Genomic DNA, 115,343 nt, shown 5'->3' with positions numbered 1-115,343 from the left:
CCTGTTCCGGAAGCTCCTATGATGCCAATAATTTCACCCCGGTATACCTGAAGATCAAGATTTTTAAATATTGTTTTTTTATTCAGAACAACAGTCATATTAGAGACAGATAATACACATTCTTTTTTGTTCAGGGGAACATGTTGTTCAAGAGTTGTGTGTTCCATTTAAACACCAATTGTAGAATAGAAAAAAGCAAAAAGAGCATCTATGATAATAACGATAGAAATTGATTTAACCACCGCAATTGTTACCCTTTTTCCTAGGGATTCTGCGCTACCTTCCACCTTAAGGCCTTCTGATGTTGCAATAATACCAATAGCAAGTGCCATAAATGGTGCCTTGATGAGGCCGACAATAATGCTTGATGTTGTTACAATTGCATGAAGTCGTGAAAAAAATATGGAAAAGGTAATTCCTGAATAAAGCTCGACAACAATTGATGCACCAAGGATGGCAGAAAAGTGAGCGATTATAGTGAGGAGAGGTAAAGAAATAGCCAGGGCAACAAGTCTTGGGGATATTAAAAGTCTTATTGGACCAAGTCCCATAACTTTAAGAGCATCAATTTCTTCTCGCATTTTCATGGAACCAATTTCCGCTGTAATAGAACTTCCAGAACGTCCTGCAACCATGATAGCCGTAAGAAGAACACCGATTTCACGCAGTTGTAATGTGCTGATAAGATCAATAACGAATATTTCTGCACCAAAATTACGAAGCTGGAATGCGCCTTGCTGGACGATAATTGCTCCTGTCAGAAAAGACATAAGAAAAATTACAGGAATTCCACGCACACCCATAAGATCAATATGATTGATAATGGAAGAGAGAGGGATGCCTCTTTTATAATGATGGAAACTGATCTTGTAGGAATTACTGACGGTGGAACCAAAAATATATATTGCAAAAATAAAATCCAGAATTTTCTCGACAATGATTTTGCCAACAGGAGCAAATATTGTTTCAAGCAGGGGGACTTTATCTTGTGTTTTTGATTGTTTATCCATGGGTTTCATCAAGTCACGTGGAATAACAGACATCATTTCCTGAATATATGAACTTGCTCCTTCAAGATGTACTTTTCCTTTTCGATGACGAACTAACCAGATAATTAATCCTATCCCTATAGTATCTATTTGCTGAATCTTTGATAAATTCATCACAATAGGGTAAGGGTCATTTAAAAGTTTCTTGAGTTGTTGAACAACGTTTAGAGTTTTTGTCCCTTTCCAGTTTCCAACACATAGAATGACCTGCCCATTTTCAGCAAAATGGGTTGGAATAATGCTAGCAAAATCAGAATTTTCTAATATCACCGGTCTTTAAATTTCTTTTTTAGTAAGATAATTCTTTTAATTATTAATTGTTATATATATAAGTCTTGTCGTATGAACAAGAATTATTGGAATTTTTATATTCGGAAGGGTAAAGATTAGTTTAATTTGATTTAAAAGAAAAATTTTCCAGGTATAAGAAGAAATTCAGCTATATCATAAGTCTTGAAATTGTTGTTGTTTACTGAATATTTTTGAGTTTTAGATAATCGGGTTAATAATTATGAAGAAAGAGCTATCAAAAAATCATCAGGATCATAATGATGAGTTATCCAGGCAGGCATTGTTTTATCATTGTTACCCACGTCCTGGGAAATTAGAAATTCAGGCAACAAAGCCTCTTGGTAATCAACGTGATCTTGCTCTGGCCTATTCCCCTGGTGTTGCTGCTCCTTGCCTTGCTATTCATAAAAATCCGGAGGAAGCAGCACGGTATACCGCGCGTTCTAATCTTGTCGCTGTTATTTCTAATGGTTCTGCAGTTCTTGGTCTTGGTAATATCGGTCCGTTGGCCGCTAAACCCGTTATGGAAGGTAAGGCAGTTCTTTTCAAGAAATTTGCAGATGTTGATGTTTTTGACATAGAAATCAATGCCCAGGATATTGACAGCATGGTTTCTACCATTTCTGCTCTTGAGCCAACATTTGGTGGTATTAACCTCGAAGATATCAAGTCTCCTGAATGTTTTGAGGTTGAACGCATCTTAAGTGAAAAAATGAATATACCTGTTTTCCATGATGATCAACATGGAACGGCGATTACTGTTGCCGCTGCTGTATTGAATGGGCTTGATCTTGCAGGAAAGAAGCTGAGTGATATTAAAATCGTTACTTTAGGAGCAGGGGCTGCAGCCTTGGCTTGTCTTAATCTTTTGATTAGCCTTGGAGCGAAACGTGAAAATATTTGGGTGCATGATGTTGAAGGTATTGTTTATAAGGGCCGTCAGGTTTTTATGGATCGATGGAAAGAAGCTTATGCTCAGGATACGGATAAGCGAAAGGTTTCTGAAACAATCCAGGATGCTGATGTCTTTCTTGGTTTATCTGTAGCAGGGGCTCTTGATCCTCAGCTCATCAGGCTTATGGCCAAAACTCCTTTAATTTTTTCTTTGGCAAATCCTGTTCCCGAAATTATGCCTGACATTGCCCGGGAAATTCGAGCCGATGCTATTATCTGTACAGGGCGTTCTGATTTTCCTAATCAGGTGAATAATGTCTTGTGTTTCCCGTATATTTTTAGAGGAGCTTTGGATTGTGGAGCCACCATGATCAATGAAGAGATGAAAATGGCTGCTGTACGGGCTATTGCTTCCCTCGCCCGTGATATGGTTTTTCTGGGTCCTTCAGGAGAAGCACGTGTTTTTGGTCCTAATTATATCATTCCTTCTCCTTTTGATCCAAATTTATTATTGCGTATTGCTCCAGCAGTTGCCAAAGCAGCAGCAGAGACCGGGGTTGCCAGTCGTCCTATCGAGAATTTTGACGCTTATTATGAACAACTGAATCGTTTCGCTTTTCGTTCTGCACTGGTGATGAAACCAATTTTTGCTCTTGCCAAGAGTGCACCAACGAAACGCGTTGTTTTTTCTGAGGGAGAGGATGAGCGTGTCTTACGGGCTGCACAAATTTTGCTGGAAGAAAATATTGCCAGGCCAATCCTTATCGGTCGGCCTAATATTATTAAGACACGATTAAAGCGTTATGGATTAAAAATATTACCGGAGAAGGATTTTGATATTACCAATCCGGAAAAAGATGTACGATTCCGTGAATATGTTGATTTATATCTGTCTCTGGTCGGTCGACAAGGTGTTATTCCAGAAGCAGCGCGTACCATTGTTCGTACGAATATGACAGTCATAGGCGCCTTGACTGTCAAGCGTGGTGAGGCGGATGCCATGATATGCGGTCTTGAAGGCCGTTATGAGTGTCATTTAAAGGATGTAAGACAAATTATCGGATACCGTAATAATGTTAAAAATTATTCAGCACTCAGTTTGTTGATTTCACAGCGCAGTACATTATTTTTTGTTGATACATATGTTTCCTTTAATCCCTCTGCTGAAGAAATAGCAGAGAGCACAGTGATGGCTGCGGAAGCCATACGGGCGTTTGGTATCGTTCCGCGTGCAGCTCTTTTATCTCATTCCAATTTTGGATCGCTGGAAACAGAAAGTTCATTAAAGATGTATGAGGCGTTACAAATCATAAAGGGCATGTGTCCGGATCTTGAAATTGATGGTGAAATGAATGGAGAGAGCGCTCTTTCTGAAATATTACGCAAGCGTGCAATGCCTTCTACTCATCTTTTCGGTGAAGCAAATCTTCTCATTTTTCCGAACCTTGATGCAGCCAATATTACACTTGGAGTTGTAAAATCAATTACAGATGGATTGCATGTTGGGCCTATTCTTTTAGGTTCAGCCCTTCCAGCACACATTCTCTCTCCTTCGGTCACATCAAGGGGAGTTGTGAATATGGCATCAGTAGGTGTAGCAGAAGCTTTTAATCGAGTTAAAAACAGTTGTCTGGAAAAAGAAGACTATTATTCATCATTAAAGAATTTATAGAAATAACCCAGAAACAACTTAAAGGAGCATTGTTAACTTTACTTTTATGATAACATAAAAAATAAAAATTTACATTACTTTGTATCAAATCTTTAATATCTTATGTTTATGACAATACCTTAAACCAAATTTAACTAAATTAAACAGGCTTTATGGCATTTTCATGATAAAGGTTATTGTACTTTCAAGTTGTGCATTCTTATTTGCACATTCTACTTTTGCAGCTTTATGTAATTTTCAAAAAAGTTTGATCAATGATGAGAATATAGGAGAAAAATTTGACAGGAATGCATTTCTATCAAGTTTTTTAGAACAAGTAAATTTTACTTCTCAAATTAAAAAGAAAAATCTTTGTTTGTTTCCAGGAAGTTCAGAGTCATTTTTACATGTTTCTGATATCGATTCTGATGATAATAGTAGCGTTATTATCATATCAAAGAAGGATATAGCGCCTTCTCTTGAGCCATCAACTATAAGTAAACCCAATATTGATCCTTTACAAAAAGAGCTAGAGCAAAAGAAAGAGCTTGCTGTTAAATATGACCGTCCATATGATCCTGAAAAAAATCATGTAAGGTTTATAGGTCCTGTTTTTTTTGCAGAGGACATGAGAAGAATGAATTTAAAAAAGTAATTTCGCTCTATTTCAGAAGAGAAACAATGAGAAAAATGAATGTCTTTCATAAAAGGGACATTCATTTTAAGTGTTGTGATCTTTGAATTCCCGAAATTTATGGCTTATAGGATAACGGCGATCACGTCCAAAGCTTTTAAGAGTCATTTTGATGCCCAGGGCTGATTGGCGGCGTTTATATTCTGAAGTATACAGCAATTTTTCTATATAGCGCACAGTTTCAGGATTATATCCTTTTTGAACGATATTGTTAACAGACATTTCATATTCTACCATTAGTTGTATGATTTCATCAAGAATAGGATAGGGAGGTAAAGTATCCTGATCTTTCTGTTCAGGATATAGCTCAGCAGAAGGGTGTTTTGTAAGGATACGATCAGGGATAACTTCATGACTTGGCCCCAGGCCATCAGGAATTTGATAAGAATTTCTCCAGCGTGCTAATTCATAGACGTGAGTTTTATAGACATCTTTGATGGGATTGAAGCCACCATTCATGTCACCGTAAAGTGTACTATAGCCGACAGAAACTTCTGATTTATTTCCTGTAGTGATCAATAGGGCATTAGATTTGTTGGAAATTGCCATTAAGAGACTACCTCTCACACGACTTTGAAGGTTTTCGATGGTTACTCCATGGATTGGTTCTCCAAAGAAGCCTGAAAGTGAGGAAATAAAACTTTCAACAATTCCTTGAATAGGGAGAACATCATATCGACAACCAAGAGCTTTTGCACAGTCAGCAGCATCTTGCAGAGTTTCTTTAGGTGTATAGAGATACGGTAACATGATAGCATGTACGCGCTCTTTTCCGAGGGCATCGACAGCGATAGCAGCACAAATAGCAGAATCAATCCCGCCTGACAGACCAATTAAAATTTTGTCAAAACCATTTTTATGAGCATAATCACGCAGACCAAGCACACAAGCATGATAGTCGGCCTCTTCCTGTATTGGAAGATCAGCGATCAGGTTTTTTTGACAAAACCATCCTTGCGATGATTTTTTCCATTCAACAGGTAAAATTTGTGTTTTGAATTGTGGCATTTGAAAAGCAAGTTGCTGATTGGAGTTAAGGCAGAAACTACCGCCATCAAAGACAAGTTCATCCTGTCCACAGACCTGGTTAATGTATATGATAGGCAATCTTGTCTTTATAACGTTCTTCAAGAGAATTTGACGGCGTATATTCATTTTGTTTTGATGGTACGGAGAAGCATTAATAGAAATAATTATTTCTGCTCCTTGTTGCGCCAGCATCTTGCAAATGTTCAGGTTATTCCAGATTTCCTCACAAATGAGAACGCCCAGCTTAATTCCTCTGAAAAGAATAGGATGGGATGTTGTCCCAGGTGTAAAAAGACGTTTTTCATCGAATTCATTATGGTTTGGCAAATCGGTTTTGTCGTGTATAGCGATGACATTGCCATTATCAAGGACTGCTACAGAATTAAACCGATTATTTTTTATTTGTCTTGGAAAACCAATGATAATTCCTGGACCACCGTCATTTGTATCAGTTGTTAATGTATCAATTGCTTTTTGAGCTTCCTGGATAAAAGCTGGTTTTAAGATCAGGTCCTCTGCCGGGTAACCGGATATAAATAATTCTGTAAAAATAATCAGATCACAAGAATGACTTTTTGCATATCGACGTGCCTCGCGTGCCTTGGCAAGGTTGCTTGCAATATCTCCAACCGTTGGATTAAGCTGGGCAATAAACATTTTAAAATGATGCGGAATGAGATTATTCATATCTGTTACTCCTGCTTATGTGTTTCATGTTATACAGACAGTGAATAACATCAGAGGATATCGTCATGGTGTATGATGGTTCTTTTTATTCAATGGTTTTGAATTTTTTGATTTCATCCCTTATTCGGGCCGCTTCTTCAAAATTAAGATTGCTCGATGCTTCTTGCATTTGTTTCCTCAATTTTTTTAAATGATTTTTTATATCTTTTATCACAGGTTTCGTTTCTTCTGAAAAGCCAACCTCGTACTTCTTTGCATTACCAAAAACCGGATCATCATTTTTGTACAGCGATTCCAGTATATCCGAAATTTTTGCTTTTACTGACTCTGGTTGTATATTCTGTTGTTGATTATAGGATATCTGTTTTTCACGACGTCTCATGGTTTCATTGACGGCACGTTGAATAGATCGTGTTACCTTGTCGGCATAAAGAATGACATGACTCTCGATATTACGGGCAGCACGGCCGATTGTTTGAATTAAAGACGTTTCTGAACGTAAAAATCCTTCTTTATCTGCATCAAGGATGCCAACAAGACCACATTCAGGGATATCAAGGCCTTCTCGTAAAAGATTAATACCGACCAGTACATCAAATGTACCAAGACGAAGATCACGGATAATCTCAATACGCTCTAAAGTATTAATTTCAGAATGCATATATCGTACCTTGATATTCCGTTCATGCAAATACTCGGTAAGATCTTCTGCCATACGTTTGGTTAATACGGTCAAAAGACTGCGATAGCCTTTTGCTGTTGTTTTCTGTGTTTCATAAAGAATATCATCGACCTGATTTCGGGCAGGTCTTATTTCCACTGGAGGGTCAACAAGACCTGTTGGACGAATAACTTGTTCAATAAAGCGATGCTGACATTGATTCAATTCCCATTGACCAGGTGTGGCTGATACCGTTATAGTTGTTGGACGCATTGCATTCCACTCTTCAAATCGTAAGGGACGGTTATCAATACAGGAAGGGAGACGGAAGCCATATTCAGCTAAAGTTGCTTTACGTCTAAAGTCACCTCGATACATACCATTAATTTGCGGGATTGTGACATGACTTTCATCAACAAATAACAATGCATTTTCAGGAATATATTCGAAAAGAGTTGGTGGAGGTTCACCAGGATGACGACCCGTAAAATAACGCGAATAATTTTCAATGCCTTGACAGGAGCCTGTTGTTTCCAGCATCTCCAGGTCATAGGAGATACGTTGTTCAAGACGTTGTGCTTCCAGAAGCCGTCCTGCCTGTTCGAGTTCATTGATGCGGTGTTTGAGCTCTTCTTTAATATGTTTCATTGCTTCATGAAGAGTGGGTTTTGGAGTAATATGATGAGAGTTGGCATATATTTTAATGGATTGCAGATCTCTTGTTTTTTTCCCTGTCAGTGGATCAAATTCCATCAGTTCTTCAATCTCATCGCCAAACATGCTTATTCTCCATGCAGCATTTTCGAGATGCGAAGGGAATATCTCAATGGTATCGCCACGCACCCGGAAAGAACCTCTGGAAAAATGCATCTCCTGACGTTTATATTGTTGCGCTACAAGATCAGAAAGAAGCTGACCTTGCTCCAGTAAATCTCCAACTTTTATATGCAGGGTCATTGCAGTATATGCTTCAACAGAACCTATGCCGTATATGCAGGAAACGGAAGCAATAACAATACAGTCATCCCGTTCAAGGAGAGAACGTGTTGCAGAATGTCGCATGCGATCAATCTGTTCGTTAATGGAGGATTCTTTTGCAATATAAGTGTCTGTACGAGGAACATAAGCTTCTGGTTGGTAATAGTCATAGTAGGATACAAAATATTCTACAGCATTATTCGGAAAAAAGTTTTTAAATTCTGAATAAAGCTGGGCAGCTAGAATTTTATTGGGAGCCATAATAACAGCTGGACGTTGTGTTTCTTCAATCACTTTAGCCATCGTGAATGTTTTTCCTGAACCCGTTACGCCCAAAAGGAGTTGATCCCGTTTTTCTGAAGCGATACCCTTTACAAGACTTTCAATGGCTGTTGGCTGATCTCCTGAAGGTTTGTAATGGGTATGCATACGCAGTGGAATCCCGCCTTCTGATTTTTGTCCTTGACGATGAGGTCGATGGGGAACCCATAATATGCCATTCTTTAAAAGAGGGTTATCTGACTCGATCAGAGCAGAAAGCGCTTTTACGGTCGCCGTCATTTCAGTCTTGAGATCAAGTCGGGATGTTTCTTCCAAAGAAGTATTCATTCCTGCTACAGGATTAAGACCAGAAGCGACCCGTAGCATTGGATCCATCAGACTTTGTACGGATGTTTCTTTTGATTGAGTATCCTGACGCTTTTTAAAAGCTGCATTTTTGCGGTGTTTTGCTGCAATAGAACGAATTTCATTCATATTCTCGGCATGAGCGTTTTTTTTCTTCTTTGCAAAGATTTTTCTCAGGACGGTTCATAATTTTACTGGAAACAGAAGTTTGAAGGTTTTATTCGTAATCAGATGTTTGTCCTCGGCTTTGATTTCATTTTTTCTGACATGAGAGAAGAATAATATAGATTATCTGATTATAAATAAAACTCCTTTACATTATAAACTGCTATAAGTCAATTATTCACCTATAAGTATAGAGCATAGATCATGGTATATCAATCTGTCAGTTTTTTTCTGTTGTTAATTGTTATGGGGTGTTTATCGGGATTTTTAAATGGTTTTTTCGGTATAGGTGGTGGTCTGATCATTGTACCAATGTTTTATAAAATATTAACTGTATATGATAAGGTGGATGATTCAATGCGTATGCATATCGCAGTAGGAACATCCCTGGCTATTATTATTATGACGTCCTTGCGTTCGTTTATCGGGCATTATCATCGTAAAACGGTTGATATGAGATTGCTTCGCAATTGGGTAACAGCAGTTCCCGTAGGCAGTATCACGGCTTCCATGCTTTCTGTTTATGTAAACGCTCAAATACTTCGTGAAATTTTTTCTGTTGTCAGTTTTTGTATAGCATTGTTTATCTTGTTGAATAATAATCGTTGGCGTCTGGGAACAGAGCTTCCTAAAAATCCATGGACATGGATTTTAGGAGTGATCATTGGGGTATTTTCCGGGTTGATAGGAATAGGAGGAGCTATTTTTAACAATATTTTTATGGTTCTTTACGGACGTTCCATATATCAGGCCATAGCAACATCAACAGGTGTTAGTCTTCTGGTTTCTATTCCTGGAGCATTAGGCTATATTTATGCAGGTTGGGGAGTATCCGGTTTACCTGTTATGTCTCTTGGCTTTATTAATTGGGGAGCCGCTCTTATTGTTATGCCTATTGCTGTTTTGATAGCACCTGTTGGAATAAAAGTTGCTTACGATATCGGCAAGCGTAAACTCGAAATCGGATTTTCAATATTTCTGTTTGTGATTTCTTGTTGGCTTTTCTTTTTTGAAGGATAGGTTCATACTATAAGCGATATTAAGGGATTATTTTTGAAAAAGTCCTAGACAGGAAGAGAAACCCTTACGCGTAATCCTCCCAGAGGGCTTTTTTCTAAAATGACGTTACCACCATGGCTACGGCTGATATCCTGGACGATCGTTAGTCCAAGGCCTGTGCCGGATTTATTAAGGTTACGTGCTGAGTCAAGTCGAAAAAATGGTTTAAAAACATCCTGGAGAGCATGTTCAGGAATTCCAGGGCCATCATCGTCGAAGGTTATTGTCAGCCATTTTTTATCGTGATGAGCGTTAATAACGAGTTTATGAGCATAACATTGAGCATTTGAAGCAAGATTAAAAATCAGGCGTGAAAAAGCATTGGGTCTTACATGCACCTCAGGATTTCCTTTTAAATTCCATGTTAAAGGTTTGTTTTGACATTCAAAGTCTTCTTCAATCTTTTCAAAAAGACGAATAATATTAACGGTTCCCGTGTCTTCTTCAGATTCTCCACGCGCAAAAGCAAGATAGGCTTCCAGCATACTCTGCATATCATTGATATCTTCGTTTAAACCTTTTAATTCATCTTGATTCTCTACAAGAGCAATTTGTAATTTGAAACGTGTTAAAATTGTTCGTAAATCATGACTTACTCCTGTTAGCATTGCAGTGCGTTGTTCTATCTGACGCTCTATACGTTTACGCATTAATAAAAAAGCCTGACCAGCACGACGAATTTCCTTGGCACCAGAAGGATGAAAATCATAAGATGTCTGACCTTTTCCAAAACTTTCTGCAGCAACAGCAAGTGACAGGATAGGTCGAATTTGTCCTCGTAAGAATAGAATGGAAATGGTAATAAGGATTATGGATGTTCCAACCATCCATAAAATAAAGATATGGGTATTTGAAGCATATGTCTGATTGCGGTGAGTCAGTATACGAAGGATATGGCTGTCGAGCTTAATGCGAATTTCCACAAAATCAGGAAGAAATGAAGTGTTAATCCAGAATGGGCGATTAATTTGCTGTTTAATTTCCTTGGCAAGAATGTTGTCCAGTATAGAAAAAAAATGTTTGGAACGTGGAGGCGGTAATGTTGTACCAGGTTCAAGAGAAATAATCAGTTTCAGTTTCTGTCTTGCAAGTTGTATTATTTGATTCAGATTTATGTTATCAGGGTCTTTTTCAATAAGCCCAACCAACATTGCTATATCACGTGTTGTTCCCATGGACAAACGTTGTGTTACTGTTTGCCAGTAACGCTCCATGAAAACAGTAGCAATCACCGTTTGTAAAATCAGCATAGGGAGTATAATAATCAGAATAAACCGTGTATATATACCTTTCGGTCTTTTAAACTTGAAAAGCTGATTCAGAAAAGACATATGTTCTATCTTGTTGTTAAAAATCTTTTATGAGTGTGAGATTTTTAATTGACGTTTAAACGGTAACCTATACCTCGTACAGTTTTTAAATAAATTGGTTTTGTAGGACAAATTTCAATTTTTCTTCGTAGTCTGTTAATCTGGACGTCTATAGATCGCTCTCCTCTTTCCATATCTCCCGTGATGAGTTCCTGGCGAGGGATTGTATCTCCAGCCCTGATGCAAAAAAGCATCATAAGATTTTCTTCTCTTTCTGTGAGTCTGATGATCTCATTCCCTTTACGAAGTTCTCGTTGGTTTATAAAGAAAGTATAAGGACCAAACATGACTTTTTCAATTTTTTGTTCATCTGAATTCGCAGGATGACGTTTGAGGATATTTTTTATTCGCAAGATAAGTTCACGGGGATCAAATGGTTTTGAAAGATAGTCATCGGCTCCGGTTTCAAGCCCTGAAATCCGTGAATGTGTTTCATCAAGAGCGGTGAGTAAAATAACCGGAACAGGATTATCAACACGCAAACTTTTTGTGAGTGAAAGGCCCGATTCATGAGGCATCATTATATCCAGGATAATTAAATCAAATTGAAACCATTCCAGGTGTTGTCTTGCTTCAGCAGCATTGGCAACAACGGTGCTACGAAACCCGTTTTCATTGAGATAACGATTAAGAAGAACACGGATACGGCTATCATCATCCACAATTAAAAGATGAGGAGACTCATCAGAAATGGGTATGACTTTTTTGATCATAACTGTAATTCCCTATAGAAAAAGGATGATATTACAAGGTTTTTTCAAATTTTTATTTCTCTATTGATACAATTTTATTGTATAGAGGGCTCTCTATATTACATCGAGTTAATTCTATAAAACAAAGATATTGCATTGAAAAATTGAGAGGATACAGTGAGTTTCTGAAGTATATCCATAAAATGTTATTTTTTGTATCTGTTTGAGGTCCATCCTTGAAAGATCATTCTTCAAGCACCCGCAGTTTTCTTCTCAAGAGAGCGGGAGTGACTGGATTAAAGAAAAAATTCCCGAATTTTTTATAGAAGAGTTAAAACCAGGAATAAGAACAGAATTTTCACTATTCGTAGCAGAATTGAAGCGCTTTATAAAATTTTTCAGTTTTTCGGGATCTTGAAAATCTTTTATGTTGATAGATTTTTTTAATGTAGCAGCTTGTTTGTCTATATCTCCTGATCTGAAATACGATGAGAGACCCAAGGTTTTGGAAATGACCTGATAGAGAGCCTTGTCGGATAAAAAATCATAAATATTTGTGATAGTTGGGGCTTTACGTTCAAAATAGAGTGCCAGTCTTCTATTGATGTCTTTTTTACCTTCTTCTTCTTCTAAAATTTGATGTGTATGGAGATGCATTGTCTTCATGATGTTCTCGGGGCTTTGGATTTGATGTGCAGAATTTCTTGATAATTTTTTGTTGGCATCAAAATGAAAAGAAGCAACAATTTCCATAAAACGATAATCATTGGATGTATGAATAAAGTTGTCTGGAGTGTTAAAATAAGATGTGAACGTTTCTTTAAGAAGATTTTCTGTGACAGTGTCTGGTTTAATTCCCTTTGCTTCCAGCATAAAATGGACAAGACGTTTATCGGCAGTAAAATCATCGGGATGATGAATTTTTCTGATATTTTCTTCAAAATACGTTATTTCAGGATTGAGATCTTTCTCATTTTTTTTACGTTCCAGTTGTGTTAAAAAACGTGTTTTATTTTTGATATAAGAGTCACGGTAATCCTGAATGGTTTTTTCAGAAAGTGCTTGAAACGGTGAGGATGCGTTGCCGTTACTATCAAAATTAAATGCACGATTAAGTTGAATGAAACGCTGGTCTCTAGAGCGATTTACATCACTGTGAGGATCAAGGATATCGCTTGCAAGAAGTGAATGAAATTCTTTTTTTGAGAGTTCTTCTGCCTTTATATCAAAAGCGCGCAAGATCATTTCTATGGGTTGCTGGATTTTTTTGTCTTTAACGGTTGTTCCTGATTTAAACCCTGCATAGGATAAATCTTTGATAGAGACGATATTTTGAAGTGTTTTCTTATAATTTTTAATAGAATCCTTTATGATTTTATTGCGATGATTGTGATAGTGTTTTTCGTAAAGCTCCAGGAGCTTGAATGTTTGTTCTACGGATTGTATCTCTTTGCCATTTTTTTCTTGTCCGTAGGCATTGATGTTAAAAAAATCTGTAACCTGAGAAACACCAGAGCCTTTAGCCAGTTCCTTATCTGTTGTAATCGTTACAAATTCAGAAGGGGTCATTGTGGAATCAAACCCAAGAGCAGTTTTAATAATTCTGAACAGTCTTTTATCTTTTACAAGATGTGTTACAGAGGAAACCGAACCAATCTTCGCTTTATAATAGCTCTGATCAAGAGGGACAATTTTTTTTGTCAAAAAGCTTGATGTCTCTAAAAGATAATTTTCCGTGATCGTTTCTTGTTGTTTTTCTGTCAGAAGGCCATTTTTTGCTGTTTTCCCATCTTCTTCAAAATGAAAGGCATTTGCCAGTTTGATCCATGCATCTTTCTTAAGGCTGTGAACAAAACTTTCAGGATCGTGAGGATCACATATAAGAACTTTTCGAAGAAAAGAATGCGAAATATGCTGTTGATCAATTCCGAAAGCTTTCAGGATATAATGACGTAAACGCTTATTATTCAGTAATTGATCAACGGTTTCTATTTTATGGATATTGTTTTTAAAATACTGGGTTTCGAAAGCTTCACGATGTTCTTCTTTGGAATAAGATTTAAGATATCGTGAGATAACATCTTCTTCTTGTGTTTTTGTTTGAAGAGATTTCTGTGGTGATGAGAGATTAAATGCTTTTGCGAATTCTCTATAACGAGAATCATGAAGAGTATTTACAAAGCTTTTGCTGTCTGCAAGATCACTTTCAAGGGCCTTACGCATCAATGCTTTGGCATAAGACATATCTTCAAGGCCATAAGCCTTCATCGCATAGGCATAAAGACGATTATCGGCCATAAATTGATCAACAGAAGATATTTTCCTGATATTTTCCTGATAATATTTCCTGTCATCAGCAACACGAGGAGTATTGGAAACTTTAGAGAGTACATTCAATTTCAATTTATTTTCAAGTGCATGATAGCGCATGTGAGTGTATGTCATGCGACCTCTTTTTCTTTTTTTTATTATCGTTTCATCTTCAGGATACACGTGAATTATGGCTTAATTTTCTTGTCTCAGGCTTTCTTTTTGAGGGATAAAGAAAAAAATAATTGTTCCAGGGACTGGATTCATGGATTGGTAATTCAGTAACCATAGAGTTAATTCATCTTTTTTAACTGTATTTTTTTAGATTTTATAAAAAAAACTATTGTCTATTCTGTGATCTATTATTTTAAAATAAAAATATTTTTGAACGATACATCGCTATTTTTTTGAAATTATTTAATATTCAAAGGTCCACTAAATGCTGAATACTGTTAATAAGTCTATTAAGCAAGGAAATGCTTTGAGACTGGATCCAAAGAATTTTCCACAACATGTATTTTGGGTGTGTTATCATTCAAAAAATGGTAAAATTGCAGTAATAAATGAAAAAAATGTTGTCGTTCTTCAGTTCCTTTCATTTAAAAATATTCCTGTCTTTATTCAGCTTCCTATTACAGTTTTCAAGGGTATTGCTGTTCGTATTATTTCCCGCAATAATGATCGTATCACGATGCGTGTTGAACTCTATCACCAGGATCCAAATTTCTGTATCCCTTTATTGATCTCTGAAAATCTCCCTGAGGTCGCTCAGGATTGGAAATTATGGTCCCAGATTTATAATCTCCCGATGCTTATGATAGAAGAGAATGGAGATGTTATATCTTTTAACAGTGAAAACAGTGAGAGCACACCTTATGAAGGAAAAGAGCAAAAGCATATTCCTGCAAGACAGGAAGTGCTCACACCTCCTGTGTTGCAAGGATTTTTTATCTGTAGATCAATCTATAAACTGGGGTTAAATCTTAGAATTAAAGGAAAAAAGATGATCATCAGTCTGTAGTTTCTTCAAGGAAAAGAAGAGACGACAGGCATTTGGGCAATCATCTGTTGCCTATATTGAGAGAAGAGAAATCAGTAACCCTGTAAAAACAAGTAACCCTGTGAAATTATTGCTTTTGAAGAGTGCAAGACATTTATCCGGATCAGAACCATCAAAGGCAATAATCTGGTATATAAAGAGAAGAGCAGCACTCAATAGCCCAATCCAGCTGTATATCGTCACCTCCACAAGATAAAATGACAGTGCCAGGAACACTATGCATAAGCTGTAAAAGAGACAAAGCCATCTTTTTGTATGATCGGCAAAAAGTATCGCTGTTGACTTAACACCAATAAGTTCATCAAAACTCTTATCCTGATGAGCATAGATTGTATCATACCCGATAATCCAGCATACTGTTCCTGCGTAGAGACACAATGCAGCTAAGGAAAGTTTATTATGCAGTGCAGACCATCCTATGAGTGCTCCCCATGCAAAACAGAGACCCAGGAAAAATTGCGGCCAGTTGGTAAAACGCTTTGTAAAAGGATATAAAGGAACGATAAGCATTGATCCTAATCCTAAAAAAATGGTATAATTATTGAATTGAATAAGAACAATAAAACCAATCAATAATTGTACTACCATAAAAAATAATGCTTTTTTTAAAGTGATACGACCTGAAGGCAAAGGTCGTGACCGGGTGCGGGAAACAAGGGCATCAATATCTTTATCAATGATATCGTTCCAGGTACACCCGGCACCACGCATCGTTATCGTTCCAATGTAATACAGGGCGAGATGCCAAAAGAACAATTGATACGACAAGGTGCATGTTTTTTCCAGGGAATATGCTGCAAGAGTTGCAGACCAGAAACATGGCCACATTAATAAATAAGAACCGACGACACGATCCCAGCGTGCTAATTGTGCATAAGGTAAAAGGACAGGAGGCAGAAACTTATAGACCCAACTTTGGTTTGGCGCATCAGCAACACGGTTCGTCAAGAAAAATTCCTCCTGTTTTATAGCTCATATCCAGAATGAAGGTAGAAAGAGGTTTTCATTCAGTGGAATAATCCACTGCTTTCAGAAAGAAATTTGTAAGCCCTTTCTTTCTGAAATTCAATCATAAAATCGCTGTTCAAATGATGAACCATTGATTTATCAAGGAAATCATGTATGTATCTGGAAGAGTTTTTCCTTTTTATGGGTTGATTTTACGATTGATTGTATTCATCCATTGATCACAATAAGGTTAGAAGAATGAACGTCCTTTTAATTGGCTCTGGTGGCCGGGAACATGCGCTTGCCTGGAAGATTGCGCAATCATCTCTCTTGTCGCGCCTATGGGCCATTCCAGGGAATCCTGGTATTGCAGAACATGCAGAATGTGTATCACTGGATGTTAATAATCACGATGCAATAACAGAATTTTGCAAGGAAAAAAAAATCAATTTTGTTATCGTTGGTCCTGAGGTTCCCCTGGTGATGGGAATCGTTGATGTCTTGCAGAGGGAAGGGATACCTGTTTTCGGTCCTTCCAAGGCTGCGGCAAGACTCGAAGGCTCAAAAGAGTTTACCAAGGAACTTTGTACAAGATACAATATTCCGACAGCATCATATCAGTGTTTTTCCCATGCTGAAGAAGCAAGGGAATATGTCAAGAAGAACAAGGCTCCTGTTGTTATTAAGGCTGATGGTCTTGCAGCGGGTAAAGGAGTGACCGTATGCATGAATATTGATGAAGCCATGATGGCCATTGATCACCATTTTAGAGAAAAAACGTCAAGAGTTGTCATTGAAGAATATCTTGAGGGCACTGAAATAAGTTTTTTCGCTCTTTGTGATGGTCAGAATGTCATCCCTTTTACAACAGCTCAGGACCATAAACGTGCTTATGATGGTGACACAGGGCCTAATACAGGGGGTATGGGTGCCTACTCACCTGCTTCTGGAGTTACAGAAGAGACAATTAATTCTATTATGGAAAAAATTATTCAGCCAACAATTAATGGAATGATCGCTGAATGTTCTCCTTTTATAGGTGTTTTGTTCGCTGGATTGATGTTAACGACAGAGGGCCCTAAGCTGATTGAATATAATGTTCGTTTTGGCGATCCTGAATGTCAGGTGATGATGATGCGTCTTGAAAGTGATTTGTTATCAATTTTATACAATTGTGCAACTGGAAAAATGAGTCATATCCGTTTGGATTGGAGTTCTGAATCAGCTCTTACTGTTGTTCTCGCCAATAAAGGTTATCCTGGCTCTTATGAAAAAGGTGCTGTCATTGAGTCTTTACCTCCATCACATGCAAATATGAAAGTATTTCATGCGGGTACTGCATATGTTAATAACAAGCTTGTGATTGATGGAGGAAGGGTTCTCAATGTTACAGCCTTGGGAGAAACAATTATAGCAGCTCAGAAAAATTCTTATGCAGCGGTTGATCTTATTAACTGGACAAAACATGGGTTTTGGCGTAAGGATATTGGTTGGCGTGCGGTTTCGTAGAGTTTCAGCAAGAACAATATCTAAAAATTTACAGTCATTTTTGAGGATGTGACAATTTAATTGTAGTAAACCTTGATGTGTAATGGGAGTGCAAGGATGCGTTATTTAGTTGTTTTAAATGGGTTATTTATACTTTTGAGTACCAATGCAGGGTTCGCTGATCCATTAAAACAAGTAAGCCTTAAAAATATTTTTATAGAGAAACTCAGTAAAAGTGTCATGTTTGTTTGTACAGAGTGTAATACTGAAGAGAAGTTTCTGCAAGATACTTCAAGCCAGGACAGACCAGGCCAATATCATGTTCCCGTGCTTAAAAAAGGCACAGAACATATAGTCGATGTCATGATTGATGGTGTTCCTAAAGTGATTGTTGTCGATGACCTTATGGGTGGATCTCCTGTTAAATTTGTAAAAAGCAGAACTTTGGAAGATGGTGAAGAGCAAGAAATAAATCCTCCTGATTCTAAAAAGAAGGATCATGGTAGCAAGAAGAAAGATGCTCACAATGTTTCTGCCAAGGATACAGCTCATGCCATGAAACCAGCAGAAGAAGCTGGTGCCGTGATGAAACCAGCAGAAGAAGCTGGTGCCGTGATGAAACCAGCAGAAGAAGCTGGTGCCGTGATGAAACCAGCAGAAGAAGCTGGTGCCGTGATGAAACCAGCAGAAGAAGCTGGTGCCGCGATGAAACCAGCAGGAGAAGCTGGTGCCGCGATGAAACCAGCAGGAGAAGCTGAACCTGCAGCAAAAAAATAAGGGATAGAATTTTTTCTACAGGATGATCATCATCATTTTCCAGAAGAAGAAACTCTGGGCATTGATACAGTCATTTGAATTAACTATTGATTTTATGAATATCGAAAACCAGAAGTATCGTATCTCTTACTGCATGCAGTAATGAAAGACGGTTTTTACGAATATGGCTATCGCTCACATTGACCATAACTTTTTCAAAGAAAAGATCAATCGGATCACTTAATGTGGAAAGAGTTAACAGCGCTTCATTAAAATCATTTCTTTTCATCGTTTTTTGAACAAGGGCATTCACTGAAGTGTTAAGATTGTGGAGTTCTTTTTCTGCATCGACCAGGAAGAGGGATGACTGAATGTTACTGGAAACGATTTCTTCTTTTTTTTCTTCCACAGAAAGGATTTGTATCACCCGTTTTGCTGCTGATAAAAATTTCCTGCCTTCTTCAAGAAGAAGAAAATCACTCAAGCATTTTACAAGCTCAACAAGCATATAAAAATTATCTTCTTGAGAAATAAATGCTGCATCAATAATATCATGACGGTATCCAGCATCACGAAGGTGTAATTTTAAACGCTCACGAAAGAAAGCCATCAGATCATCATCTTTTAAAAACCGGTATAGAGGTAGATTGATCTTTCTTTCCAGAAGTATGCGTATTGATCCTAGTGCTGCACGCCGTAATGCATAAGGATCTTTTGATCCACTGGGTTTTTCATCAATGGACCAGAAACTGATCAGGCTATCCAATTTGTCAGCAAGAGCCACAGTGATTGCAACCTTATCTTCCGGAATCTGATCTGAAGGGCCTCGTGGCTTATAGTGATCTTCAAGAGCTGTTGCAACAGAGAGATGTTCTCCTTGTAAAAGGGCATATTCTTTTCCTGTTTTTCCTTGAAGTTCAGGAAACTCCCGAACAATTTCTGTACATAAATCTGCTTTGGCCAATGTAACAGCTCGATCAACCAATTGTGGATCAGCATGGGTAAATTTCAGGAGCTTTTGTGCTAATAATCCTATCCGTAATACACGCTCACCTTGTGTTCCCAATTTAGTGTGAAATCTGACATTTAATGCGTCAAGCTTGGCCATGCGCTGATCAAGAGGTTTTTGAAGGTCAAGATTAAACTTTTTAGCTGAGTCTTGTAAGGAAACAAGATCAGGTAAATTATTTTGATCACATCTCCAGAAATGTAAAGCATCTGCCAGACGGGCATTGACAACCCTGCTATGCCCTTTCAGTATCTCTATGCCATTATCGATTGCATCAATATTGGCAACAATCATAAAATGATTAGACAGTTTTCCTGTAGAAGAGCGGGTTACAAAACATTTCTGGTGTGTTTTAATGGTGAGGCGAATGATTTCTTCAGGAAGGTTGAGATAGTTTTCATGAAAAGAACTCATGAATACTTTCGGCCATTCTACCAGACCTGTCACTTCTTCGAGTAATTCTGTGTCTGGAATGAGCTCTAGACCGGCTACAAAGGCACAATGGTTTATATCGTTGAGAATGATGTTTTTTCTATATTCCGGGTCAAGAATAACCTTTGCTTTATTGAGCGCATCAACATAATCAGAAAAACATTTGACCTTGATGGGTTGTGGTGCATGAAAGCGATGCCCATACGTCCTGTCTCCAAAGGGAATTCCTGCAATATGACTGTTAATGATTTTTACGTCGCCATCTTCAAAATGTAAAATACAAACAATTGATTTTAAAGGACGTATCCAATATAAGGCATTGGAATCGCAAGAGGTATCTCCCCATCGCATTGATTTTTGCCAGGGGAAGTTACGGATAATTTCAGGAATAAGATCTGCAAGGATATCTTCTGCCAAACGCCCGGGTTTTTTTAAGGGATACTCCATAGAAATCACCTTTTTTGACATCTTTGCAAATGGTCGCTTCAGTGATTGAATTGAGCCCTGCAGAACGCAAGAAGCCGTCAATTGTTTTTTGATCCGCGTTGATACGAGGACCTTTTTTTTCTATTGTGGTCTCTTTTGAGGAAGCGGTTAAACCACGAATATAAAGAACAAGACGACGTGGAGTCCAATAGGGGCGTGCACCCTCATAGAGTAAACCGGAGTCAACTAAACCATTGGTAACATTTTTTTTTAAAGTCTCAGCAGCTTTAGACTGCATCCTGGCAGGGATCTCTTCAGAAAAAAGTTCAAGCAAAAAATCAGGCATAATATTTTGACTTCACAAGTAATATTTCTCAACATGCAATTGTTTTAACAAGAGATGACAGGGAGTATCATGTCATGACACTGGTGCCCGATGAGGGACTCGAACCCCCATGCTTTTGCGCTTGGACCTAAACCAAGTGTGTCTTCCAATTCCACCAATCGGGCATTAAATTTATTTAAACTAAGTAACAATATTTTTTTGCTTTCTCAAGAACTATCTTGCAATTAACACACAAGGATCAGTTCTTCACACGCCCTGGTAACAGCGGTATAAAGCCATTGTTTTCGCATTTCTTTAAACGCATGATTTTCGTCAAACAATACAACCTTGTTCCATTGGGATCCTTGAGCTTTATGAACGGTTAATGCGTAGCCATAATCAAAGCTATCATAACGCTTGCTTCTTGTCCAAGGAATTGTATTCGTTGGATTTTCAAAGGAATCTTTAAGAAGATTAATTGTTACCGGCTGAGTATTGAGATCCTCATGATCGTCTTTAACCTGTAAGGTGATCCCCGTATTTTCCCTTGAGCAGGGAAGGAGTGTTGTGACTTTCCATATTGAGCCATTGAGCAAACCTTTTTCAGGATTATTCCTTAAACAAACAAGCTTGTCACCGATATCCGGGAGAACAGAGAAGAAGTTTTTTAATTGACGCAATTTTTTGTTGTATTTTCGTCTTGTATGATTTGTTCCTACAAGAATTTGATCCGCGTCCACCAACATGGAGGATGTGACATCTGTAGGGTGTATCATTCGAACAGTGCTTTTATCTTCCCAGGTAATCCTGTTGCCTTCGCGTATTTCCATGGAAAGACGAATAATAGGATTTTCGCGGGCTTGCCGATGGATTTCTGTGAGCATGAAGTCGGGTTCATGATTGGTAAAGAAGCCACTTCCCGAGATTGGTGGCAGCTGCCCTGGATCACCAAGAACAAGAATGGGTGTACCAAATGTCATAAGATCCTGGGCAAGCTGTTCATCGACCATAGAACATTCATCCACAATCACGAGGGATGCTTTTGCTACGGGGCTCAGATAGTTTATGGAAAATGTTGGTAAAATAACGGTTTTTCCGGTATGATCATCCTGGACGGTTTCTGATCCTCTTGGTCGATAGATGAGGGAATGAAGGGTACGCGCACCAGAGGCACCACGGGCTCTAAGTGCTTGAGCGGCTTTTCCGGTAAAAGCTGCAAAGATAACATCACCATCAATATGTTCGGAGAAATATCGCGCAAGGGTTGTTTTTCCTGTTCCTGCATAGCCAAAAAGCCTGAATATGGGGCTATCGGCTTTATGATACCAGCGACTCACAGCTTTAAGGGCGTTTTCCTGTTGTAACGATAATTGCATGATTGTAACCTTAAAGGCTTGATGTGCCAACGCAGGGAATTCTCCTGACAGGGATGATCATATCCTTATAGAGCAGGAAAAACCAGCTCTTTTAAAAGAGGCTCCTGTTTCTTTATGGCATGTTCATGAAACATTCTCAATGATGATTCTGGAACCGATTTTCAGAGGTGCAAAATGATCATCTGTTATTCCTGCTTTTTCCCGGGCACGGACTAATTCCTGCGGAGGCTCATCAAGAGATTCATCTGAAAGTTCATAGGTACCCCAATGGATGGGGATAACGCGTGATGGGCAGAGAAGTTGCTGATATAATCTTACAGCCGATTCAGGACTCATATGATTTTCTTCCATGAACCATTCTGGCATATAGGCGCCAATGGGCAAGGCTGCCACGTCGAAAGGCCCAAGTCTTTCACCAATTTCCACGAGCCGCAGGGTATAACCGGTATCTCCTGCAAAAAAGAAACGAAAAGTCCCTGTATCAATAACCCAACTGCACCATAAGCTACGGTTGAAATCCCATAGGCTGCGCATGCTCCAATGACGTGCTGGCGTACAATGTAGTTTCAATCCCATCATTGACACCTCATCCCACCAGTCGCATTCACTCACAGAACCAGCACCGTATTGACGTAAAATCTTTCCTACTCCCAGAGGAACAAATGTTTTTATGGACGGGAAGCGCTTCAGGAGTTTTTTGAGAGTTGTGGAATCAAGATGATCATAGTGATTGTGAGAATAGATGAGCACATCAATTTTAGGCAATTCTTCCACGGTTGCTGCTGGAGGAGTTTTACGTTTTGGTCCAAAAAATGATAGCGGTGAAGCGCGTTGGCTGAGCGCTGGATCAATCAGGATATGCGTTCCTTGTGTTCGTATGAGGATACAGGCATGTCCTAACCACCAGATTGCATCTTCCTGTCCATTGAAATCTGCCTTTTCCCACCATTGATTTATAAATGCTTCATAACCATTTTCAGGTGGTTTGGGTAATTTTTGGGCTTTTTGGCTTTTACGCCAATCCCTGACTGTTCTGAAACATTTTTTGGAAGGTTCCGGATTGATAAAACCCATTGGAGTATGATGCAATTTTGAGGGATTATACCAGGGATTTTTTTTGTGCCATAACTCTGTTTTGGTATATTCAATTATGATTTTTATGATTTTCAATTTTTTACTGGAGTATGGAATTTATGCGTTCCTTAAATATATATTTATTTGATAAAGTGCAATATCTTTTGCTACTGTTTTTTCTGATGGTATATTTTGAATCACCAGAAGCGTTTGCTCTTCCTGCGCCGTTACCGCCGTACCAGGTTGCGTTGAAGGAAATGGGGAAAGATTTTCAGATGGAAGTGTCCAATATGGTGATTAAACAGGTGGTTTCTGGTGGCGAAAGTCCAACCGCCGCGACAGTGACTATTAAGGAATCTGGTTTGCGAGATGATTCTGTTCAGGCGGAAAGGTCAATTTTCAAGCTTGTTTTGCGTGACGGTCAATGGGTTATCGATAGTCGGATTAATCAACGGTCCTGTTACCCTGGGCGGGGTCACAAGAATTTTTCAACAGCACCGTGTCGTTAAATGATTGTCAAAATCGATTGTTTTGATGTCAGGATATCCCGATGAACGAAAATCTTTCCCTAGAATCCTGATTTTTTGATATGATGTACAAGGATTTTCCTGATGCGCCTTGAAAAATTTTTACCATCGATAATATCAAACTGGTGCTGGTCTTTATCGTGGATATTCATATGATGGCGGGTTATTTTATCAGCATTTTTTTGAAACAATCTGCAATCATTGGTTTTTTTCAACGATTTGAGAGAATTATATAATTGATGGGCATGAATTCTGGCGATTTCAGCATGGTGTTCTTCGTGACGCTTGATATCAAAACTAAAACTGTCCCAGATCAAAGCGATCTCAGGGAGTGCGTATTTTTTGTTTTTCCAATAGGGCAATATGATCCTGACGGTCAGAGTCACCACAGGCTCTGATGGATAACAAAAATGATTTCTGTTCTTGTAAAAGAGTTGCGTATCAAAATCAATCTGTGCTATTCCAGGGTGTTTTAATCCTGATGTGCTATGTTTGTATATTTCTTCATCAAGATTTTTAATCGTCTTGCCAAGGTCTTTTAAAGGTCTTGTGGTTAAATTATAATAACCTGTTGATTCTTTATAGATGACTTGTGAAAAGAGAAGTTCAGGGTTAAAAAAAATAAACTCGCCAGCAAAAATATTTTAACAGTAACTTTTTTCATGATGAATCAGATTATTTTAGTGAATGCTCAGAAAAGGCTTAATAACCCCAGTTTAAAGAGAATACCATTTTTTCGAGCAAGGTCATTCTGAAAATGGCAGTGTATGATTCTTTTTCCTGGAAGCTGGCTCATCAACGTAACATTGTTATTGGTCCTATAGGGCGTATTATGGCGATAGTCAATGTAACGCCTGATTCTTTTTCTGATGGAGGGCATTATTCTACTGTCGAAAAAGCCGTTGCCCATGCCATGAAGTGTCTGGAAGAAGGAGCAGATATCCTTGATATTGGTGGTGAATCCACGAGACCAGGAGCTTCCTCTGTCAGTCTGCAGGAAGAGCAAGACCGTATCATGCCTGTCATGGAAAAATTGGTATCGTCTACAGATGCTCTTGTTTCTGTTGATACATATCATGCAGAAACCGCAAAAATGGCTCTCGGTATGGGGGCCCATATTATCAATGATGTTTACGGTTTGCAATTTGATAGCGATATGGCTGCAGTGATTGCAGCCTATAAAGCAGGAGTCTGTATCATGCATACAGGTCGTGGTCGTGATAAAATGTCTGATATACTCGATGATCAGATTTTTTTTCTGAAAAATTCAGTAGAAATTGCAAAAGAGGCAGGAATATCCTGTGAATCCATGGTCATTGATCCTGGCTTCGGTTTTGGAAAAGAAGTTCAGGACAATATTGTTCTATTGTCAAACCTTTCAAAGCTCACATGCCTTGATATTCCCTTGCTTGTAGGGGTTTCACGAAAGAGTTTTATTGCGGCTGTCACAGAAGAAACAGATCCGAAATCACGAGATGTCAGTACAGCGATCATAAATGCCACTCTAAGAATGGCAGGCGCTGCAATTTTCAGGGTACATAATGTTGCCATGACCAAAAAAGCTCTTCTTATTGCAGATACGATGATTGCCAATCAGAGGTTTTCTTCCCAGGATTCAGAAATTTTATGAATAATATTTATACACTATATCTTAAAAATTGTACATTTTTTGCAAATCACGGAGCATATGAAGTAGAAAAACGTCGTGGTCAGCCGTTTTTTATTGATGTGGAAATAGATATCGCCTTTTATTCTGGTCTTCAGAACGATAGCCTTGAAGATACAATTGATTATGATCATGTCTATCAGATTGTTGAAAAAGTTGTGACCACGACAAGACGCAATCTTATTGAAGTCCTGGCGATGGATATTATAAATGCTCTTCACCATCACTTTAAACAGATCACCAGGGCTAAAATCGTTATCCGCAAACCGAAAGCTGCATTGCAGGGGATTATTGATTACGTAGAGGCAAGAGTTGAGCAATCCTACTAGGCCAAAACCTGTCCTGGCATGTGTAGGAATAGGGAGCAATCTTGGTGAAAAAAGGCAAAACATGGCTTTTGCCCTGAGGGTCATTCATCATTGCCGTGATTGTGAAGTTCTTTCTGTATCGAAGCTTTATCTGACAGAGCCTTGGGGAATGCATGATCAACCTCGTTTTTTAAATGCAGCGGCTCTCATAAAAACGACCCTTTTTCCTGAAAATCTTCTGGATTTGATGCTTTCCATCGAAGATACCATGAAAAGACAGCGTTCCCAACGTTGGGGCCCTCGTACGCTGGATTTGGACATTTTAAGCTATGACAATCATACCATCGCGACACATCGTTTGACAATTCCTCATCCACAGATAACACAACGGGGTTTTGTGCTCATGCCTCTTGAAGACATTGCGCCTTCTATGCTGATTGAGGAAAAATCTGTTTCAGACTGGTTAAAACAGAACGATGTTTCTGGAATCAAGGTTTTGGTGAATCATGCAAACTGGTGGCATCAGGAAAGTGATCCTTGAATGAAAAAAAAAGGAAGAAGGCTGGTTGCTTTTAGGGGATTGTAGATCTCGTAATAAGGGTAGAATGTTTGCCAGAGAATAATTGTGCAGCGATACCTCCTTCCGGGAGAAATAATATATAATTAATGATTGTATTTCAAAATATTTTTCTCTTCTCATCAACTTGACTTATTAAGCAAATTATTTGATGATGTCCCAATGGATATCATAAATAATAACAATGATCGTGAAGAACCCTTGATAGAAGAACCCTTGATAGAAGACACCGTGATAGAAGAACCCTTAATCCAGGAAACAAGCAATTCATCTCCTCATAATCTCGAAAAAATAACCGCACCTCTGATCACAAAAGAGGATATGGCTCATTATTCTGACAAGATCGTTCGTGAAATGCAGGCGATCAATCATCATTTAAATGACAAGCTGGCCAGAATAGAGATCAAGGTTTTGAGTATTGAACGACAAGTTCAAAAAATTCCAAACATATTCCAGGTTTTTATCATTATGATTGCCCTTGTTTTTATCATCATGTCAGTAAGCTTTTGGCTTATTGAGATGAGTATATTAAAATCCTGAAAGAAAATTTGCATGTTTTATTGTCTAAAACCAGTGCAAGCTTCTTGCAATCATTCCTGCCAGGCTGAGTGTTACAGTTATGATGACTCCAAAAAGCATACGAAAATCCCTTTCAGCAGATCTATGTAACTCATTTTTAATGAGGTCTATTTCCTTGTATGATAAATTTTCCATTTGGCATATTTTATAGTTTACATGATCTGTAACACAATGAACTTTTTCATTGATTGAATTAATTTTGACATCAACCTTATCGAATTTTTCTTCTACCTTTCCTGAAAAAGAATCGAACTTGGTGTCCATTTTATTAACAAGCGAATCAACTTTATTATCAATAAGTTCATTAAGATCTTGTCGGAGATTCATACGGAATATTTCTAATGATTTTGTAATATTATTATCAGCCATATTACGATCGCCTTTACACCTTACACGACATTATATGTGAACATACACTTATTTATATGAATGTCCATCATAATATGATCAGGAAATTTTATTTTTAAGGCGTTACGCTGCTGTATTGGGATACGCTTTTCAGGGCTCGGATCTTAATCAGGAAAGGGTAATTTTTCTCCTTCAATCAGGGAATATTTTGAAACTGAAATTCTATGTCTTCTTCGTCATTGGGAGGGCCTGGTTCATTGAAGACATCGTATGTTTTTCGTGAGGCTATCGGCCGTTCTGCAGCAGCAATCAATACACGGGCAAAGTCAGCCCGTGTAATCTGGCGCATCAACGATAAGGTATTTTCTGGTGCTTTAACAACTATTCGTTGTGCATTTCCTGGATTATTGTTGAGAACAGCACCCCGACACACGGTATAGTCCAGGCCGCTTTCTTTTAGGAATTGTTCACGGTCAACCATATTTTTTTGCAAGTTTCCCTTGATGGTATTCAGCAACACACCAAGTGTTGAACAGCGATCACACCCCATGCCTGACAGCAGTATGATGCGTCCATTGAAATCGTTGGCACGTGCTTCGTTGACAACATTAACGAAGCCCTGGTATGTGACGTTACGGATTTCAGCTGCCGAGCTTAAAAACCCCCGGCCGGTAATGCCAGAACTCATATCAACAGCATAGAATATGGCTTGACAATCCTGCTTCAATGCGGTGCCGAGACTTTCACGAATGGTGACATCTCCGGCAATGACTTCTGCCTTTGTTCCCAGAAGGCTTTTAGCCTTTGTGGCATCCCGTGCGATGACACGAACCTTTTTGCCACGTTTAAGTAACTGTGTGGCGATATGCAATCCAGTCCCCCGAGTGGCGCCAACAACGGCAAAAACATCACTGGACATGCTTGAAATTTCTCCTGCTCGCGTTGCTATCCATATTGTATGTCCTGTTTCAAGAGTTTACAGAACATTTATAAAAAGACCATCAAAGGATACTATAAAATTTAATTATTAATCAAAGGTGCCCCAAAACGCAATAAAGTAAAGCTTGCAGCCATAATGGCAAAAATAATACCAACAAGTGTGTATGTTGTCGGTTCATTTTTTGCTGCTTCTTGTGATTTCATGGCATCATCATGAGGTTTGCAAGAAAAAAAGTCAACACAAAAAGGGAAAGAGGCAGCAGATCATTGATTTTAAAGAGCAAAATCCTGTATGAAATAGATGAACTTCTTCATGGTGAAATCCGATGGGGCTAACGCTCCCTGGATATAAAGGATCCTTATTGGGTTGTGAAAAACAAAATAGAAAGCTTGACCTGTAATGCGGGGATTATTTGTTACTTTTGAAGGCATTGAAGGAGCAGGGAAGTCAACTCAAATGACATCTTTGGCACAATCGCTTCGTCAACGCTCTTATGATGTCTGTGTTACCCGTGAGCCAGGGGGATCACCGGCAGCAGAAGCCCTTCGTTATATTTTGCTCTCTTCTATGGCAGAAAAGGATTTCGGTCCTGATATGGAAGCCATTTTGTTTGCTGCTGCACGTCATGACCATGTTGAAACGATCATCCGTCCAGCCATTCTTTCCGGGAAAATTGTCCTTTGTGATCGGTTTATCGATTCTACCTATGCCTATCAAATCAAGGAAGAGCTGAACAACAGGCAGTTTGTCACTGCTCTTCAGGAGCTTGCTGTTGAGGATATGTTACCTGATTGTACCATTATCCTTGATCTTCCTGCAGATGTTGGTCTGGAACGTGTTGCCCGGCGACAAAAGGCACAGGGGAAAGAGAACACCCCATTGGACCGTTTTGAAAAGGAATATATCGCCGTTCATGAGCAGAGACGGCAGTCTTTTCTGAAAATTGCCCAGGATAATCCATGTCGCTGTTATCCTGTTGATTCTACGAAAAACTGTGAATATATTGCAGAACAAATACTTAAAATTGTAGAAACATGTCTTTTAAAAAGAGGGGAATCGACAGTATGACACAAGAGATCCCTGGTCTTTTGAAAGGCGCAGTTTTTCCTGCTGCCAATACCCGTCTTTTTGGACATCAGAAAGCAGAGAATTTTTTGGCCCGCACCTATGCTTCTGGAAAAATGCATCATGCCCTGGTGATTGAAGGGCCCGAGGGTATTGGGAAAGCAACCCTGGCTTTTCGTTTTGCTTTTCATATCCTGCACAATCCTGATTCACAGAATGCTCCGGATTCTTTAGGGCCTCCTGATCCATCGTCACCTGCTGTCAAGCAGATTATTGCCGGGGCATCGCATGATTTTCTTTATCTGTCGTATCCTTGTGATGAAAAAACCGGCAAGATACGAACAATGATTCCTGTCAGTGCAATTCGTCGGATTCATCAGTTTCTTTCCCTGAAATCAGTCACGGGCAATTGGCGTATTGTGATGATTGATCCGGCAGATGGCATGAATCGTAATGCTGCCAATGCAATGCTTAAAATTCTCGAAGAGCCTCCGAAAAGGGTTTTGTTTATTCTTCTGTCCCATGTTGTTGGTAAATTGCTGCCGACAGTTCGATCCCGTTGTATCACGCTCACGCTTTCTCCTCTGTCGGAAACCGATCTGGAGAAAGCCCTTCAGCATCTTGGTTTGTCACTTTCTGCACAACAGATTGAAATTTTAAGACTTTCCGCTGAAGGAAGCGTTTCTGAAGCACTAAAACTCCTGAAGTATCAGGGTCATAAAATTATGACGGCCTATACACAATTCAAGGAAGAAGAAGAGGAATATGTTGCCACTAAAATCATGCATCAGCTTATGAATGATCTGTCTGCGAAAGGGGATCAGGTGTCTTTTTCCTTTTTTGTGAATCTTGTGACAGGAGATTTGGTGAACAGGGCAAAAGGAGCGGCCTTGTCAGGTCATCTTGAAGAAGCAGAAAGGATTGCACGGCTCTACAGTGTGATTCATGAGAGGCTGGAGTCGGCATCCATCTATAATCTTGATAAAAAACACAGTATTTTCCAGGTGCTTGATGCGATAAGACAATGATGTGTTTTTGTGATTAAAGTTCTTTATAAGGGAATGATGGATAAGGATAAGAATTTTTTGGGAGAGTTTGAAGTATAATGGATAACAGGAAAAGATTTTATATAACAACAGCCATTTCGTATCCGAATGCGAAACCTCATATTGGTCATGCCTATGAATTGATTGCAACGGATGCTCTTGCACGATTTCAACGGCTTGACGGGAAAGATGTATTCTTTGTGACCGGTACGGATGAACATGGACAAAAGATGCAGCAGACCGCTAAAGGCGAAGGGATAACAGTCGCTGAACTCGCTCAGCGGAATACTCAGGCCTTTCGTGACATGGCTGTCTGTCTGAATATTTCCCATGATGATTTTATTCAGACAACCGAACAGCGGCATCACCAGTGCAGTCAGGAGTTGTGGAATCGCATGCTGGCAAAGGGTGATATCTACAAGGGATTCTATTCCGGGTGGTATTCGGTGCGGGATGAAGCCTATTATCAGGAAAGTGAGATCTTTCTGGGAGATGATAATAATCATTATGGGCCACAAGGAACAGTTGTTGAATGGGTTGAGGAAGACAGTTATTTCTTTCGCTTGTCTGCCTATCAGGAATCGCTTCTTTCCTTATATAATGAGAAGCCGGATTTCATTGCTCCTTCTGAAAGGCGAAATGAGATTATGGCTTTTGTCAGATCAGGTCTGAAAGATATTTCTATTTCGCGTTCGCGGAAAAACCTGAATTGGGGAATCAGGGTGCCCAATGATCCTGACCATATCATGTATGTCTGGGTTGATGCATTATCCAATTATTTAACAGCAACAGGTGTTCTGGAAAAGGAAGGCAACCCTCGTTCTTCATTTTGGCCTGCCAATTTACAGATTATCGGCAAGGATATTATCCGTTTTCATGCGGTCTACTGGCCTGCTTTTCTTATGTCTGCAGGGCTGTCGATGCCGGACAGGATTTTTTCTCATGGATTTATCCTGAACAAGGGAGAAAAAATGTCCAAGTCTCTGGGCAATGTGATGGATCCTGTTGATTTGGCTGAGCGTTTTGGTGTTGATTGTCTGCGCTATTTTTTCCTGAGAGAAGTTTCTTTTGGTCAGGATGGCTCTTATAATGCAGAAAATATCATTACACGCATGAATGCTGATCTTGCCAATGGTATTGGCAATTTAACGAGTCGATCCTTGTCGATGATCTTTAAACATTGTGATGCCCGGATTCCGGAATACCAGACATTGATTCCTGTCGATCAGACGATGCTGTCTTCGGGTGATAATTTGGGAAAAACGGTTCGTGACCATATGAATGCACAGGAAATCCATCGTGCTCTGGAAAAAATTATGGCTGTTGTTTCCGAGACAGATCGTTATTTTGCAGCACAACAACCTTGGGCTTTAAAGACAACGGATCCTGTGCGTATGGCAACGGTTCTTTATGTTACTGCAGAGGTTATTCGTCAGATTGCTCTTTTGCTATTGCCTTTTATTCCTGCTTCTGCAGGTAAGATCCTTGATTTTCTTTCGGTTCCTCACTCCGCGAGGTTTTTTTCTTTTCTTGGCGAGCAGGGGCGCCTTGTTCCAGGGATGGCGGTAGAAATGCCCTGGTCAGTTTTCCCGCGATATAATGCATGAAAGGATTGTTGTGAACATGCTTATTGATACACATTGCCATATTGATTTTTCCGAGTTTGATGAGGATCGCGACCAGGTTGTTGAGCGTGCACATCAGGCAGGTGTGAAGATGATGGTTGCTATTTCTGTCAGGATCAGGGATGTTCCTGGCCTTATAGCAATAGCGGAACGCTATCCTTCTGTTTTCTGTTCGGTTGGAACCCATCCTTCCTATGCTCATGAGGAGACGGGTGTTACTGCAAAGGAATTAATTCTTTTATCTGCGCATTCATCGGTTGTGGCCCTGGGAGAAACAGGTCTTGATTATTATCATAATGCCGATACCGCCAAAGAACAAAAGAGACTCTTTTTAATGCATATAGAAGCCGCACGGGCCACAGGTCTTCCTGTTGTGATTCATAGTCGCATGGCCGATGAGGATATGGCGATGATCTTGCAGGAAGAAATGAAAAAGGGCCGGTTTACATTTATTCTGCATTGTTTTTCTTCCAGTGAACAATTGGCGATGAGCTGTCTGAAGCTGGGAGGATATATCTCTTTTTCCGGTATTCTTACCTTTGACAAATCAGAGGAATTGCGTTCTATTGCTGCAAAAATCCCTGAAGATCGTTTGCTTGTTGAAACAGATGCACCGTATTTGACTCCTCAATCCTTGCGTGGTCGACGTAACGAGCCTTCCTATGTCGTGCATACGGCGAAAGTCCTTGCAGAGATCAGGAAGATTGATTATGATCAACTATCGGTTATTACAACCGAAAATGCCATGCGTGTCTATTCTTGCTTGCCAAAAGTCTTTATTGAATGAATGATTTGTATCGTTTTACCATTTTAGGATGTTCATCTTCACCAGGTGTCCCCCGCATCATCGGCGATTGGGGGGCCTGTAATCCTGAAAATCCCAGGAATCGTCGGACACGCTCTGCACTGATGGTTTCCAGGATAACCCTGGAGGGCGATGCAACAACGGTTATTATTGATACAGGTCCTGATTTCCGCGCCCAAATGATCCGTGAGAATGTCTCTGATATTGATGCTGTGTTGTATACCCATGCGCATGCAGATCATGTGCATGGGATTGATGACTTGCGCGGATATTATCTCAAGACAAAAAAACCTGTCCCTATCTATGCCGATAAAGAGTGTATGGAACATCTTCGCAAGAGTTTCGGGTATTGTTTTGAGGTTTCTTCCAGTAATTATTATCCATCAATCGTTGAGCCTTTTATCATTGAAGAGGATTATTTGCCAATAAGCATTGAAGGCAAGGGGGGGCTATTAAAGCCGTGCCTTTTAGGCAGAACCATGGAAAAATGACTTCTCTTGGTTTCCGGTTCGGGAATGTTGCCTATTGCACGGATGTTCATTCTTTTCCGGAAGAAACATTACAGAAATTACAAAATCTGGATATATTGATCATTGATGCCTTGCAGTATCAGGTGCACAAGAGTCACTTTTCCCTTTCAGAAGCATTAGAGCATATTGAGTTGCTTAAACCTAAACAGGCCATCCTGACCCATATGCATATTTATATGGATTATGATACTCTTTTATGGGAAACGCCTGCTCATGTAGAGCCTGCCTTTGATGGAATGAAATTTTTTTCAGTTGCCTTGAATGCATAAAATGCTGCCTCGATGGAGAGGCAGCATTTCCTTTTCTTTTAACAGTTTTTAGCGAACCGGGTTCTGTTGCAGGCCTTTCAACAGTTCCGGGACATTATGTTTAAACATATCGAGATAGGTTGGGGCAGGTCCCTTCGGATCGGACAGCGCATCTGTATACAGGGTTCCACCAATATGTGCACCAGCATCTTTTTCAAGTTGTTTGACCAGGCGTGAATCCGTCATATTTTCAAGAAATACGGCTGTAATTTTTTTCTTGCGGATCTGTTTGATCAATTTTGCCATGTTTGCTGCTGAAGGTTGCGATTCTGTGCTGATACCCTGTGCTGCAAGGAATTTAAGTTTATAGGCTACACCAAAATATTGCAAGGCGTCATGAGAGATAATGGCGATGCGTTTCTTTTCCGGAACCGTGGCAATCGATTCTTTAATCCAGGCATCAATGGCATCAATCTGTTTGATATACGTCTCGGCATTTTTGCGATAGTCAGAAGCATGTGCCCGATCGGCAGCAATCAGGGCGTCGCGGATATTGGTGACATAGATTTTACCGTTCGCCGCATTTTGCCAGGCATGAGGATCAGGTGCGCCGGCTTTTTGGCCTTCTTCTTGCGATGTGAGCAATGAAATTCCTTTTGTTGCCTCGACAACCGGTCCTTTATAGCCGGAGGACTGAATCAGGCGATCAAGCCAGCCTTCCAGTTTTGCGCCATTCATGATGACAAGATCTGCTTTTGCAATATCCTTTGCGTCCGTTGGTGTTGGCTGATATTCATGCGTATCGCCATTGGGGCCGACAAGGACTTTAAGATCAATGTCGTTATAGGCGACATGTTTGACCATATCGCCAAGAACACTGAAAGTCGCAATAACTTTTAGTTTACCTCTGGCATGCGCGTGAGAGAAGGGAAGAAGGAGTGTGAGTGATGCAAGGAGTATTCTTAAAAAATAATTCATCATGATGAGTCTCTTTCATGAAAATGTTGACGTGGAAAAAATCGTACAAGGATACTGCTGGATGGTCCGATACATAAAGAAATGACGTACCATACACTTGCAGTGAGGATGATTGCCGGACCGGAAGGCAGGCTGTAATGATATGAAAGCAACAGGCCGATCACAGACACAGCAATCCCGAAAAGAATACTGAGACCGATCGCCCAATCAATATTTTTTGTCCAGAAGCGTGTTACGATCGCTGGAAGCAAAATAATACCCACAGCCATTAATGTTCCCAAAACCTGAAAAGAAGCAACCAGAACAAAGACAACAAGAATAAGGAATATTTGATGATATAAGGCTCCTTTAATGCCTTGTGCCTTGAGAAAACCGGGATCAAAGCATTCCATAATGAGCGGACGGTAAATGATGGCCATCATGATCAGGCTCAGGGATCCCACACTGTTGACAAGAATCAGGGAATCTTCATCGACAGCCAGAACATTGCCAAACAGGATATGCAGAAGATCAACCGTGCTGCCTTTCATGGAAATGATCAGGACGCCAAAGGCCAATGAGGAAAGGTAGGCAGCGGTAAAGGAGGCATCTTCCTTCAGGGTGGTGAGACGGGTAATGGCACCGGAAATCAGGGCCACAAGCAGTCCCGCCATTAAACCGCCCAGGGTCATGGGCCATAGGGAAAGGCCGGTAAAGATAAAGGTAATGGCAACACCCGGTAAAATAGCATGTGAGGTTGCTTCTCCCATAAGAGACATACGACGCAGGACCAGAAAAACTCCAAGCGGGGCACCACTGGCTGCCATGGCGATACAGGCCGCCAGTGCACGACGCATGAAACCATAATCATTGAAAGGAAGAATAAATGCATCATAAAGGGTCATGCTTTTTGTCCATTGTCTTGATCAGGGACAGTCTTGCGGTAAAAGCTGCACCTGAGTAAATTCTGTGTTGTCAGGACATCACAGGGTTTACCCCAGGCGATAGATTCACAGGCCATGAGCAGGCAATTGGTGAAATGCTTCCTGATCTGTTCAAAATCATGCAGGACACATATGACGGTCCGCTTTTCAACATGCCAGTTCCTGGTGATCTTCAGCAGGACCTCTGTTGTTGCAGCATCAATAGCCGTGAAGGGCTCGTCAAGCAGGATAATCTGGGCATCCTGCACCAACAGGCGCGCAAACAGTGCACGTTGTACTTGCCCTGCTGACAGATTGTCCAGGGTCCGTTTTTCAAAGCCCTGTAATCCTACAGTATGCAATGCTTTCAGGGATTTTTCGCGTTGGGCGCGCGTCACCTGACCGAAGCTTTTTGTTTCTTTCCAGAAACCGGATGCCACGATTTGCAGCAGGTTAATCGGAAAATCAAGCTCAAGTTCTGCACTTTGGGGAAGGTAGGCAATATCCTTGCGTGTAAATTGGTGAAATTCGATCGATCCTTCATGGATGGGAAGGATACCGGCAATGGCTTTCAGCAGTGTACTTTTTCCTGCCCCGTTTGGTCCGGCAATGGCTGAAAGCTCTCCGGCAAGAAAGGAGCCATTGACATGATGGACTGCAGGCTGCCGTAAATAGGCAAGCGTCAGGTCATGCAGGGTAATGGCTTTCGTCATCGTCAGGCCTTTGCCCAATAGGCGACAGACCATAGCATGGCGATCAAAACCAGAGTAAAGGCAACACGTTGCCATGCGCTCCAATAATACATCAACAGTTTCCTTTTGAAGGTGATGTTTTGTTCATAAGGCAGATGGTTCTATGATGTTCATCATTATATTGAAGATCATATTGTGAATGTGATCTTTATAAGGCAAAATAAAAGGATTATATTCCATAAATGTGTGTTTCCTCAAAGGCTCTTCACTCTTGGTTATAATATAACAAGAGCAATTACAATGATCCGGAAACAATGTAAAGACGAAAATTTCACGATCCTGTAAAAAATCCGGATAGGGGTTGCCTGAATCCTTTGGCGATAAGGGAGCGACGGCCATAGGGCGCTCTATAGGGTTACGTTGATGGTACTATCGACGTATTTTCTTTTTATAAAGAATATTTTAAATTAATTTTAGATTAAATGAGATTTGTTTGCTTTTAATTGCAAGTAAAAAAGTAATCATTAAAAGATGTTTGTGATTTATATTTTTGTTTTTTTAAAACTATATTTAAATAATATTTTATGGATACTCAATTAAATGATTTACTTCAAGAATAAAATTCTTTTGATGCGTGATTGTTCAGGGAATTTTGCTTTATTAACGGCTTTTCTTATTCCCTTGATCTTTGGAGCTGTAGGATTATCGATTGATTTCAGTCATCTTTTTTTAACGCGTTCTTCCATGCAGGCAGCAACCGATGCCGCCATTATGACCGCAGCAGCCAAACTATCGGTGAAGGATCCTGAGAATAAAAACACCATGGATAATGTTGAGGATTTGATCAGGGACTCTCTGGAGCAGCATCTGAACAATTTGTTCTCTCCGGATGTTGCTGAGACTATTGCCAGGAAGACACCCATAGAGATCACAAAACTTTCTGCCTCTCCGACGGTCTATGAGATTTCTGCCTCTCCTGAATATGATATGCCTCTGAACAAATTTTCTGTTGTCAGTTTATTAACGGGAAAAAAGAGCATCAATATTGCGGTGAATGGCGTTGCGGAAGCACAACAGGAAGAAAGCATTCCCGTCTCCATTGAACTGGTCCTGGATGTTTCCGGTTCGATGGGCTCCCTGATGTCCAGTAAAAAGACAGATCAAATTCGCAGCAGACTGGATGTTTTGAAAGAAGCGGTGATCACTATGATGGACGTGGTAGAAGCCAATGCGCTGTCAGAGACTTCTATCCGTATGGGAATTTCTGCTTTTTCAGGAAGGCTGGAAGGTGAAAGCCCTCTTTCCTGGGGAAACGACAAGGCAGAGAAATTTGTTCGTGAGCTTAAGTATGCCGATGGTAAATACGGTACCGACTCCTCGGTTGGCCTTGAAAGTGCCTATAAAGCACTGGCATCAGATACAGAAGACTATCACCATGCCTCTAAACATCATAAAACCTTTAAAAAATATATCATCTTTATGACAGACGGGATGAATACCTATACAGACGATGATACGAACACAGAAAAGATTTGTTTGCAGGCGCAGCAGCAAGGGATTGAAATATTTACAATTTCTGTTGGTCTGGAACCGTTTTCCGCGGAGAGTGACAGGGTGACGCGTCTCATGAAAATATGTGCTTCTTCTGTCAACAATTATCATAATGCCACACATGCCACAGGTTTAATGGAGGCTTTTCAGAATATCGGTAAGAAAATGAGCCATGATGCCATTATTCTCAAAAATTAAGCATTGATTTCATTTTTTGATGATAACAATCCAGCAGGTGATTTCTTGAGATTCTATATCCCCAATGACAATAAAACTGAAAATTTAACAATCCAAAAAAAATACAGAATAAGTCAATTTTTTCATGGATTTTTTGAAAAGACTGGTTTATATATAAGGAATTAATTCTCTTTAAATTTATTCAGATCCATATATAAAAAGAAAACTCTTCATCATGATCCCATATTCAAGATTTTGTTTAGAACATTCATTGCCTTGTTTTTTTATACCATTATTAAAATTAAAAAGAATTTTTTCTTGGGATATTTTCTTAAAAATCCCTATTATCTCTTAAAAAACAGACTTTTTTATGATTTTTTGTTTGTTTTTTGCCAACGTGTTCGCTTTTTATTCAAATTATAGAACAGATTCAGGATCATCAGCAAAAATAAGAATATACTCTTTAAATGAAGAGTCATGTTCTGTTGTCGAGAAGGCTGTTTCTGAACATTCAGAGAATCTTTGTTGATGATTTGTTTTTTTGAAAGATAACATCATGAAATCAAACGAACCCAATTTTATTATTGAACTAGAGCAGGAAATTTTAGGAGCCTTATTATTGCGTGGCAATGAGCGGGAGGTTCTTGGGTTTTTGCAGCCAGAACATTTTATGGATGGTTTTCACCATGAACTTTTCCGGACGATTTCGTTGGCCTATCAACGATTTGGTACGGCTGATCCGTTGATTGTGAAGCGTCTTATGGAGCCATCGACGACGAAATCCTTTGAGGAAAAAACGGGGCTGGAACTTTCTGTCTATCTTGCACGTCTGGTGTCATCGACTGTATCCGCCGGGCCGCTGGCCATAGAGGCCGCCCGTCGGGTTATTCATCAATGGGGGAGAGTCATGGTTTCCCGGCACATGCAGGAAGTGGCGGATCAGGCATCCCGGCTGCAGGGTGACACGATACCGCTTATTCGTAACGCCATGCAATCTCTTGAAGATATTCTCTCCGAGGTTCAGGGATTGGGGGTTCGCGGTTCGCGTCCTTCCCAGGCCTCTATTGCAACCGCCGCAACCCACATGATTTCCCTGGCTGAAAAGAAACAGGGAGAAGATCTGTCACCGTCTCCAGGATGGGGGATCAAAAGTCTTGATCATGCCACCGGAGGCGTACAGTTGCGCGAGTTAACTCTCATTGCTGCGCGTCCGTCAATGGGTAAAACCACGGTTGGTTTGTCGGTTGCTTTGGGAATGGCAGAAGCAGGTCATCCTGTTCTGTTTTTCAGTCTTGAAATGGATCGTGAAAAATTGGGAGCACGGGCCATTTCGAATATCCTTTATGACGGTCCAAAACCTGTTCCCTATATTAATCTTATCCGTGGGAATATAAACGGCCATGATTTACGCCTTGCCAGGGAAGCCTGTCATAAACTCGAGAAGCTTCCGCTTGTGATTGATGATCGGCCTTTTCCCTCGTTGGCTGAAATTCGTTTACGCACGGAGCGGATGGCAGAGGAAGCACGGCAACGGGGTCGTCCGCTGAAGGCTGTTATCATTGATCATCTCGGCCTTATCAGGCCTTCCAATCGCTATCAGGGAAATCGTAATAATGAAATTTCTGAAATCACGGCCGGTCTCAAGGCTCTTGCTCGTGAACTGGATATCGCTGTGATCCTGCTCTCTCAGCTCAATCGAAGTGTGGAGGGGCGCACCAAGAAAATTCCTCAACTGGCCGATCTTCGTGATTCCGGTGCGATTGAACAGGATTCTGATACGATAATATTCCTACACAGAGAGGCATATTATCTTTCTCGAGAGATAGTAGGAACAATTGATGAACATTTTGAAAGACGAGATCGCCTTGAAGTTGTTGCAAAGGATATGGATTGTATCATTTCAAAACAGAGGAATGGCCCGATAGGGTCGCTGACTCTCTTTACAGATATGGCTTTTTCAGTGGTCAGGGAAGGAGTGGGAGAATGAACAGTCGTCCATGGTATAAACGATATCCTGCCGATTTTATTTCCGGTGTTCTTGGGCTGACGCTTGAGGAAAAAGGCGCTTACAGTATCATTCTGGATCTGATCTATGATCGTGGTGGTCCTATTCCGGATAATGACAAATATCTTGCCGGTGTCTGTGGTTGTTCCATTCGAAAATGGCGTATTATTCGTGGTATTCTCAGTCAGGCAGGAAAAATCTATTTTTGTGGGGGATATATTTGCAATGCACGAGCAGAAAAAGAGCTGTTAAAGGCTCTGAAAGCAACAGAAGAACGCATTAAAAATGGCCAGAAAGGTGGAAAAAAATCTGCCGAAATGCGTTATTTTTCCTTGAAAAACAACAATTTTGGTCAAGGGACACTTGAGCCCGCGCGCGCGTTCCAGAAACCAGAAGCTAGAATAAAGAAATCGATCAATGAAGAGGACAAAATGGTTTTTTGTCCTTCTCATCACAATGATTCAGCGGTTGATCAGAAGAAGGGTTATAGGTCGTATCATGAGAAACAGGATATTATGAAGGATTCTGATTGGCGTCAGCGTCTGTTATGGGCACGTCGGGATGGTTTTTGGCCAGAGGAGTGGGGCCCTGCTCCAGGTCAAAGTGGCTGTCATGTTCCTGATGATTTTTTGAAGGAGGAAGACAAACAATTGTTTCAGGGGAAAAAACCTCCGTATTTTTCAAAACCCGTGGTTCATGTTTTTTCGGAAGTGAACCAACAAGGAAAAAAAGAACATGATAAGGAACATTGAAGACCATACAAAGAAAAGAAGAACAAGGCATTGTTCATGTCGAGTCAACGATCGTAAAACTGAGACGGGTTGGTTCTCTCGGACCAAAAAACAACAACAGCGTTCAATAGGCTTTTTGGGAGGGAAAAACACCATAATGAAACCTCATGAAACAATGATGATAATTCTTGATGCTGTAAAGCAAAGCTGTGCTCAGAAAAATATTGACTTTTACTAAAAAAAGAATATATTCTTTTTATGATAGGAAAGCTCAAAGGACTGAAGATGAAGCTCCAATAACTTCAAGAAGAGGACGATTTATCAAAGTTCTTCTTGTTGTTGGAAGATAATATGAGATGAACGATCAAAGTAATATGCCAACATGTTATTAGGTAATCACATGTGCTTTCTCCCTATCAGCTGACTTCGTACAAGCGCAAAATCGCAGTAGCAGTAAAAGGAAGTTAAAATTTATCAGCCAAGCAACAATGAATATATAAGATTTTCTTCCTTATGTCAATACAAACCTGGTGTACGAAAGAAGAACAAGAACATATCGTGGTCATATACGATATTAGAGCCTGCATAAAACAGTTTAAAAAACAGCTTTTATGATCTCTCTTAAGTCCCATTGATAATGATCGATGGGACTTTTTCTTTGAGAGAAGGAGTATGTGTTTTTAGATTATGTGGTGTTTTCTCTTTTTTTATATCTTGCTTTTCGGAAAAGCATAATGGTGCTTGAGGCTTTTTTGAGAGGGAAAAACATCAGATGATGTTGTAAAGCAAAGCTGTGCTCAAAAAAAATATTGACTTTTACTAAAAAAAGAATATATTCTGTTTATTAAGTGCAGCTGATACTTACGTATGAAAAGATAGTTTTTTCTGGATTGTTGGGGCATATATCTACTAATATAGAAGATTTTCTCCCTTATGTCAATAAAATGTAATGTTTCTTTAAGAAACTGTCAATTTCAAGTTTTTTTGGCCAACGACACAGAGTTGAGTGATTAGGAAAGGGCACGGAGTTATAACCTTTATACTTTTCTGCAATGGTAAGAATTAATATATAAGATTTTCTTCCTTATGTCAATAAAAACCTGTTGTAGGATAGAAAATAAGAACATATCGTGTACATTACGATTTTTATGATCTCTCTTAAGTCCCATTGATGATGATCGATGGGACTTTCTCTTTGAGAGAAGAAGTATGTGCTTTTAGATTATGTGGTGTTTTCTCTTTTTTTATATCTTGCTTTTCGGAAAAGCATAATGGTGCTTGAGGCTTTTCCTGGAGGGCAAAACATCGGAATGATGTTGTAAAGCAAAGCTGTGCTCAAAAAAATATTGACTTTTACTCATAAAAAGAATATATTCTTCTTATGAAACGCCACTGAGAGAGAGATTTCTTCATGGCTGTTTGATTTGAAACTAGAGCTCAAGTAGCTGAATTTCCCGTTCCCCGGGCTTATGTGCTTTTGTATAACAAGGATTAATATATAAGATTTTCTTCCTCATGTCAATACAAATCTGGTGTATGATAGAAGAATTAAGACCATATCATGGTCATATACGATATTATGCTCTGCATTAAAAATCGCTTTTATGATCTCTCTCAAGTCCCATCGATGATGATCAATGGGACTTTTTCTTTGAGGGAGGATTATGGGGTGTGTTTTTCTCTTTGTTCATTAATCAAAGGGAGAATTTTAAAAATCTTTTGATATCGAACTCTTTCTACTCTTATACTATTGAATCTTTTTTTGTCTTTTTTATGTCTTGCTTTTCGGAAAAGAATAATGGTGCTTGAGGCTTTTCCTGGAGGGCAAAACATCGGAATGAAACCTCATGAAACGATGATCATAATTCTTGATGCTGTAAAGCAAAGCTGTGCTCAAAAAAATATTGACTTTTACTCATAAAAAGAATATATTCTTCTTATGAAGCGCCACTGAGAGAGAGACTTCTTCATGGCTGTTTGATTTGAACATAGAAGTCAAGTAGCTGAATTTCCTGTTCCCCGGGCTTATGTGCCTTTGTATAACAAAAATAAAGATATAAGATTTTCTTCCTTATATCAATACAAGCCTGTTGTACGAAAGAAGAATAAGAACATATCGTGGTCATATACGATATGTTGATCAAAATCCTGGAAGAATGGAGCAGGTTTTTGTGCTTTATAGAGCCGCACGCTCTTTTATTGCAAAAATTCCTGTTATGATGGCCTGTTATGATGGGGGAGTTCGCAGCGGGTTTCTTTCAGATCCGTTGTTTTTTTGTTCCTGTTCTTTCAGAGTCCTTTTTAATGTTGTGAGGTGTTGATGTCTCTGACCAAAAGTCGATTATCCAAAAAAGAATCTGCCTCCAGGGAGAGCAAGAGGGAGATGAAGAAACAGGAAAAATTGCTTACCCGGAGTTTCCTGGAAGCCATGACGGCTGATTTTTCCCAACATGGTGTGGAGACCATCAGGAAAATCCGTGAGGAGAAGCCTGAACAGTATTTACGTCTTGTTTCTCTGACCCTTAACCAGGAAAATATCTCGAATGACAGGACAAAAACCGATGATATGGACCATTTGACAGACAAACAATTGCTTGAGCTTATCGATGCCCTTGAAGAAGAAATGCGCCTTTTCACAGGCGCTGAAAAAGAAAGCAGAGCTGCTGGCTCTCTTGAAACAACGCTATCATCGTCGACGGCTTGATTTTTACCGTCCCTATGGCCCGCAGGAAGCTTTTCATCAGGCGGGTCTTCGTTGTCGTGAACGCTTGTTTATGGCCGGGAACCAATTGGGTAAAACGATGGCAGGCGCTGCCGAGGCTGCCATGCATCTTACGGGTCTCTATCCCCCATGGTGGAAGGGACATCGTTTTCATCGTCCTGTGGTTATGCTGGCAGGTTCTGTTTCGTGTGAACTGACCCGTGATGGCATGCAACGCTTGCTGTTAGGGCCTCCTTTATCCCTTTCTGGGCAGGGAACAGGCATGATTCCTTCAGAAAGTCTTTTGGAGGTGACCCGTCGATCAGCGATTGCCGGTGCATGCAGCAGCGCGACCATTCGTCATAGCAGTGGGGGTGTTTCAGTTCTTTTATTTAAAACCTATGAACAGGGGAGAGAAAAATGGCAAGCTAATACGGTCGATTATGTCTGGTTTGATGAAGAACCCCCGGAAGATGTCTATTTTGAAGGTTTAACACGCGTCAATGCCACGCAAGGTTTGGTTGCTGTCACGCTGACACCCTTAAAAGGACTTTCGTCCTTGATCAATCATTATCTTCACCAGTCTTCTCCCGATCGTCAAGTTATTCGTATGACTCTTGATGATGCTCTCCATTATACACCAAAGGAACGTGAACGTATTATCAATAGTTATCCTGTTCATGAACGCGATGCACGCATTAAAGGAACTCCCGCTCTGGGCTCAGGACATATTTTCCCGGTAGCGGAAAGCGATATTACTGTTGCTCCTTTTCCCATTCCGGCGCATTGGCCGCAGATTGGCGGTATGGATTTTGGTTGGCATCATCCCTTTGCTGCTGTTGTTCTTGCCTGCGATCGCGATGGGGATGTTTTTTACGTGACGAGAACCTATCGATGTCGTGAACAAACGCCTCTTTTTCATGCGCATGCCCTGAAAAGCTGGGGAGACTGGCTGCCCTGGTCATGGCCGCATGACGGGTTGCAGCATGACAAGGGATCAGGGAAACAGCTGGCCAGTCAGTATCGGGGACAGGGGCTGAAAATGCTGGACGAACATGCACGGTTTATTGATGGTACAAATGGTGTTGAGGCAGGAATTCTGGAAATTCTCGATCGTATGCGGACAGGGCGCTGGAAGGTTTTTTCGAGTTGTCCTGACTGGCTTGAGGAATTTCGTTTGTATCATCGTCGGGATGGCACTGTTGTCAAGGAGCATGACGATTTGCTGTGTGCCAGTCGTTATGCGTTGATGATGCAGCGTTTCGCGACAGTGAAACCTTCTGATGGCACATGGAAATATTATCCAAGGAAAGTGATTTAGATCATGACAATGACAGGAAAAAAAGAAAAAGAACAGGAATTTGCCGGAACAATCAGAAGACTGGTGAGCGATGCAGAGGAGTTGCTGTCGCAACGGCAACAGATCTATCAACGGTCGCAGGAATATTATGACGGGACAATGGTCGATATTCCGGTCATGGCAGGACGTTCATCGGTGGTTTCCTGTGATTTGCGGGCCATCATTCGTAAAATCATGCCGTCACTCTGTCGGGTTTTGCTGGCTGGTAAAAAAGTTGTTGACTATCATCCCGTGCATCAGGGTGATGAAGAAATGGCGGCAGCGGCCAGTGATTATGTCAATCATGTTGTTTTTCCTGAAGCAGGGGGACGTGATGCCGTTGAAAATGCCATTTATGATGCCTTGCTGTGTGGTAATGGCATTCTGACCTGGCGCTATGAAATGCGTGAAAAGACGCAGACAAGTCTGCATACAGGGCTCAGCGAGGCGGCATTTGCCTTGCTGGCCAGCGATGATGATGTTGATGTTCTTGAGTATAGTCGACGTCAGAAAGACGGGGTCGCTGTTCATGATCTGCGGATACGAAGAAAAAACAGGCAGGGAAGGGTCTGTATTGATGCTGTCCCTCCTGATGAATTCCTGATTCATCCAGAGGCCATTGATATTGATAACAGTCTGCTGGTCGGTCGTAAACTGTCTCTCAGTCGTTCAACACTGGTTTCCATGGGCTATGATCGTGATCGCATTCACCGTCTGCCAACTGCCCGTTCCGGTGCAGGAATGCATCGCAGCAGGAGCATGCAGGACGCTGATCATGCCCTGGAGCGGATCGATTATTATGAGCTCTATGTCACAGTCGATTATGATGGCGATGGTGTTGCTGAATTGCGCCGTGTTGTGATGGCAGGAGGAACAAATGAGGAAAATATTCTTGTCAATGAAGAATGGGATGAAGTGCCTTTTGCCTCCTTACGTGCCCTTCGTTATCCGCATCGTTTTGAAGGAGAAAGTCTTGCGGCCAGTGTTGCTGAAATACAGAGAATAAAAACGGTCCTGTTACGACAGACACTGGATAATCTTTATTGGCAAAATCAACCGCAGGTCATTGTTCAGGAAGGCACTATCCTTGACCCCGAGAGTGTTCTGAATCCCCAGTTTGGTCAGCCCATTCGGGTCACTGCCGGTCTGGATGTTCGCACGGCTCTCGGGATGCATGGTGTGCCGATGGTTGCCGATAAATCCTTTGCCATGCTTGATTATCTTGATCGTGAACTGATTGATCGTACAGGAATTTCGGATGCTGCCGGTGGTTTTTCGCCAGAGCTTTACCAGAATATGACAGCCACAGCCACGGCTCTTGTTGAGCAGGGAGGCATTGGCCAGGTAGAACTGATTGTGCGTACTCTTGCCCAGGGTCTTGAACGTTTGTTCCGTGGTTTGTTACGGTTACTGGTCCAGCATCAGGACAGGGCGCGGATGACACGATTGCGGGATCGCTGGATTGAATTTGATCCACGCTCCTGGAATGTTGATATGGATGCCAGCGTCAATATTGGTCTTGGTGCCGGCAGTCGGGAACGGGATATGGTGATGATGATGAATCTTCTGTCACTCCAGAAAGAGTTGATCAGTGCTTTCGGCGTCGATAATCCTTTCGTTTCAGCAACAAATCTCTATCATGGTGTTGCACGCCTTGCCGAAGCGGCCGGTATCCAGAATGTGGAGCATTATTTTACCTGCCCTGATCCTGAATCGATGAAGCAAGGCCGTGATGTCGTGCAGGCTGTTGATCCTCTTGCAGCAGCAGAACAGAATATGCACTTTGAACAGGCGCTGTCCAGGGCACGTTTACAGGCAGAGATTGATTTGAAGCGAGAAAAAATGCTGGCAGAATTACAGCTTAAAGGCCAGCAAATGGAAGCAGAAATCCTGTTAAAGGAAAAGGAACAGCAAACAGCCTGAAGCGGGAAGGAGAGGCAGAGAGGCGGCAATGTTGTTGAGAAAAGCCACGTTCTGCCATAAGACCTTTCTCATGATGTTGCATGAGTCTGTGTGAGGCTGTTGTACAGGAAAGTAAACAAAAAAAGAACATATAGGATAAAACTCTTGATAATGAAAGAATTTTCTCCTATAATGGGGAGGTACCAGACCTTATCAGGATCCCTGGGGCAAGATCCCTGGAACCTGATAATGTCGAGTGCAAGAAACCAATAACAGGAGAGTAAAAAACAATGTATAGTTCATACACAGGACCACTGCCAGGGCCAGGAATGAGAGAATTTCCGGGAATGAGGGAACTGCCGAGGATAAGAATAAGTCCAGACGAACCAGGAATAATGATGATGGTGAGGGAACGGCCGAGCGTCAGTGAACATCCGCGAGGAGAGATGGTCCATACCCTGAGGCCATATCCATTCCAGCCACAAAGCATGGCAGACTATGCGAAGGCCTATCCAAAAATGAGCGATTTCGTTCCGCATATGGATATTCCACCATCACACACCATGGCATACTATACCAGGGGGTATCCAAAAATGAGTGATTTCGTTCAGCCTGTAGTGGTTCCGGAATCACACACCATGGAATACTATATGCGACCTTACAGAAAACCGCAACAACCCGTTGCGATACACGAGCCGCGACCAGGTCCAAGTGATACAGGGAATCCGGGAGACGATCTCAGGATCATCGATTCGCGATCAACGCGTGCCAGAAACCCATACGGATGGCCATTCGGATTCTAGACAAGAGATCGAACCCGACGACCACTGACAGGACCAGGAAGCAGGGACAGAAAACAAAAAACGTCAGGATCATCGATCCGCAAGCAGGGAGGTTGCAGAAACAACCATTGGGATCTTTCTTTGCTTTTCTCCACTTCAAGGATTTGTTTCTTAAAAGCAATAAAAAATGTTTATTTTTTTGAAATATCTTGACAGGAAAAGAATTATGTCCTAATAAGAAATCGTATTGATCAATTCATTGTGATTTTTCATGATGATGCCATGTGAAGAAGGAAGCTTCCTGGTTCATACATCAATATTAATGACTTAAAATAAATAAAAAACGAATAAAATATAAACAAATAACGAATTTTTATGACAAAACTTTATAAAAAAAGGAATATTAGCTTATGTTTAAGTCAGAAGCCCTGGGGTCATGGACCATAAGGGAAGCAGCGCAACCCCAAAAAGGTTCTTTTTTGTTCCTTCCCGGGACATCACTCATGATGATGCTGATCGTGTTATTAAAAATGACGATTGTCCTTCTTCCTGGTTTACAGGGAATGCAGATGAAAACACTCCATCAGCACAGGATTGTGATGATGAAATGCCAGAAAAAACAAGGCTTCAGGAAAGTCTTCAGCAGCAAGGCGAAGAACAGGAAACAGCAGAAGAGGATGATCATGTCTCTGTATCTCTGGGAGATGGTCAGGATGTGAGCATTGCCGAGTTGAAAGAAGTCTACAGATCGTATCAGGAGAACAGGAACGAGATTGGCGAGCAAAAGAAACAGTTGCGACAGCAGGCAGAAATGCTTTCCAAAAGTGCAGAAGCCCTGGCAAAACTGATTGATTCCCATATTCCTGCTGTTCCGGATGCCCATCTTGCGATGAGCGATCCTGGTGCCTGTCAGCAGGCTCTTGCCTTGCGACAGCAAGCCCTGGCCGTGATTGATCATTTCATGGAAGCGGCAAAAATTCCTCATACTGTTGCGGACACACTTCATCAGGAAGCATCGCAAAAAGTGCTGGAACATGAAAATTTACGATTGGAATCTCTTTTTCCGCAGACAAAAGACCCTGTTCAACGGGAAGTTTTTTTTAAGGAAGCTTTTGATGCGGGTCGTCAGCTTGGATTCAGTGAGCAGGAAATGCAAGAGATTGTCGATCATCGTTTACTGGCTCTGGCGCATTATGCCCGTGTTGGCCTGCAAGCCCGGCAGGCTGTTTCAAAGGCCTATCAAAAGACACGAGGATGCCCGCCTGTGACGGCACCTGTGCAGGGAAGAGGAACAAATCATCAGGTTTCCGACCAGAAAAAGGCTTTGCAACGCCTCAACAAAAGTGGATCGTTACGCGATGCCCTGGCTCTTGATTTTGAATAATTTCCTATAACAAACCCGTTTTTTAAATCACTGATGTTGATATGAATTTTAAGGACAATAGATTATGACTGCTGTTACCAATACCTTTACGACGTCTTCCTCGAAAACAAACAAGGAAGCACTTTCGGATGTTGTTTCCCGGATTACACCCGAAGATACCCCCATTTATTCCATGATTGAGAAGGGGTCAACACCGTCAATTCATCCGGAATGGATTGTTGATGAATTGGCTTCTCCTGCTGCCAATGCCCAGGCAGAAGGTGATGAATACAGTTTCGATGCCCTTGCCGCACCCTCAAGAATGGGAAATTATACACAGATTATGCGTAAAAGCTGGATTATTTCTGCAACACAGGAAGCGGTGAGCGATGCAGGTTCGGTTCTGAAGCGCAAGGAACAAAAACTTAAGAAAGCATTGGAGATTCGCAAGGATGTTGAATATGCCATTGTTTCTACACAGGCTTCTGTCAAGGATTCACCTCGAAAATTTGGTTCATTGAACAGCTGGCTAAAAACCAATACCAGCAGGGGACAGGGTGGAACTTCAGGCGGATATGATGAGACGACGGGTTTGACCAAAGCACCAAAAGACGGAACACAGCGTGCCTTTAGCAAGACTCTTCTGGATAGCGTCATGCAGAAAGGCTATCAGAATGGTGCCAATTTTCGTCATATTGTTGTTTCTCCTTATGTGAAGAGTGTTTTTGTAACGTTTATGTCTGATGCCAATGTTGCTCCCTTTCGTTATAGCGTTTCCAAACAGGGAGAACATAATGCAATCGTGGCAACAGCAGATGTTTATGAAGGCCCTTTCGGCACAGTGATTGTTCATCCTGATCGTGTTATGGCTGCTGATGCCAAAACAGCAAGGAATGTTTTCCTTATTGATAGCGATATGCTGGAGTTTCTCTGGCTTCGTCATATTCAGGAAGATCAGGGTCTGGGAAAGACCGGTGATGCTGAGAAAGGTGTAATCATTGGCGAAGGAACATTAAAGGTCAAGAATGAAAAAGGTCTGGGATGCATCGCTGATGTGTTTGGTTTGTCAGAAACACAATAAATGTAAAGGAGAAGGAAGCAATGGTTATTGCTGATGGCAGCTGGAAACTCTTTCTGTATGACCCTTTGACAGGCAGAACAGTCTGGCAATATTCTGATGGTCAACAGGATGTGTATCGTATTGATACTCCTGTTGATGGAATACTTGAGCAGAACAAGGAATGTCGGAATGAACAGTTTGGAAAGAAGGCAGGAGAATGGAGAAGAGTCGCGAGTATTCCGACCGGTCTTTTACGCAGTTCTCACCTTTTGCAAGCCTATAATGACGGAAATGACCGGTGGGTCAAGCGTTGGCTGAATGATTCCGACAATCGCGCATGGCGATCATCAGAGGGGACAGTATGATGCAATATGATTATGCCACATTGCTTATGGATGTGAAACATTATGCGACGAAGAAAAGTCTTCCTGCAATGTTTAATGTTTTTTTGCAGCGTGTTGAAAATCGTCTGAATCGTGAACTCCGATTACGGGAGATGGAAAAAAAACTGGTTGTGTCCCTGAAAGACGGGTGTGCCTCTCTTCCTGAAGATTATCTTGAGATGCGTCGTGTGCAGGACGATCAGGGAAAAAGACTGCCTTGCCTCTCTCTGGAATCATTTTCGGGAGAAAGAGAAGGATATATGATTACGGCGAATATCCTCTGTGTTTCGTCTTCTTCCCATAACAAGGATATCCATTTGCTGTATTACGGGCGACTTCCGGCGCTGCGTCCTGATAACCCGAGAAACTGGTTATTGGATAAGGCCTCTGATATTTATCTCTATGGATTAATAGAGGAAATTTCCATATGGGAAGAAAATCCTGATAAAGCCGCTGCCGCCGATGTCCTGTTACAGGAAGCCATACGAAGAGTGCAAGTCAACGATCACCGTGCGCGTTGGGGAACAGCAGCTGTAACACTTTCAGGATTGACACCATGACAATTTTATCCTTGATCAATACGGTTTGTCACCTGGTAGGCCTGTCACCTTTTAGCAGTGTTTATGGTCATCAGGATGATGATGCGCGTCTTTTTATTGCTCTTGTTCAGGAAACCGGTGAAGAGATCAGCATGCGTGTTGATTGGCCAGATCTGTTGAACATATTTTTAGTTAGTACAACACCCTCTAATATCCCCGGGAATTTTCATCGGCCTTTATCAGGAGGCGCCGTTGTCATGCGCGATGGTTGTTTTGCCAGACCGGTGGTCACCGCGGCCGATTGGGATGTGGTTAAAAAAGGATCAGGTGGGTGCTGCTGGTATTGGCTGACCAGTAGACGTCTTCATCTGTCTTGTCCACCTCCTGCATTCTTGCGATATTTTTCCCTGGACTGGGTCATTGATCAGCAAGGAAACAACAAATCGACGGTAACCAGTGACGATGATAAGATTATTTTCTCAGACTATCTGTTTATCAAGGGAATGATCTGGCGTTGGCGTCGTATGCAGGGACTCTCTTTTCAGGATCATTTGCAGGAATTCGAGGCTGCTCTTTCTGCTGAAACACTCAAATTGCTGGAAGGATAAGTATGTCTTTTGTTCGTCCATGGCGTCTTGATTCGAAAAATAACCGAACAAATACTGTACAAACAGCCTTTCCGGTATTTTTTCCGGCACCAATGCGTGGTTTGGTCAACAGCTTTGCCAACAGTCCTTCAGAACAAGGAACAGCTTCTGTCCTGTACAATTTTTGGCCAGGGCTCAAAAGCATTCAGATCCGTGGAGGATGTAAAAAGATTCTTTCCCTGGACACTTCTGAAGCAATAGTGACTGCTTTTCCCTATAAATCTGGTCGTACCCAGAAAAGATTTGTTGCCACGCATCACGCAATTTATGACGTTAGCGGGACTTTTCCACTGTCTGTCAAGGTCAAGGCCGTTATTATAAAAACAACCTCAGGTCATTGGTCGGTCTTTCAGCATGCCATGCCAGAAAAGAATTTCCTGATTGCTGTGAATGGTTGCGATCCGCGTCTGGTCTATGATGGCACAACCTGGACAGTCAATAGTCCGGCAATTTTATTTCCGGAAAAGGAAAATATGTCTTCTTCACGTCTTCTCTATGGATGGTTGTTTAAAAACCGTCAATGGTATGTTGAGGCGGAAAGTATGGATGCCTGGTATCTTCCGGTACGCGCTATTGGCGGTACTGCCAGATTATTTCCTCTGGGAGGGATTATGCAGCAGGGCGGATCATTACTGGCAGGGTTTTCCTGGTCAATGGAAAGTGGTGATGGTATGTCAACCCTTTGTGGATTTCTCTCCACGGCAGGTGAGATTGCTGTCTATGCAGGTCATGATCCGGACAGTGCTGACGGTTTTTCCCTCAAGGGCCTCTATCATATTCCGCGACCTTTAGGAAAAAATGCTTTGGTCATGTGTGGAAATGAGGTTATGATTGCTACGGCTGGTGGTTTGATGGCCATGAGCCAGATTTTACAGCAGGGCAGAAAGGATATCAAAGCCTGTATTCCCTTGTCAGAGCCTATTGCCAGAGAATGGGATCGTGCCGTGAAAGAGGCTCCTGCAGACTGGTCGTTAACGCTTTGGGCAGAACGCAACATGCTGCTGGTGAGTTTCCGAAGGAATTCTTTCTTAAAGGAGACAACACTGGTCATGAATCTGTTGAATAACAGCTGGTCTGTTTTTTATAACTGGCCAGCACAGGCCTATCTGGTTTCAGATGATAATCTCTTTTTTGGTGATTATCATGGAAATTTCTGGATGGCCGATACAACAGGCTCTGATAATGGACTGCCCTTTACAGCCGTGTATCTTTCAGGATTTCAGAATATTTCGACACCTGGACAAATCAATCGTAGCAGTTTGGCGCATCTTTCCTTGCAAACAAGAATCCGTCCGCACATCAAATTATTTGCCTGTGCAGACAATCGTATCTCTATTCCGCAGTTTTCAAAAGTGAACATTGAAAAAACAGACAAGGAGGTAACGAGTGGTCTATGGAATTCTTCCCTGTGGGATTCTTCCCTGTGGGACATACCGGAAATTGATCCAAAGCCTTTTCTTGTTCGTCAGAATGTTCATGTTTGCGGCCGTTGTCTGGCTGTTGGCTGTATTGTCCTTTCCGGTGGGGCTTTGAAAAATAATATTGAAATAGGGGGTGCAACCCTCATGGTTGAACAAGGAGGCCTGATTGCATGAAAATTATCTGGGGTGGCGCTGGTGCGCCGGAAATCAATGCTGCCATTGAACGTTTTGTCAAACAACGTATTCCTGGCTGTTCTGGTGGCTGGGATCGTTTTACCAGTATGGGTGTTGTTCATGACAATGCGCTGATTGCCGGAATTATCTATCATAATTATTGTCCTGATGCACAGGTCATTGAGCTTTCCGGTGCTGCGGATCACAAGATATGGTTGAATCGCCATGTTCTCAGGGAAATGTACCGTTATCCCCTCGAGGAATTGAAGTGTCAGGCCGTGATTCATCGTATCCCGGATGAAGACGATGCACAGCACAGGATGTTGTTGACCCTTGGCGGGCTGCGGTATCGCATTCCACGGTTGCGTGGCCCTTCTGCTGCTGAAAATATTTACGTGATCACCAGGGAAGCCTGGAGCAATAATAAATTTAACCAGAAAAAATGTGATGAAGAACAGGAATATTGTTCTCAATGACGATTTAAATGAAGACGAGGAAATTGATTGATGGGAAAACAAAGAGCACCTGCGGCACCTGATCCGCGTCACATGGCATCCATGCAGATGTCAGGCAATATCGGTTCCATGATCAGCAGTTCAGCGATTGGCAATATCAACCAGGTGACTCCTGATGCACGCCTGGATTATGTCCAGACGGGAAAGAGAATGATCAGGGATCCTTTTACAGGAAATATGATGGAGATACCACAATATAGTGCTATCCGCTCACTTTCACCACAGGCACAGGCCATTCATGATCAGCAGAATGCCAATCGGCAAAGCCTGTCAAGACTTGCTGCCCGGAAGATCAATACACTGCAACCAGGTTTGGCAATGCCTCTTCCGGGGAACAACGCGCCAGCCGGTATGAATGTCAGCAGCATTCAGGGGCCTCAGCTTCAGAACCTTGATCTGAGGTCAGGTGATATTGTTCGTGATTATGGGACAGCGGATGTCAAACACTATGAAAATGCCCTTTTTTCGAGGCTTGAACCGTTTCTGCAGCAGAATCATGAGGCGATGGAAACGAAGTTGGTCAATCAGGGACTTGCTCCCGGTTCAGTTGCCTGGGATCGCGCCATGGATGAAAGAAACAGGGCAGAAAATGATGCGCGTCTTGCGGCTGTTCTCACGGCAGGTCAGGAACAGGACCGTATCGAGAATCGCAATGCGCAGCGGATGATGAGTCATAATGCTGCTCAGGCACAAGCCTATCAGCAGGAAATGGCCAGCCGTATGCAGCCCATCAATGAAGCTCTTGCCTTGATGCAGGGTGCCTATTCTCCCGAGGTTTCTTTCAGCAATCCTTCTCCTATGCCTGTTATGCCTGTTCAGTATAGCGATCTTGTCTCTCAGGATTACCAGAACCGTCTGGCACGTTGGCAGGATCAGCAGAAAAAATTCAGGGAGGGGTTATCCCTGGGGAGCAAACTTTTAACAGGTTTTTCCGCACTTTCTGATGTACGTGCCAAAACAGATATCAAACGTGTCGGAGGTCTCTATCAATATCGTTATAAAACAGATCCTGAAAAGGTTCGCCGTATTGGTGTCCTGGCCCAGGAAATTGATACACTTCGTCCAGATGCTGTTTTTACGGGCAGTAAAGGATTGAAATGCATTGATTATGGTCGTCTGTTCGGTTTCCCGGCAACGCATCGACATTCTCAGGAAAGGAAAACCCATGCCACGCGTTAAAGATATTTATTCTGTTCCGGCAGGATTACGTGCCTATCCCAATACAATCATCAGAAGTGACAGCTATAACAGCCTTGTTGAGGATCTCGTTGCTGATAATAATCAGCCTCGTCCTGTCCTTGCAGGAGGAACAGGCGCTTCTAATGCCTTACAGGCGCGCATCAATCTGGGAACAGATGATGCCAGCCATATTATCAAGGGGAAACTTCCTCAAATCTGTTTGCCTTTTCAGCCTGTTCAACAGTCTGGAGGGATTGGACAACAGAACAATAAAATCTTTATTGGCTGGGATGGTTCCAGGATATTAATTCAGGTTGATCAGAAGCCCCAGGGAGACATATGGACCTCTTCCCTGGCACCAAAAGCCTTGCAAACATTGATCAGCCTCGCTTCTTCCAAAAATCGGATTGTTTATACAACAACACAGGGAACCTATGATACGGCCCCTTTAAGTGAGTTCATGAGAATACTCTTGTCCACTCAAAATATGCAGGCGCTGCAACAGCTTCTTTTAAATTCTGGTGTGAGCCTGTATCATGGAAATAATAAAATCATTAATTTTGGCAGTGATGGAGAAATTCATTCTCTTGGCCATGGCAAGGTCTGGGAAACAATCAATGCGGTTAAAATTATTGCCAATGATGCTCTGGAAAAGAACAATAATTTCGATGCAACAATCAATTCGATTAGAAGGCTTGCCAATGATGCTCTGGAAAAGACCAGCGATCTTGATAAGAAGTGTATGAAAAAGTCAAGTGTCAAGGAAATTTGGCGGGAGAATGGTTATATCAACTTTAACACCTTCATAGGGAATGTAGGATGTCATTATTTTGTTTCTGATGAACGTTTAAAGAATGTTCATGGGGTATCAGAAAAAAACGCTCTTGATGTCTTCGACAGGATGGAATTGGTCACATTCAATTATCTTCCTGAAAGTGGCATGGACACATCTTTAAAGTATGATGTCGGGTTTAAAGCCGGTAATCTTGAGAAGATTGATCCAATGATGGTCAATAAGGTTGATGATTATTTGTCGCCAAATCCTACAGTGATCATTCCCTATCTTGCCAAGGCAGTCCAGGAACTCAGTGCTGAGGTCAAAACATTGCGAAAGCATCTTTCGGAACAGGAAGAGAAGAACAGTCTCCAAAAGGAATGAAACGATGATACGGTTGAGAACCCGTGTCTCTCCTGTCATAAAACACAACACAGCTTTTGAACACTCTTTTCATAACAGGATTTTCCCGCAAGGAAAAGAGTGTTTAAAAGCCTTACACATAAAAGGAATTAATCATGCATTCTATAATTGTTCAAACCAGTACAATTTTACAACCTTTTTTATTATGTATTCTTTCACTCGCAATTCCTGTGGTCATTACCAGGGTTTCCAATTGTCTGATAAGGTTACTCAAGGTTAATGATGAAAAAAAGCGTCTGGAAATTGAAGGCATGCTGCGAAAAGCCTTGCATGATTGTGCGTCCAATGCACTCAAGTTTGCAATGATAAAGCTCAAGATTTCCACTCCTACACCGGAAGCCATAACTCTGGCGCTGGATTATGTTCATTCCATGAATCCTGATACGGTAGCACAGCTAAAAGTGAACAATGCAGTATTAAAAGATATTATTGTCTCTAAAATGCCCCTGGACAAAAACAGGGAAGGTTGAATGACAGAATAGAAAAAATCCATAATATACAATACAGTCTTCTTTTTTAAAAAAATTATTCAATACATTAATAAGAAAGGTTTTATAGAATGATATCGGCTAGACTCAAGAGTTCTTTTTTTAAAGATTATTATAGTATTCTTACACTTTGTTTTTTTTATTACTCATCCCTGTTGAGGTTCACTCACAACATCTTTTTACAATAGAAGATCATATCTATCGCAGTATAAAAGGGTTTAGTTCACGTGTCCGATATTTGGTTCTTCATTGTACACAAGAAAATTTCCTTGATTCCGTGCAGATTCTTGGGCAGAACGGTCAATTGAGCGCCCATTATCTTGTTCCTGATCCTTCTGACCCTACCTATCTGTCAGAAGGTTTTAGAAATATTGTCATTTTCAATCTGGTTGATGAAAAGGATCGTGCTTTTCATGCCGGGGCTTCTGGCTGGGAAGAGCGTACGAATCTGAATGATACGTCTATCGGTGTTGAAATCGTGAATCGGGTTACCATTGAAGGTGATGAATATCATTTTACACCCTATCCCCTGGAACAGCGAAAGGCCGTGATCCAGCTGGCAAGAAGTATTATTCAGCGTTATCCGTATATTACACCCACCCATGTTCTGGCCCATTCCGATATTGCCTATACCCGAAAGAATGATCCTGGTCCTCTGTTTCCATGGAAAGAACTGTATGAGGCAGGGGTAGGTGCCTGGTATGATGATCAGACTGTTGCTGATTTCAAGGAACAAATAAAAGCAGGAACGGTGAAAATTTCCAAGGAAGCTCTCGTGCCAAAATTCAGGAAATATGGCTATGCTGTGGAGTTCACGATTGATGATAGTGCATATCAACAATTAGTGAAAGCTTTCCAGATGCATTTCCGTCCTGAAAAATATGATGGAGTCATGGATTCTGAAACAGCAGCGATCCTCTATGCACTGAATCACAAGTATTTTTATGATCATGATGATGTAAGTAAAAGTTCCTGACATAGTGTTGTTGCAGCTCTGTATTGCTTTTGGAAAAACTCTCCATTTTAAAGATAAGAAACAAGTAAAGGAACCATAGAAATGTTTGCGTATAAAAATTCTCTTAAAACTTCTTCTGCCGGAATTGAATTTATCAAAAAGAAAGAAGGATTTATTCCTCGTGTTTATAGTGATCCTGCAGAGCTTCCAACAATAGGGTATGGTCATTTGATCAGGAAAGGAGAGAATTGGACTACTATAACACGAGAAGAGGCAGAACAACTTCTAAAACGTGAATTATGCGAGGTGGAGGAAACTGTGAACAGCCATGTGACCATTCCTCTTTCGCAAAACCAGTTTGATGCTCTTGTTAGCTTTACATTCAATGTCGGTAGTCATGCCTTTTCGGGTTCTACGCTGCTCCACTATCTTAATCTTGGGTCTTTTAAGGATGCAGCCAATCAATTTTTACGTTGGAACAAGATTCATATAAAGGGTCAGGCTGTCAGTCTGCAAGGTCTTTCCAATCGCAGAAAGGCAGAACGCGACTTGTTTTTGCAGGATGATGAGGCCCAGGAAACCGTTATGGTATAATGATGCTGATATCTGCGATGATGCTGTTATCAGGAGTGCAAAGAATTTTTCTTCTCGCAGGGAGTTTTATTCTTTTCACTCTGTTGGCATGGGTTTTGGGTATCAGGAAAGGTAAAAAAACAGCGCGTGAAGAGGCCAGACAGGAATTCGCAAGCATACTTTATCATGTGCAGGAGAAACGCCATGAAATTGATAGCGAAATACAGGACCTTGCCTCTGCACAGCCTCAAAAAATTGTGGATGCTGCACCTGATACTGCTGCTTGCAAGCTGCTCGAGGATGGATGGACACGGGATTGAAACAATGATTTGTGTAGGCTGGAGGCCTATCTACCCGTCCCGTAACGATATCCTGACCGATAAAACAGCACGTCAGATTCTTGCTCACAATAGCTATGGAGCTGCAAGAAGCTGCTGGAAAAAAGGATATAGAAAAAAATAGGGATACAGACTTTAAAAGAAGAAATGGGAGATAATATGTCATATTATTGTCATAATTTCGCAATCATAGCTTTACTTTCAATTACTGTTCTCGAATTAGGTCAATATGAAAGATCTTTTGAAAAACAAGCTACGTCACAGCAAACCAACCGTTTTTTTTCATTGGGCTGTGTTTTTACTTATTCTGATTGCATATCTTGCTATTAACCTGAGAGGTTTAAAAGGGACAGAAAGACGTTTTTTCTTTATGCAATTGCATTTTTTAGCGGGTTCTCTTGTTTTAATTTTGTCTCTTTTGCGTATTGGTTGGCGTATCATTGATCGCTACCCGCCGGCGTTATCCCGGAAAAAGTTTTTTCTGTTGGCTTCCAGGATTGTTCATGCTGCTCTCTATGTTTTTATCCTTGTGCAACCGTTATTGGGAATTATGATGATCAATATGGCGGGCCATCCTGTAACCTTGTCATGGCTTAATATTTCCTATACCCTGTTTGGAAAAAATGAAGTATGGGGTCATGATGTTCATAATATGCATGTATGGTTAGGAACCATATTTTATTATGTCATTGGTTTGCATATACTTGTAGCGCTTTGGCATCAATTTGTTAAAAAAGATTCCTTGTTAAAACGTATGTGGTTTTAATCGTGGAATAATAGCTTAAAAAGCGATTGTATGATCTCATGGGATTTGATCGTATTACAGGTGATCGAATAGATGGTGTTATCGTTTCTTGCAAGATTTCCATTCCTGTCCATGATCATCGTACTTCCTTTAACAGGATGTCATAATCGCACAAATATCCATAGTTTTCCCTTGCTGGTTTCTGAAAAACAGCTCAGCGTTTCTCCGTCACCAAAAGCTGTTATCCCGGTTTATTTTGCTACAAATCGTTTATATCAGATCGATCCTCTTGATCCTTTCGGTAAGCAGCGTTCAGAAAATATTTCTTTTGGTCTCGTCAATGTGAGCATCCCTCCTATTCATAAAGAGGGTAGTTTTGAAATAAAAAGCTTCAATGAAAATCCGGTAAAATATTTTACAGGCACGTTATTGAAACTTTACCCTTCCAGACAAGAGTTTAAAGATTCCTTAAATATGGAACTTAGGCATCTTCATAAGAAGAAAAGAAATCTCTTTATTTTTATTCATGGGTTTAACAATGATTTTTCCAAAGGCATCTTCCGAACGGCCCAGTTTGTTTATGATTACAATGTCAATGCCGTCGCGGTTCATTTTTCCTGGCCAGCCTTAAGGAAAATAACAATAAGTTCATACCTTTATGACAAGGACAGTATGAGTTTTGCCCGCAAGGATATGGCTGATTTTTTAACATTGATGACACAAACAGATGCCGATGAAATAACTGTTGTGGCTCATTCCATGGGAAGCTATCTCTTGATGGAAGCTTTAAGGACATTGTCATTGCAGGGAAAGACCGGGGTCATAAGTCACATGGACAATATGTTGCTTGCAGCTCCTGATATTGATATCGATGTTTTTAAAAAACAATTGGCAGATATTAAAAAATTACCGAAAAAAACAATCGTTCAGGTTTCCAGTAAAGACAGGATTCTGAAACTGTCAAGAGGAATAACAGGCGGACCTGTACGTTTGGGAGAGGGGTCAGATATTGATTTTTTACGACGTCATGGTATATTCGTTCTTGATATGTCACAGGTAGACGGAGGGGGTCATACTATTATGTTCTCTTCACCGACAATGATCTCTTTAGCAAAAAAATCCTATCTTGTTCACTCTGGCCTGGAAGATGATTTTTTGATTGCTCCAAAAGGCGTATCATTATCTTTTATACAAAAACTGGTGCTTCCTATTGTATATGCACCAATACATTTTATTTCTGCTTTTGTAAAAAGTCGTCATCCTGCTATGTGATATAGTGTTCATGCAGAAGGAAAAACCTAAGAGAGAGGCTGACAATTTTGCTTACTTATGGTGTATTTTGTCCATCCTTTTTCTCGTATCTTGCAGGCCAGGCAAGTTCCACAACCATAACCCCATGCATGTCTCTGACCCCGTTTTCCAAGATAACAGGTGTGGCTTTCTTCGATAATTAATTCTACTAAAGCTTTTCCACCTATTTGGTATGCAAGATCCCAGGTTGCAGATTTATCGATCCACATTAAAGGCGTATGGAGTGTAAAATCATTGTCCATTCCAAGATTAATAGCGGTTTGAAGCGCTTGTATGGTCTCATTACGGCAATCCGGATAACCGGAGTAATCTGTTTCACAAACACCAACGACAATATTCCTAATATTGCGACGGTAAGCCAATGCTGCAGCAAATATAAGAAAAATGAGATTACGTCCTGGTACAAAGGTATTCGGTAAGCCATTTTCCTCTGTTTTTATAGGAATATCACGTGTTAATGCTGTTTCAGATAGTGCTCCAAGTGTTTTCAGGGGAAGAAAATGATCTTTTCCCAGTCGGTTTTTCCAATCTGGATTCAAGGAAATGATTCGATCCCGTAGTCGAATTCGACATTCCAGTTCAATGAGGTTGCGTTGTCCGTAGTCAAAAGCAAGAGTTTCAACAACATCAAATTGATTAAGTGCCCAGGCAAGACAAGTGGAAGAATCCTGACCCCCTGAAAAAAGAACAAGAGCACCATCCATTGTTTTCTTTCCTTAATTCACCATGCTCTTTATTCGCCCTGATATTCTGCCCATGACATTGATGTTTCATAAACGCGTACTGAAAATAGCAAAGGAATTGTATGATTTATTTTATTCCAGATCCAGAGAGCAATATTTTCAACACTTGGCTTTTCAAGGCCATCAATATCATTGAGAGATTGATGATCAAGAAGAGCAAGGACATGTGACATAGAACTTTCAATATTAAAAAAATCTTCTACGAAACCAGTTTCAGGATTGATATTTCCTTGCAGAGTGATCTCTACACGGTAAGAATGACCGTGCATACGGTGACATTTATGTGTTTTGGGTAAATGGGATAAGTGATGTGCTGCTTCAAATGTAAAAGCTTGTGTAATTTTCATAACTAAAAAATCCATTCTGAAAAGGATATGATATCTTCTCGAAGAAAAAATCTAAAGATATTTTTAAAAATCTTTTTTCTCAAGAGGAGAGATGATATTTTTCAGGATACGAGCTCTGCCTTTAAAGAAGGCTGTGGGGAATTCTCTTCGTTTATAACGAATTCTCGGTCTTTAATACCGAATACATCTGCTACTCTCCAGACAATATCATCTTCAAGCTCTCTATTTTCTCCGTCTATAGAAGCAAGATCCCGGAGAACAGCGATGACTTCAAGTCTTTGTTGAATATTGAGATGACGTTTCAGGTTAGAGGTAAAACGATAATAATCGATTGCCTCAAGTTCTGCAGATTTTGCTGCATCAAGCAATGACTTCAATTCTTTCTCACTCAGATTATATCTTTTTTTAAGAACAGACTTGAAATGGCTGATTTCTTTTTCTGATATTTCTCCATCAACTTTTAGTATCATAAGACACAGCGCGGCAAAGTCAACGCGAAGATCTCCTGACGTAAAAGCCTTTCTATGTTGTCTATAGAATAAAAAATCAAAGAAATCGTGTAAACCTTTTAACATTATCTTCTATAACATTTCCAGCCTGTTTAATGGCTTCATGAGAATCAACACCAGGATCATCTGGCTGATAAGATGAAAAATTGGGCAATGAATGATCAACTTTTCTATTATATTCCCCGGGAGTAAAACCATATTTTGGTATGAAAGGCAAGTTTTCAGAAAATATTTTTGTCTTTTCGGTCACTATGTTTCTTAATTGCAACAATTCTTGTGAGTCTTCAACAGGCATCTTCCATTGAAAAATACAGAGCTTTCCAGTCACAGGTGAAAGAGGGAGCCATTCCTTTGATAATGAGCCATCTTCAGCAATCCATATCGGATCAGGAATGCCATCAAGAGCTTTTTGTGTCCAGTGATGTATCTGGTCAAGATGACCAGAACGTGCTTTTTCAATACTTGCAAGAAGAAGATAGATGCTTTTTCTGGAACTTGTTTTCATGGCAGCTGTTGCCTTGATAACGGCTGTTTCAAATTGACCTGCTTCCAATGCTGCCCTGGCAGTTGTTATGAGCGATTCTACATGGCCTTTATGAATATTTTCAAGTTTTTTAGCTTTGCTCAGACGAATGTCAGGATCCTTGCCGGTATGTATACTGATATAGAGACTTGCAACCTCAGGATGAGGATTGATAGCCCATATTTTTTCCAGAATATCTTCGGCCTTCGAGTTTTTTTCTCTTAAAATCATTGCCTGAGCCGCAACCAGTGAAGCCATGATGGAGCCTTTGTCGAGCCTGAGTGCTTCCATGGCATGGTTGTAGGAAGACAGTGTATCATTAACAGCAAGTCTTTCCATAGCTTTTGCTGTTAATGCAACCGCTTTTCTAGAATTTGCTTCCCTCGCATCAATTGCTTGTGCTGTTTTCTGTTTCTCAAGAAGATCAATGACATGAGACCACTGTTTCTTATCACAATAATCCTGTAAAATTGCTTCCATACTCCAGGGAAGGGAAGGACAACTGTCCGCTGCTTCTTTTGCGTATAAAATAGCAGAAGTCTTGTTGTTTATCCTGCATGATTCGACATAAAGCTTTCGTAAGGCAAGCTCTTTCATCATCGGTATCTTCAGCATTAACTCAAATTTCTTGTGTGCTTCAGTGTATTTTTGTTGAATGATATCTGCTTGTGATTCAAGAAAGTACACCATGGGCTCTTTCTCGGCATTGAGCAATTGGCTTGCCTTATATGCCATTTTACAGGCCAGAATTTTATTTTCTGCCTCAAGAGCGATCAAGCCCGTGTATAATGCCTGATATCCTTTTGTATTTTTGTGTTTGCGAAAAAATCTGGTGATGAGAAACGGTGAATATAGAAAAAATTTAACAGACGAGAAAATAATTCCTAATATAAGGAGTGTCGCAATAAAAATACTGGTTATGATAACAGGTCTTATCTGATAAAGATGATTATGCCATATAATGGAAATTTCACCTGGAATAGAGGCAAGCCATATAAAGCCATAAGCCATAAAGAAGAGCATCATTGAAAAAAATAAAAGACGAAAGATACGCAACATATTTATCCCTGTATTGTATTATGTTGAAGTATTCTGGATAATTCTTCCTTGAGTAATTTTTCGGCATAAATGCGTGCAGAAAGTTGTTTTTTGAGTTGAATACTTGTTGATATTGCTTTTTCAGGGAGCTTGTCCCATTCCTCGGCAGCGCCTTTAAGATCACCATGCCTTATTTTATATTCAATACGCGCGATAATGGCATCAGGTGTATTTCCTTCAACATTGCCAACAAGGCGTACTCTGATCATTTTTTCCAGTTTGAAGATCATATTCTTCCAAATTCCCTGGTCTGTTTCTGAAACTTCAATTGCAGAGAACATTTTTTCTGCAACTTCTGGAAAACGCATCAAAATATTCAATGATGTCGGAATCCCATCCTGGGCAAAGTCATTCAACTTAGGAATTGCCGGATCATTCGGCATAATTTCTTGAAGAATCTTTAATTCCAGGAAAAAGGGTTCTCCTTGATCAATCGCCAGTTTTAAACCAAAAATTGCCATCATGCGTTTCAGGTTCAGGTTTTCTTTTTTTCTGTAACTTTAAGTTCGACCTCTTTTAAATTCTTTATGGTTTCCTGAGAAGTTTCCCGAATATCGAATACTTCCTTTTTCAGGGATTTGACTTCAGCATAAAGGTTATTAATAGACATATCATCAGAATTTGGTTTTTTAAAAGGCTCTTGTGATGGTTTTTGGGGAAGATTTCCTTCCATGTCATCATGTTTCCTGTTGGCAGGAACAGAGATTTTTGCTTCATCATAAGATTTGGATGAAAAGGCTTTGTAGATCTGTTTTGTGACATTCATAGAGCTTACTATAAAAATAATTGCTGATACACCGGCAATTACAACCAAAATAAAAGATGTTTTTTATTTTTCTGGAGCATTGAGGGATATCCTTCGGGAATTTCTGATTTTTTTCTTTTGAGTCATCAAAAGTAGACATTTTTTCCTCTTTAGTGTTGCATCACTTTTAAAATTTCTGAGCGTCGGTATACAGTTTTCTTTTAATTTCTAGGGTTTTTATTATTTATAAACAAAAAGGGTTAATTTTCTTATTAAAATAATCTTAAAAAATAAATATTCTCGTCAAAGTAATTCTAATAGAGCATTTTCGTCTGGAGAATTGGCGACAGCAATATCTTTTTTATAGGGATCAGGTATTGCACTTGCAACCTGAGCGCTTAAACATAAGAAACGGGCCATGATCCTGTCAGGCAAGGGTAATGCAAAAAAACGCACGACATTTTCTCTGGAATAAAACAGGATAACATCAATTTTTGCAAGAAGACGCTCTGTATCTTTGGAAGAATAAGAAATATCATGTGCAAGATAGCAATCAATGGCTGTAAAAGGAATGAAATTTTGGCAGAGGGTTTCCTCGAAGCCAGGGGATCTCGGACGTCCTGCCAAATAGAGAAGTGGTTTCTCCGGGCTTAATATGTCTCGTTGTTTGATGATTTCTTTTGCCAAACTTATACCATTCCCTGTTCCGGAAAATATATTTTTAAAGCCATGATTTTGTGCAGCGGCAGCACTTGCATTTCCTACAGCAAAAACAATGGTGTCAAGAGAAGGAGAGATCTCTTCAGGGATTGTACATAATGCTTCTGCGCTGGTAATGGCTACCGCTGCGTAAGGTTTTTTCAAGGCCATTCGGACAAGAGAAAGATTATAGGTAAAATAGGATAAGGGCATGATTATGGCTTCATGTCCCATCTTCGATAATCGCTCTGCTGTCCGTATCGCTGATTTTTGAGGTCGGGTTATTACAACACGCATTTTTTCATTGCCAAAATTGAAAGAATTGTTTCCCAGCCATAAAACGAAGTTCCTCAGCCGCTTCATGTCCTATATGTATAGCATTATAGCGCTTGCCATTTCTATGAATTTTATGGAAAATAGTACCATCAGGTGTCAAAATCATCCCAAAAAAGGAGATGTCCTCATCCTTGCAAGAGGCATAAGCCGCAATAGGGGTGCGACAGGAACCATCAAGAGTTGTAAAAAAAGAACGTTCACAAGTGATGGCATCCCAGGTTTCAGGATGATTGATAGCGCTGACCAGTTCCTCGACACGCGTGTCACCGATACGGATTTCAATGCCAATGGCTCCCTGGCCAGGAGCTGGAGGAAAAGTTTCCTGGTCAAGAATTTCTGTAATAACATGTGTTTTATGCAAACGTTTCAGGCCTGCATAGGCCAGTAAGGTCGCATCTGCCTGACCTGTCTCGAGTTTGCGCAGGCGCGTTTCTATCTGTCCACGGAAGTAAACGATTTGTATATCAGGGCGTACGCGGCGTAAAAGTGCCTGACGGCGTAAGGAAGAAGTGCCAATCACTCCATTAAGGGGAAGATCCTGCAAGGATTTAACCTTATGGCTGATAAAAACATCCCGGACATCTTCACGGGGCAAACAGGCTGCAAGCTGCAGACCATCCAGGAGTTTTGCTGACATGTCTTTTGTCGAGTGGACGGCAAGATCCAATTCTTTGGAGAGAAGTTTTTCTCCAATTTCCTGTGTAAAGAGTCCTTTTCCTCCTGCTTTATGAAATCTCTGGTGAAGGATATGGTCGCCTTTTGTAACAATGGGGACAATTTCAAAGGCAGTTTCAGGAAGATGATGCGCAATCATAAGGCGAGAACGGGTTTCAAGAGCCTGCGCCATTGCGAGAGGGCTACTCCGTGTCCCTATACGAAAAATTTGTGTTTGCATCTTCATTCGTCTATTGATACTCGAAAGAATTCATAATTGATGTTCCTTTAATTTATAAAAAATAACATTTAAAGCGTAAAATGGTAAAAAGAAATATTGTTCTTGGTATAGAAAGCAGTTGTGATGAAACAGCAACCGCTATAATAGCTTGTCCTGTTGATGGCCAGGCTGAAATACTTGCTGACATTATACTCTCTCAATCTGAAAAACATAGTGCTTATGGTGGCGTAGTACCAGAGATTGCTGCCCGGGCACATGTAGAAGTTCTTGATGGTTTGATTGCCCAGGCATTATCGCATGCCGGTGTAAAAATTGCAGACATGGATGCAATAGCAGTAACAGCAGGCCCAGGTCTTGTAGGCGGGTTGATTGTTGGGCTTATGACAGCCAAATCAATCGCTTATGCAGCAAGGAAGCCTCTTTATGCCATTAACCATCTGGAAGGCCATGTATTAACCGCACGTCTCCTGGACAGGATTCATTTCCCTTATCTGACTCTTCTGGTTTCCGGAGGGCATACACAGTTAATTCTGGTAAAAGGGGTTGGGGATTATGAACGTTGGGGAACAACAATCGATGATGCCCTTGGAGAGTGTTTTGATAAAATAGCAAAGATACTGGAATTGGGGTTTCCTGGAGGACCTGCTCTTGAAAAGGCTGCACAGACAGGAAATCCGGAACGCTTTCAGTTCCCAAGACCTTTGGCAGGAAGAAGTGAACCGGACTTTTCCTTTTCCGGACTCAAGACTGCTGTGAGGAAAACAATACAGGAACTGATGCCTTTAACAGAGAAGGATATTGCAGATGTTTGCGCTTCTTTTCAAGAGACCATTGCCTGCATTCTTACAGAAAGAATTGAACGCGCATTCATCCGTTTTTGCACTGATTTTCCGGAAGAGAAACGCGTTTTCGTTGTTGCAGGAGGGGTTGCTGCCAATAGTGTAGTTCGTTCTGTCTTGACAGAATTGTGTGACCGATGTGGCTTTCGTTTTATTGCCCCGCCGCATCGTTTTTGTACAGATAATGCGGCAATGATTGCCTGGGCTGCCCTGGAGAGAATGGCAGCAGGTTTCGATTCTGATTCATTTTCAGTCGCAGCGCGTTCGCGTTGGCCATTGGATTCTTGTGCTGTTGCCAAACTGGGTTCTGGAAAACGGGGAGCAAAAGCATGAAACATCACCCTTTTGTTTGTGTTATCGGTGCTGGTGCTTTTGGAACAGCCCTGGCCAGCGTGATCTCTTCATCCGGGAATGCTTCTGTTGTTTTGCTCGGACGCCAGAAAGAGCTGATCCTTCAGCTGACAAAAACACGAATTCATCAGAAGTCTTTGCCTGGGATTGTCCTGTCTGATTCCTTAGGATTTTCTACGGATCATGAAATTTTGCAAAAGGCGGATATTGTTCTTTTTGCCATGCCTTCCAAGGATTACAGTCACGCTGTCGATTGTTACGGGCCGTGGATCAGGAATACAGCAGATATTATTGTTTGTGCCAAGGGATTTGATCATGAGAGCGGTTTGCTATTAAGTGACATTCTGGAGAAAAGATTGCCTTCTCATTCTGTTTCTGTTCTTTCCGGGCCAGGATTTGCCAGTGATATTGCTCGTGAGTTGCCGGTCGGGATGGTTCTGGCTTCGGAAAACATGGAAAAATCCAGGAGTCTTTGCAGGCTTCTGTCGTATTCCTGCTTTAATCTGTATCCTTCTGATGACCGGACAGGTGTGCAATTGGCTGGGGCTTTAAAAAATATCATTGCGATTGCCTGCGGACTTATAGAAGGGGCATGTCTTGGTGAATCGGCCCGCGCTCTGGTGATATCGCACGGGTTGGCAGAAATTTCCAGACTGGTCAGGGCAGCAGGCGGTTGTCCTGATACGGTTCATGGCTTGTCTGGACTTGGTGATCTCGTGTTGACGGCCACAAGTCATCAGTCCCGTAATTTGCGATTCGGGATTTCTCTTGGAAAAGGGTTTTGTCCGGAAAGAAACAGCGGCCTTCTTGTTGAAGGGGTTTATGCGGCTTCGCTTGCTCTCAAAATGGCTGCCCGTTTTAATATTAAAATGTTTATGACGGAGATCATATCCTCTCTTGTCGAAGGCAGTCTTTCTGTTGATGAAGCCTTGAAAGCCTTGACAACGAAAATTGTATCCAGAGAATAACAGGAATTTTTATGGCATATTGGCTTTTAAAGTCTGAACCCTCTCAATGGTCCTGGGAGATGCAACAATCCAGGGGCGATACAGGAGAAGAATGGAGTGGGGTGCGTAATTATCAGGCTCGTAACAATATGCGTTCCATGTGCGTTGGTGACAAGTGTTTCTTTTATCATTCCAATCATGGACGTGAAATTGTCGGTATTGTTGAGGTCATTGTTCCCGCTCACCATGATTCGACAGCAGAAGAGAATTCTGTCTGGGATTGTGTCGATGTGCGCGCAATATGCAGCATGCCTGTTCCTGTCAGTCTTGCCAGCGTCAGGAAAAATCCTGAACTTCAAAAAATGTCTCTGGTGACTTCTTCCCGGCTTTCTGTTCAACCCGTTACTGAAAAGGAATATAGGATTATATGTCGTATGGGAGGGATCATGGAACCTCCTCTTTGACGGTTAAGGTCAAAAACTCTTGTGATTTATCGGCTTTTGCTGAATGAATGCGATATAGGAATTGAAAATTGTCATTTGAAGTGATATTAAATATTCAAAGCGGGTTCAATGGAATAAAGTTGCTTGATGAATTCAGAAATATTGATATACACTTCGTTCTTGTGTTTTTGAAAAGGATAATGTGAATTTCTCATGTCAAACCTATCGCGTGGTCGTCCTTTATCACCACATTTGCAAGTTTATAAACTGATTCCAACAATGCTGATGTCTATCATGCATCGCATAACGGGTGCAGCGATGTATTTTGGAACCGTTTTGCTGGCATGGTGGCTGTGGGCTCTTTCATCAGGCCCATCAGCATTTGCACAATTTCAGACCTTTATGGGCTATTGGTTCTTTAAAATCATTATTTTAGGCTATACATGGGCTCTAATCCATCATACCCTTAGCGGAATAAGACATTTAATCTGGGATATGGGGTTCTGGTTTGATACGAAATTGTCAACAAGGCTTGCCAGGGCAAATGTCGTTTTTTCTTTTCTTTTGGTAGGAATTCTATGGTTCGTGAAGGAATTTTATTATCGGTAGCAAGGAATTGAAAAGAAATATGGATATGCGTAGCCCTTTAGGGAAAGTACTTGGCTTGGGTTCTGCAAAGGATGGAACAACCCATTTTTGGCATCAGCGCCTTACATCAATTGCTATACTTCCTTTTGTCATTTTTTTTATGGCATTCATGCTTATCTATAGCAATGCTTCTTACGATGAGGTTGTGTCCGTTCTTTCTGATCCATTTGTTTTTATTATAATGGTTTTGGGTTTGGGTACGGTGTTCTTTCATATGAAATTGGGAATGCAGGTTATTATTGAGGATTATATTCATTCCAAGCTTTTGAGATATAGCTTGATTATTATGAATACATTTTTTGTTTTTTTAATGACAGCGTTTTCCTTTTTTTGTCTTATAAAAATTTTATTCATGCGGTAGCTATGTCCAAAAAATCTTTATCTGCCTCTGCAGTATCACAAGCACAATCTTATGTTTATGTTGATCATGCTTATGATGTCGTCGTCGTCGGTGCTGGAGGCGCAGGCCTGCGGGCAACACTTGGTATGGCTGAGCAGGGATTAAAAACAGCCTGTATTACCAAGGTTTTTCCAACACGTTCACATACAGTGGCGGCTCAGGGAGGGATTGCTGCTCCTCTTGCCAATATGACTCCTGATTGCTGGCAGTGGCATCTTTATGACACAGTGAAAGGCTCGGACTGGCTGGGGGATATCGATGCCATTCAGTATTTGACGATGGAAGCGTCGAAGGCTGTCTATGAGCTTGAACATTACGGTGTACCGTTTTCCCGTAATGAGCAAGGGAAAATATATCAACGGCCTTTTGGCGGACATATGCAAAATTATGGTGAAGGACCTCCAGTCCAAAGGACATGTGCTGCCGCAGACAGGACAGGTCATGCTCTTCTTCATACGTTATATGGACAATCCCTGAAGCATAACGCTGAATTTTTTATCGAATATTTTGCACTTGATCTTATTATGTCTCAGGATGGCCGTTGTACAGGGGTTGTTGCCTGGTGTCTTGAAAATGGGGAAATTCACCGTTTTTCTGCAAAAATAGTTGTTCTGGCAACAGGTGGCTATGGTCGTGCCTATTTTTCGGCAACATCGGCTCATACCTGTACCGGTGATGGTGGAGGTATGATTGCACGTGCAGGTTTACCTTTGCAGGATATGGAATTTGTTCAGTTTCATCCTACCGGTATTTACGGTGCCGGGTGTCTTATTACAGAAGGGGCTCGTGGAGAAGGCGGATATCTTGTCAATTCTGAGGGAGAGCGTTTTATGGAACGTTATGCTCCTTCTGCCAAGGATCTTGCTTCTCGTGATGTTGTTTCCCGTTGCATGATGATGGAAATCAGAGAAGGGCGTGGAGTCGGCAAAAGAAAAGACCATATCTACCTGTATCTCAATCATCTTGATCCTGCTCTTTTGCATGAGCGATTGCCTGGTATTTCAGAGTCAGCAAGAATTTTTGCTGGTGTTGATGTCACACGTGAACCGATTCCGGTTTTGCCAACGGTTCATTATAACATGGGTGGCATTCCTACCAATTATTGGGGAGAGGTTCTGAATCCTGACAGTACGGATCCTGATTGTGTTTCTCCAGGTCTTATGGCTGTTGGCGAGGCTTCCTGTTCCTCGGTACATGGTGCCAATCGATTGGGTTCCAATTCGTTAATAGACCTGGTTGTTTTTGGTCGTGCAGCAGCACTTCGCGCAGCAAAAATCATTGATCGGTCAGAGGCAATTCCTTCTCTTGATATTGTCGCCTGTGATCGTATTGTTGAGCGCTTTGATCGTGTTCGCTATGCGAATGGTGAGACACCAACGGCTATATTGCGTGAAAAAATGCAGCGTGCCATGCAGGAGGACGCTGGCGTCTTTCGGTCGCAGGAATCCCTGGCTGCCGGTTGTAGGCGTCTTTCAGTCTTGTGGAATGAAATGTCGGATATCAAGGTTTTTGATCGTTCCATGATCTGGAATTCAGATCTTATGGAAACCCTTGAATTACAAAATTTAATGGCCAATGCCATTGTAACTGTCTATTCAGCAGAAGCCAGGAAAGAGAGCAGAGGTTCCCATGCACGTGAGGATTATAAAGAGGGGCCTTTTTCCGGACGTGATGATGTTCAATGGCGGAAACATTCTCTTTGCAGGGTGAATTGTGATACAGGCGAGATCCATCTTGAATACCGTCCTGTTCATATTGAGCCAATTTCTGCGGGTATTGATCTTCACAGGATTGCTCCTAAAGCCCGGGTTTATTAATATTTGGAGACTATATAAAAATGGTTGAGCTTTCACTGCCAAAAAATTCCCGTATCAAGGAAGGTAAAACGTGGAATAAACCTGTTAATGCAAAGTCGTTGCGTGAATATCGTATTTATCGCTGGAGTCCTGATGATCAGGAAAATCCAAGGATTGATACATATTATGTCGATGTCGATGATTGCGGTCCTATGGTTCTTGATGGCTTGCTGTATATCAAGAACAAGATTGATCCGACCTTGACGTTGCGTCGTTCCTGTCGTGAGGGCATTTGTGGTTCCTGTGGCATGAATATTGATGGAACGAATACTTTGGCATGCACCAAGGAAATGAAAGACGTAAAGGGGTCTATTAAAATTTATCCTCTTCCGCATATGTCGGTTGTTAAAGATCTTGTGATTGATATGACGCATTTTTATGCCCAACATCGTTCAATTGAGCCCTGGCTTAAAACGGTATCTCCTGCTCCTGCCAATGAATGGTTCCAGAGTCATGAAGATCGACAGAAGCTTGATGGTCTTTATGAATGTATTATGTGTGCCTGTTGTTCAACTTCTTGTCCAAGTTATTGGTGGAATGGCGATCGTTATCTTGGTCCTGCCATATTGCTACAGGCATATCGTTGGTTGATTGATTCGCGGGACGAAGCCAAGGGAGAACGTCTTGATAACATTGAAGACCCTTTCCGTCTTTATCGTTGTCATACTATTATGAATTGTGCCCAGGCTTGTCCTAAAGGACTCAATCCTGCCAAGGCGATTGCTGAAATAAAGATTATGATGCTCGATCGTCGGGTTTAATTCATATGTTGTGATTTTGGTTGTATAGTACTATATTTATATTACGAAAGATAATTTGAGGAGAAAGAAGGCATGCCGTTAAACATTAAACATGTCATTTTTGTTCTTGTGGTTGGTTCTCTTGTTTCAGCTTGTCAGAGTGGTGGTGGCAATGATTATCCTGATCGATATGTACCGCCGCCGTTAGCAGCTCAACCTGTTGGTTCAGTGGAATCACAGCCTCTCTCTCCTGATGGTTATCCTGTCACCGATCCAAATAATCCTGGCTATCCACCTTCTGGTTCCGGCTATCCATCTTCTGCCTCCGGTTATCCGCCTTCTGGTTCCGGCTATCCACCTTCTGGCTCTGGCTATCCGCCTTCTGGTTCCGGTTATCCGCCTTCTGGTTCCGGCTATCCGCCTTCTGGTTCCGGCTATCCACCTTCTGGATCTGGCTATTCATCTTCTCGCTCTGGCTATTCGCCTTCTGGAGAGCTTTCGAAGGGATCATTGCCTGGTAGCTGGAAGGTATCAAGCGGCATGGTACGGTGTGATATGTACTTAACACTGACAAATCTTGGTTCAGGTTTGCGTGGTGGGACCCGTAATTGTTATGGAAAATTAAGCCTTATGGGATATTGGGATGTTGTTGGTCATCAGCTTGTTCTTAAGGACCGTAACGGCAATACAATTGTATCCCTGAATAAAGTGGCTGATAATAGATTTGAGGGAGTGACCAAGGATAATCAACCTGTTTCTGTTAGCCGGTAAAGGGGATTTTTGATGTTATCATAGCTGTTCTTCTAGCCGGTAAAGGGGATTTTTGATGTTATCATAGCGTTCTTGTAGCCGGTAAAATGAATTTTGTTATGGTATTGAGTTTTTGATGTGTTGTTTATTGGCTTCTTCTCGCAGTATCAGGTCTGTTCTTGATGAACGGATCCAGTCCGGCGACTTAAAGGTTGATTCTTGTCAGGATGACGTTGTTGTTCTTTTTGATGATGTTTTGGAATCCTTGCGTGAGAGAGATAGGCTCAATCATAAATTCAGCAATCTCTATCATTTTTTCTTTCGATGCTGTTATGGTCACAAACAGGTAAAAGGGATTTACGTTTACGGTGATGTCGGGTGTGGCAAAACCATGCTGATGGATCTTTTTTTCAAGCTTGCTCCTGTTCATAAAAAACGCAGGGTTCATTTTCATGAATTTATGGCTGAGATTCAAGATCGTATTGCGGTTCATCGCCGCAAATATCAAACGGGCACACGGCAGGATCCAGACCCTGTGCTATCGGTTGCTGCTTCTATAGCTCATGAGGCAGCATTGTTATGTTTTGATGAATTTGTCGTTACGAATATTGCTGATGCGATGATTTTATCACGATTATTTACAGAATTATTCAGGCGAGGATGTGTTGTGGTTGCCACTTCTAATGTAGCACCCCATGATCTTTACCGTGATGGAATCAATCGCGATATTTTTATGCCTTTTATTACAGTGCTTGAGAAAAATATTACGGTTGTATCGCTTGATTCTGGTATAGATTACCGACGTGAAGGATTGTTTTCCTTTCCTCTTTATATGTTTCCTCTTGATGATTCAACTCAAGAGGCAATGGATAAGGCGTGGAATTCTGTAACCGGCAAACATGCCTGTGTTCCTTCTGATATTCTTGTCAAAGGTCATAGGGTTCATGTTCCTGTTGCCTGCAGGCAGGCAGCACGTTTTTCTTTTGCGGATCTGTGCGACAGGTCTTTGGCTGCAGGTGACTTTCTGGAAATCACCTCTCGTTTCAATACTGTTTTTATTGATTCGGTTCCTGTGCTGAGCAATGATCGACGTGATCAGGTTAAACGATTTATTATGCTTGTTGATGCTCTTTATAATAGCAAGGTTCGTTTGGTCATGTCAGCAGCGGTAGCCATTGATCATCTTTTTCCTTTTGGAAAAGGTGTTGAGGGGTTTGAGTTTAACAGAACAGCCTCGCGATTATTTGAAATGTGTCGAAATGGATATGTTGCTAGACATGAGGCACTGAATAAATATATATAATAACCATCTTTTGTGGTTTTTGGAAAATATCAGCATATTGGTCATGTTTGGTTGGTGTATCATTAAAAAATTGAGGAATTAATTCTAAAAAAATATTTTAGAAAGGAAATATTTCGATGGTCTTAAATAAGATTGCTCTTATAGGTTCTGGAATGATAGGAGGAACACTTGCCCATCTTGCTGCTTTAAAAGAGCTTGGGGAAATTGTTCTTTTAGATCTTGATGATTCCATTCCGCGGGGAAAAGCTCTTGATATTTCCCAGTCTGCTTCTGTTGAAGGGTTTAATCCTTTTTTACAAGGGACTAAGGATTATGCTGCTGTTGAAGGGGCTGACGTATGCATTGTTACGGCAGGAGTTGCGCGTAAACCAATCATGAGTCGTGATGATTTATTGAATATTAATCTCGAGGTGATGGAAAAGGTAGGTGCAGGAATTAAAAAATATGCTCCTGATTCCTTTGTCATTTGCATTACAAATCCTCTTGATGCCATGGTTTGGGCCTTGCAAAAATTTTCTGGATTGCCGCATCATAAAGTTGTTGGCATGGCTGGTGTTCTTGATTCTGCACGATTCCGTTTTTTCCTGGCACAGGAATTTAATGTTGCTGTTGAAGATGTCACGGCTACAGTTCTTGGAGGGCATGGCGATACGATGGTGCCTCTTTTGAGATATTCTTCTGTAGGAGGTATTTCTATTCCGGATCTTGTGAAGATGGGTTGGAGCACTGACGAAAAGATCCAGAGTATTGTGCAAAGAACACGTGATGGTGGTGCCGAGATTGTGAATCTGCTGAAGAATACTTCTGCTTATTATGCTCCTGCATCCTCTGCAATTTCCATGGCTGAATCCTATTTAAAGAATAAAAAACGTCTTTTGCCTTGCGCTGCGTATCTTTCTGGTCAATATAATGTTAATGATTTTTATGTAGGAGTTCCAGTAATTATTGGTGCAGGAGGTGTTGAGAAAATTGTTGAACTGGAATTGACGGTTGATGAGCAGAATTCATTTCAGAAATCAGTCAAGTCTGTCATCAGTCTTTGTGAAAGATGTCTTAATCTTTCTTCTTCTTTGGTATAAATTTTATTAAGAAATGATTTTGTTATGAATATTCATGAATATCAAGCTAAGGCTTTATTAAAATCTTATGGAGCGCCAGTTGCTGAAGGTGTCGTTATCTTCTCTCCTGATGAGGTTGTGGATGCTTTGAAAAAGCTTCCTGGTCCTTTATATGTCGTTAAAAGCCAAATTCATGCTGGCGGTCGTGGTAAGGGAAAGTTTAAAAATCTGGGTTCTGATGCAAGAGGTGGTGTGCGTTTAGAGACTTCTGCTGAGGCTGTTATTGCTGATGTTCATGAGATGATGGGTTCTCTGCTGGTGACCAACCAGACGGATGTTTCCGGTAAGCAGGTTAACCGTATTTATATTGAGGATGGCGCTGATATTTCGCGTGAACTTTATCTTTCTCTTCTTGTGGATCGTTCTGTTGGTCAGGTATCTTTTATTGCTTCTGTCCAGGGTGGAATGGATATTGAGGAAGTTGCGAAACACACTCCTGAAAAAATTATCAAGGTTTTGGTCAACCATTTTGATGGTGTGACATCGAAAGATGTTTCTTGTTTATGTGATTTGCTTGAACTTGACGGAATGGCCCGGGATGATGCGGCGAATCTTTTTCCTGTCTTGTATAAGGCATTTATTGAAAATGATATGAGCCTTTTGGAAATAAATCCTCTGATTGTTATGAAAAATGGTCGTCTTCGTCTTCTTGATGCCAAAGTTTCATTTGATGGTAATGCTTTGTTCAGGCATCCAGATCTTCAGGCCTTGAGAGATATTTCTGAAGAGGATGGTAAAGAGGTTGAGGCCAAGAAGCATGGTCTTTCATATATTGCCCTTAACGGGAATATAGGATGTATGGTTAATGGAGCGGGTTTGGCTATGGCAACGATGGATATTATCAAGTTGTATGGAGCAGAGCCTGCTAATTTTCTTGATGTTGGAGGAGGAGCAAGTAAAGATGCTGTTGCCGCAGCATTTAAAATTATCACTTCTGATGCGTCCGTTCAGGGTATACTCATTAATATATTTGGAGGCATCATGAGATGCGATGTTCTTGCAGAAGGTGTTTTGTCTGCTGTAAAGGAAGTCGGTATAAGAGTTCCTCTGGTATTACGTCTTGAAGGGGCAAATGTTGATCTTGGAAATAAAATGATAGCCGATAGTGGATTAAATGTGATTACTGCAAATGATCTTGATGATGCAGCTCAAAAAATTATTCATGCAGTAAAAGGAGTTTAATCATTATGTCTATCCTTGTGAATAAAAATACGAAGGTTCTTGTTCAGGGTCTCACTGGAAAATCCGGTACATTTCATACAGAGCAGGCAATTGCCTATTATGGGGCAAATATGGTGGGAGGGGTGCATCCCTCAAAAGGCGGAAGCTTATGGCATGGTAAAAATGGTGAAAGCCTTCCTATTTTTTCTTCTGTTGCTGAAGGAAAAGAACGTACAGGTGCAAATGCTTCTGTGATCTATGTTCCACCTGCAGGAGCGGCGGCAGCCATTATTGAGGCTATTGACGCAGAAATTCCTTTGATTGTTTGTATTACCGAAGGGATTCCTGTTCTGGATATGGTTTCTGTTAAGGCACATCTGATAAAATCAAAGTCACGACTTATTGGTCCTAATTGTCCTGGTCTTTTAACACCTGAAGAGTGTAAAATCGGGATTATGCCTGGTTCTGTTTTTCGTAAAGGCTCTGTTGGTATTTTATCGCGTTCCGGTACATTGACCTATGAAGCTGTTTTTCAAACTTCAAATGAAGGATTGGGTCAGAGTACAGCTGTTGGTATTGGAGGCGATCCTGTTAAAGGGACTGAGTTTATTGAAATTCTTGAGATGTTTTTAGCGGATGATGATACGCATTCAATTGTTATGATTGGTGAAATTGGCGGGGGTGCTGAAGAGGATGCTGCCCTGTTTTTAAAAGATGAGGCCAGGCGTGGGCGTAAAAAACCCGTGGTTGGGTTTATTGCTGGAAGAACTGCTCCTTCTGGTCGTACTATGGGACATGCCGGCGCAGTTGTTTCTGGTGGTAAAGGAGGAGCTGAGGACAAGATAGCTGCACTGCAGGAAGCTGGTGTTCGTATTTCTCCATCACCAGCCAAAATTGGAAGGACATTGGCGCATCTTTTAAAGGATTTGTAATCTTCATCTTTTTAAATAGATAAAAATGTATCTCTATTTTTTTTAAGGTATAAAATGACACGGCAAGAGGCCAATAAACGTTTCGCACTTACTTCTTTTCTGGATGTTACAAGCGTTACTTATATTGAAGAATTATATGATCGTTATAAGGAAAATCCGGTCACTGTTTCTGAAGATTGGAAAGTATTCTTCAAGACCCTTGATGAATATCCTGAAAATATACCGGAAGCCATGGAAAGGATTTCTCCTCTTCTGAGAGAAAGGGTGGTCTCGCCTTCTTGCACGGTCTCTTCTTTTACAGGTGCTTCTGTTGTTAACCAGAAATCCATCAAGGATTCCTTGCAAGCGATCAGGATGATCAATGATTATCGTACTTTTGGTCATTTGCAAGCGAATCTTGATCCATTGGGATTATCGGCGCCTTTGGGAGAAAGGAAGAATTTATCTCCTCTTTGTTATGGGTTTTCCGAGAATGATTATGATCGCACTATCTTTGTTGATAACATATTTGGCCTTGAGTATGCCACTGTCCGTGAGCTTTTGGAGAGAGCTTCTCGTTGTTATTGTTCTACGATTGGAGTAGAATTCATGCATCTTTCGAACGCAGAGCAGCGATCCTGGATCCAGAACTCTATAGAAAATGACGATCGAAAGAATTATTTTACGGCAGAGGATAAAAAGGAAATTCTTGCCAAACTCATTGAGGCAGAGGGTTTTGAGAAGTTTGTTGATGTCAAGTATAAAGGAACAAAGCGATTTGGTCTTGATGGTGGTGAGAGTCTTATTCCTGCGCTTAGAGATATTATTCAGACAGGAGAGAAGCAAGGTGTAAAGGAAATTGTTTTGGGTATGGCGCATCGTGGTCGCCTCAATGTTTTATGTCAAATCATTGGCAAGGCCCATCGTGCTATATTCTATGAGTTTAAAGGTGGTTCATCAACTCCTGATGATGTTCATGGATCAGGAGATGTAAAATATCATTTGGGTGCTTCTTCTGATTATCAGATTAAAGATCATAAAGTTCATTTGTCACTAACGGCCAATCCTTCTCACCTTGAGATTGTCAATCCTGTTGTGTTGGGCAGGGCGCGTGCCAAGCAGGATCTTTTCAGGAATGCTTCTGAAGATGCTGTTTCTGAAATGACTCTTCGTTCACAGGTTCTTCCTGTTCTTATTCATGGTGATGCAGCATTTGCAGGTCAGGGAGTTGTTGCTGAAACTTTTGAATTGTCAGGTCTTTCGGGTTATAGAGTGGCAGGATCTATTCATTTTATCATTAACAATCAACTTGGCTTTACCACCAATCCGGTGTTTTCCCGTTCTTCTCCTTATCCATCGGATATCGCTAAATCATTTGATATTCCTGTTTTTCATGTTAATGGCGATGATCCGGAGGCGGTTATTTATACTGTTCGTTTGGCGACAGAGTTTCGTATGAAATTTAATAAACCGGCGATTGTTGATATGTTTTGTTATCGGCGTTTTGGTCATAATGAAGGGGACGAACCGTCATTTACGCAACCAAAGATGTATAAGGTTATAAGGTCTCATAAAAGTGTTGTGGACATTTACGCGGAACAACTTATTAAAGAGGGCATCGTTTCTGCACAAGAAGTTAAAAAAATCGAGAACGACTGGCGTTCCTGCCTGGATAATGAGTTTGAAAAGAGTCAGGATTACAAGCCGGTTTCAGTGGATTGGTTGCGTGGACTATGGTCTGGTTTACATCCTGCCAATGACGATGAAGAATATCTCCCTATAAAGACTTCTGTAGAGGTTAAAGTTCTCAAGGAGATTGGCAACAAGATTTCACAGCTGCCAGAAAATTTTAAAGTCCATAAGACGATCGATCGATTTATTAAAAATCGTCAAAAGATGATTAAGGAAGGTGAAGGTCTTGATTGGGCAATGGCAGAGGCCCTGGCTTTTGGTTCTCTGTGTCTTGAAGGGCATAAAATTCGTTTTTCTGGTCAGGATTGTGAGCGTGGAACTTTTTCTCAGCGTCATGCAGTTCTTTATGATCAGGAGACAGAGGAACGTTATGCGCCTCTTTCGAATTTATCGTCGACTCAGGCTGAGTTTGAGATTGTGAATTCCATGCTTTCTGAGGAAGCAGTTCTTGGATTCGAATATGGATATTCGTTAGTAAGACCTGATGTTCTTAATCTTTGGGAAGCACAGTTTGGTGACTTTTTTAACGGTGCGCAAGTCATACTCGATCAGTTTATTTCTTCGGGGGAATCCAAGTGGTTAAGAATGTCAGGCCTTGTTTGTTTATTACCGCATGGTTATGAAGGGCAAGGGCCAGAGCATTCTTCTGCTCGTCTTGAAAGATTTCTGCAGTTATGTGCTGAAAACAACATGCAGGTTGCCAATTGTACCACTCCGGCAAATTACTTTCATATTTTAAGAAGACAGCTGAAAAGAAATTTTCGTAAGCCATTAATCATGATGACACCTAAATCATTGTTGCGCCATAAGAGAGCCATTTCGTCTCTTGCGGACATGTCAGGTGAAAGTTCTTTTGAACCTTTATTATATGATGATGCTGAAACTCAAGACAAGAGCATCACTAAGCTTGTTGATGATGACAAGATTGTTCGTGTTATTCTCTGTACAGGGAAGGTTTATTATGATCTTCTTGAAGAACGTGAAAAAAGGTCGATTAATGATATTTATCTTCTTCGTGTCGAACAGATTTATCCTTTCCCGGTAAGGAAGCTTGTAAAAACTCTTTCCCGATTTATAAATGCTGAAATGGTCTGGTGCCAGGAAGAGCCCAGGAATATGGGAGCATGGACATTTGTTGATTCATATCTGGAATGGGTTTTGCTGCATATTAATGCTCACTATAAACGGTTTCGTTATGTTGGGCGTTCTGCTGCAGCTTCTCCGGCAACAGGTCTTATGTCCAGACATCTGGAGCAATTCGCTGCATTCATTGATGAAGCATTGCGAATAAAAAAGGAATAATTTTATAAAAATCCTATTAAAGTTGATTATTTACGAAATGGAAGTTCGAAGAAATGGCTACAGAAATTTTGGTTCCTTCTTTAGGAGAATCTGTCAGTGAAGCTACTGTAAGTGTTTGGCTTAAGAAAGTTGGCGATACTGTACAGGTTGATGAAGCTTTATTGGAACTTGAAACAGATAAGGTTACCATTGAGGTTCCGGCTTCTGTTTCTGGTGTATTAACTGAGCTTTTGGTTGCAGAAGGAGAGACAGTTACTCGTGGAGGATTGCTTGGGTATATTTCTGAATCTTCAGAAAATCCTGTAACAGCCCCTGTCTCTCTTAAGAAAACAGACGATATTGATTCTTCTGGAATTTCTAATCAGATGCCTCCATCTCCATCTGCGATTAAAATGATTTCTGAAAACAATATTCCGCTTTCTGATATACAGGGTACAGGAAAAAGGGGACAAATCCTTAAGAATGATGTAGAATCAGCAATGTCGAAGAAATCCTCCAATGTTATTTCTATCATTCCTGCTGAAAAGAAAGATTCTATTGGCGAGGAGCGTGTAAAAATGACGCGTCTACGCCAGACTGTAGCTAAACGTCTTAAAGATGCTCAAAATGTTGCAGCTATTCTTACGACCTATAATGAGGTCGATATGCTGTCCATTATTAATCTTAGAAAGAAGTATAAGGATTCGTTCGAGAAGACGCATGGTGTAAAATTAGGTTTTATGGGCTTATTTACGAAAGCTGTTTGTCAGGCATTAAAAGAAATCAGAAATATTAATGCAGAAATTGATGGAACAGATATTGTTTATAAGGACTATTGTCATATCGGGATTGCTGTTGGTACTGACAAAGGTCTTGTTGTTCCTGTTGTTCGTGATGCAGATCAGATGAGTGTTGCAGAAATTGAGCAAGAAATAAGTCGTCTTGGCAAGGCTGCTCGTGATGGTTATTTATCTGTAGCTGATATGCAGGGGGGGACGTTTACAATTTCTAATGGAGGGGTTTACGGTTCTCTTTTATCTTCTCCGATTTTGAATCCTCCGCAATCAGGAATTCTTGGTATGCATAAGATTCAGGAACGTCCGGTTGCTTTAAATGGAGAGGTGGTCATTCGTCCTATGATGTATATTGCCTTGTCTTATGATCATCGTATTGTTGATGGCAAGGAAGCGGTTACATTCCTTGTTCGTGTTAAGGAAAGCCTTGAAAGTCCTGAGCGTATTGTTCTGGAAATTTAAAGCAGAGGACGTGGGCCAAGAGTTTTTGTTTTGAAATAAGGTAATCTGGAAACTTTTTTGATGGAAAGATTCAGGCTTTTGTAGATGTTTTTATAGGAAAAATAATGTGATTTATGATGTTGTTGTTATAGGAGCTGGTCCGGCTGGTTATGTTTGTGCAATAAAAGCTGCGCAATTAAAAAAGAAAGTCGCTCTTATTGAAAAAATGAATACATATGGTGGTACATGTCTTAATATAGGGTGTATTCCTTCAAAAGCATTGTTGCATGTATCAGAATTTTATCAACATGTCATGCATGATTCCCATGGCTTTGGTATTGAAGTATCGCCACCGGCAATCAACATAAAAAAAATGATGGCGTATAAAAACACTGTTGTCCGGTCGAATGTTGATGGTATTGCTTTTCTTTTAAAGAAAAACAAAATTGATACGTATCATGGGACAGCGAAAATTGTTTCTCCTCATAAGATTTCTGTCTCTGAAAAAAATGTTGAACAGATTGTGGAAGCAAAGAATATTGTTGTGGCAACCGGCTCAAACGCTTCAAAAATAGCTGGGTTAACAGTTGATATTGATGAGAAGACGATTATGACATCTACGGGTGCTCTTTCTCTTGAGAAAGTGCCTGGCCGTTTATTGGTCATAGGGGCTGGTGTTATCGGTCTGGAATTGGGATCTGTCTGGATGAGGCTTGGCTCCAGGGTCACGGTTATTGAATATGCAGAATCAATTTTAGGGGGTATGGATGGTGAAGTTTGCAAGCAATTTTACTCTCTATTGTCCAGGCAAGGTATGGAGTTTAAACTTGGTTGCAAGGTTATTTCCATTGAAAAAACAGATCACGGTGCCAAGGTGACGTATGTTCCTGTTAAGGGTGGAGAATCTGTAACCGTTGATGTTGATGCTGTTCTTATTGCTACAGGACGTAACGCCTATACTTCTCATCTTGGGCTTGATGCTCTTGATATTAAGCTTGATAACTATGGTCGAATACCTGTCAATGATCATTTTCAGACCTCTGTTCCCAATATTTATGCTATTGGAGATGTTGTGCGTGGTCCAATGTTGGCCCATAAAGCAGAAGATGAGGGGATTGCTGTTGCTGAGATCATTGATGGTCAGAAAGGGCATGTGAATTATAATGTTATTCCCAATGTTGTGTATACTCAACCTGAAGTTGCTTCAGTTGGAAAGACAGAAGAACAGTTAAAATCTGAGGGGATTGACTATAAGGTTGGCAAATTTCCTTTTACTGCTAATGGTAGAGCTCGTGCCATGAATGCTGCTTTTGGTCTTGTAAAGATCTTGGCAGACAAGAGAACAGATTGTGTATTGGGTGTTCATATCATAGGACATGGTGCAGGAGAAATAATTCATGAAGCAGCTGTCCTTATGGAATTTGGAGGGTCATCTGAAGATTTGGCGCGTATTTGTCATGCACATCCAACACTATCAGAAGCAGTAAGGGAAGCATCGTTATCAGCATTTTCTCAACCAATTCATATGTAATATAAAGAGAAGACCTTTTTATATCTGCTGATCTATAAAATTAAAATGAAAAGTAATTTCTTATGTGATAGTGATATAATGTTTGACGAATAGGCAGGTTTGATTCTTTATATAGAGTTTATGCTAGTTTTATATAAATATTGATAATTAAACTAAAGATTGTTTTTTTATAATAAATTGGGAGTGTAATGCAAGCAGTATGGATCTTCTTCAAATGAAAGTAGAAGCTGCCCGTATGGCACTTGAATATGTTGTTGATGATATCGTGTTAGGAATAGGGACAGGAAGCACGGTAGAAGAATTTATTCATCTTCTGGGAGAGAAGGTTTCAAGGGGTTTGCGTATAAAAGGTGTTGCAACATCAAAAAGAACAGAGAGTCTTTGTCATCATTTGAGGATACCTCTTGTATCAATGGATGATATATACTGTATTGACCTTACGATCGATGGTGTTGATGAAGTTGATTCAGAGTTACGTCTTATTAAGGGTCGCGGTGGTGCTTTATTACGTGAAAAGATTGTCGCTTCTGTTTCCAAAAAAATGATTGTTATTGCGGATGAAAGTAAAGTTGTTGACTTTCTAGGTAAAGTTCCTTTACCTATAGAGATAGATCCATTTGGAGTGAAAGCAACCTCTTTCTTAATCAGTGATGTTTTTTTAAGGCTTGGATTGCATGGTCATCTTAAATTACGTAACAATGGAGATCATGTTTTTATTACTGATGGTGGGCATTATATTGTTGATGCATTTTTGAATTGTATTCCTGATGTTGAGTTGCTTTCAAATGAGCTTCATGCAATTCCTGGGGTTATTGATCATGGGTTGTTTATAGGGATGACACAGTTAGCAATTATTGGCAAGGCAAGTGGAGGGTTGTTAATGGAGCCCCATTAATTAATAGAGATTGTTTTCAGTGTTTTGATTTTTATGTTTTAATTGTAATTGTTTCAATATTATTACAATTATAAAGACAAGGAAAGATATTTTAATGGATAAGAATAATAGTTTGCGTTGTGTTATTATTCAATTATTATTTATCTTTGGAATAATGTTTGTTCCTTCTGTTTCTGCTGCGGAAATAACAGAAGAACATCTTAAGGCGGCGCATAAAGCAATTAAAGCTTTGAATGTAACGGCGCAATTTAATGTTATTTTGCCTAATATGGCAGAAAAACTTAAATCCAATCTTATTCAGGTTTATCCAAATTACAGTGATTCTATTGCTGCTGTTGTGAATGATCAGGCATTAAAGCTTGTAGTACGTCGTGTTGATCTTGAAAAAGAAATAGAGAACATCTATGCAAAGAATTTTACTATTTCTGAATTGAATGTGATTTCCGAGTTTTATTCTTCAGAAGCAGGTAAGAAATTGCTTGCAAACGGTCCGACGATTATAACTGATATGATGAAATCTGCTGATGTATGGGCTGCAAGTCTTTCTAAAGATATATCGAAAAATACAGATGAAGCTCTTGCAAAAATTATCAAAGATAAGCCTATACCTGAAGATGTAAAGAAGACTGGTATCAAAAAATAGAAATTTGTGTTTTTGATATTATTGAGTACAAATTTTTTTGAAATAATAGAAAATTTTTACTCATGAGCATTGATTATTTGAGGGGGAGTCTAAAAGAGTAGTTATGTCTTATGATTACGATCTTTTTGTAATTGGTGCTGGTAGTGGAGGGATTCGTTCTGCACGTTTAGCTGCCCAACTTGGGAAGAAGGTTGCAATTGCTGAAGAGTACCGTTTGGGAGGTACTTGTGTTATTAAAGGGTGTATTCCTAAAAAGATTTTATTTTATGCTTCACAATATTCTGAACATTTGCAAGATTGTTTGGGGTTTGGTTGGAGAGTTGGTCAATATGATTTCGACTGGAAAGCTTTAATATCAGCTAAAGACAATGAAATTTCTCGTCTTGAGAATCTCTATAGAGATATATTGTCTCGTGTAGGTGTTGATATTCTGCAAGCTCGTGCTTCTCTTGTTGATTCTCATACGATACATCTTGAAAACATGAATCGCGCTGTTACAGCCAGACATATTGTTATTGCTTCTGGCTCTTCTCCTAACCGGATGGAGGCAATGCCTGGGCATGAGTTTTGTATTACATCGGATGAAATATTCTTTCTTGAAAAATTGCCAGAATCGATTTTGATTTTAGGATCAGGGTATATTGCTGTTGAGTTTGCGAATATTCTTCATGGGTTTGGAGTAAAAACAATATTACTGCATCGGGGCAAGGAAGTTCTTTCACAGTTTGATTCTGATATTCGTCAAGGTTTAACACGAGCGATGATTGATAAGGGTATTTCTATTATCAGTGAGGATCATATAAAGGCTATTTTTCAGAAAGGAATGTGTTTGGAAGCGGAGACCAAGTCTGGAAAGAGCATTTTAGTGGATCAGGTATTACTTGCAACGGGTCGCAAACCTAATACCGGAAATATGGGTCTTGAACGTGCAGGTGTTGAAATTGATTCAAGAAATGCAATCTGTACGAATGAGTATTTTCAGACAAATATACAGTCAATATTTGCAATTGGTGATGTTATTAATCGTGTACAGCTTACACCTGTTGCTATTCATGAAGCAATGTGTTTTGTTGAGACGGTCTTTAAAAATAATCCTGTTTTTCCTGATTATGACTGTATCCCTACAGCTGTATTTTCACAGCCAGAAGTTGCTTGTGTTGGTTTAACTGAAGAAGCTGCAATGGCAACTTTTCCATCATTAGAAATTTATAAAGCACAATTTAAACCAATGAAATCCACTTTATCAATGAGATCTGATTATACAATTATGAAATTGATTGTAAATTCTGTTGACCGAAAGGTTTTGGGGGTACATATTCTTGGTCATGTAGCCAGTGAAATGATACAGGTCATCGGAGTTTGTGTAAAAGCAGGGTGTTCAAAGGATGATTTTGATCGCTGTATAGCCGTACATCCTACAGCAGCAGAAGAACTTGTTACGATTTATTCTCCTTCTTATTATATAAAGGATGGTTGTAAGGTATCATATCAAAGTTAGTATCTTAATTTTAATGAATAAAGAAATTTTAATTTCCAGGAATTAGTCTGGTTTTTATGTTTAAAAGAAAAAGAATTTGAAAGATTATAATGTTAAGGGCTTGGGATTCGAGTACATGGCGGGGGAAGCCTATAAAACAGTTTCCTGAATATGATGATTTGAAAGCTTTGAAAAGTGTTGAAGATGAAATCAAAGGGTATTTGCCGATTGTTTTGCCACAGGAAATTGATTTATTAAAGAAATTTTTAGCGGATGTTAGTGAAGGAAAAAGATTTTTATTTCAGGGAGGGGATTGCGCTGAAAGTTTTTCTGATAATTCAACAGATACAATTTTAGATTTTTTCCAGGTTTTTTTGCAAATAGCGCTTGTATTATCATTTGGATCACAAAAACCTATTCTCAAGATTGGTCGTATTGCTGGTCAGTTTGCAAAGCCACGTTCATTAGATTTTGAACAAATAGGGGATAAAAAATTACCTTCTTATCGTGGTGATATTGTTAATGATATTAATTTTAAAGAGACTTCTCGAATTGCAAATCCTCAACGACAGATAACAGCCTATCTACAGTCAGTTGCTACTTTAAGTCTTTTGCGTTCTTTTTCTATGGGTAAGTATTCTACTTTGAAGAATGCTCATCAGGGGATAGTGAATTTTATTCAAGGCAGTCCACGCAATGAACGCTGTCATAAGATAGCCAGCAAGATAACCGAAACACTAGGTTTTATGAACGCTATTGGTGTAAATTCGGAAAGCAATCCGATATTAAATGAGAAAGAATTTTTTACCAGTCATGAAGCATTGCTTTTGAATTATGAAGAAGCATTGACGCGTATGGATCCTGTTTCTGGAAGTTGGTATGCTACTTCCGGACATATGTTATGGATTGGCGATCGTACTCGTCAAATTGATCATGCTCATGTCGAGTATTGTCGAGGTATTAAAAATCCTGTTGGATTAAAATGTAGTTCATCACTTTCGTGTGATCAACTTCTTCAGCTTATTGATGTATTGAATCCTGATAATGAACCTGGTCGCCTTACGCTTATTTGCCGTTTTGGCTATGATAAGGTTGAACAGCATTTAACACGTTTGATTCGTTGTGTTGAGAAGGAAGGGCGTAAGGTTGTATGGTCTTGCGATCCAATGCATGGAAATACCATTAAAGTGAATGGCTACAAAACGCGTCCATTTGATTATATTCTTTCGGAAATAGAAAGTTTTTTTAAGGTTCATTTTTTTGAAGGCACTGTTGCAGGTGGTGTTCATATCGAGATGACAGGACAGGATGTCACAGAGTGTATAGGAGGAACAAAAAGGATTTCTGAAGAGGATCTTTCAGATCGTTATTATACATTTTGTGATCCACGTTTAAATGCAAATCAAGCAATTGAGTTGACTTTTCTGATCGCTGAATGTCTAATAGAACAAAGATATAAAAGAAAAACATGATTTCTGTTATAAAAGGCCATGATATTTTTTTTTGAGGATTTTTTCTATTGTCAGATAACCATAAGTTAAGTATGACACATTATTATTGTTAATGCTGTTGGTGTTAAAGGGTAATTTTTTTAATATTTTTGGACTATATGATAGTGTCAGTCCGTGAATATATGAGTAGGTTATTGATTGTGATTTTTTTTGTTGAGGAGGCTCTCCCAAAATAGAAAGAAGTTATGTTTTTTTATTAAATTTATATTTAGGATATAATGAACTTCACCTTATAGTATTTTAAAAGTATTAAATAATTTTCAGTTTTAATTCTAAATGATATAAATATTTTATTTTTCTGTGAGGCTTTCATAGCCTTTACAGGTATGCATGTGAACAATAAAAGAAATTGTTATAATAGAACATTTATCTATTGTTTCTATTTATTAAAAAGAGGTACTTGTGGCTAAAGATCCGCTAAGTCAATTTGTTGTAAAAAAAATTATTCCGATTGAGATCGGCGGTATTGATTTTTCATTTACAAACTCATCTCTTTCGATGCTGATCACAGCAGTGATTATTTTGGGAGTTTTTTATATTGCTACAATTAGATGTAAAATTATTCCTACGCCTCTGCAATCAATAGTAGAGATGCTTTATCAATTTATTGAAACGATGCTTGTTGATTCTGCCAGTTCAAAAGCCAAAAGATTTCTTCCATTTATTTTTTCAGTATTTATATTTATTTTGGCAGCGAATTGTTTGGGAATGTTCCCTTATTTGTTCTCGTTTACAAGTCAGGTTGTTGTTACGGCAAGTTTTTCCTGTATTATTATTTTGATGATTATTTTCTATGGTTTTTATCTGAATGGTTTCAGATTTTTGAAATTATTTATTCCATCCGGGCTACCGTCATTGATCTTGCCTCTTGTTGCTTTAATTGAGCTGACTTCTTTTTTGTCAAGGCCTATAAGTCTTTCTTTACGTTTATTTGCAAATATGCTTGCTGGGCACATTATGTTAAAAGTGTTTTCTGGTTTTGTCATCTCTCTTGTTTCTATAGGGTGGTTTGGTGCATTTTTTTCTTTTGTGCCTTTAACTGTTAATGTTGCAATAACAGGGCTTGAATTTTTTGTTGCTTTTATGCAGGCGTATATATTTACGGTACTTACATGTTTGTATTTCAATGATGTTTTTAATTGTGATCATTGAGGTGTGTTTTTTCAAGTCGTTATAATTTGTTTATTAAGGAGTATATAAATGGAAGTAGAATCAACATTAACAGCAATTAATTATTATGCACAGGCTGCTAAATATATTGGCGTCGGTATGGCTTGTTTAGGTATGGGCTTTTTATCCCTTGCTCTTGGTAATATTTTTAATAGTTATTTATCTGGTTCCTTGCGGAATCCATCGGCAGCAGATGGACAACAGGTCAGGGTTTTGGTTTTTGCTGCAATTGCTGAATCTCTTGGTATATTCTTGTTGCTGGTCGTTTTGATGCTTCTTTTTGTAGTTTAGTGGTTCTATGATAAGAGAGTGTTTTATTCTTGAGTATTAAGGGATATGGGAAAAATAAATAGAAATATTTATAGTGCCCATTTATAGATAGCGATGCAAGATCATAATATTCTTAAAGAAGATAAGTTTGAGAGGACAGTTGAGCATGAGCCTAGACATAAGTTTCCTCCTTTTTATACCCATACCTTTCCATCACAAATTTTTTGGCTAGGTATTATTTTTATTGTTTTTTTTATGATTCTGAGGAAAGGAATACTTCCTCGTATTCATAATATTCTTGTCGATCGTCATGATAAAATTTCTAATGATCTTATTGAAGCTGCGCGTTTGAAAAAAGAATCTGATTCTTTACTGGAAATTTATGAAAAAAAACTGGAAGATGCGCGTTTAAAAGCAAAGTTGATTACCCATGATGCATATAAGAATTCCAAGGAAAGATTACATTTTGCACGAGAAACGGCTGATAAGGAATTTGGTGTGAAGATTTCCGAATGCCAAAAGAATATCAATACGATGAAAACAAAGGCTTTGGCAGAAATTAATGTTTCAGTAGAAGAATTAACAATGGAGTTAATTAAAAAATTAACGGGTCTTTCTGTTCCAAAGAGTGAAATTGTATCTGTTGTAAGTAAATTAATAAAGTAAGAGATAGATAATGCATTTTGATGAAACCTTTATTGTTTTTGTTGCTCTTATTGGTTTTTTCGCTATTTTGTTGTACTATCGGATACCGTCGGTATTATATGCTTATTTAGATGTACGTGCTAACCAGATTCGTGAAGAGATTGCTGAAGCAAAAAGATTGCGTGAAGAAGCTGAGCACTTGTTTAATGAAACTCAAAAACAGCTCAAGAAAGCAGAGCAAGAATCACTTAAAATTATTGATTCAGCTGAACGTCAAGCTGAATTAATTTATGCTGAAGCTCAGAAGCAGGAAAAAAATTTTATTGCTTCACGTCTTTTGATGTTAGAAAAAAAGATTTATCAAGCAGAAATGGAAGCTATGAGTGCTATTTATTCAGCAGTTTCTGAGGCTACTATAAATGTATCTAAACAGATTATTACTGATAAACTGGATGATAATATCAAATCACAATTATTCAATAATGCTGTAAAAGAAATAAAAAATATTAAGATCTAATCTGTTGAACATGTTATCTTTTTAATTTTTGATCTTACCCTATTCTCAGGTAACCAATTTTCTTGTTTTATAGGCTTTGCATTTTTTAGTACTGTTTTCATCATAAAAATGTCGCCTATCGATATGAAAAGTAGTTGTTACCAGGATATATTCTCCTGATATTTGTAATCCTAAGCCAGCTAATCATGATTCGTTGATTTATAAAAGAGGATAAAATGAATCAGCAAGAAGATGTTTTTCGTAGCATGAGTGAAGCAGCTGATGATCTTGAGTTGCCACAACATGTATTACACTTTTGGGAAACAAAATTTTCACAGATAAAGCGAGTAAAGAAAAGCGATGGTCACCATTATTATCGACTGGAAGATATGGATTTTCTAAAAGGAATTAAGATACTGCTCTATAATCATGGTTATAGCATTAAAGCTGTTCAAAATATTTTAAAAACAAAAGGAGTTCAATTTGTTATTGCAATAGGTCAAGGTTTATCTGACCTTGAATCACTTTCTTTTGATGAAAGTAAGAAAATAGAAGTAGAGCCAAGAGTTGCTGAAATGGATGACAATCAGATTGTAGGGCGTGCTAAAGCACCAATCCTGCGTAGATTGTTTAAATTTAAAGAAAATAATGATAAGGCTTCTGAAGAGATCTTTCATGATCATCATTATTTAAGTGATGAGAATCGTAGACTGTTGCAGGAAGCAATCTACGATTTATTGGAATGTAAACGTTTACTGGATCAGGTAAGGTAAGTTATAAGAGCAGTATCACCTGTAGCTTTCCCTTTCCTGATTATTAAAGGGATAGAATTTAAAAAGTGTTTTTTGGGTTCACATCTTTCTCGATCACTCCACGCATTTTGTCAACAATATCATTTAAGTTTAATTTGTTTGTCATCGATGTAAGATTTTCATTTTTTGAAATACTAAATGCATTTGGTAATTGATCTTTTGGAACTTGTAAGAAGCGGATTTGCATAGGAATTGTTATTCCTTCCCCAAAAGCGATTGCTTCACGGTTCGCTATAGAGGATAATATTTCTATTTTTGAAAGAGAACTGTTAGGAATGCAAGAGCGTATGATGTCATGATCATTCGAATTGGTGAGCCTCATTGCAAAGATAGTTGAACACTGAGATAAAATAGTTTTGTCAATCTCAGAAGGTTGCTGAGATATTATTCCTAGATAGCACCCATATTTTCTGCCTTCTCTTGCAATCCGCCCTATGGCTTGTTGTGTAGGAAAGAAGCCCATATCAGGATTAGCCGGAATATAACGATGTGCTTCTTCACAGATGATGAGAAAATTCAATGTATTATTACTAAACGCAGCAATTTCGAAAGCCATTCGACACAGCACAGAAACCACAGGATTAATAATTTCTGCTGAAATTTCTGAAAGTTCAAGGACACATATAGGTTTTGTTTCATCATCTACACGAAAGATATGCGATATGGTTTCGATAATACAGTCATTAATGGTATTATGAGGAAATAGAAAATGATATAAAGGATCATTGATCGCAGAGAGGATACGTATCCTTAATGCTTTAAGAAACGGTCTTTCGTTACGTCCTTCCAGTTTACCGATGCGTTCCTCAATAGCTTTAAGAAGATCAGATATACGATAAGGGATTGGAGTATCTGCTGTCAGGTTTTCATAGATATGGCGTTTATGTGATGAGGTTGTATCACCATTATGATGAGAGAACATTTTTTTACATTCTGGTATGAGACTGTAAAGCACGTCTACTTCTTCTGGAACCGGCTTTTTCCCTCGAAACAAGACTTCACAAAATTCTTCAAGACGCATTAGCCAAAAAGGAAGCTTAAGAGTATTTATAGTAATTTTTATACTCATATCCTGGAAGGCGTTTGCAAATTCGCTATGAGGATCCAGAATAACGATTCGTAAACGGGGATTGTGTTGTATTGCCTTATGTAAAAGAAGAGACGCTGCAGTTGATTTTCCTGAACCTGTAGAGCCAACAATAGCAAAATGACGCGATAAGATAGAATTGATATTAATAGCAACATCAATCGTGTGATCGTGTGACATTTTTCCAATAACACAGGTATCTTCTTCCTGTATATTGTAAATAGACCGCATATCATCAGATGTAATACGATATGCCATTGCACCAATAGGAGGATAAAGAGATATACCTCTTGAAAAGTCTTTTATTCCTTGTTGATTAACATTTAATTCTCCCATTAACTCTACATGTACAAGATAGTTTACGTGTGAATTTTCATCGCTTGGTTGTTCCTGGGTTTCCATAGAGTTGATGAGTGCTATCACCATATTTTCTTCAACTATGATTGAGATTAAACAACCTACTTGCCATTGTTCTGAATTTTCTTCATGTAATATTGAAATTGTTGCAAAGGCTCCAGAGCAAGCGATTACTTTTCCAAAAGTTTTTTTGTCGTTTTGGAGATCTGGGAATTGATGCTCATGATTTGGAATATAAGTCATAGAATAATTACTTGTTTAAATATAATTGTTGAAGATAATAATAGTCTCTATACTATTTACGTATATGAAATATAATTTTGTCATTTTAAAAAGTTAAAATTTTTTATATTACTATTATATAAATGGTTTTATTAAATTATACTTATAAAATATTGATTAAAATTCCAGCAATATTATTATAAATATATTATACTATATTTTTACTTTAATTTATCCTTTTTTACTATTGAAACATTTTATAACTGCATATCATGCTCTTTTATTTGCATGATCGGACTGTTGTAGAGAGTTTTCTGGCTTCTTACAATTCTTTTTGATATATTATGGGATCATGTTTTTAACATAAAAATAAATTCACCATTAAATCTTCTTTGTATCTTACTGATTAAGAACGTGAAGCATCCCTTTACGTTTTGCATCGTTGTAATAACCGCGTGCATACAAATTTATAGTCTGGTCTTCGTTTCCAGCCACAAGCCAAGCTCCACGAAGATATTTTACGGCATATTTAAGATTTGTTTCAACATCAAGAAGACCGTGAGGAGGTCCACTATAACCAAGAGATCTCGCTGTATTATACCTAATTTGCATTAATCCAAAATTGCCCTTGCTATAGGCATTTGGATTATAACCACTTTCTCTTTTGACCACTCTATGAACAAGTTTTTCAGGCACTTGGTACAACTTGGCATATTTACTAATTAACATTTGAATATTAGGGTTAGAAGCCTTTTGTTGATTTTCGTCATACATTGGTACATTTTTTGGAGGAATGTAAGTATTATTGTACGTGTAATGTATCGTTGGTCTTGAAAGAGGTATAGGAACACTTATCCCTTTTATTCTTATTGAATTGGTGATTGAAGGAGAAGGAGCCTCTTGATTGTTGTCTTTATGATCATCAGTATTTTGCGCTACATGAGTGTAGATAACATTAAAAGTTGTTGGTATCAATTTTCCTACAACTGTAAAAGGTGCTTTCTGTGAGGATTTATCTTGTTCCTTTAAGGAAGAAAACTCTTCTTTAGCTTTTATTATTGTAAATTTTTTTGATAAACTCTCTGTGTCTGGTATAAAATGTGATACTTCGAAAGCTTGTATAGAGATTTCCGGGGAAGAAACATAATAATCAAGAGGCGAAAAAATAAAGTCTCTTTTTGCTTTCTTCCAGTTCTTTTTTGTAGGTTCAGTACTTTCTTTTACAACAAGAGAAGGATTGATTGTTTCTTGAACTGTGCCTGTTTTTGAAAAATAGTCGAAGCTATATAAAACTGCTGTTACTAAGCAAGGTATTAAAACAATTAAGAACTTGTAACCATGTCTCATTTTCATAAGATTACTTTTTATATTGTATCAGTTTAGACTGAGATAAGTATAAAAATACTCGCTTTTCATTTCTTTAAATTATTTAAAACATGTCCGCAATATTCTTAAATCAAGAGAATAACTTATCAAAATAGAAGATAGTAATAATAAATAAATCTTTAATAAAACCTTAACAAGGGATATCAAAAATATTTGAACCTTTAAATGCTTGATTTTGCTATATTTTTTATTTTATGGGATCTGTTTTTCAGTACAATAACGGAAGATTCTTGTTTCTTTTTAGCTATCCATGATCCCTTTGTTTTGTGATGTTTATTCCTGGTGTGTGATATAAATACACCAGGAATTCTTACAAAAAAATCAGAAAAGCCGAAAAGGATTCTTTTACTGTTTTTTAATCCAGAATCAGAGGCATTTCCATTGCACGTTCCCCAGCCTTTACTGTGAGGAGCCATTGCCCTTTTGTGTCTTGATCATTCAGAATTAAGGATACGGCTTGTTTGTTTTGAAAATCTTTCCAAAAGACTTCTCCTTTAGGAGATACAAAAAATATTTCACCATGAAAAACTGTATTAGGTAAAGTAAAGATCAAATTTAATTCTTTTCCAGTACGCTCCAATTGCTTGAGACGAAAATCATCTGTAGGCTGTTGAGGTAACAATACCCTTGCATTATAAAACATGTTTGCTTCAACGTTATTGTTGTTCTTGTTATCTTTATCGAAATCTATCGTAAAATCTGCTTTTAACAGAACACATTGCTCTTTTTGGCAGAAGTTAACTTCAACATGTAAATTGAGAGGTGTAGAGGACTCTTTATTCTTTTTATGGATAATCACGGGTAATGATACAGGTGTATCATAACCGAACCTTTCTATTTTATTTTCATAAAAATGTTTTGGAGCAGGAAACTCTATTTTATCGAGAACCCACTCCTGAGAAGAAATAATAGAAAAAACAGGGCTTGTTTCCTTGGGGAAACACCAATAGGTTATCCACTGAGGATTAGGTTTTATTTCCAGCAATCCATGAACGATGCCCTCTTGATTACTATGGAAAGCATTTAAGCGTATTTGTCCACCTTCTATCATAACCCAATTTGACCAGGCGGCTTGTGAAGGAAGTCGAAAAATAACAACTAAAAAGATAAGTGCTTGAATAATAATACACCTTATTTTGTATACATGATCTGCACTATACATTGGCAACCTATTAAAAACATTATTTTTAAAGGAGAAAAAAATAACATGGCATAGTATCAAGAGGTTTGTTAAGATGCTTAAACCCTTATATCGCTTTGAAATCTGGCTTCCTTGCATTTTTAATAACCTGCGTAGTATAGTTTTTGCTATGATGTTTAATGATTTTGTCACAGACATGCTTCATGTGTCGCTGTTCTTATTTTTAAGGAATAAATTCTTTGATATTTTTTAAAAAATACAGGAAAAATTTATTAATATTTTGTAAAGATGATCATGTCAATGCACCTGCATAACATGCAAAAATGAAGTCAATATTTTAGAGATTTTAAATATTGTATGGGATACTATATCATTGATGTTTGAGTGGAAAAGTGATAGGTAAGCGCTTTATTTAAGTTTCTGCTTCAAGGTTAAGATCATTACCAAGAGGTTGATTGTATTGAGTAATGCTTGACTATTTTACATTCATTTTTCTTGGTTTTTATCTTAAGGAAGTAATCATTGCAGGGATCAACATTAAAAACCAGCCATAAGAATAGGTTTTTTGATGGCCAATTTCTTATTTCTATGCCACAGATACAAAATGATTATTTTTTTCAATCTATTGTTTATATCTGTGAGCATTCTTCTGCTGGAGCGATGGGTTTTGTTCTTAATCGTCTTCAAAAACATTTAACGTTTATGGATCTCCTTGTTCATCTGGATATCGTTCAGAATAATGATTGTGACATATCATATAAAAAATTCAAGCATGTCAGGATTTTATCTGGAGGACCTATCGATCCTGAATGTGTTTTTGTATTACATTCAACTGATTATAAAAGTGAGTATTCCGTCCCTGTAAGTAAAAATATTTTTTTGACTTCCAATATTAATATTATTAAAGAGATTTCCACAGGAAATAAGCCTAAAAAATCTGCTATCGTTTTTGGATATGCAGGTTGGCGAGAAGGGCAGTTAGAAGCAGAGGTAGCGCATCATTACTGGTTAACATGTCCAGCTTTTGAGGATATCATTTTTGATATGGATTATACCAAAAAATACAACAAGGCCTTAGCCCTTCTTGGTATAAATTCAGCAATGCTTTCTTCTCAGGTAGGCTATGTTTAAGATTATGAGATGAGCTTTTGATAAGTGTAAGTAAAAGGATTCCCTCTTTTATCGGTCATTCTCTTCCAGGAGATGGGGACCATCAAAAGGATCAATAGTCATAATTTCCGGGAATATTTTCTTTAATTCTTGTTCTGTATCCTGCATAAATAACAGTTTAACATTAGGTCCAGCATCTATTGTAAAATAGACCTCTATACCATCACGTCGTGCTGCCCATGTTTTATCGATTATAGTCATTGTTTTTTCTTGCCAATATAAAACAGGCGGCCATGAAGAAATCATGGTAGCATGCATTTTTAATGCATTATGTTCCGTTTTTTCTCCAAATTGTGTCAACTGTTGATCGATCACTGCTTGTTTAATACTGATAAAATCAGTAGAAGTTTCTTCTATCCACTTGAGATAAAAAGGGGATGTTTGACGAACATGATTCATGGCATCGTGTGAACTCATTTCTTTTTCCTTGTCGATGAGAAGAAGGCCAATACGTAAATTGGGCCAATGGCAATCAAGAGGAACAGCAAAGCTATCCGTACCATCATCTTTTTCTCCACGGATCCATTCACAGAATCCTTTATAAAAAGAACGACAGGCGCTTCCAGAACCAAGTCGTGCTATACGCGATAACATTGAAGGGTCTTCTGGAAGACTATAAAGACGTGCCAAAGCCAAAGTTAATGCAGCAAACCCTGAAGCAGAAGAAGCTAAACCTGCTTTAGTAGGTATGGTATTCATTGTTTCTATTAAAAATTGTTCTTCTTTCAGTTGACGAAAAAGATTACAAAATTGAGCGGTTCTTTTAAAGAAAGAAGTTTCTGGTAAAATTTCAGAGCCATTCAGTATAATAATATCTCTATCACTTTTTATCGGTTCTATACGTGTAAAACTGCCTAATTGTCCAAGGCTAATGGAAAGGGAACTGTTTTCTGGAAGATTTAATGTCGTTTGTCGCTTTCCCCAATATTTACATAATGCAATATTGCTAGGCGCAAAAGCACTTCCTTCCTTTTTAAGGACAGGAGTGCAATTTTTGATATAAAGGCGGAATGCCTCAAGAGGAGACAAGAACAAGTTTCATTCCTTCAGAAATCATGTTAATATTGATGGATTGATAGGAAAGAGATTCTGTGTTGACTTTGCCAAGGGCAAGGATGCAATCTCCTAATCCTGATCCAGAAATTTTGGCTGCCATAACTTCTGGCTGTTCTCTGAGTTGCCATATAATTTCTGAAAGAGTTTTATCAGAAACCCCGAGTGTCTCCAAAAGCCCTTGCTGCATATTCATTGCGTTTGCTACTTCTTCCAGATGTCCAAGACAAATAGCTTGAATTGCTATTTGGCTTAATTTTCCTATCAGGCTATAAATATCTTTGTGAAGAGTTTCCATGTAAGCATATTGACGTTTCATCTGATTTATTTTTTGAATGACTTCTGGAGTTTTTGTTTTATAGCCAGAATAAACAAGATGAATCGGCAACAGCCCTGGAAGAGGCTCTACGCTATAGTCTTGCATGCGATAAGCAATCAATCCTCCATAAAGAGCTGCTGCCAGGTCAAGACCAGAGCCTGTTCCCTGGGTAGCGACAACAATAGCATGTGCCTCTTTTAAAATGTCTTTCTTGTCCGGTTCTTTCCCTGATTTAAGCGCCAGTAAAGCTGCTGTCATTGCGATTGTAACTGCAGCTGAAGAACCAAGACCCATTGTATGATCAAGAGCAGAGTTTATCTGAATATCAAAACCACAAGGAGGATTTAGATGACGAATAGATGTAATCATGAAGGAAAACGATGGATGTGGAGATAATCTTTTAATATCACTCATGTAGTTGCCGAGTGATGAGCAGATCGTTACGGTAGTATCATTGCGTGGCTTCAGTGAAAGGAAAAGTTTTTTGTCTATTGCACAGGCAAGAGCATTCTGTTCATGCAGAACAGCATGCTCACCCATGAAAACAAGAGTTCCCGGGACATCAACAGATATTTTTTTTAAGAAGGGTTCCATTTTCATCACATTTTATTGCATAACAAGGATAACCAAAAGAATGTGCCAATTCTTCTGGATTGTAGCCACGAACAATAACAAGGCCTGCATTTTCTCCTTTCATACTCCCGGCACCAGAAACTTTTGCAGCACCTCCTTTTTTTTCAACACAGCGTATAAACTGTCGTACTGACTCAGGAACAATACCAATAGTTTCCAGCAAGAGTTGATTTTGTTTGATAGCATTGATAAGGGCGGTTTCATTTCCTGTGTTCAAAGTATCAATTATATCGTTTGTTACAGAGTTGAATTTATCCCAGATTGTGCTGTTTCCAAAGGCTTTATTGACAGCAGTGATACATTCTCCTGTTGAGCTTTCCGGTTTTCCTGTATTCACTGCCCACCATTCTCCTGGAAGTGATTTAAGTTTTTTGATGGTATTCCTGATGTGAACAATTCCTCCATAAACTATTGTCGTCGCATCAATCATTCCACTTCTTCCGTGTTGAAGACGTTCTATATATCGAACTTCAGAGATGAGTTGCTCCTTGCTTTCAAAAGGCTTTTCAACGAAGGTTGCAGAAGCAAGAGCAATAGCAGAAATAATAGAAGATGAAGAACCAAAACCGCTGGCGATAGGAATTTCGGAGTTAATTTTCATTGAAATTCCCTGACGAGATAAGCTATTGAAGTAGCGTCCTAGAATATAGAACTGCAAGTCGCTCATTTTTTGTAAAACAGAAGTAATTGGCAGAAACCCGGAAACAAATTTTTCATATTGTTGATCAATGTGATGAATAAGTTTTTCGCATTCTTCGAGACTTTTTTCAATGATTTCTTTCCCTAAAAGCCGAATAACCGGTTTTTCAAGGGCGACTATAGAAGCTGTCAAACGTAAAGAAATTGATGTAGCAAGAGCAGAAGCTCCATAAAGAACGGAATATTCACCACTTAAAATGATTTTACCAGGAGAACTCGCACATATTGTTTTTTTACTCATGGTAATTTTTTTATAAATGCGTTTATGGTTGTTAATGGCAGCTAAACGAAATGGCCCTTTTGTTTCATGAGGGATTTCGTAAACTCCGTCATCCGTAGGGTAAGTATATTCGTGAAGTTTTTCATATTTTTCATAGTCAACAGGAACACGGTGATGAAGGACATCATGATGGTATTGCTGATGCAGATTCTTATGATAATTTTCCTGAATGATACCGGAAAAAAATTCAGAAACACATCCAGAACCATAGCTAAACAGCCCTATTCTACATCCTGAAAGATTATTTGAGCTATGATCAAGTAAAGAGATAAGCGCAATATAAAGAGATGCAGTATAGCTATTCCCAATGATACGATTATAAATTGTTGTCAGGGCAATAGCCTGATCAATTTTAGATTGAGATAATACTGCTCCGGAAGTTTTAGCGAGATGTATATGTGCTTTTTCTGCCATTCGTGTAAAAGGTTGATGATAGCAAAAATGATCAAAGGTATGGAATTCATGTCCACCTTGTTTGCAATAATCCTGCCAGGAATTTTTTAAAGATTGCAAATATATTTTAGTAGAATATTTCCCATCTACAAGTGCTGTTTTACGATAGTTAGGTCGCCAAAAATCCATCACATCTTCTGCATGGAGACCTGTAATGGGTTCAATTTCCAATATGGAAGCTTTGGATGAGACAAGGATAGCAACAGCTCCACATCCTTGTGTAGGTTCACCTGAGGAGTTCAAGTCATAGCGGGCAATATCGGATGCAATGACGAGGACCTTATATTCTGGTGCACGTGCTACAAGTGCGCAGGCCATATGTAAGGCACCGGTTGCACCATAACAGGCTTGTTTAAGTTCTATAATACGACATGTGCTTGGTAATTCTATCAGCTTGTGTAGCCAAATACCGGCTGATTTTGATTGATCAACACTGCTTTCGGTTGCAAAAAGCAGGGTACGTATAAGATTTTTGTCTTGTTTTTCAAGAATAGGCAAAGTAGCAGCTGCCGCCATTGTAACAATATCTTCATCTGGAGGTACCAGGGCTATTTTTTCTTGTCCAATCCCAGTATAAAATTTCTCTACATTTATACCATATTTAGATGCTATCATGGATAGATCAAGGTAATAATTGGATGTATAGAAGCATATATCTTCGATACCATATTTCATTTAATAGATATTCCGTTATTTATGCCTTAAGAGCTCATTTTTTAAATGAAGATCTTCAAAGCGTTTTGCACCAAGTAAAAACATTGAAGTAATAAATTCTTCCTTAAGGCGCTCTATTATACTAATAACAGTGTCAATTGAAGTCATCGCAGGTTGAAGAAAGATTGCTGCAAAGCCTCCCATAGATGCTCCCATGATAATCGATTTTACAATATCGAGTCCATTACGAAGCCCACCACTGGCAATTAACTGTGCACGTGAAAGATAGGGTCGAGCCATTTCCAGAGCCAAAGGTGTTGAAATACCCCAATCCTGAAACAACAGTCCAAGATTGCTTTGCAGATTACGATACTGTTCTATACGGCTCCATGAGGTTCCTCCATGTCCTGCAACATCAAAATAACGAATTCCTGCTTCCAGGCCCAATTCTATATCCGCTGGTGACATGCCACAGCCTACTTCTTTCAGAAGTATTGGAACGTTCATCTCTTTTGCAAGAGTGGCGATTTTTTCTCCAAGGTTAGAAAAATTCGTATTTCCTTCTGGCTGAATGGCTTCTTGCAGAGGATTAAGATGTAAAAACAAACCATCTGCTTCAAGAATTTGAACAGCTTCAAGAGCTTCTTTTATTCCAAAACCATAGTTTAACTGAACAGCACCCAAATTTGCCAAAAGAACTGTATGAGGTGCATATTGGCGAAGATCAAAACTGTTTATGGCTTCAGGTGAGGAAAACATGATTCTCTGTGAACCGACAGCCATCGCTACGCCTGTTTTTTCTGCAGCAATAGCCAAATTTCGATTAATTTTTTTTAAGAGCTCATGATCGCCTCCGGTCATTGAGGAAATTAAAAGAGGAAAAGATAATTTTTTCCCCAGGAATGTCACTGAAGGATCAACATCTTCCAATGCTATTTCCGGAAGAGCTCTATGCATGAGTTGCCAATTATCAAAGAAATTGCCTTGACGGTTTATGTCTGGATCTTCACAAATGATATCAATATGTTCGAGTTTGCGATTGTTAATAATATTGGTCATGCTCTTTCCAGATGTATGTGTGACTTCATAAGTTCACCAGGATTTGTTTGAGCAGCGATAAGAGAAAGTTCACCACAAAGTACTGTTGTGGCACATATGGCGGCAAGACGGCGTGAATTTACACCAAGCTCTCTTTCTTCAATACACCCTAGCGCTTTAAGATTTTCTTCTATTGCAGGCGATTTTTTGCCATTACCTATTGTCCCTAAAATGATATTTGGAAGTGTGCAGGAGAAATAAAGGGAATCATCTCGTATTTCTGTGTGCGTTAAACCTTGTGACCCTTCAATAATATTCGCTGCGTCCTGGCCTGTTGCAATGTAAAAGGCAAGAAGCATATTGGCAAAATGAGCATTTGCCGAGCGCACACCACCTGCCAATACAGTTCCGATAAGATTTTTTCGAATATTCAGTTCTACTATTTTTTCTGGTGATGTTCGTAGATATTTTTTACAGATATCGCGGCTAATCACAATTTCTGTGATAATATTTTTTCCACGCCCCATCAAGCCATTGACTGCTGTTGCTTTTTTATCTGAGCATAGATTTCCAGAAATAGAACAGTAACGCAAATCAGGCCATTTGACAAGAATCCAGTTCATGAGCGCTTCTGCTGCTTTTGTTACCATATTATGACCTGCAGCATCACCGGTTAAAAATTCAAACCGTATGAATAATAAATTTGCTGCGATTTGATAATGAAAGTCAATAAGTTTGGCAAAGTTGCTTGTGCTTTGAACAATGATTTGCATTTCATCACGATGAAGTTCTATTTGTTTTATTGTCGCCAATGCTACTTCTGCATGACTGGATTCTAATAAAATAGAACGTGACATGCGTTCATCAATAAAGGTTGTTCTTATTCCTTCCTGGCAGAGCATGGATATTTTTGCACCACGATTTACAGAATACCAAAGAGGGGTTTCATGTGTTGCAAGCGGTACAGTAATTGTTTCCTCCATAATATTGCCGCTTATTTTTATAGGACCAACCCAGCACATGGGCACCGGAACAAAAGTTTTTTTATACATGTCCATGTTTTGCATTTATCCTTTTGTAAATTGAATTTAAGGTCTAATAATTAAGATTTATATCTCTCACATAGAGATTCCAATGCATTTAATGTATATTTTTTATAAAAGGATGTATAGGAAACCTTCATGATAAAACCATTGAACATGAGTTGTGTTTCTTGATGTTTTATAATTTTTGCAAAGAACGATGAAAAAATATACAATTTTTTTATGGAGTTTTTGTTATAGTTCAGTTATTAAATTTGTATCAGTTGGTCGGGTAGCCGCGCTTCCTTGTAGTATAAACTACATAAAAGATTGAGGTGAGGAAAGTCCGGGCTCCACGGAAACACGACGTCGGATAACATCCGGCAAAGGTAACTTTAGGGATAGTGCCACAGAAAATAAACCGCCTTTAAAATTAAAGGTAAGGATGAAAAGGTGGGGTAAGAGCCCACCGCATTTTTGGTAACAAAAATGGCAAGGTAAACCCCGTCGGGAGCAAAACCAAATAGGGATGATGCGGAGAAGTTTAATGCTTTTTCAGACATGTTTTCGGTCTAGTCATCCGGGTAGGTTGCATGAGACGCCGTGTAAACGTCGTCCTAGATGAATGGCTACCACGTTTCGGTTTTTATCGAAGCCATACAGAACCCGGCTTATAGACCAACTGATTTTTAATTCATTCTACCTATAGATTGATTCCGTAAATCTTGTTATAAAGACATGGTTGCTTTTTTAAAATAATTCATTTTTATCATTCAATTTTATGAAATAACTGGAATTTTTTTCTAAAAAGGGTGTCATATCCCTTGAATTCTGGAATTATTGTCTCGTGTTTAATATATTGTTATTATGAATTCCCATTGACGCCCATCTTATCCCATGTTATCCCATAACTGATGTTAAGGAAATGTTCCTGAGTCATTTTTGCGGGGGGTGACGAAAAAGATTTTTCAGGTTTTTGAAATTTTTCAAGTCATTAGGGGAGACAGAGTTAAAATATTATGAGCCGTTTTTTGTCGAATACGACGAAAAAGATTGATTTAAAGGGGCGGGTTTCTGTACCTGCAGTCTTTAGAACGGTTTTGGATGAACAAAATATTGAAGATCTATATTGTTTTCAAGACTTATTGTTTCCTGCAATTAGCGTAGGAGGAAGTGATCTTTTGGAACGTTTTGAGCAGCAGATTAACCGATATGATTCTTTTTCACTGGAAGCTCAGCAAATGTCTCTTTTAATACATGGAGGTGGTGTATTTCTCAAACTGGATACTGAAGGAAGACTGCTCATCAACGATTTCATTCGAGAGTTTACCATGATTGAGAATGAAGTAACTTTTGTAGGCAGAGCGGATCATTTTCAATTATGGAAGCCTGAAACTTTTCAGGCTTTTCAGGAGCAAGCCAGAAATCAGCGTCGACTACAACTTTCTCGATAATAATTGTCAGAAAAAGGATGCAATGACAATGGAAAGAGACATAAATTCATTTTCAGTGGGGTATCAGTCACCATTTCATATTCCAGTTTTTTTGCCAGAAGTTATCAAGATAATTGATCCAAAACCTGGAAAAGTTATCCTTGATGCAACTTTTGGGGCAGGTGGCTATAGTCGTGCTTTTCTTGATTCTGGAGCAGAAGTTATTGCTCTCGATCGTGATCCTTTAGCGGTTTCCTGTGGACAGTCCTTGGTTGAGGAAGCAAAAGGACGGTTTTCAATTTTTAATTCAGTCTTTTCGCGGTTGTCTGAGTATGTTCCGGCTCATGGTTTGGATGGCGCAGTCTTTGATGTAGGTGTTTCTTCCATGCAGCTTGATAATGCGGATCGAGGATTTTCTTTTCAGAAGGATGGTCCTTTGGATATGCGCATGTCTGGTGTAGGTGTTTCAGCAGCTGATGTTGTGAATTTTTCTCCTGTTGAAGATCTTGTCAGTATTTTAGATGTATTGGGTGAAGAAAAACAGGCAAAGATCATTGCTCATGCTATTGTAAAGCGTCGTGCGCTTTCTCTCTTCAAGAGTACGAAGGATTTAGCAAATCTTATTGAGAATACAGTGCGATATCGTACTCAATATCGCATTCATCCTGCAACACGATCATTTCAGGCATTACGAATATTTGTCAATAATGAACTTTTAGAACTTGCCAAGGCATTGTTTGCTTCTGAGCATGTTCTCAAGCCAGGGGGTATCCTTTTGGTTGTCAGTTTTCATTCTCTAGAGGATCGGATTGTTAAGGGTTTTTTTGCCGATCGCTCCGGAAAAGTTTCTGTTTCTCGGCATATGCCAGTTCCTCCTTTACGTTCAGCTACATTCAAGCCTTTTACAAAAGGAGCCCTGATGGCTTGTCAAAAAGATATTGATCTAAACATAAGAGCGCGTTCTGCTAAATTACGTGCTGGTATTCGTACTTCTGCTCCATCCATGTCTGCTGATCTTTCTTTTTTAAAACTTCCTGATCTTCCTAATCTTTCTTATCTTGGAGGTTGATATGTTAAAAACTTCTGATTTCTTGATCATAAGCGTCATGATAGCAACTGCTTTTATAACCTATTCAATCAAGCATCGTTCGGAGTTAAAACGTGAAGAAGTTGTTCGTCTTGAAGAAGCAATAAAATTAGAAAATGATACCATTGATCTTTTAAAGGTTGATTGGGCATTGCTAACGCAACCATCAAGATTAAGTACACTTGGTGTTTTTTACAAGAAAGAATTACAGCTCCAGCCAACTGATCCTTTGGCTTTGGCTCTTCCTGTTGAATTGCCTATGTTGCGTTCTGAGTTACCCTTGGATAATCGATTGATAGCTTCTCAAATGAATAAACCTAAAATTGATTTATCCCAGCAAAAGAAATTTATCAAAAACAAGAAACTTGTGTTTGATAATAAAGGTTTTGATAATCTTGTTACAGGGGCAGTGCAACACTGATGTTTTTTGTATCTTTCATTATAGGATTAAAGAGTCAGCTGGTTTTTTTCTAAAAAACACTGTTTTTTCTGGTAATGATCAGAACACGATTGGTAGTAAAAAAGAAAAAAAGTTCATACAAAGCAGATACAGGATCATATTGGTTATGCTTTCTTTTGTATTGCTGTATATGGTTGTTAATATAAAATTAATACGTTATGGGTTTTTGCATCCTGAAGATGTATTTGCTGCAGCAAGGCCTTCTGAATGGAAATCTGCATCCCGTCCGGATATTCTTGATCGTAATGGAGAAATTCTGGCTACAGATATCCACACGGTTTCTTTATATGCTGATCCTTATACAATCATTGATCCCGATGAAGCGGTTGAAAAGCTTGCTACAGTATTGCCTGATCTTGATATAAAGGGCATTTATCGGAAGTTGTCTTCTAAATCATTGAGGTTTCAATGGTTGCGTCGGCAGCTTACTCCAAAGCAACAAAGTCAGATTATAGCTCTTGGAATTCCAGGCTTGAGATTTCGTCCTGAAAAACGTCGTTTTTATCCAGGAGGTTCAATCGTATCGCATGTTGTTGGCTATGTAAACGTTGATAATCAGGGTATAACAGGAATTGAAAAATTTATTGATATGAATGGCTTGTCTGATTTGTCGGCGGCAGGTTTGGTTGAAGATCATGCTTTAGAGCCAGTGAAGTTGTCTATTGATTTACGTGTACAAAGCATAGTGCATGAATTGCTTGTTGAGAGTTATAAGAAATACAATGCAGAAGCAACCGGGGCTGTTGTGCTTGATGTTCGTAGTGGCGAAGTTCTGGCTATGGTTTCAATTCCAGATTATGATCCCAATCATCCTGGAGACGGAAGAGAAGATGGGTGGCTTAATCGTATATCCAATGGTACATTTGAAATGGGATCTACATTTAAGGCATTTACCATTGCTATGGGTCTTGATTCTGGTGTAATAGGTATGGATGATACGGTTGATGTACGGTATCCAATTAAGATCAATGGGTTTTCAATCAGAGATTTTCACTCCAAGGATCGTATACTCACAATACCAGAAATATTCCAGTATTCATCGAATATTGGGGCCGCCAAAATTGCTGATTCTGTGGGTGTTGATCAACATAAGGAATTTTTAAACAAGTTAGGTTTGCTCAGCAGGTTAAATACAGAACTTCCAGAGATTAAAACACCTTCTCAACCAAGTGAATGGAAAAAAATAAATTCCCTTACTATTGCGTTTGGTCATGGTATTGCAACGACACCTTTACAGACTGCAGTTGCTGCAGCTGCTCTTGTTAATGGAGGTTATCTTATTCCTCCAACATTTATGCTCCGGAATCGTGAAGAAGCAGCTCATAATGCGCAAAGGGTTATTAAAAAGAGTACCTGTGATGATGTACGTTTTTTACTTCGCTGGAATGCTATTAACGGTTCAGGGAAAAAAGCGCTGGTCTCAGGGTTTGATGTCGGTGGTAAAACCGGTACAGCACAGAAGGTTATTAATGGTCATTATTCCCGTAACTTGAATTTTAATTCTTTTCTGGCGGTATTTCCTGTTAATGATCCACAATATGTTGTGCTTGTTTTTATTGATTCTGCAAAAAACAAGGACATGAAGAGCCTGACAGCTGGAACCAATGCAGTTCCTCTTGCAGGAGAGATTATACGAAGATCGGCTGCTATTTTGGGAGTAAAACCAAATTTTGAAGAAGAGAACGGAAAATTATTGGTCGGTTATTAAAGATCGATTTATGAAACCTGTATGGAATATTGCATTGTTGAGAGAGAGGTTTTCTTGGATCTTCAAGAATTGATGATTCTGGATTTTCCAGAATTGATTCCTCAGTTTCTGGATCAGTCCATACAAGAAAAAAAAAATAGATGTCCTTGGTATTTCTTCTAACAGTCAATCTGTGAGATCTGGTTGGGTGTTTGTTGCTATATCGGGTGCAAAGATAAATGGGTCCATGTTTATTGCTGAGGCCTTGCAACGCGGAGCAATTGCAATTGTAATTTCTTCTGCCATATCATTGGATTCAGAAATAATTTCGATTCTGAAAAAGCAAAAAGTTCCTTTTTTTTCTGTTGTCAATCCAAGAAGGTTTCTTTCTTTAGCTGCGTCAAGGATATACAAAAAACAGCCAAAAGTTATTGTTGCGGTTACAGGTACATCTGGAAAGACATCTGTTACATCTTTTGTTCGTCAGATTTGGCAATATGGGGGATATTCTTCTGCTCAAATTGGAACTATCGGTATTATTTCAAACAATGCATGCTATCAGAGTTCATTAACAACACCTGATCCAGTTTATTTGGCACAAAAAATGGAAGAGTTTGTTTCTGAAGGAATTACTCATGTTGCAATTGAAGCGTCAAGTCATGGCCTTGATCAGCACAGGCTTGATGGCTTGCATCTTTTCGCTGGGGCATTCACCAATTTAGGGCGTGATCATATGGATTATCATGCTACGGTGGACGATTATTTTTTAAGTAAAATGCGTCTTTTTAAAGAATTACTTCCTAAAGGAGCACCAGCAATTATTTGGTCTGATGATTCCTGGTCAGAAAAAGTAATCGATATTGCTCAAAAATCAGACTGTCGAGTACGGACAGTTGGTCAAAAAGGTACTTTTATTCATTTAGAAAAAAATGATTCTTCAAAAGATACTCCAGAGGTTTTATTACGTATTGACGGAGAAGTTTTTAAAATAAATTTTCCTCTTTTAGGAACATTTCAGCTTAATAATGCTTTGGTTGCGGCAGGATTGTGTATTGCAACGGATATGGAAATTCCTCTTGTTGTCAATGCTTTACAAAGCTTGCAATCGGCTCCCGGGAGACTTGAATTTATTGGTCAGAGTAGACTAGGAGGGAAAATTTATATTGATTATGCCCATAATCCTGAATCTCTTGAAATAATTTTGAAAACTGTCAGAGCTTTTACAATCGGTCGTGTTGTTGTTGTTTTTGGCTGTGGAGGTGATCGTGATAAAGGTAAAAGGCCATTAATGGGCAAAATTGCTTTAGAATTGGCTGATGTTGTGATTGTTACAGATGATAATCCTCGTTCGGAGAATCCATCGAGAATTCGTGCTGAAATTATTGGATCTTTGGATATGATTGAGATAGGAGATCGTAAGGAAGCTATTTGTGCAGCTATTAATATGTTAAAGAAAAATGATACTTTAATTATTGCTGGTAAGGGGCATGAAGAAGTACAGATTATGGACCAGCAGAAGATTATCCGATTTTCTGACCGTGAAGAAATACGTCAATTTCTAAAAAATGACTCATGAGCTGCTTATGGAATATTAATGATTTTTGTCTTGCGACAAAAGGAAGAATATTTGGAGATTCATCAAATGATGTAAACGGCATTTCGGTGGACAGTCGTTCTATCATTGCAGGGGATGCTTTTTTTGCTATTCCAGGAAAACGTTTTGATGGACATGATTATATCTCTACAGCCATTATGAAAAAAGCTTCTTTAATTGTTGCTTGTGAGAAAAGACTTTCAGCTTTAGGGCATGTAAAAGTACCCGTTATTATAGTTGATGATGTATTCGCTGCTTTGAATAGGCTTGCTGTTGCTGCTCGTATCCGTTCAAAAGCCAAAATTATTGCTATTACTGGTTCTGTTGGCAAAACAACCACTAAAGAAATGTTTAGGCATGCATTATCTTCAATAGGTAAAACACATGTTCCTATAAACTCTTATAATAATTTTTTAGGGGTTCCTTTGACATTGGCGCGTATGCCAGTGGATACTGATTTTGGTGTCTTTGAAATTGGGATGAATCATCCTGGTGAAATTCGATCACTTGTAAAACTAGTACGTCCACATATTGCTGTGATCACGAATGTTGGGAATGCACATTTAGGTAATTTTTCTGGAATTGATGAAATTGCTGCTGCCAAGGCAGAGATCTTTGAAGGTTTAGAGAAACAGGGATCTGTTGTTCTAAATCATGATAATGATTATTTTTTATTTCTTAAACAAGTAGCATTGAGTTCTGGTATCAGGAAAATTTATTCATTTGGACAAAATCCCAACTCTGATTTCCGTTTAATTAAGTTTGAAAGAAAAATTGATCATTCAAAGATTATAACCATGGTTCAAGACCTTCTTGTAGACGTTGAGATTGGTGCACCTGGTTTTCATATGGTTGAAAATGCTCTTGCAACACTTGGAACGATTTCTCTTTTGAAAGTGGATATGAAAAAGCCGATAGAATCTTTATCGACGTTTAAGCCAGCACGTGGTAGAGGATTCCGTTATAAATTGGCTTTAGAAACAGGCTATTTTACCTTAATTGATGAAAGTTACAATGCGAGTCCTGTTTCTATGGATTCTGCGATATCACTTTTGGCTGAAACTCCATTAGAGAAAGAAGGAAGACATATTGCTGTACTTGGAGATATGTGTGAATTGGGTCCAATGGAAAAGAAAGTGCATTCTGATCTTTCTAAATCTTTGATTGCATCAGGTATTTCATATATCTGGCTCAGTGGTATCAATATGATGGCATTAAAAGAAGCTTTATCAGGGGAAAATACCCATGTTCAATATTTTGCGCATATAGATGAGCTTATTGATTTTATAGTTTCTTCCTTGCGCACTGGAGATGTGATGATGATAAAATCCTCAAAGGATACAGGTTTTTCTCGTATTGTTGAGGTGTTACTTAAAAAATTTAAGCCATTTTTACAAGATACTTAATGTAAATCATTTTATAAAAATTTATACGAAAGGGCTTTTATGCTTATTTGGTTGGTAGGTTTGTCAGACTATATAAAATCTTTTAATATTTTTAGATATATCACGTTTAGAACGGGAGGATCTTTTTTAACAGCTGCGTTTATAATATTTGTTTTCGGCTCGAAAATGATTGACACTTTGCGTGTTTTGCAAGGAAAGGGACAGCCTATACGATTAAATGGACCGCAAGCACATTTTAAAAAAGCAGGAACCCCAACGATGGGAGGAATTATTCTTCTTATTAGTATCGTTGTTTCTTCTGTTCTTTGGGCGGATTTATCTTCTGTTTATGTTGTTGCAACACTTTTTTTAACGCTTGGGTTTGGAGGTATCGGTTTTTATGATGATTACCTCAAGGTTACACAGCAAAGCCAAAAAGGTCTTTCTTGGAGGATGCGGCTTGTTATAGAATTTCTTATAGCCAGCATTGCTGTTTACTGTATGATGATTACCTCTATATACAGTTCAGTTCATGGAGCTGAATTTAGCTCTTCGATTTCTTTTCCTTTTTTTAAAGAAGTGTTGATTGATATCGGTGTTTTTTTCATTCCATTCGGAGCTTTCGTTATCGTTTCTGCTGGAAATTCTGTTAATCTTACAGATGGCCTTGATGGGTTAGCAATTGTACCAGTAATGATTGCTGCAGCTGCATTTGCTATTATTGCTTATCTTGCAGGTAATTTTATTTTTGCGAATTATCTTCAAATAAATTTTGTTCCAGGTACAGGTGAGCTGTCTGTTATCCTTGGAGCAGTGATTGGTTCAGGACTTGGTTTCTTATGGTTTAACGCGCCACCAGCAGCAATTTTTATGGGTGACACAGGTTCTCTTGCACTTGGTGGGCTTATTGGTAGTGTTGCGGTTGCTACCAAGCATGAGATTGTAATGGCAATTATTGGAGGTTTGTTTGTTATAGAAACACTCTCTGTTATAATTCAGGTTATTTATTTTAAAGTTACCGGAAAACGTATCTTTCTTATGGCTCCGATTCATCATCACTTTGAGAAAAAAGGTTGGACAGAGAGCCAGATTGTTATACGTTTTTGGATTATTTCGGTAATATTAGCAATTATTGGTCTTTCAACACTCAAGATTCGTTAATATCGTGATTGCGGCAACAACTTTTAAACATTCTCTGATCGCTGTTTTTGGCTTAGGTCGTTCAGGTTTGGCATCTGCACATGCACTGATGGCTGGTGGTGCAAAGGTTGTTGCTTGGGATGATAATAACGAGAGTGTGTCTCACGCTGCATCTCTTGGTATAGCTGTTCACGATCTTCGCTTTATTGATTGGTCGCAGGTTAACGCTCTTCTTTTGTCTCCTGGAGTTCCTTTAACGCATCCTCATCCTCATTGGACTGTCAGCTTGGCACAAAAAGCAAAAGTTGAAATTATTGGAGATCTAGAGATTTTTGCGCGTGAGCGGCGGATGATGTCTTCAAAAGTTGATTTTATTGCTGTTACTGGTACGAATGGCAAATCTACAACTACAGCATTGATTGCACATATCCTTAGAAAAAATTCTTACGATGTTCAATTAGGAGGAAATATTGGTAATCCGGTATTAAATCTTGCTCCTTTCAAAAAGGATTGTTTTTATGTGATTGAATGTTCTTCCTATCAAATAGAACTTGCACCTACACTTGATCCTTCTATAGGGATATTGCTTAATATTTCTTCTGATCATCTCGATCGTCATGGTAGTATGGATCATTACATTGATATTAAGAAAAGACTGGTGGTCATGAGTGATCGTGCCGTTATTGGTACGAATGATCATTCGTGTAAAAAGATAGTTGAACAGCTTAGAATATCAGGAAAAGAAGTCGTGTGTATATCTTCTGGAGCGGTATCTGGATTTAAAAATGATGTGTATATTGATGATTTGTGTATAAAATCTTCCTATAATTCAGAAATTTTGATAAATCTTAACACACATACTGTTTTGAGAGGTTTTCATAATGCTCAAAACATAGCAGCTGCTTTAGCAGTTTGCTTGCAATTAGGATTACAATTGGAAGAAATACGATTAGGGATATCATCTTTTCCTGGTCTTATGCATCGTATGCAATTGATAGCGAGATTAGGAAAAATTTTATTTATCAATGATTCTAAAGCAACGAATGTTCATTCTGCAACGAAAGCATTGACAAGTGAAAACCGTATTTATTGGATTGCAGGTGGTTTACAGAAATCAGAAAGCATAACAGAGCTTGCTGCTTTTTCTTCAAATATCGTCAAAGCTTATTTTATTGGAGATTCTGCAAAAAACTTTGCAAGAGAGTTTAAAAATTCAATGGCTTATGAAATTTCTGGGACTCTTGAAAAAGCACTTGCAAGTGCAACAAGAGATGCGATTATTAGTGATTTACCTTCCGTGATTTTATTTTCTCCAGCTTGTGCTAGTTTTGACCAGTATAAAAATTTTGAAGAAAGAGGGAAGAGTTTTATTATCCACGTTTCTGAGATCAAGAATGTTGAAATGCTTGTTGATCTGAGTCAAGAAAGAGATTTGTTATGGTAAGTCGTATTGAACGAGGACCTCTTGCTGATTGGTTTTGGACAATAGATCGATTTTTTTTAGTAGCTTTTGTGCTTTTAATGGGCTTAGGCTTGATGTTATCTTTTGCTGCCTCGCCATCTGTTGCTGAGAGATTAGGATTAGATGGCTTTTATTTTGTCAAAAGGCATGTCTTGTATATTTTACCTTCATTAGCAGTGATGCTATTTCTTTCTTTTCTTTCTCCAAGACAAGTAAGACGTGTTGCTCTTTTATTGCTTGTTTTTTCTTTAGTAGCCATGGTCATGGCTTTATTTTATGGAGTTGAAATTAAAGGTGCCAGACGCTGGATTAGTTTTTTAGGTATTTCTATTCAACCTTCTGAATTTATGAAGCCAGCTTTTGTAGTTATTTGTGCTTGGCTTTTTGCTGAGCAAGTACGTCAACCAGAGATACCGGGCAATCTTTTTTCTATTATTCTGTTTGGTATGATTATCTCTTTACTGATTGCGCAGCCTGATTTTGGTCAGAGCATACTGGTTGCAATAGTATGGGAATGCATGTTTTTTATTGCAGGAATATCCTGGTTTTGGATATTTACTCTTTTTGGTTGTGGAGGCGCTTTTATCATCCTTGCTTATAATACGATGCCGCATGTCGCAATTCGTATTGACCGATTTTTTACAGGAGAAGGGGATAGTTTTCAAGTCGATAGCGCTCGTGAAGCTATTATTCATGGCGGATGGTTGGGACAGGGCCCAGGAGAAGGGACTATAAAACGTATCATTCCTGACAGTCATACAGATTTCATTTTTTCTGTTGCTGCAGAAGAATTTGGTATTATATTTTGTATAATAGTTGTATCTATTTTTATATTTATTATCATGCGTGGTTTTCTTTATGCATTTAAAGAAAAAAATGATTTTAATCGTTTTGCTGTAGCAGGGTTGGTTCTACAAATAGGACTTCAATCTATAATTAATATTGGTGTAAGCTTACATCTTTTGCCTGCAAAAGGAATGACATTACCAATGATATCTTATGGAGGATCTTCAATGATTGGTATATGTATCACAGCAGGATTTCTTCTTGCTTTGACACGTTACAGACCAGAAAAACGTGCAGCAGAACGTAGTCTTTTCCGTGTTTTACCAAATAATATTATATTAGAATAATTTGTTATGAAAAAAAATAGTATACTTCTTGTGGCAGGTGGAACAGGAGGGCATTTATTTCCTGCGGAAGCATTGTCTTGTGAATTGCAGAATCGTGGTTATTGTATTCATTTAGTGACGGATTGTCGTACAAAGAATTTTTCTGCGAATTTTTCTGCGAGTACGATACATGAAATTCCTTCTTCTCAATTTAGTTTGCTTAATCCTGTTATATTATACAATTTCATAAAGTTTTTTTTAAAAGGATTTTTCATTTCCTTTAAAATAATCCGAAAAATCAAGCCAATAGCTATTATTGGTTTTGGTGGATATCCTTCTTTATCTCCTTTATTTGCAGGTATAAGTTTAAGAATACCTTCAATAATTCATGAACAAAACGTTATAATGGGAAGAGCAAACTATCTTTTATCTTTTTTTGTTCGGGCAATTGCTACTGGATTTTTTCTTAAAAAAAATACGTTTTTAAATGATAAAATTATTGTGACAGGTAACCCTGTACGTGCCTCTATCCTTAAAGCTTCTTCTGTTTCATATCAACCGAGTTATCCTGATCAACCTTTTCATCTTGTTATTATGGGTGGTAGCCAGGGGGCACAGTTTTTTTCAAAAATTGTACCTTTAGCAATAAGCCATATTCCGTCAAAACATCTTAAACGATTAATGATTACTCAACAGGTACGACAGGAAGATATAGAAGAAGTTCAGAGTCATTACAATAAACTTCATTTAACTGCCAAGATATCGTCTTTTTTTGTGGATATAGCAGAGCACATTGCGACTGCACATCTTTTGATATGTCGCTCAGGGGCTTCTACTGTATCTGAAATTGCTGTTATTGGACGACCTTCTATTCTTGTTCCTTATCCTTACGCGGTAGGCAAAGATCAATTAGCGAATGCAATGTTTCTAAAGGATACAGGAGGAGCAGAAGTTGTCATGCAATCGTCTCTTTCACCAGAAAGATTAGCAGATATACTTCTCTCTGCCATGGAAGAGCCTGAGAGATTAATGAAAATGGCAAAGGAAGCTTATAAAATGGGAAAGCCTCAATCAGTTGATTTTCTTGCTGATGTAGTAGAGGGTATTTCTAAAGGACACAAGGTATCTCAATTAAAAAGGAAAAATTGATGCAGATTCCAGAACTTGTAGGACCTATTCATTTCATCGGTATAGGTGGTATAGGAATGAGTGGTATAGCAGAGGTTCTGTATAATATAGGGTATCAGGTTCAAGGTTCTGATCAATATGAAAACGCAAATGTAAAGAGACTGCGTGAAAAAGGAATCAATATATTTATTGGACACAAAGAAGAGAATCTTGGAAATTCTGAGATTGTTCTTGTATCTACAGCAATCCATAGAAATAATATTGAATGTATTGCTGCCCGTCAAAGAAAATTGCCTATTGTACGTCGAGCAGAGATGCTCGCTGAACTGATGCGATTCCGTAAATCAATTGCTGTTG

The 115,343-nt window shown here is 39.4% G+C and carries 109 protein-coding genes, 1 tRNA gene, 1 other RNA gene and 4 pseudogenes (2 of these 115 only partly in view); 79 read left to right on the top strand and 36 right to left on the bottom strand.

Features of this window, described 5'->3' with window-relative positions:
• Both B488_RS07335 and B488_RS03965 read right to left on the bottom strand, forming a co-directional pair.
• Nucleotides 1-167, bottom strand: a pseudogene (locus B488_RS07335) (ABC transporter ATP-binding protein); its annotated part reaches 628 nt to the left of the window's first position; the annotation flags it as partial.
• Nucleotides 168-1,319: an ABC transporter permease gene (locus B488_RS03965; protein ID WP_015273248.1), complete on the bottom strand. Its 1,152-nt coding sequence runs from the start codon at nt 1,317-1,319 to the stop codon at nt 168-170.
• A gap of 241 nt (nt 1,320-1,560) precedes the next feature.
• On the opposite strand from B488_RS03965, the gene B488_RS03960 reads away from it, so the two are divergent.
• The gene (locus B488_RS03960; RefSeq protein ID WP_015273247.1) at nt 1,561-3,906 is read left to right on the top strand and encodes an NADP-dependent malic enzyme; all 2,346 of its coding nucleotides are present in this window, start codon (nt 1,561-1,563) and stop codon (nt 3,904-3,906) included.
• A gap of 163 nt (nt 3,907-4,069) precedes the next feature.
• Entirely contained in the window at nt 4,070-4,540 is a 471-nt protein-coding gene (locus tag B488_RS03955) for a hypothetical protein (RefSeq protein WP_015273246.1), read from the top strand.
• Nucleotides 4,541-4,606: 66 nt separating this feature from the next.
• Here the strand turns inward: B488_RS03955 and B488_RS03950 are convergent, their stop codons facing one another.
• On the bottom strand, nt 4,607-6,295 hold the full coding sequence (locus tag B488_RS03950; protein WP_015273245.1) for an NAD+ synthase: 1,689 nt from the start codon (nt 6,293-6,295) through the stop codon (nt 4,607-4,609).
• Between the two features lie 85 nt (nt 6,296-6,380).
• Nucleotides 6,381-8,690, bottom strand: coding sequence for an excinuclease ABC subunit UvrB (gene uvrB / locus B488_RS03945; protein ID WP_015273244.1), 2,310 nt, complete (start codon nt 8,688-8,690; stop codon nt 6,381-6,383).
• A 240-nt stretch (nt 8,691-8,930) separates the two neighbouring features.
• Here uvrB and B488_RS03940 point away from each other — a divergent pair, with 240 nt between their 5' ends.
• On the top strand, nt 8,931-9,746 hold the full coding sequence (locus tag B488_RS03940; RefSeq protein ID WP_015273243.1) for a sulfite exporter TauE/SafE family protein: 816 nt from the start codon (nt 8,931-8,933) through the stop codon (nt 9,744-9,746).
• A gap of 44 nt (nt 9,747-9,790) precedes the next feature.
• Here B488_RS03940 and B488_RS03935 read toward each other — a convergent pair whose 3' ends face one another.
• From B488_RS03935 to B488_RS03925, 3 genes are all read right to left on the bottom strand, one after another.
• On the bottom strand, nt 9,791-11,116 hold the full coding sequence (locus B488_RS03935; RefSeq protein WP_015273242.1) for an ATP-binding protein: 1,326 nt from the start codon (nt 11,114-11,116) through the stop codon (nt 9,791-9,793).
• Nucleotides 11,117-11,160: 44 nt separating this feature from the next.
• Nucleotides 11,161-11,868 (bottom strand): response regulator, encoded by a 708-nt coding sequence (locus B488_RS03930; protein WP_015273241.1) that lies wholly within the window; start codon nt 11,866-11,868, stop codon nt 11,161-11,163.
• Nucleotides 11,869-12,120: 252 nt separating this feature from the next.
• Nucleotides 12,121-14,292: a DUF1217 domain-containing protein gene (locus B488_RS03925; RefSeq protein WP_015273240.1), complete on the bottom strand. Its 2,172-nt coding sequence runs from the start codon at nt 14,290-14,292 to the stop codon at nt 12,121-12,123.
• Between the two features lie 304 nt (nt 14,293-14,596).
• Between B488_RS03925 and B488_RS03920 the strand changes: the two genes are divergently transcribed.
• Nucleotides 14,597-15,178 (top strand): DUF6101 family protein, encoded by a 582-nt coding sequence (locus tag B488_RS03920; RefSeq protein ID WP_015273239.1) that lies wholly within the window; start codon nt 14,597-14,599, stop codon nt 15,176-15,178.
• Nucleotides 15,179-15,229: 51 nt separating this feature from the next.
• Here the strand turns inward: B488_RS03920 and ubiA are convergent, their stop codons facing one another.
• The gene (gene ubiA / locus B488_RS03915) at nt 15,230-16,165 is read right to left on the bottom strand and encodes a 4-hydroxybenzoate octaprenyltransferase (RefSeq protein ID WP_015273238.1); all 936 of its coding nucleotides are present in this window, start codon (nt 16,163-16,165) and stop codon (nt 15,230-15,232) included.
• A 258-nt stretch (nt 16,166-16,423) separates the two neighbouring features.
• Here ubiA and purD point away from each other — a divergent pair, with 258 nt between their 5' ends.
• Both purD and B488_RS06880 read left to right on the top strand, forming a co-directional pair.
• The gene (gene purD / locus B488_RS03910) at nt 16,424-17,674 is read left to right on the top strand and encodes a phosphoribosylamine--glycine ligase (protein WP_015273237.1); all 1,251 of its coding nucleotides are present in this window, start codon (nt 16,424-16,426) and stop codon (nt 17,672-17,674) included.
• Nucleotides 17,675-17,770: 96 nt separating this feature from the next.
• Nucleotides 17,771-18,430 (top strand): YML083C domain-containing protein, encoded by a 660-nt coding sequence (locus B488_RS06880; RefSeq protein WP_015273236.1) that lies wholly within the window; start codon nt 17,771-17,773, stop codon nt 18,428-18,430.
• 79 nt (nt 18,431-18,509) lie between these two features.
• On the opposite strand, the pseudogene glyS reads toward B488_RS06880, so the two are convergent.
• The 4 genes and pseudogenes from glyS to B488_RS03885 form a co-directional block, all read right to left on the bottom strand.
• Nucleotides 18,510-20,622, bottom strand: a pseudogene (gene glyS, locus B488_RS03900) (glycine--tRNA ligase subunit beta).
• Nucleotides 20,623-20,703: 81 nt separating this feature from the next.
• Nucleotides 20,704-20,786, bottom strand: a tRNA-Leu gene (locus B488_RS03895).
• A gap of 60 nt (nt 20,787-20,846) precedes the next feature.
• Nucleotides 20,847-21,977, bottom strand: coding sequence for an ATP-dependent DNA helicase (locus tag B488_RS03890; RefSeq protein WP_015273234.1), 1,131 nt, complete (start codon nt 21,975-21,977; stop codon nt 20,847-20,849).
• 123 nt (nt 21,978-22,100) lie between these two features.
• On the bottom strand, nt 22,101-23,051 hold the full coding sequence (locus B488_RS03885) for an MBL fold metallo-hydrolase (protein WP_015273233.1): 951 nt from the start codon (nt 23,049-23,051) through the stop codon (nt 22,101-22,103).
• A gap of 290 nt (nt 23,052-23,341) precedes the next feature.
• Between B488_RS03885 and B488_RS07100 the strand changes: the two genes are divergently transcribed.
• A complete protein-coding gene (locus B488_RS07100; protein WP_015273232.1) occupies nt 23,342-23,560 on the top strand; it encodes a hypothetical protein in 219 nt (72 codons plus the stop codon).
• A 59-nt stretch (nt 23,561-23,619) separates the two neighbouring features.
• Here B488_RS07100 and B488_RS07030 read toward each other — a convergent pair whose 3' ends face one another.
• Entirely contained in the window at nt 23,620-24,099 is a 480-nt protein-coding gene (locus B488_RS07030) for a DUF922 domain-containing Zn-dependent protease (RefSeq protein WP_280109469.1), read from the bottom strand.
• Between the two features lie 236 nt (nt 24,100-24,335).
• Here B488_RS07030 and folP point away from each other — a divergent pair, with 236 nt between their 5' ends.
• The 4 genes from folP to B488_RS03855 all read left to right on the top strand — a co-directional run bounded on the left by folP (nt 24,336) and on the right by B488_RS03855 (nt 26,669).
• Nucleotides 24,336-25,208 carry a dihydropteroate synthase gene (gene folP / locus B488_RS03870; protein WP_015273230.1) on the top strand — a complete coding sequence of 291 codons (873 nt, stop codon included), beginning with the start codon at nt 24,336-24,338 and terminating at the stop codon, nt 25,206-25,208.
• Nucleotides 25,205-25,573: a dihydroneopterin aldolase gene (gene folB / locus B488_RS03865; RefSeq protein ID WP_015273229.1), complete on the top strand. Its 369-nt coding sequence runs from the start codon at nt 25,205-25,207 to the stop codon at nt 25,571-25,573. Before folP ends, folB begins: the two co-directional genes overlap by 4 nt.
• On the top strand, nt 25,557-26,093 hold the full coding sequence (gene folK, locus B488_RS03860; protein ID WP_041770704.1) for a 2-amino-4-hydroxy-6-hydroxymethyldihydropteridine diphosphokinase: 537 nt from the start codon (nt 25,557-25,559) through the stop codon (nt 26,091-26,093). The genes folB and folK overlap by 17 nt, the downstream gene beginning before the upstream one ends.
• A gap of 198 nt (nt 26,094-26,291) precedes the next feature.
• The gene (locus tag B488_RS03855; protein WP_015273227.1) at nt 26,292-26,669 is read left to right on the top strand and encodes a hypothetical protein; all 378 of its coding nucleotides are present in this window, start codon (nt 26,292-26,294) and stop codon (nt 26,667-26,669) included.
• A 24-nt stretch (nt 26,670-26,693) separates the two neighbouring features.
• On the opposite strand, the gene B488_RS03850 is transcribed toward B488_RS03855, so the two are convergent.
• From B488_RS03850 to B488_RS07435, 3 genes are all read right to left on the bottom strand, one after another.
• Nucleotides 26,694-27,077, bottom strand: a complete 384-nt coding sequence (locus B488_RS03850; RefSeq protein ID WP_015273226.1) for a hypothetical protein — start codon at nt 27,075-27,077, stop codon at nt 26,694-26,696.
• A 175-nt stretch (nt 27,078-27,252) separates the two neighbouring features.
• Nucleotides 27,253-27,975, bottom strand: a complete 723-nt coding sequence (locus B488_RS03845) for an SDR family NAD(P)-dependent oxidoreductase (protein ID WP_015273225.1) — start codon at nt 27,973-27,975, stop codon at nt 27,253-27,255.
• A 101-nt stretch (nt 27,976-28,076) separates the two neighbouring features.
• On the bottom strand, nt 28,077-28,199 hold the full coding sequence (locus B488_RS07435) for a hypothetical protein (RefSeq protein ID WP_015273223.1): 123 nt from the start codon (nt 28,197-28,199) through the stop codon (nt 28,077-28,079).
• Between the two features lie 196 nt (nt 28,200-28,395).
• Here B488_RS07435 and tmk point away from each other — a divergent pair, with 196 nt between their 5' ends.
• From tmk to B488_RS03820, 5 genes and pseudogenes are all read left to right on the top strand, one after another.
• Nucleotides 28,396-29,064, top strand: coding sequence for a dTMP kinase (tmk, locus tag B488_RS03840; protein WP_015273222.1), 669 nt, complete (start codon nt 28,396-28,398; stop codon nt 29,062-29,064).
• Nucleotides 29,061-30,089, top strand: a complete 1,029-nt coding sequence (locus B488_RS03835; protein ID WP_015273221.1) for a DNA polymerase III subunit delta' — start codon at nt 29,061-29,063, stop codon at nt 30,087-30,089. Before tmk ends, B488_RS03835 begins: the two co-directional genes overlap by 4 nt.
• 77 nt (nt 30,090-30,166) lie before the next feature.
• On the top strand, nt 30,167-31,714 hold the full coding sequence (gene metG, locus B488_RS03830; protein WP_041770700.1) for a methionine--tRNA ligase: 1,548 nt from the start codon (nt 30,167-30,169) through the stop codon (nt 31,712-31,714).
• A gap of 16 nt (nt 31,715-31,730) precedes the next feature.
• Entirely contained in the window at nt 31,731-32,519 is a 789-nt protein-coding gene (locus B488_RS03825) for a TatD family hydrolase (protein ID WP_015273218.1), read from the top strand.
• Nucleotides 32,516-33,336, top strand: a pseudogene (locus B488_RS03820) (MBL fold metallo-hydrolase). Before B488_RS03825 ends, B488_RS03820 begins: the two are co-directional and overlap by 4 nt.
• Before the next feature lie 48 nt (nt 33,337-33,384).
• Here the strand turns inward: B488_RS03820 and B488_RS03815 are convergent.
• From B488_RS03815 to B488_RS03805, 3 genes are read right to left on the bottom strand one after another with little or no spacing between them, the layout of a single operon-like run.
• Nucleotides 33,385-34,296 carry a metal ABC transporter substrate-binding protein gene (locus B488_RS03815; RefSeq protein WP_015273215.1) on the bottom strand — a complete coding sequence of 304 codons (912 nt, stop codon included), beginning with the start codon at nt 34,294-34,296 and terminating at the stop codon, nt 33,385-33,387.
• Entirely contained in the window at nt 34,293-35,177 is an 885-nt protein-coding gene (locus tag B488_RS03810; protein ID WP_015273214.1) for a metal ABC transporter permease, read from the bottom strand. The genes B488_RS03815 and B488_RS03810 overlap by 4 nt, the downstream gene beginning before the upstream one ends.
• Entirely contained in the window at nt 35,174-35,908 is a 735-nt protein-coding gene (locus B488_RS03805; protein ID WP_051012119.1) for a metal ABC transporter ATP-binding protein, read from the bottom strand. The genes B488_RS03810 and B488_RS03805 overlap by 4 nt, the downstream gene beginning before the upstream one ends.
• Nucleotides 35,909-36,487: 579 nt before the next feature.
• Here B488_RS03805 and B488_RS03800 point away from each other — a divergent pair.
• From B488_RS03800 to B488_RS03765, 10 genes and pseudogenes are all read left to right on the top strand, one after another.
• Nucleotides 36,488-37,636 carry a vWA domain-containing protein gene (locus B488_RS03800; protein ID WP_015273212.1) on the top strand — a complete coding sequence of 383 codons (1,149 nt, stop codon included), beginning with the start codon at nt 36,488-36,490 and terminating at the stop codon, nt 37,634-37,636.
• Nucleotides 37,637-38,171: 535 nt separating this feature from the next.
• A pseudogene (locus B488_RS07330) lies at nt 38,172-38,456 on the top strand (DnaB-like helicase N-terminal domain-containing protein); the annotation flags it as partial.
• Between the two features lie 81 nt (nt 38,457-38,537).
• The gene (locus B488_RS03795) at nt 38,538-39,602 is read left to right on the top strand and encodes a replicative DNA helicase (RefSeq protein ID WP_244422725.1); all 1,065 of its coding nucleotides are present in this window, start codon (nt 38,538-38,540) and stop codon (nt 39,600-39,602) included.
• Nucleotides 39,599-40,372, top strand: a complete 774-nt coding sequence (locus B488_RS06875) for a YdaU family protein (protein WP_015273209.1) — start codon at nt 39,599-39,601, stop codon at nt 40,370-40,372. Before B488_RS03795 ends, B488_RS06875 begins: the two co-directional genes overlap by 4 nt.
• The gene (locus B488_RS03785) at nt 40,356-40,589 is read left to right on the top strand and encodes a hypothetical protein (protein ID WP_015273208.1); all 234 of its coding nucleotides are present in this window, start codon (nt 40,356-40,358) and stop codon (nt 40,587-40,589) included. Before B488_RS06875 ends, B488_RS03785 begins: the two co-directional genes overlap by 17 nt.
• A gap of 1,560 nt (nt 40,590-42,149) precedes the next feature.
• Nucleotides 42,150-42,272, top strand: coding sequence for a hypothetical protein (locus B488_RS07430; protein ID WP_015273206.1), 123 nt, complete (start codon nt 42,150-42,152; stop codon nt 42,270-42,272).
• Between the two features lie 169 nt (nt 42,273-42,441).
• The gene (locus B488_RS03780; RefSeq protein WP_041770697.1) at nt 42,442-42,672 is read left to right on the top strand and encodes a hypothetical protein; all 231 of its coding nucleotides are present in this window, start codon (nt 42,442-42,444) and stop codon (nt 42,670-42,672) included.
• On the top strand, nt 42,672-43,055 hold the full coding sequence (locus B488_RS07095; RefSeq protein WP_144049199.1) for a hypothetical protein: 384 nt from the start codon (nt 42,672-42,674) through the stop codon (nt 43,053-43,055). The genes B488_RS03780 and B488_RS07095 overlap by 1 nt, the downstream gene beginning before the upstream one ends.
• Nucleotides 42,946-44,373 (top strand): terminase large subunit domain-containing protein, encoded by a 1,428-nt coding sequence (locus B488_RS03770; RefSeq protein ID WP_041770695.1) that lies wholly within the window; start codon nt 42,946-42,948, stop codon nt 44,371-44,373. The genes B488_RS07095 and B488_RS03770 overlap by 110 nt, the downstream gene beginning before the upstream one ends.
• A 3-nt stretch (nt 44,374-44,376) precedes the next feature.
• Nucleotides 44,377-46,314 (top strand): portal protein, encoded by a 1,938-nt coding sequence (locus tag B488_RS03765; RefSeq protein WP_015273202.1) that lies wholly within the window; start codon nt 44,377-44,379, stop codon nt 46,312-46,314.
• Nucleotides 46,315-47,092: 778 nt separating this feature from the next.
• On the opposite strand, the gene B488_RS07200 is transcribed toward B488_RS03765, so the two are convergent.
• Nucleotides 47,093-47,230 (bottom strand): hypothetical protein, encoded by a 138-nt coding sequence (locus tag B488_RS07200; RefSeq protein WP_157058176.1) that lies wholly within the window; start codon nt 47,228-47,230, stop codon nt 47,093-47,095.
• A gap of 281 nt (nt 47,231-47,511) precedes the next feature.
• Between B488_RS07200 and B488_RS06870 the strand changes: the two genes are divergently transcribed.
• From B488_RS06870 to B488_RS03685, 16 genes are all read left to right on the top strand, one after another.
• Complete coding sequence (locus tag B488_RS06870; RefSeq protein ID WP_015273200.1) at nt 47,512-48,459, top strand: hypothetical protein; 948 nt, start codon at nt 47,512-47,514, stop codon at nt 48,457-48,459.
• A 64-nt stretch (nt 48,460-48,523) separates the two neighbouring features.
• Entirely contained in the window at nt 48,524-49,519 is a 996-nt protein-coding gene (locus B488_RS03750; RefSeq protein ID WP_015273199.1) for a DUF5309 domain-containing protein, read from the top strand.
• Nucleotides 49,520-49,539: 20 nt separating this feature from the next.
• Nucleotides 49,540-49,863 carry a hypothetical protein gene (locus tag B488_RS03745; RefSeq protein ID WP_015273198.1) on the top strand — a complete coding sequence of 108 codons (324 nt, stop codon included), beginning with the start codon at nt 49,540-49,542 and terminating at the stop codon, nt 49,861-49,863.
• Nucleotides 49,860-50,441, top strand: a complete 582-nt coding sequence (locus B488_RS03740) for a phage adaptor protein (protein WP_060774409.1) — start codon at nt 49,860-49,862, stop codon at nt 50,439-50,441. The genes B488_RS03745 and B488_RS03740 overlap by 4 nt, the downstream gene beginning before the upstream one ends.
• Complete coding sequence (locus B488_RS03735) at nt 50,438-51,028, top strand: hypothetical protein (protein WP_015273196.1); 591 nt, start codon at nt 50,438-50,440, stop codon at nt 51,026-51,028. Before B488_RS03740 ends, B488_RS03735 begins: the two co-directional genes overlap by 4 nt.
• Before the next feature lie 2 nt (nt 51,029-51,030).
• The gene (locus B488_RS03730) at nt 51,031-52,662 is read left to right on the top strand and encodes a hypothetical protein (protein WP_015273195.1); all 1,632 of its coding nucleotides are present in this window, start codon (nt 51,031-51,033) and stop codon (nt 52,660-52,662) included.
• On the top strand, nt 52,659-53,138 hold the full coding sequence (locus B488_RS03725; protein WP_015273194.1) for a hypothetical protein: 480 nt from the start codon (nt 52,659-52,661) through the stop codon (nt 53,136-53,138). The genes B488_RS03730 and B488_RS03725 overlap by 4 nt, the downstream gene beginning before the upstream one ends.
• Before the next feature lie 189 nt (nt 53,139-53,327).
• Nucleotides 53,328-54,356, top strand: a complete 1,029-nt coding sequence (locus B488_RS03720; RefSeq protein ID WP_144049197.1) for a tail fiber domain-containing protein — start codon at nt 53,328-53,330, stop codon at nt 54,354-54,356.
• Nucleotides 54,286-55,515 carry a tail fiber domain-containing protein gene (locus B488_RS03715; RefSeq protein ID WP_244422724.1) on the top strand — a complete coding sequence of 410 codons (1,230 nt, stop codon included), beginning with the start codon at nt 54,286-54,288 and terminating at the stop codon, nt 55,513-55,515. Before B488_RS03720 ends, B488_RS03715 begins: the two co-directional genes overlap by 71 nt.
• Before the next feature lie 134 nt (nt 55,516-55,649).
• Entirely contained in the window at nt 55,650-56,024 is a 375-nt protein-coding gene (locus tag B488_RS06865) for a hypothetical protein (RefSeq protein WP_015273191.1), read from the top strand.
• Nucleotides 56,025-56,172: 148 nt separating this feature from the next.
• Nucleotides 56,173-57,018: an N-acetylmuramoyl-L-alanine amidase gene (locus tag B488_RS03705; RefSeq protein ID WP_015273190.1), complete on the top strand. Its 846-nt coding sequence runs from the start codon at nt 56,173-56,175 to the stop codon at nt 57,016-57,018.
• 81 nt (nt 57,019-57,099) lie between these two features.
• Entirely contained in the window at nt 57,100-57,591 is a 492-nt protein-coding gene (locus B488_RS03700; protein ID WP_015273189.1) for a lysozyme, read from the top strand.
• Entirely contained in the window at nt 57,591-57,890 is a 300-nt protein-coding gene (locus B488_RS03695; protein WP_041770691.1) for a hypothetical protein, read from the top strand. The genes B488_RS03700 and B488_RS03695 overlap by 1 nt, the downstream gene beginning before the upstream one ends.
• Nucleotides 57,871-58,032: a hypothetical protein gene (locus B488_RS07195; protein ID WP_015273187.1), complete on the top strand. Its 162-nt coding sequence runs from the start codon at nt 57,871-57,873 to the stop codon at nt 58,030-58,032. Before B488_RS03695 ends, B488_RS07195 begins: the two co-directional genes overlap by 20 nt.
• 105 nt (nt 58,033-58,137) lie before the next feature.
• Entirely contained in the window at nt 58,138-58,674 is a 537-nt protein-coding gene (locus B488_RS03690; RefSeq protein ID WP_015273186.1) for a cytochrome b, read from the top strand.
• Between the two features lie 72 nt (nt 58,675-58,746).
• Nucleotides 58,747-59,925, top strand: a complete 1,179-nt coding sequence (locus B488_RS03685; RefSeq protein WP_041770689.1) for an alpha/beta hydrolase — start codon at nt 58,747-58,749, stop codon at nt 59,923-59,925.
• Between the two features lie 26 nt (nt 59,926-59,951).
• Here the strand turns inward: B488_RS03685 and queC are convergent, their stop codons facing one another.
• The 8 genes from queC to hemC form a co-directional block, all read right to left on the bottom strand.
• Nucleotides 59,952-60,668 (bottom strand): 7-cyano-7-deazaguanine synthase QueC, encoded by a 717-nt coding sequence (gene queC, locus B488_RS03680; RefSeq protein WP_015273182.1) that lies wholly within the window; start codon nt 60,666-60,668, stop codon nt 59,952-59,954.
• Between the two features lie 29 nt (nt 60,669-60,697).
• The gene (gene queD, locus B488_RS03675) at nt 60,698-61,054 is read right to left on the bottom strand and encodes a 6-carboxytetrahydropterin synthase QueD (protein ID WP_015273181.1); all 357 of its coding nucleotides are present in this window, start codon (nt 61,052-61,054) and stop codon (nt 60,698-60,700) included.
• 101 nt (nt 61,055-61,155) lie between these two features.
• Nucleotides 61,156-61,629, bottom strand: coding sequence for a tellurite resistance TerB family protein (locus B488_RS03670; RefSeq protein ID WP_051012117.1), 474 nt, complete (start codon nt 61,627-61,629; stop codon nt 61,156-61,158).
• Nucleotides 61,601-63,145 (bottom strand): heme biosynthesis protein HemY, encoded by a 1,545-nt coding sequence (locus tag B488_RS03665; protein WP_015273179.1) that lies wholly within the window; start codon nt 63,143-63,145, stop codon nt 61,601-61,603. Before B488_RS03665 ends, B488_RS03670 begins: the two co-directional genes overlap by 29 nt.
• Nucleotides 63,146-63,147: 2 nt before the next feature.
• The gene (locus B488_RS03660) at nt 63,148-63,645 is read right to left on the bottom strand and encodes a COG4223 family protein (protein ID WP_051012116.1); all 498 of its coding nucleotides are present in this window, start codon (nt 63,643-63,645) and stop codon (nt 63,148-63,150) included.
• A 14-nt stretch (nt 63,646-63,659) separates the two neighbouring features.
• Nucleotides 63,660-63,998, bottom strand: a complete 339-nt coding sequence (locus B488_RS06860) for a hypothetical protein (protein ID WP_051012115.1) — start codon at nt 63,996-63,998, stop codon at nt 63,660-63,662.
• A gap of 234 nt (nt 63,999-64,232) precedes the next feature.
• Nucleotides 64,233-64,925, bottom strand: a complete 693-nt coding sequence (locus tag B488_RS03655; protein ID WP_015273175.1) for a uroporphyrinogen-III synthase — start codon at nt 64,923-64,925, stop codon at nt 64,233-64,235.
• A gap of 4 nt (nt 64,926-64,929) precedes the next feature.
• Nucleotides 64,930-65,859 (bottom strand): hydroxymethylbilane synthase, encoded by a 930-nt coding sequence (hemC, locus tag B488_RS03650; protein ID WP_041770687.1) that lies wholly within the window; start codon nt 65,857-65,859, stop codon nt 64,930-64,932.
• Between the two features lie 80 nt (nt 65,860-65,939).
• Between hemC and tsaD the strand changes: the two genes are divergently transcribed.
• From tsaD to B488_RS03530, 24 genes are all read left to right on the top strand, one after another.
• Entirely contained in the window at nt 65,940-67,031 is a 1,092-nt protein-coding gene (gene tsaD / locus B488_RS03645) for a tRNA (adenosine(37)-N6)-threonylcarbamoyltransferase complex transferase subunit TsaD (protein WP_015273173.1), read from the top strand.
• The gene (locus B488_RS03640; protein WP_015273172.1) at nt 67,028-68,017 is read left to right on the top strand and encodes an NAD(P)H-dependent glycerol-3-phosphate dehydrogenase; all 990 of its coding nucleotides are present in this window, start codon (nt 67,028-67,030) and stop codon (nt 68,015-68,017) included. The genes tsaD and B488_RS03640 overlap by 4 nt, the downstream gene beginning before the upstream one ends.
• A gap of 11 nt (nt 68,018-68,028) precedes the next feature.
• The gene (locus B488_RS03635) at nt 68,029-68,460 is read left to right on the top strand and encodes an EVE domain-containing protein (protein WP_015273171.1); all 432 of its coding nucleotides are present in this window, start codon (nt 68,029-68,031) and stop codon (nt 68,458-68,460) included.
• A gap of 192 nt (nt 68,461-68,652) precedes the next feature.
• On the top strand, nt 68,653-69,048 hold the full coding sequence (gene sdhC / locus B488_RS03630) for a succinate dehydrogenase, cytochrome b556 subunit (RefSeq protein WP_015273170.1): 396 nt from the start codon (nt 68,653-68,655) through the stop codon (nt 69,046-69,048).
• Nucleotides 69,049-69,067: 19 nt separating this feature from the next.
• Nucleotides 69,068-69,448: a succinate dehydrogenase, hydrophobic membrane anchor protein gene (gene sdhD / locus B488_RS03625; RefSeq protein WP_015273169.1), complete on the top strand. Its 381-nt coding sequence runs from the start codon at nt 69,068-69,070 to the stop codon at nt 69,446-69,448.
• A gap of 2 nt (nt 69,449-69,450) precedes the next feature.
• Complete coding sequence (gene sdhA, locus B488_RS03620) at nt 69,451-71,304, top strand: succinate dehydrogenase flavoprotein subunit (protein ID WP_015273168.1); 1,854 nt, start codon at nt 69,451-69,453, stop codon at nt 71,302-71,304.
• A gap of 20 nt (nt 71,305-71,324) precedes the next feature.
• Nucleotides 71,325-72,104, top strand: a complete 780-nt coding sequence (locus B488_RS03615; RefSeq protein WP_015273167.1) for a succinate dehydrogenase iron-sulfur subunit — start codon at nt 71,325-71,327, stop codon at nt 72,102-72,104.
• A gap of 72 nt (nt 72,105-72,176) precedes the next feature.
• On the top strand, nt 72,177-72,854 hold the full coding sequence (locus tag B488_RS06855) for a protease inhibitor Inh/omp19 family protein (protein ID WP_015273166.1): 678 nt from the start codon (nt 72,177-72,179) through the stop codon (nt 72,852-72,854).
• 115 nt (nt 72,855-72,969) lie between these two features.
• Nucleotides 72,970-74,136, top strand: coding sequence for a cell division protein ZapE (zapE, locus tag B488_RS03605; RefSeq protein WP_015273165.1), 1,167 nt, complete (start codon nt 72,970-72,972; stop codon nt 74,134-74,136).
• Nucleotides 74,137-74,252: 116 nt separating this feature from the next.
• Nucleotides 74,253-75,215: a malate dehydrogenase gene (mdh, locus tag B488_RS03600; RefSeq protein ID WP_015273164.1), complete on the top strand. Its 963-nt coding sequence runs from the start codon at nt 74,253-74,255 to the stop codon at nt 75,213-75,215.
• Between the two features lie 24 nt (nt 75,216-75,239).
• Nucleotides 75,240-76,436 carry an ADP-forming succinate--CoA ligase subunit beta gene (gene sucC / locus B488_RS03595; protein ID WP_015273163.1) on the top strand — a complete coding sequence of 399 codons (1,197 nt, stop codon included), beginning with the start codon at nt 75,240-75,242 and terminating at the stop codon, nt 76,434-76,436.
• Between the two features lie 5 nt (nt 76,437-76,441).
• Nucleotides 76,442-77,347, top strand: a complete 906-nt coding sequence (gene sucD, locus B488_RS03590; protein ID WP_015273162.1) for a succinate--CoA ligase subunit alpha — start codon at nt 76,442-76,444, stop codon at nt 77,345-77,347.
• 54 nt (nt 77,348-77,401) lie between these two features.
• Nucleotides 77,402-80,320, top strand: coding sequence for a 2-oxoglutarate dehydrogenase E1 component (locus tag B488_RS03585; protein ID WP_015273161.1), 2,919 nt, complete (start codon nt 77,402-77,404; stop codon nt 80,318-80,320).
• Between the two features lie 53 nt (nt 80,321-80,373).
• Nucleotides 80,374-81,555 carry a 2-oxoglutarate dehydrogenase complex dihydrolipoyllysine-residue succinyltransferase gene (gene odhB, locus B488_RS03580; RefSeq protein ID WP_015273160.1) on the top strand — a complete coding sequence of 394 codons (1,182 nt, stop codon included), beginning with the start codon at nt 80,374-80,376 and terminating at the stop codon, nt 81,553-81,555.
• Between the two features lie 106 nt (nt 81,556-81,661).
• Complete coding sequence (gene lpdA / locus B488_RS03575) at nt 81,662-83,065, top strand: dihydrolipoyl dehydrogenase (protein WP_015273159.1); 1,404 nt, start codon at nt 81,662-81,664, stop codon at nt 83,063-83,065.
• A 199-nt stretch (nt 83,066-83,264) separates the two neighbouring features.
• A complete protein-coding gene (rpiA, locus tag B488_RS03570; RefSeq protein ID WP_041770684.1) occupies nt 83,265-83,960 on the top strand; it encodes a ribose-5-phosphate isomerase RpiA in 696 nt (231 codons plus the stop codon).
• A gap of 94 nt (nt 83,961-84,054) precedes the next feature.
• Nucleotides 84,055-84,603, top strand: coding sequence for a DUF2059 domain-containing protein (locus tag B488_RS03565; RefSeq protein WP_015273157.1), 549 nt, complete (start codon nt 84,055-84,057; stop codon nt 84,601-84,603).
• Between the two features lie 103 nt (nt 84,604-84,706).
• A complete protein-coding gene (gene gor, locus B488_RS03560; protein WP_015273156.1) occupies nt 84,707-86,101 on the top strand; it encodes a glutathione-disulfide reductase in 1,395 nt (464 codons plus the stop codon).
• A gap of 89 nt (nt 86,102-86,190) precedes the next feature.
• Complete coding sequence (locus B488_RS03555) at nt 86,191-87,552, top strand: 3-deoxy-7-phosphoheptulonate synthase class II (protein ID WP_015273155.1); 1,362 nt, start codon at nt 86,191-86,193, stop codon at nt 87,550-87,552.
• 441 nt (nt 87,553-87,993) lie between these two features.
• A complete protein-coding gene (locus B488_RS03550) occupies nt 87,994-88,743 on the top strand; it encodes a F0F1 ATP synthase subunit A (protein WP_015273154.1) in 750 nt (249 codons plus the stop codon).
• Nucleotides 88,744-88,791: 48 nt separating this feature from the next.
• The gene (locus B488_RS03545) at nt 88,792-89,052 is read left to right on the top strand and encodes a F0F1 ATP synthase subunit C (RefSeq protein WP_015273153.1); all 261 of its coding nucleotides are present in this window, start codon (nt 88,792-88,794) and stop codon (nt 89,050-89,052) included.
• 93 nt (nt 89,053-89,145) lie between these two features.
• Nucleotides 89,146-89,697, top strand: a complete 552-nt coding sequence (locus B488_RS03540) for a F0F1 ATP synthase subunit B family protein (RefSeq protein ID WP_015273152.1) — start codon at nt 89,146-89,148, stop codon at nt 89,695-89,697.
• 10 nt (nt 89,698-89,707) lie between these two features.
• Nucleotides 89,708-90,193 carry a F0F1 ATP synthase subunit B family protein gene (locus tag B488_RS03535; protein WP_015273151.1) on the top strand — a complete coding sequence of 162 codons (486 nt, stop codon included), beginning with the start codon at nt 89,708-89,710 and terminating at the stop codon, nt 90,191-90,193.
• Nucleotides 90,194-90,408: 215 nt separating this feature from the next.
• A complete protein-coding gene (locus tag B488_RS03530; RefSeq protein WP_015273150.1) occupies nt 90,409-90,945 on the top strand; it encodes a MerR family transcriptional regulator in 537 nt (178 codons plus the stop codon).
• A 58-nt stretch (nt 90,946-91,003) separates the two neighbouring features.
• Here B488_RS03530 and B488_RS03525 read toward each other — a convergent pair whose 3' ends face one another.
• The 3 genes from B488_RS03525 to B488_RS03515 form a co-directional block, all read right to left on the bottom strand.
• Complete coding sequence (locus tag B488_RS03525; RefSeq protein WP_015273149.1) at nt 91,004-92,671, bottom strand: ATP-binding protein; 1,668 nt, start codon at nt 92,669-92,671, stop codon at nt 91,004-91,006.
• A 378-nt stretch (nt 92,672-93,049) separates the two neighbouring features.
• Nucleotides 93,050-94,003, bottom strand: a complete 954-nt coding sequence (locus B488_RS07025) for a lytic transglycosylase domain-containing protein (protein WP_015273148.1) — start codon at nt 94,001-94,003, stop codon at nt 93,050-93,052.
• Between the two features lie 388 nt (nt 94,004-94,391).
• Nucleotides 94,392-95,198 carry a protein-disulfide reductase DsbD domain-containing protein gene (locus tag B488_RS03515; RefSeq protein WP_172792743.1) on the bottom strand — a complete coding sequence of 269 codons (807 nt, stop codon included), beginning with the start codon at nt 95,196-95,198 and terminating at the stop codon, nt 94,392-94,394.
• Nucleotides 95,199-95,699: 501 nt separating this feature from the next.
• On the opposite strand from B488_RS03515, the gene B488_RS03510 reads away from it, so the two are divergent.
• Entirely contained in the window at nt 95,700-96,308 is a 609-nt protein-coding gene (locus tag B488_RS03510) for a YqgE/AlgH family protein (RefSeq protein ID WP_015273146.1), read from the top strand.
• A gap of 48 nt (nt 96,309-96,356) precedes the next feature.
• Here B488_RS03510 and mvaD read toward each other — a convergent pair whose 3' ends face one another.
• The 5 genes from mvaD to B488_RS03485 are packed head-to-tail and all read right to left on the bottom strand — an operon-like array spanning nt 96,357 to nt 102,534.
• Nucleotides 96,357-97,376: a diphosphomevalonate decarboxylase gene (mvaD, locus tag B488_RS03505; protein ID WP_244422683.1), complete on the bottom strand. Its 1,020-nt coding sequence runs from the start codon at nt 97,374-97,376 to the stop codon at nt 96,357-96,359.
• Nucleotides 97,363-98,313: a mevalonate kinase family protein gene (locus tag B488_RS03500; protein WP_041771086.1), complete on the bottom strand. Its 951-nt coding sequence runs from the start codon at nt 98,311-98,313 to the stop codon at nt 97,363-97,365. Before B488_RS03500 ends, mvaD begins: the two co-directional genes overlap by 14 nt.
• Nucleotides 98,282-100,459 carry a hydroxymethylglutaryl-CoA synthase gene (locus tag B488_RS07325; RefSeq protein ID WP_244422681.1) on the bottom strand — a complete coding sequence of 726 codons (2,178 nt, stop codon included), beginning with the start codon at nt 100,457-100,459 and terminating at the stop codon, nt 98,282-98,284. Before B488_RS07325 ends, B488_RS03500 begins: the two co-directional genes overlap by 32 nt.
• 15 nt (nt 100,460-100,474) lie before the next feature.
• Complete coding sequence (gene fni, locus B488_RS03490) at nt 100,475-101,497, bottom strand: type 2 isopentenyl-diphosphate Delta-isomerase (protein ID WP_015273142.1); 1,023 nt, start codon at nt 101,495-101,497, stop codon at nt 100,475-100,477.
• Nucleotides 101,494-102,534: a hydroxymethylglutaryl-CoA reductase gene (locus B488_RS03485; protein WP_015273141.1), complete on the bottom strand. Its 1,041-nt coding sequence runs from the start codon at nt 102,532-102,534 to the stop codon at nt 101,494-101,496. Before B488_RS03485 ends, fni begins: the two co-directional genes overlap by 4 nt.
• A gap of 244 nt (nt 102,535-102,778) precedes the next feature.
• Here B488_RS03485 and rnpB point away from each other — a divergent pair.
• The 12 genes from rnpB to murC form a co-directional block, all read left to right on the top strand.
• Nucleotides 102,779-103,188: RNase P RNA component class A (rnpB, locus tag B488_RS06955), an RNA gene on the top strand.
• Between the two features lie 329 nt (nt 103,189-103,517).
• Nucleotides 103,518-103,952 carry a division/cell wall cluster transcriptional repressor MraZ gene (gene mraZ, locus B488_RS03480; protein ID WP_015273139.1) on the top strand — a complete coding sequence of 145 codons (435 nt, stop codon included), beginning with the start codon at nt 103,518-103,520 and terminating at the stop codon, nt 103,950-103,952.
• A 28-nt stretch (nt 103,953-103,980) separates the two neighbouring features.
• Complete coding sequence (gene rsmH, locus B488_RS03475) at nt 103,981-105,000, top strand: 16S rRNA (cytosine(1402)-N(4))-methyltransferase RsmH (protein ID WP_015273138.1); 1,020 nt, start codon at nt 103,981-103,983, stop codon at nt 104,998-105,000.
• Between the two features lies 1 nt (nt 105,001).
• Entirely contained in the window at nt 105,002-105,439 is a 438-nt protein-coding gene (gene ftsL, locus B488_RS03470; protein ID WP_015273137.1) for a cell division protein FtsL, read from the top strand.
• A gap of 145 nt (nt 105,440-105,584) precedes the next feature.
• Complete coding sequence (locus B488_RS03465) at nt 105,585-107,186, top strand: peptidoglycan D,D-transpeptidase FtsI family protein (protein ID WP_015273136.1); 1,602 nt, start codon at nt 105,585-105,587, stop codon at nt 107,184-107,186.
• Nucleotides 107,187-107,298: 112 nt separating this feature from the next.
• Nucleotides 107,299-108,741 carry a UDP-N-acetylmuramoyl-L-alanyl-D-glutamate--2,6-diaminopimelate ligase gene (locus B488_RS03460; RefSeq protein ID WP_041770681.1) on the top strand — a complete coding sequence of 481 codons (1,443 nt, stop codon included), beginning with the start codon at nt 107,299-107,301 and terminating at the stop codon, nt 108,739-108,741.
• Nucleotides 108,738-110,165 carry a UDP-N-acetylmuramoyl-tripeptide--D-alanyl-D-alanine ligase gene (locus B488_RS03455; RefSeq protein ID WP_015273134.1) on the top strand — a complete coding sequence of 476 codons (1,428 nt, stop codon included), beginning with the start codon at nt 108,738-108,740 and terminating at the stop codon, nt 110,163-110,165. Before B488_RS03460 ends, B488_RS03455 begins: the two co-directional genes overlap by 4 nt.
• A gap of 39 nt (nt 110,166-110,204) precedes the next feature.
• Nucleotides 110,205-111,305, top strand: coding sequence for a phospho-N-acetylmuramoyl-pentapeptide-transferase (mraY, locus tag B488_RS03450; RefSeq protein WP_015273133.1), 1,101 nt, complete (start codon nt 110,205-110,207; stop codon nt 111,303-111,305).
• 4 nt (nt 111,306-111,309) lie between these two features.
• Entirely contained in the window at nt 111,310-112,728 is a 1,419-nt protein-coding gene (murD, locus tag B488_RS03445) for a UDP-N-acetylmuramoyl-L-alanine--D-glutamate ligase (RefSeq protein ID WP_015273132.1), read from the top strand.
• The gene (locus B488_RS03440) at nt 112,722-113,879 is read left to right on the top strand and encodes an FtsW/RodA/SpoVE family cell cycle protein (protein ID WP_015273131.1); all 1,158 of its coding nucleotides are present in this window, start codon (nt 112,722-112,724) and stop codon (nt 113,877-113,879) included. Before murD ends, B488_RS03440 begins: the two co-directional genes overlap by 7 nt.
• 6 nt (nt 113,880-113,885) lie before the next feature.
• Nucleotides 113,886-115,007: an undecaprenyldiphospho-muramoylpentapeptide beta-N-acetylglucosaminyltransferase gene (murG, locus tag B488_RS03435; protein WP_015273130.1), complete on the top strand. Its 1,122-nt coding sequence runs from the start codon at nt 113,886-113,888 to the stop codon at nt 115,005-115,007.
• Nucleotides 115,007-115,343, top strand: the 5' portion of a protein-coding gene (murC, locus tag B488_RS03430; RefSeq protein WP_015273129.1) for a UDP-N-acetylmuramate--L-alanine ligase. The gene runs 1,091 nt beyond the window's last position; only the first 337 of its 1,428 coding nucleotides appear in the window; its start codon is at nt 115,007-115,009; the stop codon falls past the right edge of the window. Before murG ends, murC begins: the two co-directional genes overlap by 1 nt.

Source organism: Liberibacter crescens BT-1, from assembly GCF_000325745.1.
Lineage (GTDB): Bacteria > Pseudomonadota > Alphaproteobacteria > Rhizobiales > Rhizobiaceae > Liberibacter > Liberibacter crescens.
This window is presented reverse-complemented; position numbering and strand designations above follow the sequence as displayed.

Coding starts and splice junctions, on each gene's coding strand:
- folP (WP_015273230.1), top strand. CDS start 24,336: ATGGCAGTGTATGATTCTTTTTCCTGGAAGCTGGCTCATCAACGTAAC.
- B488_RS03555 (WP_015273155.1), top strand. CDS start 86,191: ATGTTAAGGGCTTGGGATTCGAGTACATGGCGGGGGAAGCCTATAAAA.
- B488_RS03660 (WP_051012116.1), bottom strand. CDS start 63,645: ATGGCAATTTTTGGTTTAAAACTGGCGATTGATCAAGGAGAACCCTTT.
- odhB (WP_015273160.1), top strand. CDS start 80,374: ATGGCTACAGAAATTTTGGTTCCTTCTTTAGGAGAATCTGTCAGTGAA.
- B488_RS03740 (WP_060774409.1), top strand. CDS start 49,860: ATGATGCAATATGATTATGCCACATTGCTTATGGATGTGAAACATTAT.
- B488_RS03810 (WP_015273214.1), bottom strand. CDS start 35,177: ATGACCCTTTATGATGCATTTATTCTTCCTTTCAATGATTATGGTTTC.
- metG (WP_041770700.1), top strand. CDS start 30,167: ATGGATAACAGGAAAAGATTTTATATAACAACAGCCATTTCGTATCCG.
- B488_RS03685 (WP_041770689.1), top strand. CDS start 58,747: ATGGTGTTATCGTTTCTTGCAAGATTTCCATTCCTGTCCATGATCATC.
- B488_RS03835 (WP_015273221.1), top strand. CDS start 29,061: ATGACACAAGAGATCCCTGGTCTTTTGAAAGGCGCAGTTTTTCCTGCT.
- mraZ (WP_015273139.1), top strand. CDS start 103,518: ATGAGCCGTTTTTTGTCGAATACGACGAAAAAGATTGATTTAAAGGGG.
- B488_RS03920 (WP_015273239.1), top strand. CDS start 14,597: ATGCTGAATACTGTTAATAAGTCTATTAAGCAAGGAAATGCTTTGAGA.
- sucC (WP_015273163.1), top strand. CDS start 75,240: ATGAATATTCATGAATATCAAGCTAAGGCTTTATTAAAATCTTATGGA.
- B488_RS03455 (WP_015273134.1), top strand. CDS start 108,738: ATGAGCTGCTTATGGAATATTAATGATTTTTGTCTTGCGACAAAAGGA.
- B488_RS03655 (WP_015273175.1), bottom strand. CDS start 64,925: ATGCGTGTTGTAATAACCCGACCTCAAAAATCAGCGATACGGACAGCA.
- B488_RS03635 (WP_015273171.1), top strand. CDS start 68,029: ATGGCATATTGGCTTTTAAAGTCTGAACCCTCTCAATGGTCCTGGGAG.
- sucD (WP_015273162.1), top strand. CDS start 76,442: ATGTCTATCCTTGTGAATAAAAATACGAAGGTTCTTGTTCAGGGTCTC.
- B488_RS06865 (WP_015273191.1), top strand. CDS start 55,650: ATGCATTCTATAATTGTTCAAACCAGTACAATTTTACAACCTTTTTTA.
- B488_RS03565 (WP_015273157.1), top strand. CDS start 84,055: ATGGATAAGAATAATAGTTTGCGTTGTGTTATTATTCAATTATTATTT.
- B488_RS03720 (WP_144049197.1), top strand. CDS start 53,328: ATGATCAGGGATCCTTTTACAGGAAATATGATGGAGATACCACAATAT.
- B488_RS03885 (WP_015273233.1), bottom strand. CDS start 23,051: ATGGGTTTTATCAATCCGGAACCTTCCAAAAAATGTTTCAGAACAGTC.
- B488_RS03930 (WP_015273241.1), bottom strand. CDS start 11,868: ATGATCAAAAAAGTCATACCCATTTCTGATGAGTCTCCTCATCTTTTA.
- tmk (WP_015273222.1), top strand. CDS start 28,396: ATGCGGGGATTATTTGTTACTTTTGAAGGCATTGAAGGAGCAGGGAAG.
- fni (WP_015273142.1), bottom strand. CDS start 101,497: ATGACCAATATTATTAACAATCGCAAACTCGAACATATTGATATCATT.
- B488_RS03515 (WP_172792743.1), bottom strand. CDS start 95,198: ATGTATAGTGCAGATCATGTATACAAAATAAGGTGTATTATTATTCAA.
- purD (WP_015273237.1), top strand. CDS start 16,424: ATGAACGTCCTTTTAATTGGCTCTGGTGGCCGGGAACATGCGCTTGCC.
- B488_RS07100 (WP_015273232.1), top strand. CDS start 23,342: ATGGTGATTAAACAGGTGGTTTCTGGTGGCGAAAGTCCAACCGCCGCG.
- B488_RS07025 (WP_015273148.1), bottom strand. CDS start 94,003: ATGAAAATGAGACATGGTTACAAGTTCTTAATTGTTTTAATACCTTGC.
- B488_RS07435 (WP_015273223.1), bottom strand. CDS start 28,199: ATGAAATCACAAGAAGCAGCAAAAAATGAACCGACAACATACACACTT.
- B488_RS03845 (WP_015273225.1), bottom strand. CDS start 27,975: ATGTCCAGTGATGTTTTTGCCGTTGTTGGCGCCACTCGGGGGACTGGA.
- B488_RS03750 (WP_015273199.1), top strand. CDS start 48,524: ATGACTGCTGTTACCAATACCTTTACGACGTCTTCCTCGAAAACAAAC.
- folB (WP_015273229.1), top strand. CDS start 25,205: ATGAATAATATTTATACACTATATCTTAAAAATTGTACATTTTTTGCA.
- B488_RS07430 (WP_015273206.1), top strand. CDS start 42,150: ATGGTGCTTGAGGCTTTTCCTGGAGGGCAAAACATCGGAATGAAACCT.
- B488_RS06880 (WP_015273236.1), top strand. CDS start 17,771: ATGCGTTATTTAGTTGTTTTAAATGGGTTATTTATACTTTTGAGTACC.
- B488_RS03615 (WP_015273167.1), top strand. CDS start 71,325: ATGGTTGAGCTTTCACTGCCAAAAAATTCCCGTATCAAGGAAGGTAAA.
- B488_RS03960 (WP_015273247.1), top strand. CDS start 1,561: ATGAAGAAAGAGCTATCAAAAAATCATCAGGATCATAATGATGAGTTA.
- B488_RS03785 (WP_015273208.1), top strand. CDS start 40,356: ATGATAAGGAACATTGAAGACCATACAAAGAAAAGAAGAACAAGGCAT.
- sdhC (WP_015273170.1), top strand. CDS start 68,653: ATGTCAAACCTATCGCGTGGTCGTCCTTTATCACCACATTTGCAAGTT.
- B488_RS03940 (WP_015273243.1), top strand. CDS start 8,931: ATGGTATATCAATCTGTCAGTTTTTTTCTGTTGTTAATTGTTATGGGG.
- hemC (WP_041770687.1), bottom strand. CDS start 65,859: ATGCAAACACAAATTTTTCGTATAGGGACACGGAGTAGCCCTCTCGCA.
- B488_RS03925 (WP_015273240.1), bottom strand. CDS start 14,292: ATGACATACACTCACATGCGCTATCATGCACTTGAAAATAAATTGAAA.
- B488_RS03545 (WP_015273153.1), top strand. CDS start 88,792: ATGGAAGTAGAATCAACATTAACAGCAATTAATTATTATGCACAGGCT.
- B488_RS03700 (WP_015273189.1), top strand. CDS start 57,100: ATGTTTGCGTATAAAAATTCTCTTAAAACTTCTTCTGCCGGAATTGAA.
- B488_RS03640 (WP_015273172.1), top strand. CDS start 67,028: ATGAAACATCACCCTTTTGTTTGTGTTATCGGTGCTGGTGCTTTTGGA.
- queD (WP_015273181.1), bottom strand. CDS start 61,054: ATGAAAATTACACAAGCTTTTACATTTGAAGCAGCACATCACTTATCC.
- B488_RS07195 (WP_015273187.1), top strand. CDS start 57,871: ATGGATGGACACGGGATTGAAACAATGATTTGTGTAGGCTGGAGGCCT.
- B488_RS03825 (WP_015273218.1), top strand. CDS start 31,731: ATGCTTATTGATACACATTGCCATATTGATTTTTCCGAGTTTGATGAG.
- B488_RS03765 (WP_015273202.1), top strand. CDS start 44,377: ATGACAATGACAGGAAAAAAAGAAAAAGAACAGGAATTTGCCGGAACA.
- B488_RS06870 (WP_015273200.1), top strand. CDS start 47,512: ATGGACCATAAGGGAAGCAGCGCAACCCCAAAAAGGTTCTTTTTTGTT.
- mraY (WP_015273133.1), top strand. CDS start 110,205: ATGCTTATTTGGTTGGTAGGTTTGTCAGACTATATAAAATCTTTTAAT.
- tsaD (WP_015273173.1), top strand. CDS start 65,940: ATGGTAAAAAGAAATATTGTTCTTGGTATAGAAAGCAGTTGTGATGAA.
- B488_RS03805 (WP_051012119.1), bottom strand. CDS start 35,908: ATGACGAAAGCCATTACCCTGCATGACCTGACGCTTGCCTATTTACGG.
- sdhD (WP_015273169.1), top strand. CDS start 69,068: ATGGATATGCGTAGCCCTTTAGGGAAAGTACTTGGCTTGGGTTCTGCA.
- B488_RS03500 (WP_041771086.1), bottom strand. CDS start 98,313: ATGGAACCCTTCTTAAAAAAAATATCTGTTGATGTCCCGGGAACTCTT.
- B488_RS07095 (WP_144049199.1), top strand. CDS start 42,672: ATGTCTCTGACCAAAAGTCGATTATCCAAAAAAGAATCTGCCTCCAGG.
- B488_RS03730 (WP_015273195.1), top strand. CDS start 51,031: ATGTCTTTTGTTCGTCCATGGCGTCTTGATTCGAAAAATAACCGAACA.
- zapE (WP_015273165.1), top strand. CDS start 72,970: ATGTGTTGTTTATTGGCTTCTTCTCGCAGTATCAGGTCTGTTCTTGAT.
- ftsL (WP_015273137.1), top strand. CDS start 105,002: ATGTTAAAAACTTCTGATTTCTTGATCATAAGCGTCATGATAGCAACT.
- B488_RS03745 (WP_015273198.1), top strand. CDS start 49,540: ATGGTTATTGCTGATGGCAGCTGGAAACTCTTTCTGTATGACCCTTTG.
- B488_RS03715 (WP_244422724.1), top strand. CDS start 54,286: ATGGTCGTCTGTTCGGTTTCCCGGCAACGCATCGACATTCTCAGGAAA.
- queC (WP_015273182.1), bottom strand. CDS start 60,668: ATGGATGGTGCTCTTGTTCTTTTTTCAGGGGGTCAGGATTCTTCCACT.
- B488_RS03735 (WP_015273196.1), top strand. CDS start 50,438: ATGACAATTTTATCCTTGATCAATACGGTTTGTCACCTGGTAGGCCTG.
- rpiA (WP_041770684.1), top strand. CDS start 83,265: ATGGATCTTCTTCAAATGAAAGTAGAAGCTGCCCGTATGGCACTTGAA.
- B488_RS03850 (WP_015273226.1), bottom strand. CDS start 27,077: ATGGCTGATAATAATATTACAAAATCATTAGAAATATTCCGTATGAAT.
- B488_RS03535 (WP_015273151.1), top strand. CDS start 89,708: ATGCATTTTGATGAAACCTTTATTGTTTTTGTTGCTCTTATTGGTTTT.
- B488_RS03815 (WP_015273215.1), bottom strand. CDS start 34,296: ATGATGAATTATTTTTTAAGAATACTCCTTGCATCACTCACACTCCTT.
- gor (WP_015273156.1), top strand. CDS start 84,707: ATGTCTTATGATTACGATCTTTTTGTAATTGGTGCTGGTAGTGGAGGG.
- B488_RS07325 (WP_244422681.1), bottom strand. CDS start 100,459: ATGAAATATGGTATCGAAGATATATGCTTCTATACATCCAATTATTAC.
- B488_RS03440 (WP_015273131.1), top strand. CDS start 112,722: ATGGTAAGTCGTATTGAACGAGGACCTCTTGCTGATTGGTTTTGGACA.
- B488_RS03690 (WP_015273186.1), top strand. CDS start 58,138: ATGAAAGATCTTTTGAAAAACAAGCTACGTCACAGCAAACCAACCGTT.
- B488_RS03665 (WP_015273179.1), bottom strand. CDS start 63,145: ATGTTGCGTATCTTTCGTCTTTTATTTTTTTCAATGATGCTCTTCTTT.
- B488_RS03795 (WP_244422725.1), top strand. CDS start 38,538: ATGCAGGAAGTGGCGGATCAGGCATCCCGGCTGCAGGGTGACACGATA.
- B488_RS03485 (WP_015273141.1), bottom strand. CDS start 102,534: ATGGACATGTATAAAAAAACTTTTGTTCCGGTGCCCATGTGCTGGGTT.
- uvrB (WP_015273244.1), bottom strand. CDS start 8,690: ATGAATGAAATTCGTTCTATTGCAGCAAAACACCGCAAAAATGCAGCT.
- B488_RS03530 (WP_015273150.1), top strand. CDS start 90,409: ATGAATCAGCAAGAAGATGTTTTTCGTAGCATGAGTGAAGCAGCTGAT.
- B488_RS03725 (WP_015273194.1), top strand. CDS start 52,659: ATGAAAATTATCTGGGGTGGCGCTGGTGCGCCGGAAATCAATGCTGCC.
- B488_RS03935 (WP_015273242.1), bottom strand. CDS start 11,116: ATGTCTTTTCTGAATCAGCTTTTCAAGTTTAAAAGACCGAAAGGTATA.
- B488_RS03525 (WP_015273149.1), bottom strand. CDS start 92,671: ATGACTTATATTCCAAATCATGAGCATCAATTCCCAGATCTCCAAAAC.
- B488_RS03585 (WP_015273161.1), top strand. CDS start 77,402: ATGACACGGCAAGAGGCCAATAAACGTTTCGCACTTACTTCTTTTCTG.
- B488_RS03465 (WP_015273136.1), top strand. CDS start 105,585: ATGCTTTCTTTTGTATTGCTGTATATGGTTGTTAATATAAAATTAATA.
- B488_RS06855 (WP_015273166.1), top strand. CDS start 72,177: ATGCCGTTAAACATTAAACATGTCATTTTTGTTCTTGTGGTTGGTTCT.
- B488_RS03955 (WP_015273246.1), top strand. CDS start 4,070: ATGATAAAGGTTATTGTACTTTCAAGTTGTGCATTCTTATTTGCACAT.
- B488_RS03855 (WP_015273227.1), top strand. CDS start 26,292: ATGGATATCATAAATAATAACAATGATCGTGAAGAACCCTTGATAGAA.
- mdh (WP_015273164.1), top strand. CDS start 74,253: ATGGTCTTAAATAAGATTGCTCTTATAGGTTCTGGAATGATAGGAGGA.
- B488_RS03800 (WP_015273212.1), top strand. CDS start 36,488: ATGATTTACTTCAAGAATAAAATTCTTTTGATGCGTGATTGTTCAGGG.
- B488_RS03890 (WP_015273234.1), bottom strand. CDS start 21,977: ATGCAATTATCGTTACAACAGGAAAACGCCCTTAAAGCTGTGAGTCGC.
- B488_RS03670 (WP_051012117.1), bottom strand. CDS start 61,629: ATGTTAAAAGGTTTACACGATTTCTTTGATTTTTTATTCTATAGACAA.
- sdhA (WP_015273168.1), top strand. CDS start 69,451: ATGTCCAAAAAATCTTTATCTGCCTCTGCAGTATCACAAGCACAATCT.
- B488_RS03950 (WP_015273245.1), bottom strand. CDS start 6,295: ATGAATAATCTCATTCCGCATCATTTTAAAATGTTTATTGCCCAGCTT.
- rsmH (WP_015273138.1), top strand. CDS start 103,981: ATGGAAAGAGACATAAATTCATTTTCAGTGGGGTATCAGTCACCATTT.
- B488_RS06875 (WP_015273209.1), top strand. CDS start 39,599: ATGAACAGTCGTCCATGGTATAAACGATATCCTGCCGATTTTATTTCC.
- B488_RS03540 (WP_015273152.1), top strand. CDS start 89,146: ATGCAAGATCATAATATTCTTAAAGAAGATAAGTTTGAGAGGACAGTT.
- murG (WP_015273130.1), top strand. CDS start 113,886: ATGAAAAAAAATAGTATACTTCTTGTGGCAGGTGGAACAGGAGGGCAT.
- B488_RS03695 (WP_041770691.1), top strand. CDS start 57,591: ATGATGCTGATATCTGCGATGATGCTGTTATCAGGAGTGCAAAGAATT.